Genomic DNA, 81191 nt, shown 5'->3' with positions numbered 1-81191 from the left:
TTCAGAGAAGAGGGTGATCTGTACAATCCTGCCGGGAACTTGTCTTTAGGGATTTTAGCCGCGTTGACTTGTGTAGAGAGTCTTGTTTTTGCTGCATAGTAGATCACACCTTCGTGGGTGGCCACGATGAAAAAGGTCTTACCCTGGTTTTGTGCAAAGAAGGCGTCGTTTGACAGGATTTTCAGGTTAAATGCCTGTGCATCGGTATTGTTGATCTGTGTGACGATGCCCGAGGGTTTTGCCTTTGGAACATCGAAAGTTTTGGTGCTGCCATCTTTAAAGGTAACATTGACCTTATAACTCTTCGCAGGATCTGCCGTAAGGTAAAAGGAGCCCATGCCCAGGTGTGTAGAGTTGAAAGTAGTAAGGGCATTGCCTTCATTATCAGTCACGGTACCTTTGAGGTCTATTCCTAAGCCATTCGGGCTAAGTGATTTGAAACCAATGCGCATGGCCAGTCCGCTCACCAGCTCGCCACCTTCAGGAAACATCTGGAAGTCGTTAACGCTTGCTGTTGGTTTAATCTGGAACGAAGAGCTGACGGTGGTCAGTTCGCTCAGGACGATGTCCGTAATGAGCTCCCCGTTTTTGATTTCATTTTTCTTGGGATCGATCTTAATTCTGAGCATCCCATTCTGGTCGGTGGTACCTTTTCCTTTGGCTACGGTTTCATAATTAGAGACGACCTTCCAGTTTACGACTTTATTGGCCTGGACTACATTGTCTGCATTTTTATACTGTACGACCGCATCAATCAGCTGGCTTTTGTCGGTTTGTGTTGTCTTATAGCTAAAGTGGGTATTTATCTGTTTGTCGATGGCCTCTCCGACAGTGATGGTCTTATTGAAAAAATACTGATCACCGGAGTTCATCATCCATACGGTATACGCGCGGATGTAATAGTTGTCCTGTTTGTAGGTGCCTGGCGTCAGGGGAATATTTCCGGCAACGACACCATCCGCCAGGGGCAGCTTGATGGTTTGCACGAGGGAGTCGCGGCTGTTGACGACATCCAGGTAAACGATCTTGCTCAGCTGTGAGGGCAGGTTTTGCTCCATGGTCACATAAGCCTTAAACCAGATGGTATCGGCCACGCTGTAGTAGGGCTTGTCGAAGTGGACATAAACTTTTTCTACAGGGAATTGCTCGGCGATTTTTTTGGTCTTGGTCAGGATATTATCTAAGACTACGCTGTCCTGTTGCTGCGCCTGTGCGGAGAATTGCAGGGCGACAGAAAACAGAAGGAAGGTAATGATGAAGTTTAAAGATCTCATTAAAATAGTTGAATACGGTTAACATGGCTAATATATTCATTTATGGCCTGAGTAGCCTCATTATCCTTGATCTTTAACATTTTTTGACAATTGCAGGGAGGGTTGGAAACGCCTGAGGCAGGACTCCAGCCACAGAAAAAGGCCGGTCTTGTAAATGACCGGCCTTTTGAGCATGATGTATTATTTTCGTTATTTGAATTCGATCACAAAGTCGTTTAACGGTGTGCGTACTTTCTTCAGGTTCACCAGCCAGTCGCCGGCAGCATCCCTGTATCCCAGAGGTAACAAAGTAGTGCTGCGCAGTCCTAGGTCTTTAAGGCCCAGCAGTTCGTCAAGCGCAGCCGCCTGGAAACCTTCCATTGGCGTGGCGTCTACTTTCAGGAAAGCAGCTTCAGTAATGGCTACACCAAATCCAATGTAAGCTTGTTTTGCAGCATGTGTAAAGTTTTCTTCCTCACTCCTTGCTGTATAATTGGCTACGAGGTTATTGACATAATCAGAGTTGCTGTCTCCTGGAAGTCCGCGTTCCTGATGTGTGCGTGCAAAAACAGCCCTGATGTTTTCCTCGGTATAGTTTTCCCATGCAGCAAAGATGAGCAGGTGTGAGCAGTCGGTAATCTGCGACTGGCCATAGGCTACCGCTTTGATTTTTTCTTTCAGCTCAGGGTTGGTCACCACAATAATTTTGTAAGGCTGCAGGCCTGAAGAGGTTGGCGCCAGGTGTGCTGCCACAATGATCTGATCAACTTTGTCCTGTGAAACCGGTTCGCCGTTCATTTTTTTGGTGGCATAACGCCATTTTAATGCTTCAATTGCACTCATATCTCTTGTTTCTTGTTTTCTTTATGATGGCATTTGTTAACACCGTTAGCAAATGTAGTCACGTTATTGATGAAGGAAAAAAAAATCGGTGCTTATGACTTTTAGATGATATCGAAAAATTATGCGGGAATTATTTGGAAGGAGGACAATAATTTGTTAAACTCGTATAATGTTATGCGCGCATAGCTTCTGCTAGATTTACAAAACATAGGGTAATGAAATTTGTTATGTTTTCATTATCCCTGGTTCCTTCAGAAGACGCACATCATGAGCACTATTAAATCTAACCAAATATGAAAAAGATCCTACTCATTTTTTTACTGGGTTTGCCTGTTTTAGGTTTTTCCCAATCCTTCCAGGTGAACCTGCAGGGGCAGAAGCAGATCGGAATGGCGGGTGCCGGTACAGGGCTTGCCATGGACGAGGCTGCCATTTTCTTTAACCCCGGTGCCGTATCCTTTTTGAAGCAGAATGGTGTGCAGGCAGGGGTAAGTCCCCTCTACCTTAAAACGGCCTTCAGGCAGACGGGCTCGGCAATTACAGAATACAACAAGGATAAAATTGCCACTCCGGCGATGGCCTATGCGGTGTTTGGTTCCCCGGAAAACAAGTTGCGCTTCGGTATCGGCGCGTATACACCTTTTGGCGGAGCAATGCATTGGAAGGACGATTGGACCGGTAGGTATACCGTTACGTCCCTCGATCTGCAGGCCATTTACATACAACCTACAGTGAGCTTAAAGCTGGGTGATTATGTTGGTATTGGTGGCGGTCTGGTGTATGCATTAGGAAAAGTAGATCTTCAGCAAGCACTTCCGCTGACACGTGAAAACGGTGAAGCAGGAACGGCACAACTGAAAGGTCATTCTAAAGATTTTGGCTGGAATGCTGGTATTTATATCAACACCCAGGCAGGGATTACCATAGGAGTGACCCACCGCTCGCAGGTTACGGCCAATGTGGATGACGGCGATGCCATCTTTGTGGGCCCATCTTCGTTACAGCCTACTCTGCCAACAAAGTTTACTGCAGCGCTACCGCTGCCGGCGACAACCTCTATCGGTTTTGGGATCTATCCATCGGAAAAAGTAACGCTGGCCCTGGATGTCAACTGGGTGCACTGGCACAAATATAAAGAGCTGGCTTTCGACTATGATAACAATGCGACGATTCCTGATACGCGCTCTGCCCGTAATTACCATGATGCTGCAGCCTTTCGTCTCGGCTTCCAGCATCAGACAACGGCAAAACTGGCCCTTCGTGCGGGGGTAGGTTATGCGCTCACGCCCGTGGATGATGAACATGTTACTGCTGAAGTGCCCGATGCCGACCGACTGTTGCTCAGTGCCGGGATAGGCTATCAGGGGACTAAAGGGTTTGGCGTAGATCTTTCTTTCCTTTATGAAGACGTGATGTCGAGACAGCAGACCAACGGAGAGTCTGGCCTGAGTGGAGAATATAAAACAAGGGCTTACATCCCTGGGATTTCCTTCTCCTATAAATTCTAGTGACCGCATTGTAATCATCAAAATATAAATCAAATGAAACCAACATATATCATCAGAAGTGTACTGGCAGTCGCAGTTGTTGCAATGGCATCCTGCAAGCCGGAGTTTAAGGAGGTTACTCCTTCAAAAGGAACGGCAGACTTTAGCAGGTACATTGCTATAGGTAATTCCCTGACCTCAGGATATGCCGATCGCGGCCTATACCTGGAAGGACAGAAAAACTCGTATCCCGAATTGATTGCCCAGCAACTGAAAGCAGTAGGCGGGGGCAGCTTCAGCTCTCCCTTTTTTAATCAAGATCAGGCCAACGGATCGGGTTACATGATCCTGAAGGGCTTTAACCCTAATGGTACACCGATCATTGGCGCTGAAACCTCAGCACTGGCCGTACGGAACCAGGTGACACGTCCGCCTGTGGGTACGGTAACCCTATACACCAAATATACCGGAGAGCTGAACAACTATGGCGTGCCCGGAATCAAGCTGGACCAGGTAGATTTTGCACCACTCGGATATTTCAATGGCTTTTATGAACGCCTGCTGCCCGGCGATGTAGGGCCGGCAGGGACTACTTACATTGATTTCGTGATGCAGAAAGATTTTACCTTCTTCAGCATGTGGTTGGGTAACAACGATATCCTTGGTTATGCAAGTGGTGGTGGTGTGGGAGACGTACCAACCCCAAAGGCGACATTCAGCACTAAATACCAGGCAACCCTGAACAGGCTCACTTCAAAAGGTGCAAAAGGGGTGGTCGCTACCATTCCGGATGTGACGATTACACCTTACTTCAGGACGGTGACACTGGCGACCTTACTCGCCGCAGTTCGTGCCACACCTAATGGTGCAGGTGTGGAAAACCTATACATCAGTACAGCTACAGGTACCCGTATCGCAACAGCTGAGGATCTTTTTACACTTACACTAAGCTCTGATGGGGTGTTTGGTGTGCCAAACCAGGCAAACATCCCTTATGGTCTGCATCCGCTGAACCCTATAGAAAATAAATATGTATTGGATAAGGATGAGGTCGCGACTGTAATGGACTTCACAACGGCCTACAACAACACGATTAAGTCGGCAGCCAACGCTGCGGGACTTGCAGTGGTAGACGCAGGGGAACTGCTGAAGACTTATGGTGCGGGTGCCAAGGTAAGCGGTATTGCAGTGAGTTCTGCATACATCCGCGGGAACCTGTTTTCTCTTGATGGAATTCACCTTACACAATTGGGGTATGCCATCGTTGCAAATGAATTCATCAAGTCCATCAATGCCAAGTATGGTTCGTCTATTTCTACGGTTGATGCCGCTAAATACAGGGGCGTGAAATATCCATAGCTACCGGGAAAGGGTAAGTGGGCATAAAATTAAAAGAGCGGCTGATGTCATCAGCTGCTCTTTTAATTTTATGCCGATAGTCCCGAACTACTTATGTTTGAGCGTTGCCTTAAAAGAGCTTCTCCAGTTTTTCCCTTTTTGGAAGGATGACCATTTTGCAGTAAGGCTGGCTGCCGTTTTTGTTGAAGTAATCCTGATGATAATTCTCTGCTACATAAAAAGGGGCTGCTTTAGTGATGGCTGTAACGATGGGCTTTTGAAATACCTTACTCGCATTCAATTCTTTTTTGTACTGTTCGGCAATTTTCTTCTGTTCATCATTATGATAAAAGATAACTGACCTGTACTGCGTACCCACATCAGCACCCTGACGGTTGAGGGTGGTGGGATCATGACTTTTCCAGAATACCTCCAGTAACTCGTCATATTTAATTTTCTGAGGATCGTAGGTCACTTCGATCACCTCGGCATGTCCGGTTGTTCCGGTACATACGTCCTCGTAACTTGGATTGGCAACGTTGCCGCCTTCGTATCCCGACCTTACGGCAGTCACCCCATTGAGTTGCTGGAAGAGTGCTTCTGAACACCAGAAACATCCCATACCAAAGGTTGCTTTCTGCAATTTTGCAGACTGTGCCTTGCTGCTGAAAACAGAAAAGAATAAGAGGAGGATGATTGATAGCTGCTTCATAATTGTAATGATAAGATGAAAAAAACCTTTTTCAAAAGATATTACGTAGGGATGCTGCGGATAGTTTGCAGTGCAGCAGATGAAGGCCACTTAATTACAATCTGCTGATAAAAAAACGCTGCCGACTGCTTTTTTGTGGATAACTTAACTTTTTTATCAATAGCCGGTTATACGGCATAAAGCTTGTGGCAGAATGTTTATCAACAATTGTTTCTTAGCTTTAACCATCAATATTTATTAAAACCATCGATATGTCAACACCTTATATTCCAAGTTTAGATCTGGGCTCCTACATTAACGGAAATGATGCGCAGCGTAAAAAATTCTCTGACGAATTGGGCAGGGCATTCAATGATTCCGGTTTTGTGACCATCACCAACCATGGACTTAGTCAGGAGCTGATCGACAAGTTGTATCAAAACATCCAGGCAATGTTCAGTCTTTCTCCTGATCAGAAGAAAAAATATGAAAAGATAGCGCTTGCCGGGCAACGTGGTTATACCAGTCCGGGTAAGGAAACAGCGAAAGGTGCGAAAACTGCCGATTTAAAGGAGTTCTGGCAAATCGGGCAGGAGGTGCTGGATAACGATCCGATCAAGTTCGAATATCCGGCAAATGAATATCTGGAAGAGATTCCTGAGTTTAACGAAGTGACACGTGAGATTTACCAGCGTCTGGAAAGCAATGGAAAACATCTGTTGCGTGCGATCGCTACTTATCTGGAGCTCCCTGTAGACTATTTTGATCAGCATGTGCACAATGGAAATTCCATCCTGCGTGGCATACATTATTTTCCAATTGAAAATCCGGATGCTTTGCCTGATGATGCGGTCCGTGCCGGTGCACATGAAGACATCAACCTCATTACCCTATTAATTGGGGCAAGTGCGGATGGGCTGGAAGTGTTGACACGCAACGGTGAATGGTTGCCAATCAAAGCGGGGCATACGGATATTGTGGTGAATGTAGGAGATATGCTGCAACGACTGACGAACAACAAACTGCGGTCGACCACACACCGGGTGGTAAACCCGCCAAGGGAGCTGATGAAGACTTCCAGATTCTCCGTTCCTTTCTTTCTGCATCCACGTGCCAATATGGACCTGGCCAGCCTGCCTTCTACGATTGATGCCGAACATCCCAAGGTTTATTCGGATATGACGGCAGGGGAATACCTTGACGAACGTCTGAGAGAGATCGGCCTGAAGATGTAAATGAAATAAAATCTATGATAGAAAAAATCCCCCGGGTCATCTGTTGTGATCCGGGGGATTTTGCTTGTTAAGGCCCCTTTTATATATTAAAGATTTCCTTTTGCTATAGCGCGGTAGATGGCGTCCTGGATTCTTGGGCGGATGCGCATGTTGCCTAGCTTTTCGGTGACACTGGGGTTTACACGGTTGGAGAGGAATACATATACCAATCCTTTTGCCGGATCAACCCATACACAGGTTCCTGTGTAACCTGTATGTCCATATGTTTGTGGCGAGGCCAGTTCCGAAGGGTAACGTTTGCTGGAATCAGGATCCCACCTGTCGAAGCCCAGACCTCTTCTGCTGACCTCAGATTGTTTTTTGGTAAAGGTATCCACGGTCTCGGGCTGAAAGTATTGGGTGCCGCCATAACTGCCTCTGTTGAGGAGCATCTGGTAGAGAATGGCCACGTCGTTTGCACTGGCAAATAGTCCGGCATGCCCGGAAATCCCCCCAGCAAGGGCCGCACCCTGATCATGGACGTACCCTTCCAGTAAAGTTTTGCGGAAGTAATTGTCCTGTTCTGTAGGGACGATTTGTTCTTTGCTGAACCTGTTGCGGGGCAGGAACCCTGCGGTCTGCATTCCCAGGGGTTTGTAGAAATTCTCCCATACATAATCGTTCAGCGGTTCTCCGCTCAAACGTTCCACAATATCTTTCATCACATACATGCTGATGTCGCTGTAGACATATTTTCCGCGGGTCCTGATGGGCGCATTGAGCATCTTCGGCCACATGACCTCTTTAAAATAATCCTTTCTGACGTAATAGTTGTCGGCCACCTTTGTCGGGTAAGCAGCACTGGAATCCCGGCTGTAGTCGCCTGTTTTTACGGCATCATGAAAAGGGATGTAAGGGATAAAACCAGCCTGGTGGAGCATGGCTTCCCTGACCATGATCGGGTTCATGGGCGTCAGGCGTGCCTTAGGGATATACGCACCGATATTGGTATCGAGGTTAAGTTTATGCTGTTCCACAAGGCGCATTACCGACGGGGTGGTGGCTGTGGTTTTGGTAAGGGAGGCCAGGTCAAAAATATCGGTTACCCGTTCAGGAAGGCCTCCATAAGTATGGTTGCCATAGGCTTTGTTGAAGATGACCTTACCATCTTTGGCGACAAGCACGACCATGCCTGGAGCAGCCTTGGCATTGAGGGCCTCATTAACGATGTTGTCTATTTCCCGAAGGTTGTTGGAGTTGATGCCCGCATCTTCAGGAAGGGTATATTTGAGTCGGCTGACAGTGGTGCTGAAGCCCTTTCCGGAGGTGTACTTCATCGAGTAGTTATTACTAAGCCGGCCGCTGGCCGCTATACCGCCAAAAATGACTTGTGGCACAATGGTTGCCGCCTCATCTGTATTCTGCATAGACCAGATCAGGGGCGTTTTCAGTTCGTCAAAAGCAATAAGGCTGCCGGTTTCACCAAAAAGGGTGAGGATGACCTTTTTGCTTTTTGATACATTGCGGATGAAGTTCATGTTGCGCGGATCAGCGCTGGCCGCTACTGGAAGCGAAATGATGACCGTGTTGAAATACTTGAGGTCATCTTCGAGCGCGTCCAATGTAGGTGCACCTCTGTACTGATCCAGGGAAAAAGGGCTGACTTTGGTGTACTTGTTCAGTAGGCTGTCAAATGTCGTCTGAAAGCTGAACCCCAACGCCACAGAAGCAATATTCTGCTGTTCGAGCTTCTTAATGGGAATGAGCTGCTCCTCGTTATTGAGGAGTGTCGTGGTGTTGCTGACGGCATTAAGACTGCTGAGTTTTTGCTGGTTCTGCTGGTGGTCCTGTGCGCAGGCATTGAAGGTAAATAGCGCGATGACACTGGTGAAGACGATCCCTGCAAGGTTGTTTTTTATCATAGGTATTTTTTGTTGAACGATTCCCGCATTAAAGATAGAAAAAGGAATAACGAATCCCGGCGGGAAAGCGTATGGAATAAAATGAAAAGGCGGTAATCTATGATTCCTGACCATTAAAAAACAATTATATTCTATTGAAAAAAACGGGATGAGCCTTATTTTGCCTAAATTAGCAACCTTTACTATAAATCGATAAATGTCAGATATCATACAACTTTTACCGGATAGTGTTGCAAATCAGATTGCTGCGGGAGAGGTGGTACAACGCCCGGCATCAGCCGTGAAAGAGCTGCTGGAGAATGCCATTGATGCAGGGGCGACGAAGATACAGTTGATTTTGAAAGATGCCGGCAAGGCATTGATACAAGTGATCGACAACGGCTGCGGCATGAGCATCACAGACGCGCGCATGTGTTTTGAACGCCATGCCACCTCGAAGGTGCGTAAGGCGGAAGACCTTTTTGCGATACGTACCATGGGTTTCCGCGGTGAGGCGATGGCTTCCATTGCGGCGATTGCGCAGGTGGAGCTGAAAACACGGAGGCATGAAGATGAGCTGGGTACGCTGATTCATATTGAAGGATCGGAGGTCGTTAGCCAGGAGCCTGTAGCGGCATCTGAAGGAACGAGCATCTGCATCAAGAACTTATTTTTCAATACCCCGGCGAGGAGAAACTTTTTGAAAAGTAACCCTGCGGAGATGCGTCACGTAATTGACGAATTCCAGCGGGTGTCACTGGCTTATCCTGCCATTGCTTTCAGTCTGCACCATGATGGGGTGGAGATTTACCGGCTCCCTTCCTCCGTATTGAAACAACGTGTTGTCCATCTTTTTGGAAATAACTATAACCAGCGGTTGATCCCCGTAGAGGAGGAGACGAGCATCATCAACCTAAAGGGGTTTATTGGCAAGCCTGAGTTCGCCAAGAAAACCAGGGGTGAACAGTTCTTTTTCGTAAACAATCGCTTTATCAAAGATAATTATCTGAACCATGCGGTGAACAGGGCTTATGAAGACCTGCTTCCCGATGATCATTTTCCCTTATATGTGTTGTTCATAGACATCGATCCTGCAAAGATCGATGTGAATGTACATCCAACGAAAACAGAGATCAAATACCTGGATGAGAAGTCCATCTATGCGATTCTCCATTCGGCGGTGAAGCGTTCTTTGGGACGTTTTAACATCAGTCCGACGATTGACTTTGATCAGGAGACGGGTTTCAGCGGCATGATTACACCGAAGGCTCCTGAGGAGATTGTGCCACCGAGCATTTCTTTCAACCCGGATTTCAATCCTTTCAGTGAGGACAAACCTCAGAAGGAGACTCACTTTTCCAGAAACTACAGTGGTGGCATTTCTCCTAGCACCAAAAACTGGGGTTCCCTGTATGAGATCGCCAACCATGCACCAGAGGAACAGACCTCCATGGAGCTGCCGGGTCTGCCTGCCGATGATTCACTCGTACCCGTACAGAAGCAGCTGATGCAGCTCCACAACAAGTACATCATCTCTCAGATCAAGTCGGGACTGATGGTGATCGACCAGCAGGCCGCACATGAGCGCATCCTTTATGAGCGTTTTAGTCTTCACCTGGAAGACCGTAAGGGTGCTTCCCAGCAAAGTCTTTTCCCACAGACGGTCACTTTGAGTCATAACGACTATGAATTGGCTAAAAGTTTGCTGGATGACATAAAAAGTTTAGGCTTTGAAGTAAGAGAGTTTGGTAAAAATACGTTAGTTATAGAAGGGATCCCGGTAGACCTGGGAAGCAACAACATTAACGAAACACAGCTGTTTGAGCACCTGATTGAAGGATTTAAGAATTCTCAGCAGGAGCTGAAGCTGGACAAACGTGATGCACTTGCCCGGAGCATGGCGCGTAACAGCTCCATCAAAAGTGGTGCGGTGTTGGGCCAGCAGGAGATGAATACACTCATTGAAGAGCTTTTCGCCTGTAAAAGTCCTAACTTTAGCATTAGTGGTAAACCCGTGATTCAGACCATTGGGCTTACTGAACTGGATAAAAAATTTGATAAATAAACATAAATGAACAACATTAACCTGCCGCCGGTAGTAAAAAACCTGCTCATCATCAATGTGCTGTTTTTTGCGGCCAAATATGTGCTGAACAACATCGGACTGGCCAACCTTGATTATCTGTTGGGGGCCTTTTATATCGACTCCCCGTTTTTCAGGGTATGGCAACTGGTAACCTACATGTTCATGCATGGCGACATTGCACACATTTTCTTTAACATGTTCGCCCTTTTTATGTTCGGCGGTGTGATAGAGAGCCGCTGGGGGGCGAAACGGTTCCTTAATTTTTACCTGATTACAGGGCTGGGAGCAGTAGCGCTTCAGCTGGGGGTGCAGGCATATGAGGTTTACCACATTACCGGTTCGATATTCAACAGTGGCATTACGGATATGGAATTGGTGAACCAGGGCATCCAGGCGAACATTTCAATCCCAGGCCTGTCTGAGGAAGAGAAAAATACACTTTTGGGCATTTATGGTTTTCCTATGGTAGGGGCCTCTGGTGCGGTCTTCGGGCTGCTGGTTGCCTTCGGGATGTTGTATCCAAATACGGAGTTGTACATCATGCTGATCCCGATTCCGATCAAGGCGAAGTTTATCATTCCGATTTATATCCTCGCCGAGCTTTTCCTGGGCGTGGCCAGGATTCCAGGAGATTCAATCGCGCACTATGCACACCTTGGGGGTGCCCTGCTGGGCTTCATCCTCGTAAAATTGTGGAAGGACAAGGACAACAACAGATTTTATAAATATTATGAGTAATCTTTTTGAAGACCTGAAGTACAAAGTTTTTAAATCGGGCAATCCGGTGTTCTTTTACATTGGTATCAATGTGCTGATCTTCCTGGTGATTGCTTTGGCGGGAATACCCTTCTTCCTGTCGGGTAGTGGCGATGGCAACTTCAATATGCTGGTGCGGGAGTATGCTGGATTTCCGGCGACACTGTCCAAGCTGCCTTTCCGCTTTTACACTATCCTTACGTACCAGTTTGTACATGATGGTCTGATGCATGTCTTGTTTAATATGCTGTGGCTGTACTGGCTGGGGAACATCTTCCTGGACTTTCTGAAGCCTAGACAGTTTCACTTTGTTTACCTTTCAGGCGGTTTTGCGGGCGCCATTATATATGCACTGGCTTATAATGTGTTTCCGGTTTTTGCCGACAGCATTTCCTCAGCAACCATTGTGGGAGCGTCGGCTTCTGTAATGGCCATTATCGTAGCGACAGCGACCCTGCTGCCCGACTACAGCATGCGCCTGCTGTTGCTGGGCGATGTGAAGCTCAAGTACCTGGCTGCAGCCTACATTGCACTGGACCTGATTGGCATTGGCACGGTCGGTGCCGGAGGTAGCTTTTCGCATTTGGGGGGGGCAATTATGGGCTTTACCTACATCAAGATGTTACAGAATGGTAAGGACTGGAGTAACCTCTTCAAGCGGAAGCCAAAGCTAAGGGTGGTTCGTAATGACAACAAGAATACTGCGACTTCGAAAAATGCTACCGTTGGTGTGAACCAGGGGGAGATCGATGCAATCCTGGATAAGATCTCCAGGACGGGGTATGATAAACTGACCAAGGAAGAGAAAGAAACGTTATTTAAGGCAAGCAAACATTAATTAATGGATAGATCAAAACCTACATTTATAGATAAACTGGTTCGTACTGCTGCGCTCATCCTGGTACTGATGCTGATCATGGGCACTTTGGCGGGTAAAGTTGATCCCCGGGATTTTAAATATTTTCCTTTTTTCGGCCTTGCCTATCCTTACATCCTGATGTTGAACATCCTCATGATCGTCTGGTGGTGCATCCGCAAACGCTGGATCTTTGCAGGAGGTACGCTGGCGTTGATCCTTCTTGGTTGGCATGCGTTGACGGCAACCATCAGCCTGAGTGGTGAAAAAGGAGAAGGGTCTAAGGCCGATTCATCCGTCGTCCGGATGATGACCTATAATGTACATGGTTTTAAACCACACGAGGGGCAGGAGTTTGAGCGGGTAAAACACCAGATGCTCAAGCTCATTGAAGACCAAAACCCTGACATCATCGGTTTTCAGGAATACTATACCCGCAGAAGGGGTACTTTTGACATCACCGATAGCCTCAAGACCATTTTAAAAACACCGTATTATTATTTCGTCTCCTCCAGTGAGAACGATTATGAAGCATCTGGGCTGGCGATCTTTTCCAAATACCCGATTGTAAATAAGGGAGTTATTCCATTTGGTAATAACCACATCGGCAATGGCAGTATTTTTATTGATGTGGAAGTACACCAGAAGAAACTCAGGGTCTACAATGTGCATTTGCAGTCCATTTCTTTTGACAAACAGGATTATACCTATCTTGATAAGGTGAAGAAGAGTATGGATCCTGATCTGCAGCCCTCGAAGCGTATCGCTGGTATGCTGAAGAATGCTTTTATGAAACGCAGTATGCAGGTAGACCTGATGAAAGCGCACATGGGCAACTGTAGTATTCCCTATTTAATTGCGGGCGATTTCAACGATACACCTGCTTCTTACGCGGCTACGCAAATGACGAAATCGTTGAAGAGTACTTTTCGGGAAAAAGGGTCAGGATTTGGCCAAACGTATAACGGCAAGTTTCCTAACTTCCAGATTGACTATATTGCAGTGACGAAAGACATAGAGGTATTAAACCATCTGGTCATTCCGGCTAAATTGTCAGATCATTTTCCTGTTCGCAGTGATTTGAGATTAACGCGCTAAAATTTTTACCTTTGCAACATGAATACAGGCTTACAGCTCTACAATACCCTTACACGCAAAAAGGAAGTTTTTGAACCGCTAAATGCTCCCAATGTGGGGTTATATGTGTGCGGACCTACCGTTTACAGTGATGTCCATCTGGGGAATTGTCGTACTTTCATCTCTTTTGATTTAATATTCAGGTACTTGAAGTACAGTGGCTATAAAGTTCGCTATGTGCGCAACATTACAGATGCAGGGCACCTTGAGGGCGACCGTGATGAGGGGGATGATAAATTTGCTAAGAGAGCAAAGCTGGAGCAGCTGGAGCCAATGGAGATTGTACAGAAGTACACGCTGGGATTCCACGATGTACTGCGGATGTTCAATACCCTGCCGCCGAGCATTGAGCCTACTGCTACAGGTCACATCATTGAGCAGATTGAGATGATCAAAGAAATCATCAGCAATGGTTATGCCTATGAAGCAGATGGAACGGTTTATTTCGATGTAGAAAAATACAGCAAATCCTATAATTATACCATTCTTACCAACAGGAACCTGGAAGACATGCTGGCCAATACCAGAGAGCTTGGCGGACAGGACCAGAAACGCGGGCGACTGGACTTTGCCTTGTGGATTAAGGCAAAGCCGGAAACACTGATGCGCTGGGCCTCACCCTGGGGTGAAGGTTTTCCAGGCTGGCATATCGAATGTTCAGCCATGAGCGCCAAGTATCTTGGTGAAGAGTTTGACATCCACGGTGGAGGCATGGACCTTGCAGCGACACACCATACCAACGAAATCGCACAGTCGGAAGCCTGCAGCCACAAACAACCAGCTAAATATTGGATGCATACCAATATGCTGACTGTAAATGGTGCAAGGATGTCGAAATCAGCAGGTAACGGATTCCTTCCTGAACAGTTGTTCAAAGGGGACCACGTGCTGCTGGAAAAAGGCTTCAGCCCAATGACGGTAAAGTTTTTTATGTTACAGGCACATTACAGAAGCACACTTGACTTTTCTAATGAGGCACTGGATGCCTCGGAAAAGGGCTTCCGCCGCCTGATGAACGCGGTCAGCCTGCTCGACAAACTGGTGCCGTCCGAAGCGAGTGATTTTGACATCAGGCCAATTGCTGAAAATTGCGTGAAAGCCATGAATGATGACTTTAACAGTCCGGTGGTCATTGCAGAATTGTTTGAAGCGGTACGCATCATCAATACCGTATATGACGGCAAGGGCAGGATCTCTGCTGCGTCACTGGAGGAGTTGAAAAAGCTGATGAACGATTTTGTTTTTGAGATCTTCGGACTAAAAGATGAAGACAGCTCCAATGTGGAACTCAATTCTGTTCTGGATATGGTGATCGACCTTCGGAAAACTGCCAAGGAAAACAAAGACTACGCGACCTCCGACAAGATCCGCCTGGGCTTGCAAAGCATGGGCATACAGTTGAAGGACAGTAAAGAGGGGACCACCTGGAGCAAAGCTTAGTGCTGGACTTCTTATTTTAGACAAGAACATCTTAACCTATACGTTTATAACGACACAAATTATGATCAATAAAATCCTTTATATGACCCTGCTGGCCTCTGGTATCGCCTTTGGCGTACAGGCACAGAAATCTGACGGCAGTACCAGATCTCTTCTGAATGCAGAGAAAGAGTTCGCTGATGAAGTAACGAAAAAAGGCACCAAAGATGCCTATCTTGCTTTTTCAGCAAGTGACGCGCTCGTGTTCCGTCCTAATCCGGTAAATGCAAAAACTTTTTACCATGGGGCAGGTGATGACAGCAAAGGGCTGACCTGGGCACCTGCTTATGCCAGGGTATCCCGGAGCGGCGACTGGGGTTTTACTACCGGAGCCTTTACTGAAGGGGCAGATCAGCTGGCCTACGGACAATACCTGTCCATCTGGAAGGTGGTCAACGGTAAATGGGAGCTGGCACTGGATCTTGGCGTTACCCATAATAAACCGCTGAACAAAGTGGAAACAAAATTTGTAGAGCCTAAGGACTATTACAAACCGAAGTTCGCTACTGAAAAACAAATGGCTGCGGGTACAGACATCATCCTGACTACGGAGAAAACATTGAATACTACGTTGAAATCATATGGTGCTGTAGCTTTCGCAGGTTTTGTAAATCCTGATGTAAGGGTATTATTCCCGGGTTATGAGCCCATTATCGGTAAAGATAAAGCGGTAGCTTTCTTCAACGGAATGGTTAAAAACATGAACCTGAAAACGACAAAGGCGGTGAAAGCACTGGGCGGAGATCTTGCCTATACCTATGGGGTGGCAACGATCGATTATAAGGCCGAGTTGAGGGAGAGTTTCAACTACGTGTTCATCTATGAACGTCAGCCGGACCACAACTGGAACCTGATTGCCCAGGTATTTGCACCCGCAGAACGCTAGTCTGCAGCACACCAGGCATTCGTAAATGATTTATCAGGTTTCTTAAATGATCTTTAAGAAACCTTTTTTATTGTACTCATTCCTGAAAGGCATATCAAGATCCTGGTATCGGCGTTATTAAGGAATACAAACAAACCATTTGATGAAGAAAATAGTACTATTTATTGCGGTGTTTTCCTGTGCTTTTCAGGTGATGGCCCAGAAGTTCGATTTACAGGGAAATCGTGGTGCAAGGGGCATTATGCCTGAAAACACCGTTCCGTCCATGCTGAAGGCCCTGGACCTTGGTGTCAATACTTTACTGATGAATGTGGTTGTGTCTCAGGACAGGATGGTAGTGCTTTCCCAGGAGCCCTATTTTAATGCAGAGATTAGCTTAAAACCCAACGGCAAGGCGATCACGCTGGAAGAGCAAAAGAAGTTCAACATCTTCAAAATGAATTATGAAGATGTCCGGAAGTATGATGTGGGATCCAAGATCCACGGTCGCTTCCCCGGCCAGCAGAAATATAGGGCTTATAAACCTTTGCTGGAGGAAACCATTGATTCCGTAGAGGCTTATGTGAAGCAGAAGAGACTCCTTAAACCCAATTACAGCATCGAAACAAAGCTGATTCCTAAGGGCGATCTGGAATTTCAGCCAGAGCCTTCGGAATTTGTAGAGCTGGTGATGGCCATTGTGAAGAAGAAAAAACTGCAGAAGCGTGTCACCATACAATCATTTGACATCAGGACACTGCAGTATCTCCACGATAATTATCCGAAGATAAAAACGGCATTGATGATTGATGAGAAGGAAGATTTTGAAAACAACATTGAGGCATTGGGTTTTAAACCTACGGTGTACAGTCCCTATTCCGTATTGGTAGGAAAAGGTCTGGTCGACCGTTGTCATGCGGCCGGTGTGAAGATCATCCCATGGACGGTCAATTCTACAAAAGACATGAAGTACCTGATCAATCTGGGAGTAGACGGTCTGGTGACGGATTATCCGAACTTATACGACATGCTGAAGGCTGAATAAAATCCTTCTGCTTAGAATAGGTTTTTGATGAGTTGTTCGATGGAACGCCCTTCGGCTTCGGCACGATAGTTCCTCACGATCCGGTGTCTGAGGATGGCTTCGGCAACGGCCTGAACATCTTCAATATCAGGGGAATACTTGCCGGATATGGCAGCATGGCATTTGGCACCTACCACCAGGAATTGCGATGCCCGCGGGCCGGCGCCCCAGCTGAGGTATTTATTTACTTCTTCCGTTGCCAGGGGCGTATGCGGACGTGTTTTGCTGGCCAGTTTCACTGCATATTCCACTACATTGTCGGTAATGGGAATGTTTCTGACCAGTTTCTGGAAATATTGGATCTGTTCAGCATTGATCACCTTGGCGAGGGAAGTTCCCTGGTTGCTGGTGGTGTTTTTAACGATGGTCAGCTCCTCCTCAAAAGAAGGGTAGTCGAGGTGCACGTTGAACATAAACCTGTCCAGCTGTGCTTCAGGAAGCGGGTAGGTACCTTCCTGTTCTATTGGGTTCTGCGTGGCGAGTACAAAGAAAGGATTGGGCAGCGCGTGTCTCTGACCCGCTGCGGTGACTGCCTTTTCCTGCATGGCCTCCAGCAGTGCGGCCTGTGTTTTTGGTGGAGTCCTGTTGATCTCATCAGCAAGGATGATGTTGGAGAATACCGGCCCTTTAATGAATTTGAAGTTCCTGTCGTCACCGAGGATTTCGGCACCAATGATGTCGCTGGGCATCAGGTCCGGTGTGAACTGGATCCTGTTGAAGTTCAGGTCGAGCACATTGGCAACAGTTTGGACGAGCAGTGTTTTTGCCAGCCCCGGCACACCTACAAGCAGGCAATGTCCATTGCTGAAAATAGAAATCAAAACAGACTTAACGACCGCATCCTGTCCGATAACAACTTTACCAATTTCAGTCCTGATGTTATGATATGACTGGTGAAGGGCATCTACTGCTTTGATTTCATTTTCAAACTGCATATGTATTATTTGTTTTCTTCTACTTTAGTTCTCCAGATCTTTAACTCATCACATTGGTTGTAATCTTCGTCAATTCTGATGTAGGTGGTTTCTCTTCTCTTTTCAAACCATTCACTCAGCACGCGGTCAACTTTTGCTTCCTGGGCCTTTTCCTTGAATTTTGCATAATCCTGCTCCAGGTTCCCTTTGTGTGGTGGGATTTTTGATTTCAGGAAAAGGATTTTGTATCCCTCTTTACCATCATCTCCTGTGAAGGCCACTGGTTCAGAGATCGCACCCACTTTCATGGTGTCTACTACGGTAAATACTTTTGGATCCAGTTTATCCGCAGGGATAAAAGTCGTTCTGGCAGTCTGGTTATCCGCATAAAGGATCATACCACCGTTATATTGTGACTCTTTATTGTCCGAATACAGAGATGCTGCTGTAGAGAAAGGAACTTTCTTGCTGACAATGTTTTTATAGATGCTGTCGGCATGCAGCTTCAGGCGTTCCATGCTCTGTGGGGTATTCTGCGGACGGATAAGGATATGTCTGGCCTGTACCTGCTCACCACGACGTTCAATCACCTGAAGGATGTGGTATCCATGCTCGGTCTCAAACACAGGCGAGATTTCACCAGCTTTCAGTTTGAAGGCCCATGCCGTAAATTCTTTCACCATCTGCGCCCTGTCGAAGAAACCAAGGTCTCCACCATCAGGAGCGGATCCAGGATCTTCAGAATAGGACTTGGCCAGGAAGGCAAAATCCTCACCACTTTTTACCCTTAAGCGCAGGGCATCGATTTTATCGTAGAAACGTTGTTTCTCTGCCTTGGTCAGTGTGGGGTGGAGTACAATCTCTCCAACTTCAAACTCTGTAGGGATATCAGGCAGGCTGTCTTTTTTGTAAGAATCAAAGTATTTTTTTACTTCCAAAGGAGTAACACTCACATCCTGGGTGATGTTTCCTTTCATCTTTCTGGAGATCATCTGTTCTTTGATCTCCGGTCTGATTTCGTCCTTGTATTGCAGGATGGAGCGGTTCAGGAACTGTTCCAGTCTTTCCTCACCACCGGCACGCTGGATCTGGTAGCGCATACGCTGGTCTACCTCTTCATCTACCTGTGAGTCATCTACCATCACGGAGTCAATCTCCGCTTGTTGTTTCAGGAGTTTGGTGGTCAGCAGTTCCCGAAGGATCAGACACTTTACACTTTCATTTGAGGGGTTGCCGGAGTTGAGGTACTGTGCATATTGCTGGTTGATGTCTGATAGCAGGATGACATTGCTTCCCAATACGGCCACGACTTTATCCACACTTTGTCTTTGCGCTTGTGTATTCAAGAACAGGCAGATTAATCCGCCCGCAACCACTAAAAATTTCTTCATTTTATGTAAGTTCAATTGTATTCTTTTTTTGCAAATTTAGTATTATAATCTTTAGGCACCATCATTTATAATTTTGCCAGTTCTCTCAATCTTTCGGGATATACTTCTACCGTATATTTTGCCCTTAGTGATGCCACCCAGTTGTACTCCAGCTGCTGCTGATAATCGCCGATGACCTTCCCTCTGACTTCCTCAAAGGGAGCATCAGCATAGTCAGTCTTGTGCTGCTGATAAAAAGCGCGAAGCTGGGCCTCATCATTTTGAGCTTTATCCCATACCTTAATTTCTGAGATGTTGAACATCAGGACGGCATCCTTATATTCATCCATGATCATGGTGTAGGCTTCATTTTTTGCTGCTGTCCTTTTGCGTCCGCGCAGGGCCTTTTCGTAGTTGTTCACTTCGTTGATATAAGCGGTATCTTTGTCGAAGCCCATCTCCAGTGCATCGAGGACCTTCAGCTTAAAGTTGAGGTAAAGGTTCAGGTAATCTTCGAGCTGCCTGTAGGAGGCATTTCCGTTACCATTATGGTTTCGCTTATAAAACCAGATGAACGCTTTGCTGCTTACCGGCTTTCCGCTGATGCGTGCAACTTCCTGTGCAGAGGCACTTAAAAACAAAAAACTGAAGATGATGGCGCAGTAAGCTTTTCTCACAAAAGATGGATCCTGTATATTTTTAAGCTATAAAAGTAATAAATAAAGGTGCTATAATAAGATATTTAACTAATTTTAACAGAAAAAAGATTCCCCATAAAACGATTACGAATGGATAGTCCGCTAACAGCTAACGGTGAAGCGTTGCGTTTATTTTTTACAGACGATATTTATCTGATCCATGGAGAGGCTTCAGCCTCTGATATGGAGGAGGTTAACGTTGCCGGACCGGCCGCTGTTGCCCTGCATGCCGAAGGGCCAGCGCAGGCTCCGGTTTTGCCTGTTAAGGTTCCTGCACAGCAGTTGTCATTTGAGTATATGGGCAAGAACAGCCGGAATATCCTGCTGCTGGTCAATGATCCTGAGCATGCCGTAAGTGATGAAAACGGACGTGAGTTGTTGCGGAAGATCGTGAAGTCTGTTAATTTAACGGCCAATGACTTTGCACTGGTCAACTACGCCAAATGTGGTCCGGCAACATTCAGCCAGTTTCAGGAGTTCTTCTCCAGTGTCCTGATTTTTGCCTTTGGTGTAAGCCCATCCCAACTGGGGCTTGGCGTACATCCGGCACATACCATTGTGAAGGAAGGAGCGGTGAGCATCATCTTTTCCTCGGAGCTGAAGGCACTGGATGCGGATCCGGCAGGAAAGAAGCAGTTATGGGGAAGTTTAAAACAATTGGAATTATCATGAGGTCACTCGTCTTTGCAACAAATAATCAATATAAAACTGCGGAAGTAAACAAGCTGCTGGAAGGTAAATATGAAGTGCTGAACCTCTCTGACATTGGTTGCGAAACTGATATTCCGGAGACGGGGAGCAGTTTTGCTGAAAATGCCAACCTGAAGAGCCACTATGTCGCTGCGAATTATCAAATGGACTGTTTTGCAGACGACAGCGGGCTGGAGGTGGAAGCACTGAACAATGAACCAGGTATCTTTTCCGCCCGCTATTCTGGGGTAAGGGACGACCGTACGAACCTCTTGTTTTTACTCGATCGCCTTAAAGGGCAGGTCAACAGGGCAGCCCGGTTTAAAACTGTGATCTCCCTTGTTCAGGGAGGCAATACTTTTCTTTTTGAAGGGGTAATTGAAGGGACGATCAGGGAAGTTCCTGTCGGCGATCAGGGTTTTGGTTATGATCCGATTTTCGAGCCACAGGGATATGAGCAGACCTTTGCAGAGATGAGCATGGCACAGAAAAATGAGATCAGTCACCGGGCCATTGCCATGCGTAAACTTATTGCTTTTTTGAAGGAGCAGGTGTAATTTCTTTTTTCACACTGTCGCTGGCCATCGTTTTCAGCTTCAGCTGTTGCTTTGCGGCACTGTCTGTCATTTTTTGTGGTGGCGTTTCCTGTAGCTTTTCTTTTATGGGAGTGCCCTCGGTGCTGCTTTCTGTTGAACTGTCCGGCGCAGGTTTTTTGTCTTTTTCCGGCACTTTTGGTTTCGATTCCCCTTTTTTATCGGCTGCTGTTTTCGCCGCAGGTTTTGCCGCTGCTTTCTTCGCTGGGGAAGTAGTTTTAGGTTTTATCTTGCCGCTGATGACTTCTTTCTTGGAAAGGGGGCGTAATTCCGGCTTCCAGGTGAAGCCGGTAAGGAAGACATCTTCCTTCAATTCAGGTATCGGCGTACGTTTACCTTCAGGATCTTTAATGGTGATGATCTGATCAATCTCTTTTTCTTTGAAGAGGATCTTAATCCTGCTGCTCACCGTCTGGTTCATCTCAGTATAGATGTTCTTATCCTCATCTTTGTTGAAATAAATGCTTTCCGCATTGCCATCTACAAACATGCGGTTGAGCTTGCCATTCTCAAAAAAACCGGTGATGAGTTTTCCTTTGATTTGATTATACCTGAGTGAGTCCGCATTGACGTTTACAAGGAAGCCCTTTTCGATGACCTGTGAGGAGCGGATGGTTTTATCTTTTAGTCGCAGGTAAATGGTGTCTCCCGTTTGCTGTGAACCTTCGGCCCACAAGATCGGGCTGCCATACCAGCGTAAGGTGGAGTCGGCACTGGTATAAAACAGGGAATCGGCGCGGGCCTGCATATTGCTTTTGAAGACCCTGACATGGTGGTAGGCTTTGATCACGCGGGTTTTGATGGTGTCTGCAGGGCTGAGCGGTAACGAGTCCTGTATAGCTGTTTTTGCCGCATCTTTTAATCCCGGAACCGCCGCGGTCACCTTTCCTGCTGCTTTTTTTGTCTGCTCTTTGACGTTTCCGGCTTTTTTCTGTGATGCTGCAGCTTGTTTTGCAGTAGCGCTGATCTTTGCAGCGGCCTTCTGCAGGGTAGTGTCAGACTTCAGTTTTTTCGTTACACTATCAAGCAGGGAGCTGTCTACACCTTTCGCCAGCAAGCTATCCGGATTGATTCCCGATTTTTTAAGGCTGTCGGTCGCCGTCTTTACCACGCTAAGCAAGCTGCTGTCTGGCGGGAGCTCTCCTTTTTTTATTTTTTTCTCCAGCGCCTTGCGCTCTTTTTTGCTGAGTTTTTTAGGGGGCTGCCTTTTGGTCGTATCGTTCGTCGTGAGATTGAGCTGCTGATCGGTACCTGTGGCGGGGGTCGGTGTAACCGCGGCCTGATTTTTATTTGCGGGAGCTGCACCTGGCTTCTGCTTTCCCGGGCCGGTCTTTGGCGCTCCTTTTTGTGCGCCTATTTTCTCTTCCTGTGGCCCCTCTTCTTCGCCAAGCTCGTTGTCTTTCTTCAGCACGGGGGCAGTAAGGAGCTTTAATGATTTCTGCAGGACCATTTGTGTCTCCAGCGTGTCGGCACCCATCCAGAGGCTGTCTGGTTGTAGCTTGTTGTTGACGGTAACCGAATCTGAAGTGCCAAGGCCGATGTATGGATTCTTCGTCACAATGGTACGCTGGTCTATTTTATAGTAAAAGCCCAGCTGTCCGTACATCACGGTTTTATCCGTAGTGTCCCTGAACACGATATTTTTTACCGCCTTTCCATATCCAGCAACACCGTCGTAGTAAAGGCTATCCCCTTTCAGCGACTTTGATCCCTGGGTATACAGGTTTTTCTTTCCGAAATAGGCGTACTGGGTTTTGGTGTTGTAGGCACCATTCTCCGTATAAAGGTTGTCGTCTTTGCCTTTGATATTTGTGGGGCCGTAAAAATAAGTCCAGTTGGTCAAAGTATTGTATCGGAGGGTATCCGACTTGATCACCGTTTGCGGGGTAACCACCACCACATTGTACCTAAAGTAGGCATCCCGGCTGTTGGAGAAGTAATACCCGTTTTTGCTGGTTAGCGTAACATCCTTATTGACAATCTTACCACCTTCTACATATGTTCCAATCTTGGTACCCAGGTTGTAATCAAGGACTTCTGTAGTGAGTATGGATTCCTTATCGATCATCTTAACATTCTGGGTCAGGTGGGCATTTTTGGTGTTGCCATCATAGGTCAGCCGTTTGGAGTAAATGTTGATGGTGTCGGCCTGGTTGATATGGACGTTGTCGAATGCATCAAATACGTTCCTCGATTCATAGAACACGGCACTATCACAGGCCAACGTGGCATTGTCCTGCCTGAATACCGGATTTCTGAGGTAAGAAATGTTTGCCTTTGCATCTATGGTTGCGCGTTGGGAGCTTTGTAGAATGATTTTCGTCTTCTTCTGCGCGAGCAGCAAGAAGGGGAGAAGGCATAAGGATAGGAAAAGTCGTATTTTCAGCACTTTACAAAGTTAGTTTTTTGGTAACTATTTTTATCAAATTAGTTTTTATTGCAGTTCGTGCTGACCTTGAATCTTTGGGATTGAGCGCAGGCATGGAAACATCTTTAAAACGATAAGGTGAAGTCATTATTATACCTGATGATTTGTAAAGCCGAATTAAATAAATGACTATTTTTGAAGCATGTTACCTCTTCAGCAGTTTAAAACATTCATTACCGAAAACCATCTTTTTGAGACTGGCGACAAGATTTTGCTCGCGGTTAGCGGGGGTAAGGATTCCGTGCTGATGGCACATCTGTTTAAAGCAAGCGGACATCCGTTTGGGATTGCACATTGCAATTTTAACCTCCGCGGTGAGGAGTCTGTACGTGATGAGCATTTTGTGAAGATGTTGGGCCTGATGCTGGATGTTCCGGTGTACGTTACTCATTTTGATACGAAAGCCTATGCAAAGCAGCATGGGGTGTCTACACAGATGGCGGCAAGGACCTTGCGTTATGAGTGGTTTGAGCAGCTGCGGATCGAGCGGGGGTATCAGGTGATTGCACTGGCGCAACACCAGGACGATGCGATGGAGACGGTGTTGCTCAATCTGACCAGAGGAACTGGTATTTCCGGTTTGCACGGCATCTTTCCCAGGAGAGGAAACCTGATCCGGCCACTGATGTTTCTGTCGAGACAGGAAATTGATGACCTTGTGGTAGCACATCACCTTGATTTTGTCGAGGACAGTTCCAATTTAAGCTCAAATTATATCAGGAACAAGATCCGCCTGAAAGTGATCCCGCTGCTCAGGGAGATCAATCCCGGCCTTGCGTTGACTTTCAGTGAGAATATCCGGCGTTTTTCGGATACTGAACAGGTGCTGCGACAAGTCGTCCAGGAACATCATGAACGCTTGTTCGTACAAAGGAACAATGCCTTTTATTTGCCGATAGTGGCGTTAAAAAAGCTGGATCCGGCGCGACTGCTTCTTTTTGAGCTCTTGCAGCCCTATGGCTTTGTGGAAACGGTGGTTGCCGACCTGCTGCGTGTCATCATGGACGAACATCCACGTGTGGGTGCTGTTTTTTATAGCCGGAAGTACCAACTGGCGGTCGATCGTGAACACCTGATCATGACGGTAAAGGAGGATGCGACTGAAAATAAACACATGCTGATTCATCTACAGGATAAAATGGTAGCGTTTAGGGGTAATGAACTGTATTTTTCACATCATGAGCGCTCAGAATTTAAAGATGGTATCCCATTTGATAAAGGCCATGGGAAGATTTTTGTAGCTACCGATAAGCTGATTTTTCCGCTGGTGATCAGGAGCTGGCAGAAGGGTGACAGGTTCAGGCCTTTAGGCATGAAGGGGTTTAAGAAACTCAGTGATCTTTTTGTTGATGAGAAAGTCCCGCTGTTACAAAAGCAGGACATTCCGGTGTTGGTGAATGGAAACGGCGAGTTGATTTGGGTAGCGGGGTATCGGCAGGATGACCGCTACAGGGTGTCTGATGCAACGCTGAGGCTGAGTATATTTCAATGCAGGAGCTTACAAATTACATATACTCAACAATCTTAGCGCAGATAGAGGCCTTGAAACCAATAAAAACAAGTAACTTTATTTAAAATTACATCAATGGGAAACCGCTACGCTTATCTGGAAAAACAATATATCGGACGTGATTACATCAGAATCTGCATCCGGCTGGTGATGGCGGCATTTTGTTTTGCTGCTTATGTGTATGAACGTGACCGCGACAGGACTCAGGATCTGTTCCTGATTGTCGGCTTCGGTATTATCGGCGTTTCCATCATCCTGCTCTTTATGATCCAGTATAAGACGGTAATTGATCAGAAACGCATTATCATCGACGGGTTGTGGTCGGCCAGAAAAGTGGTGATTGATCTGAACACGATTGTGGCTGTACGTAAAGATGTATATAGCAACTATCTGTTTAATAATCCGGTATATAATTTGCACAGGAAGGGTAGCGTAAGGTTTTACTCTTCAGGCAAGGATGCTGTGGTGCTGACAGACAGGGACGGTTTTCATTACTATATTGGTACGCAAAGGCCTAATGAAATGTACCTGGTGATCCGTGAACAAATGAAATCTTAAATAATTGCATTTGTTTAACACAAAGCTCATTTTTAGTGATGTACTTTGCGCGATAAAACAAAAACAAATTCGCTAGAATGAAAATAGGTATTGTTTGTTACCCGACCTTTGGAGGTAGTGGCGTTGTGGCTACCGAATTAGGGAAAGCACTCGCCGATGAGGGCCATCAGGTCCACTTTATAACTTACAGTCAGCCGGCCCGTCTCGACTTCTTCTCTGAAAATCTTTTCTATCACGAGGTATCGGTCAGGGATTATCCCCTGTTTGACTACGCGCCTTATGAGTCTGCATTGGCCAGCAAGCTGGTAGATGTGGTCCGTTTTGAAGGTCTTGATATTTTACATGTCCATTATGCCATCCCTCATGCATCCGCAGCCTTTATGGCCAAGCAGATCCTCGAAACCTTTGGCATCTACATACCGTTTGTTACTACCCTGCACGGGACAGACATCACCCTGGTTGGTAAAGATCCGACCTATAAGCCGGTGGTGACCTTTTCCATTAATAAGTCTGACGGTGTGACCACAGTTTCCCAAAGTCTGAAAGAAGATACGGAGAATCATTTTGAGATTACAAATGAAATTAAGGTAATCCCCAACTTCATCGACTTCACGCGCTTTAGCCTGAAGCCTAAAGACCATTTCAAGAAAGCGATTGCACCAAATAATGAACGCATCCTGATCCATACTTCCAACTTCAGGAAGGTTAAAAATACATCGGACGTCATCCGTACTTTTGAGAAAATCCAGAGGGTAATCCCTTCCAAACTGCTGATGGTAGGTGATGGTCCGGAACGTGCCTATGACGAGCAGCTGTGCCGCTCGCTGGACATCTGCGACCATGTGCGTTTCCTTGGTAAACAGGATGCGATTGAAGAGATCTTATCGGTGTCAGATTTATTCCTGATGCCTTCTCAATCGGAAAGCTTCGGCCTCGCAGCATTGGAAGCAATGGCTTGCAAAGTGCCGATCATTACCACCAATGCGGGAGGTTTGCCGGAATTGAATGTCGACGGTTTCTGCGGTTATATGAGTAATGTAGGGGATGTGGATGATATGGCGGCGAAAGGGATCAAGATCCTGGAAAGCGACGAGGTGCTGAACCAGTTTAAAGAAAATGCTTTTCTGCGCGCACAGGAGTTTGACCTGAAGAAAATTCTCCCTGATTATGTTGCTTATTATACGAAAGTGATTGAGGAGCAGCATAAAGCAGTATAATTTTTCCGTTCGATAGTTCTTGTATTGAAAAAAATATAAACTCCTTTTCATCCTCAAATGTTTGCTGAAGGGCAAACATTTGCATGTCTTCAAAGGAGTTTATATTTTTTTCTGCGCATTAACCATCTCTCTCCAGCCGGGAGGGAGGATAAGTTCAGGGGATGTATACTACGCACAGGCTTTTCTTTTCTGTGTGTTATGCGCTGAATGTTTAATGTTTTGCTTTTGAGGGGGTAGTTTCGTTGCTTGTGTTTTTCTTATTGTAATCCTTATGCTGAACGATGAGCTCATTTTTCTGATCATCGGAATACGTAGATTGTCGCATAGATGGCCATTTGAAGAAATTTGGGTTGAAAGGACCTGGGTTGACAAGGTACTGTTCGTACTTTAAGATACTTTCTGAAGGCTTTTTATAGGTATTCCTATATCCCTATACCTTACACGGGATATGACAATACCTTGTGAATACCTTGTCAACCCCTTGTGAGTAGCGAACAAAACCCGAACAAGTAGCGATTAGAATACGAAAATGATTTGTTTTATGCCTTGTGACTATTTATACCGGGTAATATCGCTCATTGCATCTTCTTTGTTCATTGATCCATGATGGAATGCTTTGTGCGGAATTATAAGTCATAAACAAGGTGATATCCCGGTTTAACACAGAGATGAATGTTGCTGAATCCTGGATGTTAAAGTCGGAGGTTGTTTAAAGAGAAAGTGGATTGGTTCCGCTCACAGGATCAAACCATTTTTACAGAAGGTGATTGTTGTTATTTTATGGGAGCAAATACCAGGCATACCGGTGCGCCGACCTCAATTCTTTTTCCGGTGTCTTTTAGGGTGCCAGTCTCGATGTTACGTTCAAAGATGACGATGTCATTGGTATACTGATGGCCAACCAATAGGTATTTTCCTGTAGGATCAATGACAAAGTTTCTCGGGCCTTTACCTAAAGTGCTTTGATATCCTTTTACGGTTAATTTGCCGTCGGTGCCGATGGCGAAGATGGTAATTTTGTTTTCAGAACCTCTGTTGCTGGCGTAAAGGAATTTTCCGTCCGGAGAGATGTGAATATCAGCGCCGCCGTTTTCACCATTAAATCCTTCTTCCGTCATTTTAGCTTTCTGGATCTCCTGCAGTTTATTGCTTTCATAGCTGAAAACCGTAATACCACCGTCCATTTCATGTACCAGGTAAGCGTGTTTGCTGTCATTGCTGAAAACAATATGTCTTGGTCCTGCACCAGGGGTGATGTTGACACTGTCGGATGCAGTAAGCGTTTGGCTGCCGCCAGTACTGTTGTATTGGTAGAGGTAAACTTTATCAGTACCAAGATCATCTACTACCACGTGCTGATGATCCGGAGTGAATTGTACCATGTGAACGTGAGGCCCTTTTTGGCGGGCAGTATCTATGCTTTTTCCGCTGTGTTTGATCAGTTGCTTCAGGCTGGATAAACTTCCGTTTTTTTCGATGCCGAATACGGAGATGCTTCCACCGGAGTAGTTGGCCGTCAATACATTGTCTTTGTCGGCGATGATGTAACATGGATCGGCTCCATCTGTAGGCTGTTTATTCAGGAAGGCCAGTTTGCCTGTAGATGCATCGAAGCTGAAAGCGCTGGCAGAACTGTTTTCTGCGGCTTCATTTACGGCGTAGATGGTTTTATCTTCTGCACCCAGTGCGAGGTAACTAGGGTTAAGCACGTTTTTCTCTACGTGCTTAACCTTAAAGTCTGCTGTTGCAGTATTAAAATCGTAAACATAAATCCCCTCACTTTTCCCCGTATTGGTATACGTTCCAACTATTAAATTATAATCTTTTTTTTGTGTGCAGCTTTGCATAGACAAAAGGATAATGGAAAAAATGAGGAGTCTGCTCATATAACAATTTATTTGATGAGGTGTTTGATCTGAATTAATTCGTGCTCTTCCAGGAATCTCCATCTTCCACGGGGAAGGTCTTTTTTGGTGAGGTTACCGTATACTACACGGTCTAGTTTTACCACGTCATAGCCAAGGTGTTCAAAGATCCTTCTTACGATCCTGTTTTTACCGCTGTGGATCTGGATGCCGACCTCACGTTTGCTGCCTCCGGCAACGTAAGAAACGCTGTCCGGCTTGATGATGCCATCCTCAAGCTCCAGACCGAACTGGATCTTGTTCAGGTCACCCTGGCTAAGGCTTCTGCTCAACTCTACATGGTAGATTTTGGTGATGCCATTTTTAGGATGTGAAAGTTTATCTGCAAGTTCGCCGTCGTTGGTCATGAGCAGGAGACCAGTCGTATTGCGATCCAGGCGTCCTACAGGATAGATACGTTCCCTGCTTGCTTTTTCAACGAGTTGCATCACCGTGCGGCGCTCCTGAGGATCGTCGGTGGTGGTGATGTAGTCTTTTGGTTTATTTAACAATACGTATACTTTCTTTTCGCGTTTCAGGAGTTCCCCATTATAACGTACCTGGTCTTTTGCAGGGTCGATTTTGTGGCCCAGCTCTGAAACCACCTCTCCATTTACGGAAACTACGCCGGCAGCAATCAGTTCATCCGCTTTACGGCGGGAACAGATGCCGGAGTTGGCAATATACCGGTTTAAGCGAATGAGCCCGTCATCTTTGACCGCCACATTTTTTCTGGAACGCATAACGGTATTGCTTTCGTCACGTGGCGTACGGTTCGCACGTTGTTCACTGCGATAGTCGCGCTCTCCACCTCGTTCTCCACGCTCTCCAGCACGTTCGCCACGAGGTTTGAAGTCGGTTTTTGGCTTACCGTCATCTTCTCTTTTTCTGAAAGGCCTGTTGTCTGTTGTTCTGGAAGTATTTCCTTTTTTATCGTCGAATTTCCTGAAAGGTTGATCGCCTTTGCTGAAATGATCTTTTTTGATGTAGCTGCGTGTTTTTTCGCCCTGAGGAGTTTCTCTTGTTCCCTCGTCCCTGAAGGACCTGGATTTAAAGTCTCTGTTTTCTCCTTCTTTTCTTGCTCCCGGTTTGAAGTCTTTAGCACCAGCGCTGCGTGGAGCGTAACCCTTTGAATCGCCATCTCTGCTAGTGCGTGGTCTAAAATCGCTTCCTGCAGCTCTTGGCCCTTTGCTTTTAAAATCTTTTCTATCTTCTCGCGGTTTGTAATCTCCGCTGGATTTACTGTCTTTCCCCTCTTTATCCTCAAACCTGCTTTTGCCTTTGTAAGCACTATCTGCTCCACTGCGGCTCTTACCAGCTGTGCTTCGGTTTCCCGGTTTGGACTTGTCATCCCGACTGTTCCTGTTGTTGTTTTTAATCATGATACGCTATATAACCGCATAATTTATGCGGTTGCAAATTTAATAAAAATCGGGGAATCTGCAGCTGATAATTTGGGCTTAAGTGCCAAATAAAAAAACGCTGTTTATTCATGTTTAAACGTTGATTTTCAGTGTGTTTTTTGTAAAAGCTTGATAGTTAGCATAATATACCGTATGTTTGCAGGCGTTTTAAAATTGTTAACCAAAAAAAGGAGGAAAATGATAAAGAAACACATAATAACATGTACGGTAATTTTAGCATTACTGGTTATGGCAAAAGTGTTTGCTTACAACATGCCCCAAGCAGCAAAAAGTCTTTTAAAAGAAGAAAAGAATACCACAACAACAGATACAGTAACACAAAAAATCGAAGAGCCGGTATCTCTGATGGCTCAGTTAAATTTCGCAGAAGAAAGCCTCCCGCAGGGCGACGCCAAGGTGGAGCGCAAAATGAAGAAGATTCTTGCTGCATTCAATTACAGTCACCTTCAAACCAATCGTTTGCATCGAAAAGCAGCAGAATGGTTCCCAGTGATCGAACCGATCCTCGCCGCCTACGGCATTCCCGAGGATTTCAAATATGTACCTTTAGTAGAATCAGGCCTGAGGGAGGGTGTATCTCCAAAAGGAGCGACCGGTTTCTGGCAGTTTATGCCTGGAACAGCACGTAGTTTCGGACTGAAGGTAAATAGCAAGGTAGATGAGCGTAAAAACCTGCGTAAGTCGACCGTTGCTGCGGCCAAATACATCAAGGCACTTTATTGTGTTTTCGACAACTGGACGCTCGTAGCTGCGGCCTACAATGTTGGCGACAACCACATGCAGAAGCAGATTGACCGGCAAAATCAGGACAATTATTTCAAGATGAAGCTGAACCGCGAAACAGCGGGTTATGTTTATAAGCTGATCTCCATGAAAGCGATCCTGGAACATCCTGCAAAGTATGGCTATAAAGCTCCGAAGGAGCTGTTGGCTTATAATGCAGAGAAAGCTGCCAGCGCCGCTGAATAATATTGATAAAAGACACGCAAATTGGGGAGAGCCGGAATTTATTCCGGCTTTTTTGTTTGCAGGGAAAAATGATTATTTTGAGCAAAATGAAATTGTTTGAGTTACGTATTGCGGGGATGACCTTCTGTCCCGGAGAAAACCTGCTGATTACTTTTGAGCCTCTTGACGGCGCGCGGCCATCCTACAAAGCAGGCCAATTTCTTACACTGGTATTTCGGGTCAATGGAAAAGAGCTGCGTCGTTCCTATTCGCTTTACAGTTCTCCGGATGCTGAGGAGCCGATGTCCATAGGCATCAAGCGGGTAGAGAATGGTGCCATTTCCAGATTGCTGCATCACAAGACTGCCATTGGAGAAATACTGACTGCAGTAGAACCTAATGGATTGTTTAATTATGTTCCGGAGTATTCATTGAAACGCACTGTTTTTCTTTTTGGTGCGGGGATAGGTATCACGCCGCTTTTTTCGATCCTGAAAACAGCGTTGATCCGAGAACGGGATTCCAGGGTTGTGCTTGTCTACAGCAGCCGTTCTGTGGAGGAAACCTTGTTTTATGAGGAGCTCAGACTGCTGCAGGTAGAACATCCCGACCGGTTGAAAGTAATTAATGTCATCAGTCAATCACAAAATCTGCTGATGGCGCGGTTGAATGGTCCGCTGATCGAACGTATTGTAAAGACTGAGCTCATGTACGATAAGGAGGAGGCTTTGTTGTATACCTGCGGGCCGGTGGATTATATGGATGTATGCCGCATTACCTTACTTAACCTGGGTTTTGATAAAAGTCAGATCCGGCGGGAGACTTTTGTGTTGCCTGAGGATGAGGCGGATGAAGACGATACCAGCAATAAAAAGCCGAGAGATACCAATACTTATGGTGTAAATCTTCAATATCAGGGCGCCAGCTACCACCTGCAGGTTCCTTACCATCAGAGCATCCTGGATGCTGCGCTGGAGAATCAGATCGACCTGCCATATAGCTGTCATGCTGGCATCTGCAGCTCCTGTACTGCCAGCTGCACCAGCGGCGCTGTAGTGATGGACTACAATGAGGTGCTGACGGACGAGGAAGTTGCTGCAGGGCGGGTTCTGGTCTGTACAGGGCATCCTACTGCAGAAGGGACAACTATTGTCTGGTAAGTATCTTTTGCATCCGGTAACAGGGCATTAGCTTTTCATTTGATAAAATTTTTAGCATTTTTGTGGCTGAGAATTTGCTGTCTCAATCACATTAGCTATCAGCAATATTTTTTTAATAAATATATGAGTAAAAATACCGTTGACCTGGGTGAGCAGAAAGATGTTGAAGTATATGGCGCCAGGGTACATAACCTTAAAAATATAGATGTTTCTTTTCCAAGGAACAAGCTGGTCGTTATTACCGGTCTCAGTGGCAGCGGCAAGTCGTCACTTGCTTTCGATACCATCTATGCAGAAGGACAGCGCCGTTATATGGAGACTTTCAGTGCTTACTCCCGTCAGTTTATGGGGGGAATGGAACGCCCGGATGTAGACAAGGTTTCCGGCTTAAGTCCCGTGATTGCCATTGAACAGAAGACAACCAGCAAGAACCCGCGTTCCACCGTGGGTACCATCACGGAGATATACGATTTTATGCGCTTGCTTTATGCACGTGCTGCAGATGCATTTTCCTACAATACGGGGGAGAAGATGGAGCGCATGAGTGAGGACCAGATCCTGAGCAACATCTACAATAAATTTGAAGATCTGCCGGTAAACATTCTTGCTCCGGTGGTAAAGGGCCGTAAAGGACATTACCGGGAGCTGTTTGAGCAGATCCGCAAGCAGGGCTTTGTGAAGGTCCGTATTGATGGGGAAATCCAGGACCTTACTGCCAAGATGCAGGTTGATCGTTACAAAATTCATGACATCGAGATTGTCGTCGACCGCCTGATTATCGACCGTAAAGATCAGAAGCGTCTTCAGGATTCTCTGCAGACGGCAATGCGTCTGGGAAAAGGGATCATAAAGATCAGTGATAAAGAAAACAATGTATCTCATTTCAGCAGGTTCCTGATGTGCCCTACTACCGGGATTTCCTATGACGAGCCACAACCCAATAGTTTCTCCTTTAATTCTCCTTATGGTGCCTGTGAAAATTGTGACGGGCTGGGCTACATTTTTGTAATCGACAAGGATTCCGTGATGCCTAACCCTAAATTGAGCATCATTAACGGTGGGCTTGCACCATTGGGTGAATACCGGGACATCTGGATGTTCCAGGTATTAAAGGCGCTGGCGAAGAAATACAATTTCTCTTTATCGACACCACTGGAGAAGCTGAGTGAAGAGCACATCGGCATCATTCTGAATGGTACCCCTGACCTGTTGTCGGTAGCGGTGGAGTACAACAAATGGAACGTACAAAATTATCAGATTACATTTGATGGCATCATTAAACTGCTGGAAGAGCAGCAGGAGAAAAAAGGGGAGGGTGCCGTTGATGATATGGAGTCCTTCCGTAAGCTGAAGACCTGTCCTGTTTGTAATGGTGCAAGACTGAAAAAAGAGAGTCTTCATTTTAAGATTGATGGGAAGAACATCTTTGAGCTGGCCGAGATGGACATCAGCAGCCTTAAAAGCTGGTATGTTGATATAGAAGACCGCCTGAGCGAAAGGCAGAATACCATAGCAAAGGAAATTTTTAAAGAGATCCGTGCCCGTCTGGGCTTTTTGAGTGATGTAGGGTTGAACTACCTGTCGCTGGATCGCACAGCACGCACATTGTCGGGAGGTGAAGCCCAGCGGATCCGGCTGGCAACGCAGATTGGCTCGCAGCTGATGAATGTCATGTACATTCTTGATGAACCCAGCATTGGCCTGCATCAGCGTGACAATGAGCGTTTGATCGGTGCGCTGAAAAATCTGCGTGACCTGGGCAATACGGTCTTGGTGGTGGAACACGATAAAGACATGATCCTCGAGGCAGACCATGTGATCGACGTAGGTCCTGCTGCTGGTGTGCATGGTGGTCAGGTAGTGGCCGAGGGGACACCCGATCAGATACTGAAATCAGGTACACTTACTGCGGCTTATCTGAACGGGAATAAATCAATTGCCATTCCTAAAAAAAGGAGAAAGGGTACGGGGAGCAAGCTGTCTATCCTGAAGGCAAGCGGACATAACCTGAAAGATGTGTCTGTTGACTTTCCTCTGGGTAAGTTTATTGCAGTAACTGGTGTATCGGGTAGCGGAAAGTCCAGCCTGATTACGGAGACACTGTACCCGATTTTAAACCATCATTTTTTCAGGGCCAAGAAACATCCGCTGCCTTACGAAAAGATCAACGGGCTGAAGGAAATTGATAAGGTAATTGAAATTGACCAGGCACCCATCGGGCGGACACCAAGGTCCAACCCATCAACCTATACAGGGGTCTTTTCGGATATCCGCAATTTATTTGTGCAACTGCCGGAGGCGAAGATCCGTGGATATAAACCAGGTCGTTTTTCATTTAATGTGAAGGGTGGCAGGTGTGAAACATGTCAGGGCGGAGGAATGAAGGTCATAGAGATGAATTTCCTTCCGGATGTGCAGGTACCGTGTGAAGAGTGCGGTGGCCGGCGTTACAACCGGGAAACGCTGGAAGTCCGGTATAAGAGCAAATCGATCAGTGATGTCCTGGATATGAGCATCGAGGATGCCTGCGATTTCTTTGAGAACATGCCAGTAATTTACCGTAAGATAAAAACCCTTAAAGATGTGGGGTTGGGATACATTACGCTTGGTCAGTCGTCCACTACTTTATCCGGAGGTGAGGCCCAGCGTGTAAAACTTGCAACGGAACTTTCCAAGAAAGATACAGGACGAACATTTTACATTCTTGACGAGCCCACCACGGGACTTCATTTTGAAGACATCAATGTACTGCTGGGGGTATTGAATGAGTTGGTGGAGAAAGGAAATACAGTGCTGGTGATTGAGCACAACCTGGATGTCGTTAAGGTGGCCGACTGGGTAATTGATCTCGGTGAGGAAGGTGGTGCCGGCGGAGGACGGATTCTTTTTGAAGGTACTCCGGAGGGCTTGATCCAGCATCCGAATAGCCTGACCGGGAAGTTTTTGAAGAAAGAAATGGGACTTTAAAACGATGAATCATGGCAATTTACCTGAATACCTTTTTGCCGGATGGTAATGCCGCTGAACCTTCCGAATTAGTATCAGAGGGACTCACTAAGTCTGAGGGAGCACATTTTTCTCCCTATCAGCTGGTGACTGCCGCAGCCATCAGGTCGGCGTTCCGGCTCAGGGTTCCTTTTACCCACAAGGGGACATATGGACATGCGCTGATTGTTGCCGGGGCAATAAATACCATGGGCGCTGCAATCCTCAGCAACGCTGCCTGCATGTACGGAGGAGTTGGACTTAGTACAGCCTGTATCCCGGATACAGGACTCGCGGCATTGAACACAGCCTTTCCGGAGGTGATGTTCCTCAGCAGGGCAGATTTTCATGTACAGCAGGAATTTGATCAGTATAAAGCCATTGCAGTTGGACCCGGACTGGGCAAGTCGGATGATGCGCTGGGTATTGTGAAGCAGTTGCTTGATTTGAAGCGTTCCCTGGTGATTGATGCTGACGGCCTTCAGTTGCTCGCAGGCTCGGAAGAATTGATGCAACTGGTTCCAGAGGGAAGCATCCTGACTCCACATGTAAAGGAATTTGACCGGTTATTCGGCGAACATTCCAGCTGGAAAGCACGTCTCGATACCGGCCTGAAAGAGGCTAAACGGTTTAAAATTATCATTGTGCTGAAGAATGAGTTTACGTTCATCATCGACCCGCAAGGGCAGGTGCTCATTAATCCTACAGGAAACCCGGCGATGGCGCAGGGTGGGATGGGTGATGTGCTTACAGGGCTGATCACCGCTTATGTAGCTCAGGGTTATGACGCCCGTGATGCCGCAATGCTGGCTTGTTATTTCCATGGCCTGGCCGGAGATGAACTGGCAGAAAGCATGTTCAACGTAAATGCACTGCAGTTAGCCGCGCAGGTACCCAAATCCATTAAAAAGATGATCTCTGTTAAATCGTAACCGCACCCATGGCAATCATTTGCTCCATGGTGGGGTTAATCGCACCTCCACGTTTTTCAAGCGTGACCGCAAAGGCCTGAGCACCGGCAATCTCCTTCATTTTCACAAGAATGTGCGCACTGTCTGCTTTCGCATCAAATACGCCAAGGTCTACAGGTTTTCCATTTACCAATGCCCATAGCTGATATTGGTGCAGTTCATCATTGGCAGGAAGGCCCATTTTCTTGGTGTCTACCATTACATGTTGTCCTGAGGTGTGCCAGTAAACAACCATTTTAGCCTTAGGGTCCATTTTAGTACCCGCCAGTTTTATGGTTTTCCAATCTGGATCAGAAGGCATGTCAGCCATCGTCTGAAGCTCTTCATTTTGTTGGGTCATGTAGCTGGCATTCTGCGCATATTTTTCTTTGTCCTGGCTGAGCGCAAAGATCTGCTCTTTTGCATTGCCAAGATCATTATGTGCTGAATAAAGTGCCGCGGTGCTAATGATCAGCAGTGCCACACAGGCGGCCAGTGCGAAGTATAGTTTTTTGATTTTTGCAGACTGATCCGGTATGCCGGTTACCATATGGTTTGCTGCAATTGTATTCATTGTCGGGTTAACCGCTATTGTTGGGTCGATAACGGTAGATTTTTCATCCTCAGGGAGTATGGTATCCATAATTTTCAGCTGAAGCTCATCGGCACGATGAACAGCATTCAATGATGCATACTTCTCCATCGCGTATTCAATGGCTGAGATTTCAGCCTTCACTGCCGGATTTTTAACTGCCCTCTCCTCCACGAGTTTTTTCTCATCAGGGGTTACATCTCCGATAACATAGAGTTCTAGTATGCCTGACTGAATAAATTCTTGTTCCTCTTCCACTTAGTTAAAATGCTTTCTTAATTCCAAAATAGCCATTCTGATACGCGTCTTAACGGTACCCAATGGTAAGTTTAATTCCTCTGCCGCCTCTGCATGAGTATATCCTCTGAAGTAAACCATATTTAATACATCATTGTATTCCGGCTTAAGGGCAACTACCATTTCCTTTAAGCCCAATGTATCCGCATTAAAAGTTACTTCCCTCTGTGCGTCAATGAAATCTACGTTATTTTCAATATCTTGGTTTTTGTTAGAATTTTTAAAATCTTTTGAGCGGAGTTTGTCGATAGACAGGTTTCTGGCAATGTTCATCATCCAGGTAAACAGGCGGCCTTTACTGCTGTCGTAATAGGCGCCGGAATTCCATATTTTAATGAAAGTTTCCTGCAGCAGGTCTTCTGCCACTTCAGTGTTCGGGATGATTCTTGAAATTACGCCAAATAACGCGGCAGAGTACATGTCGTACAAAGCCTTTATAGCGATGGTATCCTGCCTTTTAAGTGCATGGACCAGCTCTTCTTCGGAGAGTGATATTTTCTTAGTTCTTGCCAATGTTCGCCTAATATACAGAAACTATAACAACATCAGCAACAAACAATTTGTTTTTTATTGCGATGCGTTTACAGGTCAAAAAGATGTTTTTCAGCATGATACGATGATCTGACAAGCGGTCCGCTTTCTACATACTTAAAGCCCTTTTCCATTCCTACCTCTTTGTATTTGGCGAACTGGTCCGGGTGGATCCAGTCCAGAACAGGGTGGTGGTTACGTGTTGGCTGCAGGTATTGTCCCAGGGTAAGGATATGAACACCATTGGCTACAAGATCGTCCATCGCTTCGAAGACATCATCTTCAGTTTCACCCAGGCCCAGCATGATCCCTGTTTTTGTGCGCAGACCAAAATCAGAAATCCTTTTCAGGCATTCCAGGCTACGGTCGTATTTTGCCTGTATGCGCACCTGTTTGGTAAGTCTTCTTACGGTTTCTACGTTGTGGGACATGACCTCCGGACGTTCTTCCAGTACGCGGTACAGGTTATCCCAGATTCCACGAAAGTCAGGGATCAAAGTTTCCAGTGTCGTTTCAGGGCTTTCTCTTCTGATGGCTTGTAACGTTTCTGCCCAGATGATGGATCCACCATCTTTAAGGTCATCCCTGTCTACAGAAGTGATGACACAGTGTTTCACCTGCATGAGTTTCACTGAATTGGCAACCCTGTTGGGTTCATCTGTATCTACGGCCAGCGGGCGGCCCGTGGCTACAGCACAGAACGAACAGGAGCGTGTGCAGATGTTACCAAGGATCATGAATGTTGCTGTTCCTGCACCCCAGCACTCGCCCATATTCGGACAATTGCCGCTTTCGCAAATGGTGTGTAGTTTATGAGTATCGACAAGACTGCGTACTTGTGCATATTCTTTACCAACAGGAAGCTTTACTCTAAGCCAATCTGGTTTACGTTGTACTGGGTTTTCTGAAACAACCGGAAGTGCGATCATGGTACAAAGTTAAGCAATAGGTTTGAATAGTTATAAAGATGAAATGTTTGAATGATGTAATGTTGTAAGAACGGAAATGCTGTAATGTTGTAAGAATCGAAAATTATATGAATCTTGTGTCATCAAAAGAATTGTTATGGCAACATCAAAAATAACTTATAATGGTGGTTTGAGGACCACCGCTGTGCATGAGCGTTCAGGTATGGAGATCATTACGGACGCTCCTGTTGACAATAAAGGAAAAGGCGCTGCTTTTTCACCAACGGATTTACTGGCCACCTCTCTGGGGAACTGTATGCTGACCATTGTGGGGATCGCCGCCAATGAACACGGCTTCAATATTGATGGAACGAGCTGTGAGATTACAAAGGTCATGGCAGAAAACCCAAGAAGGGTTACGGAGATCGTTCTTGAGTTCCAGCTTCCCTCAAATGATTACTCAGATAAGGTGAAGCAGATTATTGAGCGGTCTGCGCGGACTTGTCCCGTAGCCTACAGCATCCACCCGGATATTAAACAAACGATTTCTTTTAATTACTAATGACTTCAGCGACTTCCTCCGCAGAGATGTCGCTGTGGGAGGCATCAAGAATGCAATCGCCATCCTTAATGAGGAGGATTTGAGGCGATTCATGATGCACCTGGAATGTTTCGGCTATTTGTGCGGATATCGCACGATAGCTGATCAGGTCCAGAAAATAGAGTGAGGTGTCTTCAGGGATGGCTTCCCAATCCATTTCAAACCTTCTTTTAGCCATCATGCTGACGGAGCAGCGTGTACTGTGTTTGAAGATAAGGCTATAACCCGGTTTGTTTTTTATTTCGCTGATCTGCGAAGGATCATTAATCATTTTCCACTGCATCTGTATTCTCCTTTAATGTGACTTTGGGCCTATCTTCTTCTTCTGCCTTCAGGATAAGAACTGTACGCAGGGCAGATGCGGTTAGAACAGGCTTCCAACAACGCTATTGCAAAGAACACGCCAAGTAATAAGATCGCTACTTTTTTCATTTAAATAGATTTATCCGTACTAAATTACATCTTTTAACAAAATAATGCAAACATTGTTAGGTAGTTGCAGTAAGTTCCGCCATTTTCAAAGCGGTAATTGCGGCTTCATCCCCTTTATTCCCATGTTTACCACCTGCACGGTCGATGGCTTGCTGAAGGTCGTTCGTGGTCAGTACCCCAAAAATAACGGGTTTACTGTGTTTCACGCTTACCTGTGTGATGCCGTTCGCTACGGCGTCGCAGATGAAGTCAAAATGTTTGGTGTCTCCCTGAATGACGCATCCGAGGCATATGACGGCATCAAGCTCCTGATGTTTCTGCAAAAGGATGTCGGCGGCGGAGGTCAGCTCAAAACTTCCTGGAACCGCAATGGAGAGAATATTTTCGGCAGCAACGCCATGTTTTAGTAAGGTTTCCAATGCGCCGTTATATAGTGCTCCTGTGATTTCTGCATTCCACTCGGCTACGGCGATAGCGATTTTATAACCAGCGCCATTAGGAACAGTGGTATGAGAAAAGTCGGAAAGGTTTTTTAATTGTGTTGCCATGCTGCAAATATAGGTAAAGGGTATAAAAAAAGGCTAGCAGTGATGCTAACCTTTGTCATAATATTTTTTTGGTACTTATTTTACCTGTGCATTTGCACGGGCAATATATTCGTCAATCATTGTGCCTTCCTGGCTTTCAGGATATTGCGTTTTGATCTTTGTATAAGCTTCTTCTGCAGACTTGTAGTCTTTAAGATTTTCATAAACCAGTCCCAGTTTCTTCAGGAACAGTGGAGAAGTGAATTTATTGCTGGACTTATCAGCTGCTTTTTTGTAATAGGTAGCAGCCTGTTTGAAATCTTTCAATTCGCTGTAGGCATCACCAAGAAGACCAAGCGCCAGGGGATCTGCAACAGGGCTTCCTGTTTCAGAATACTTACCCAATGCATCAACAGCTTTTCTGTAATCACCTTTGCGCAGGTAGATGCCACCAAGATAAAGGTTGGCAAGGTTCGCTGATTTGGTGTTGTCATACTCTTCGGCAATTTTCTCTAAACCGGGGTATCCACCATCGCCATTGATGGCTTTATTGGCCAGAGAATCAGCGGTCAGAAATTGTTCTGCTCTGTACATTTTCGCTGAAGCTTCTAATGCTCTGTTCTTTAAATATACATTTTGGTACCAGAAGTAAATTCCAATTAAGGCAACGATTGCAACTCCAATGAATAAAAGGCTTTTTGAATTTTCTTCCAAAAAGGAACCCTTTCTTACCGGGTGGATGATTTCTTCTTTTTCTGTTGTCGACATTTTATTTAAAAAAATTAAGGATTGCAAAAATACATTTTTACATCAAAGTATCAACCTTTTTTAGGATTTTAAAGTAAAAATCTATGGTGATAGCCGAATCAGAACTGCCTGATGATGAATATTCTAGTGTTGAAGGGTGTTACTCCCGAAAACAACAGTCTTTTCAGAATGAAATAAATCGGGCAGCGCCCCACCCAATTCACAATGCGAAACGGTAACTTTGTGGGATAATAGTTATGTGGCTAAAAAACATTACACTACTCAATTTTAAAAATTATTCAGATGCAAACATCAGTTTCTCAAAAACGGTGAATGCCTTTGTAGGGAACAATGGTGCCGGCAAAACGAATTTGCTGGACGCCATACATTACCTGTGTTTGTGTAAGGGCTATTTTAACCCTATTGACAGTCAGCAGATCAAAACTGCGGAGGACCTATTCCTGATCCAGGGTGATTTTGACCGGAAGGAAAAGAATGAGAAAATTACCTGTGGCGTAAAACGGAACCAGAAAAAACAGTTCAAAAGAAATAAAAAAGAATATGATAAGCTGGCCAGTCATATTGGTCTTTTTCCATTGGTCATGATTTCTCCTTATGATACCAACCTGATCATGGAGGGGAGTGAGGAACGCCGTAAGTTTATGGATAATGTCATCTCCCAGACCGACGGAAGTTACCTGGATGAACTGATCTTCTATAACCGCCACCTGCAGAACAGAAATGCATTGCTGAAACAGATGTCGATCACCAGAAGTTATGACCCTTCATTGCTGGAGATCTACAACGACCAGCTGGTGGCTTCGGGCAATAAGATCTATGCCAAACGCCAGCAGTTTATGACGGAGTTTATCCCACTTTTTGACCAGTACTATCGCTTTCTCACAGAAGATAAAGAGGAGGTGAACCTTCAGTACCAGTCGCAGTTGGCAGACGTTTCATTTGAACAGCTGTTATTGCAGAGCATAGAAAAAGATAAGGTGTTGGAGCGTACGACCACAGGGATACATAAGGATGAGCTGGTTTTCACCATCAGGACTACACCATTGAAAAAGTTCGGCTCGCAGGGGCAGCAGAAATCTTTTCTTATTGCGTTAAAGCTTGCCCAATATGCTTACCTTCAGCGGTACAAAGGGTTCAAGCCTTTACTGCTGCTGGACGATATTTTCGATAAACTGGATGAGTTCAGGATGCAGAAGCTGATGGAGATGGTGTCTCATGACGACTTCGGGCAGATTTTTATTACAGACACTGGCCGAGAGCGGGTGATGGCGGTATTTCAGAAAATTCAGGTGCCCATCACGTTGTTTGAGGTAGTTAACGGATCAATACAACATGCGTAAACCAAACGACATCACATTAAAAGAAGGTATCGGTAAATTACTGAATACCTATAAGCTGAAGGGGAAGTTTGACGAAACTTCCATCATTTTGCTGTGGCCGGAACTAATGGGGAAAGCAATAGCCAACAGGACCACACAGATTTACATTTCCCAGGGAAAGCTCTTTGTGAGGCTGGAGTCGGCGGTGATCAAAAACGAGTTGTTAATGGTCAGAACCGGCATCATCCAGAAATTGAATGAACGTGCCGGCTCTGAAGTTGTCAAAGAGATTGTCTTTCTTTAATTCCTGTATCATCTGGCTTAGCTTCTGCCACCGAAAATTTTGCTGATCAACCATATGATCAATGCAAGTACCAGTACAACAATGATGATACCGGTCCACACACCAGCTTTGAAAATGCCCTCTATGAGGTCGCAGCTGGCGAGGGTAGTGGTTAGCAGTGCTATTAGTGCGAGCGGAAGATGTCTTTTTATCATGATCTGTATGTTTAGGTTAAGTAACAAACATTGATCATAATAGTTTTGCAGCCCTATTTTCCATTTACTTTCAGCAGCTCTACTTCAAATATCAGAGTGCTGTACGGTGGGATGTCTGCGCCGGCACCACGTTCACCGTAGGCAAGTTGGTAGGGAATGAAGAACCTGTATTTTGAACCTGCATTCATCAGCTGCATACCTTCAGTCCAGCCGGAAATTACCCTGTTCAAAGGAAGGGACAGCGGTTCATTTCGATCGTACGAGCTATCGAACTGTTTGCCATTCAGTAAGGTACCTTTATAGTGTGCCAGAACGGTATCTGTAGCTTTCGGTTTAATACCATTTCCTGGAGTGAGCACCAGATATTGCAGGCCGCTGGCCGTCACTTGTACCCCTGGTTGTTTTTTGTTGTTCTCCAGAAAAGTTTTTCCCTCGTTGATGGTGGCTGAATATTTCAGCTTGCTTTGTTCACGAAAGATGTTTCCTATCGCCGCCTGTGCCGCATCCTCTTTGATCAATGCCGGTTTTCCAGCGAAGGCATCCTTGATCCCCTTAATTAAAAGATCGTAGTTCAAGGTGGTCAGTCCGCTGTTTTTAAGGCTTCCTGCCATGCTGTTTCCAAATGCGTAACTGGCGGAGTCCATGGTGTTTTTAAACGCAGCCGGGCTGACAGCTGGTTTTACTGTTGTAACTGGTTTTTTTGTGGTGGTTGTTTTTTTTACTGTTGTGGTTTTCTTTGCTGTAGATTGCGCGAGTGCAGCAAAAGTGCAGCAAGGCAATAACAGGGTAATGAGTATTCGTTTCATGGTGTTCATTTTGGTGGAAAGGTACAAAGTATCTTTAAAAAAAATAAGCACCTCTGTTTGGGGTGCTTATTTTATATATTTTTAAGTCGGGACTGATTAGAAACGTTCAGCAGCAGTAAAGAAGAAATCTCCTTCAATTTGTGCGTTCTCGTCAGAGTCAGAACCGTGAACCGCATTTGCATCAATAGATTTTGCGTATTTGTTACGGATGGTACCTTCAGCAGCTTCCGCAGGGTTAGTTGCACCGATCAGTTTTCTGAAATCTTCAATAGCATTGTCTTTTTCAAGAATCGCAGCGACGATAGGTCCTGAAGACATGAAGCTGACAAGGTCGGCGTAGAAAGGACGTTCTTTGTGTACTGCATAGAACTGGCCAGCAGTCTCGTCAGTTAGTTTAGTATATTTTAATGCAATGATTTTGAAACCAGCAGCAGTGATGTCGTTGATGATAGCGCCGATGTGTCCGTTTGCTACGGCATCTGGCTTGATCATTGTAAATGTTCTGTTTGTACTCATCGTAATTCAATTTTTTTTGCAAAATTACGTTTTATACTCCTAATATTAAAGCTCGAAATATAATAGGCTTCAATTAATTTAATCATTAGCTTTGCACCGAAAATTATGCTATCTGTTTCAGAAATAAAATCATTGCTGGCTACGCCACAGAAAATTGTCATTACAACGCATCATAAGCCAGACGGCGATGCAATGGGTTCTTCTTTGGGGCTATATGCTTACCTGATCCAGAAGGGACATCACGTGAAAGTGATCACGCCTACCGACTATCCTTACTTTTTGCATTGGATGCCCAACAATTCTGATGTCATCATTTTTACAGAGGCACAGGAAGAGGCGGCAAAACTGGTCGCAGAGGCTTCGATGATCTTTTGTCTTGACTTCAATACCCTTAGCCGCATCAATGAACTGGGCGAGCTGGTGAGGGCTTCAGCCGCCTACAAGCTGATGATTGACCACCACCTGGAACCCGAAGATTTTGATGATTACAGACATTGGAGCATCAATGCCTGTGCTGCTGCGCAGCTGGTGTACGATTTTATTGTCAACGTACTGAAAGATGGCAGCTTCATGAACAAGGACATTGCCACCTGTTTATATACCGGTATCATGACCGATTCAGGTTCGTTCCGGTTTCCTTCTGCTGATGCCACCGTGTATAGAATTGCGGCCGACCTGATTGATTTCGGTGCTGAACACTGGAGAATTCACCAGCTGGTATACGATAATGCCACAGAAAACCGTTTGCGTTTTCTGGGACATTGTTTAAGCGATAAACTGGAAATCTTGAGAGAGTCGAGAACGGCGATTATTACCGTTACTCAGGACGAATTAAGGCGTTTTAATATACAGACAGGTGATACCGAGGGAATTGTGAATTATGCGCTGTCTGTTAACGGGATAAAATTGGCTGCATTTATTATTGAGAGAACTGATAAAGTTAAATTATCTTTGCGCTCCACCGGCGACTTTCCCGCAAATGAAATTTGCAAAAAGTATTTTAACGGTGGCGGACATAGAAATGCGGCCGGTGGATACTCCGAACAGAACCTGGAGGATACGGTAGCCACATTTAAACAACTATTGACTGAATATAAAACCCAGCTGTTGCAATAAGGGATTTCCCGGTGACAGATAAAGATTAAAAATAAATATAAAACGATAAAAAATTAACAAACCACATGAAGAAAGGTATAGTAATTCTTTTCGCAGCTACACTTGGATTGGCTGCTTGTAACAACTACAAAAAAGGTCCGGGTGGCCTGTCTTACATCATTCACAAAGATGGTGGAAAAGAAAAAATTAAAGAAGGAGACATCATTAAACTGAACTTTATACAGAAAAGTGATAAAGATTCGGTGATGTTCAATACCTGGGATATGGAAGCACCACAAGTGTTTCCTGTCGCTAAAAAAGTATATGCAGGTGATATGAATGATGTATTGACTTTGTTCGGAGAAGGTGACAGTGCAACTTTCAAACTAGATCTGGACACTGTTGCAAAATATTCAGGTCAGCCTAAACCAGCAGGTTCTAAAGATAAATTCCTTGTTTTCACCATTAAAGTGGAGAAAGTACTTGCCAAGGAAAAAGGTGAGGCGGATTCTACCTTCCAGAAAAAAGCAAGAGACTTTTTTGAAAAAGATTACAAAGCAAATGTGGAGCGTCTGAAAGGTGCAGAAGCAGGAAAAATCAGCAAATACATTGCTGATAATAACCTGAAAACTACCACTACAGCTTCTGGCCTGCAGTACATCATCAGCAAACCAGGTGATGCTCAGAAACCAGTATTGGGTGATACCATGATGGTGAATTATACTGGTAAACTGACTACTAAAAAATCTGACGGTAAAGAAAATGTCTTTGATACCAGCGATGAGAAAGTAGCTAAAGAATCAGGTAAACACAACCCTATGGCAACTTATGGTCCTCGTCCAATTACTTTAGGCAGAGCAATCCCAGGATTTGACGAGGGTTTGAAACTGATTGGTAAAGGCGGAAAAATTACCCTGATCATCCCTTCTGTGCTTGCTTATGGCGAAGGCGGTATGCCTCAGGGTGGTATCAGTCCATTCTCACCGTTGGTGTTTGAAGTGGAATTGAACGACATCAAAAAACCAACAGCAGCACCAGCGGCTTCTGCAGCACCAGTTGCACCGGCTCCGGTAACAAAAAAATAAACAGGCATCCGGTTTCGGAGAACTGAAATGATAAGGCCCCCGACTGCATTCTCTGCTGGTCGGGGGCTTTTTATTTGTCATTGTCCTTACAATGGTTTTGTTAACTTTGCTCATGCTTTTGACAGACACCCACACCCACTTATATTACGAAACAGATGCCGATCAGCTGGATGCAAAGATGCAGCGCTGTTTTGATCAGCAGATTACACGTCTGTTTCTTCCGAATGTAGACCTGTCCTCTATTCCCATGATAGATGCCCTGGTGAACAAATACCCCGAAAATTGTTTTGCCATGGCTGGTTTGCATCCTTGCGATGTAAAGGAAGGATTTGAATTGGTCCTGGACGAAATCTGTGAGAGTATTGTCGACCGGAACATTTATGCAATTGGTGAAATTGGTATTGACCTGCACTGGGACAAAACCACACTGGACATTCAGAAAATAGCATTTGCCGAGCAGATTAAATGGGCGAAGGACCTCGGTCTTCCGATCGTGATCCACTGCAGGGAGGCTTTCGATGAGGTCTTCGAAGTATTGGAAAAAGAGAAAGATGATCAGCTCAGGGGGATTCTTCATTGTTTTACGGGGAATGCTGAGCAGGCACAACAGGCGATAGACCTGGGCTTTTACCTTGGCATCGGAGGGGTAGTGACGTATAAAAAAGCAGGCCTGGATGAAGTACTGCTATCGGTTCCCTTGAATAAGCTGGTTCTGGAAACCGATTCCCCTTATCTGGCACCGGTCCCTTTTCGCGGGAAGCCCAATGAAAGCAGCTACCTGATCCATGTTGCAGAGCGGGTTGCGGAGATCTATGGAACGAGTGTCGAAGAGGTTGCCGCAGTAACTACAGCAAATTCTATCCAAATATTTAACATTTAGTCAATGACCAAAATACTGATCATCTATACCGGTGGTACCATAGGCATGGTAAACGATCCCAAAACAGGTGTTTTAATTCCTTTTGATTTTAAGCAGATACAGCAAAATGTGCCGGAGCTGGCACGTCTGAACTACGATCTGGATGTTTATTCTTTTGACCCTATCCTTGATTCTTCCAATATGGATCCACTGATTTGGGCAGATCTGGCGAAACTCATCCAGGAGAAATATGAAGAGTTTGACGGCTTTGTGATCCTTCATGGTTCGGATACCATGTCGTTTACCGCTTCGGCCTTGAGTTTTATGCTGGAGAACCTTTCCAAGCCCATCGTGCTGACAGGATCCCAGCTGCCTATCGGAGAAATCCGCACGGATGCAAAGGAGAACCTGATTACAGCGCTGGAGATTGCTGCCACAAAAAAGCAAGGTAAGGCGATGGTGCCTGAGGTATGCATCTACTTTGATTATCAATTGTTTCGGGGAAACCGATCCATTAAATACAACTCGGAAAAGTTTGAAGCATTCCGTTCTCCCAACTATCCTATCCTTGCGGAGGCGGGTGTGAACCTTTCTTTTTATAAAAACTACATCTCACGTCAGCCGGTAGAACCACTTAAGGTACACACCAACTTTAATGCAAATATTGGGGTGTTAAAGCTTTACCCGGGGATTTCTGCACAGGCCGTATATGCCATCACCAAATCAGGTGTGGACGCCATTGTGCTGGAGACCTTCGGTTCGGGAAACACAACCACGGCAGCCTGGTTTATCGAAAGTCTCAGGGAGGCCATTGCCAGCAATAAGCTGATCATCGACATCACACAATGCCAGCGGGGATCGGTAGCCCTTGGTAAATATGAGACCAGTAAGCAGCTGCAGCAGATGGGCATCATCAGCGGTTATGACATGACCTTTGAGGCTACGGTGACGAAGCTCATGTACCTGATGGGCCAGGGTTACTCAAATGCGGAAATTGCCAGGTTTATGGAGCAGTCTATCCGCGGAGAGTTAACAGCTTAAGGTCAAAGTTCTGCAATACACCCGATAAGTTTTTTCTGCCTAGATTATAATCTTAAATTTGTGTATTCATAATAGAGAAGATGAACATAGAGCAAATATATACCGGTTGTCTTGCTGAAGCAGCCTATTACATAGAAAGCAACGGAGAGGCCGCCATCATTGACCCCCTGCGTGAAGTTGGGCCGTATTTAAAGCGTGCGGCGAAGGACAATGCAAAGATCAAGTATATTTTTGAGACCCATTTCCATGCCGATTTTGTATCCGGTCATATCGACCTTGCGGAGAAATCCGGCGCCGCGATTGTGTATGGACCTACAGCGCAGACCTCCTTTGCTGCACACATTGCGAAAGATGCTGAAGTGTTCCATGTAGGTGCACTGACGATCACGGCAATCCACACACCAGGGCATACACCTGAATCTACCACTTATCTCCTGAAGGACGAGCATGGGAAAGACTATTGTATTTTTTCCGGGGATACGCTTTTTATCGGCGATGTGGGCCGGCCTGATCTGGCTCAGAAAGGTAGTCTGACGATGGAAGATATGGCCGGAACCTTATATGAATCCCTGCAACATAAGATCCTGCCGCTGGCGGATGACGTACTGGTTTATCCTGCACATGGTGCAGGTTCTGCCTGTGGCAAGAACATGAGTAAGGAAACTTTTGATACGCTCGGGCATCAGAGGGAAGTGAACTACGCATTAAAAGCAAAAGATAAAGCGCAGTTTGTCAAAGAAGTTACGGATGGCATTTTGCCACCTCCGGCGTACTTTGCACAAAATGCAGCGATGAACAAAAATGGTTATGAAAGTTTTGATGAGGTGTACGAAAAAGGATCAAAACCTTTGTCGCCGGCCGACTTCGAAGCTGTTGCCAACCTTAGCGGTGCCCTGATCCTGGACACCCGTGATCCCCAGGTTTTCGCAAAGGGATTTATTCCCTCATCCGTCAATATTGGCCTTAATGGTCAGTTTGCACCATGGGTGGGCGCCCTTGTTGCCGATCTGAAGCAGCCTCTGCTGCTGGTATGCGAGGCAGACAAAGAAGAAGAAGCCATCACGAGGCTTGCCCGTGTGGGGTATGACAATACCATCGGTTACCTGTCGGGAGGAATTGCTGCCTGGGCTGAGGACGGCAGGGACCTGGATACCATCAGGTCGATTTCTGCTCAGGAATTTGAGGAGATACTGAACTCAAATAAAGATGTAAATGCACTCGATGTGAGAAAACCGGGTGAATACGAAGCAGAGCACCTGGAGGAGACCTTGACCCGGCCTTTGGATTATATCAATGAATGGACGAATGAAATAGACCATCATGGAACATACTACATCCACTGTGCGGGAGGTTACCGTTCTATGATTGCGGCTTCAATCCTCAAAGCCCGCGGTGTGGAAAACGTGGTGGACATCGCGGGTGGATATGGCGCCATCAAGGCAACAGGTTTAAAACGCACCGATTTCGCTTGTCCGTCTAAAGCCATGAGCAAGTAGTGATGATGGAAGAATACGATGTGCTGATCATTGGGGCTGGGCCTATAGGGATGGCCTGCGCGATTGAAGCCAGGCGTGCCGGATTGAGTTACATTATTGTGGAGAAGGGTGCACTGGTGAATAGCCTGTATAACTATCCCGTATTCATGACTTTCTTTTCTACATCCCAGCGACTGGAGATTGGCGGTGTCCCTTTTGTCAGCATCAATCCGAAGCCAAACAGAAATGAAGCTGTAGAATACTACCGTAGAGTAGCTGAAAAATTTTCACTCAACCTGCACCTGTTTGAACGTGTCGACCAGGTGGAAAAAAATGCAGATGGGAATTTTGAAGTTCAGACCTCCAAGACCAGATACCGTTCCAGGTATGTGATCATCTCTACTGGGTTTTACGATATTCCTGTGATGATGAACATCCCGGGGGAGTCCTTGCCGAAGGTTACCCATTATTATAAAGACCCACACCTGTACGCCTTTCAGAATGTCGTCGTCGTGGGGGCGAACAACTCAGCGATAGATGCTGCGCTGGAAACTTATCGCAAGGGCGCAAATGTAACCCTAGTGATACGTGGTGGAGAGATTGGCAGTTACGTGAAATATTGGGTGAGACCCGATATCGAAAACAGGATTGCTGCGGGAGAGATCAAGGTTTATTTTCAGTCTGAGCTGACTTCTATAGAAGAAACTGCTGTACACCTCAAGACGCCGGATGGTGACCTCAGCATTCCAAATGATTTTGTGATTGCGATGACGGGCTACCAGCCTGACTTTGAGATGCTGAACAGGCTTGGTGTGAGGCGGACAGACGACCAGCGACCGGCATACAATCCTGAAACCATGGAAACCAATATGGAAGGACTCTACCTCGCTGGGGTTGTCTGCGGTGGAATGGACACTCATAAGTGGTATATCGAGAACAGCAGGGTACATGCAGAGCAGATCTTTGCAGACATCAATAACAAGAAAACTTATCAATAACTTGTGCATTCATAGATATTTAATTTATGTTTGCACACATATTTTTTCACCTGAATGCCGGGAATAAATCAAATAAAAGAACCCATAGCTGCTGATATCTCTTCATTTGAAGAGAAGTTTAAGTCGTCGATGCACAGTGATGCCCCATTGCTGGACCGCATCACCCATTATATTGTAAAAAGAAAGGGTAAGCAGATCCGGCCAATGTTTGTTTTTTTTGCGGCAAAACTTTGCGGAGGTATTCTGGAGTCTACACACAGGGGCGCGGCACTGGTAGAGCTTTTACATACGGCTACACTTGTTCACGACGATGTGGTGGACAATGCTTATGAGCGTCGTGGATTCTTTTCGATCAATGCCTTATGGAAAAATAAAATTGCGGTACTGGTAGGTGATTATCTATTGGCAAAGGGTTTGTTGCTTTCTGTTAACAATGGCGAATTTCGTTTGCTGCAGATTGTCTCCGAAGCAGTCAAGCAGATGAGCGAGGGAGAGTTGCTGCAGATCGAAAAGGTGAGGAGGATGGACATCAGTGAGGATTTATACTTTGATGTCATCCGCCAGAAGACGGCCTCCCTGATTGCATCCTGCTGTGCCTGCGGAGCGGCTTCGGCTGGTGCTGACGATGAAACCATCGAAAAGATGCGCCTCTTTGGAGAAAAGGTGGGCATTGCTTTCCAGATTAAGGACGATACATTTGACTTTGGTACCGACGATGTAGGAAAACCTTTAGGTATTGACATCAAGGAAAAGAAAGTCACACTTCCATTGATTTATGCATTGAACAGTTCTGATAAGGTGGAGAAAAAACGGATCATCAACCTGGTAAAAAACCACAATGATGAGCCGGCAAAGATTCAGCAGATCATCGACTTTGTAAATGCAAAGGAAGGTGTACGTTATGCAAATGAAAGAATGGTGCAGTATCAGCAGGAAGCATTTGACATTCTCTATTCTTTTGAGCCGGGTCCGGCAAGAACAGGGCTGGAACAGCTTGTAAGATATACTACAGAGCGCAAAAAATAACATCACATCCTTATTGTTGCAAAAATTCGGGTGTCAGAAATTAGGAGTGGCATTCAAAAAGTGTTATTTTTCACAAAAATACCACTATGAAGGCCTTGTTTTTTCTGTTATGCACAACATTTAGTTCGGTTTTAAATGCACAAGATCATTTTTCGACCCCATTTCAGCAGATCAACAATGAGGTACAGTCACATTCTGAAGCTTATGGGAATTTAAAAACTGCGACTGAAACTATCGGTCATCGTTTGACTGGCTCCGAGCATGGGGCAAAAGCCGAGGCTTACGCTTTTAACCTCCTGAAATCATATGGTTATGATGTCCGTTATCAGCCCTTCGAAGTGGAAAGCTGGAGCAGGCTGAGCAATGAAACAAAGGTTGGCGACAGTCCTGGTTCGCTAAAGAAGATTACTTCAGTTACGCTTGCGCATTCGCCTGTAAAGGTGCAGGTGACAGCGGAGCTTATTGATCTCGGAAACGGGTTGGAGTCGGACTACCAGCAAGATGGCGGTAAAGTGAAAGGCAAGATTGCATTGGTTTACCTGGGGATACTTCCAAGCTCTCCGGAGCATACTCCTCAGTTGCACCGCTCGGAAAAGGCCGCTATTGCAACGAAATATGGTGCGGCAGGCATCATCATCATCAATGGCGTCAAAGGAGGTGTGCTGCTCACCGGCACTGCATCTGTAACTGGTAAACTGATTCCTATACCTGCCGTTTGTATTGGATTGGAAAATGGCATGCGGCTGAAGGCTGCGTTGAGGAATAAGGCACAGTTTGCCAGTTTGAACATGACGAACTTTTCGGGAATGATCAAGGCGAGGAACGTGATTGCCACGATCAGAGGGAATACCCTTCCTGAGGAAAAGATGGTTCTGGGCGCGCATCTGGATAGCTGGGACCTGGCCACGGGGGCGATCGACAATGGCATCGGGGCCTTTGCTATTATAGATATGGCGCGGACATTTAAAAAACTTAACTTAAGTACTTCCAGGACGCTGGAGTTTGTGTTGTTTATGGGCGAGGAGCAAGGGCTGCTGGGATCAAAGGCCTACCTCGCGGAGGCCCGCAACAACCAGACATTGGACCAGCTCAGGTTTATGTTGAATTATGACATGACCAATAATCCTAAGGGCTTCAGCAGCAGCAGAAAGGAAATGGAAGCGCTGTTTACCGAATGGGGTGCGCAAATTACCTCGCTGGACACAGGCTTTAAAAATATATTCTATGCAGGCGCCGGACTGCATAGTGACCACCAACCATTTTTATTAGAAGGGATTCCTACAGGTGGAGGGGCTGCTGCCGAATTGCCCAATCAGGCAGGTTTATATTATCACTCCAATGGTGATACCTTCCGGCTGGTGGATGAACAGGGCTTGAAAAACACCGTGAGGTTTAGCGCAATGTTGGCCTATGCGCTGGCCAACACACCGGAAATTCCCGTTAGGAGGCAGTCGGAAGAGGCCTTAAAGATTTTTCTGCAGGAGAACGATCTGGAAACACCACTAAGGATTGCCGGCGAGTGGCGCTGGTAATCTCTAGTGGTGTGGATTTCTCAGGTAGTTTTTTCTTTTAGGGCATTGATTCTGACAGAGAAATACATCAGGCTGGCAACAATGATGAACAGGCCGATGCTGCCAAAGAGGAGTGACATGTCCTGCAATTGGATGATCACATAAATGAAACCATAAAAGATGCTCAGAATGCCGGCAAACACAATTGCTGCCTTTTTATTGGAAAGGGTTCCTGCAATGAACATGCTGATGAGCAGGATGGTTGCCGCCGAGGCGATGAGGTAGGCGATATTAAAGCCCAGCTGTTCTGTAAAGGAAAGGAGCAGGCAGTAGTAGATCGTCATGGCTGCGCCAATCAATGCATATTGCAGGAGGCCCACTGCTGTTTTCCTGAAGGTCTCCATAAAGAAAAGCGCAATAAAGCTCAGCAGTATGACAAGTATTGCATACTTGGCGGAGCGCATGGTTTTCTGATATTGGTCTACTGGTAGCAGAAACTTTACACCAAAGGCAGCCTTATCTTTATTGTCTTTCAGGTTCGCCTGATCACCAATCCATTGTTGGGGCAGGGGGCGGTTAAAGTTTGACATTTTCCATGATCCTGAGAAATCGTTAGGGCTGATGTTGCGTTGCTCAGGAAGGTAGTTGCCGGTAAAGCTGGGGTTGTTCCAGTCGCCTTTCATCGTCACATTTGTATTCTTGCCCAGATGGAGGAAGTTGAGCTCCCCACTGCCGCTGAGGGCGAGCTCGTAGCTGAAGCTAAGCTTTGTATGCTGCGTTGCTGCACGGTTTAGTTGGGTAGCCAGCGACTGAGCAAATAAATTTTCTTCTGCAAAATCCGGTTCTGCAGCACAACTGGAATCACCCAGTTTTATAGAAGGGCTATTCTTCAGTCCTTTAAAATCTGTCAGCCCTGAGATTACCTTGACCTTATCCCATAAGACCATAGAAGGTGCAATACCGGATTTTTTTAGTTCAACGTCTGGGAAATTGCCATTGATGTGAATTTTAGTACTGTACACAACAATGTCAAAGATGCCTCTTTTCAGTATTTGGGGAACAACTTCGGCCGTCATGTTCAATTGTTCGGGAAGCAGGTATATGGTAGACAGTACTTCCTTAAAACTGGTTTTTCCCGTAGCGTCGGTGATCTTAGTGGTCATCTTATAAGGCAGCTGCATTACGGGGCCTTCGATCAGCTGCGGGCCTGACCATTTTTCGGCAACTTCAGCAGCGGCTTCTTTCTGTCGTTGGTCCCGCTCGGAAATCAGCGACTGGATCCAGGTGGATGGGATCAGCAGTATTAGGGTCAGGAAGCTAATCATCAGGAGCTTTACTCCTGTGGATTCCTGTAATTGCGCAAAAATTGATTTTTGCGGTGTGGTTTGATGATCATGTGTTTCCATTATTTTGTTTTTAAGGTATATTTCTGTGCAGGGTTTATTTTCTGACTGATAAAAGAGGAGGCCAGCAGCTTTGCAGTCATTGCGTGCAGGTCTGATGCTCTCGCTGTATTCACATTTACCAGGTAAAAGGAGCTGTTAGAGAGGCCACTGTGCCATCTCCAGCTGAGCTGATTGATGGTCTTTAGAGATCCGTTATCGAACCACCAGGAGGAGTAAATCTTTTCTTTTCCTTTTTGCAGCGTTCCCGTATAGACGGTAATGCCATTTATATTTTGCTTCCTGATGAAGCTGAACTCGTAACCACTTCCCTTCCAGCAGATCATGGGATTATGTTCGGGCGCGTAGAAGGGGGTAGGCTTCAGGTAGATGAGGGCTTCATCGCTTTGCAGCTTGATCACATCGCCAACTTTGCTTTTCCTGAACCCGGATAGTGTGAGCTGCTGACCGTCAGTAGTATGGTTGTTGTTTTTTGGTTGGAAGGCAAGGTATGACATGCTGATCAGGAAACCGATGTGCAGAAAAACCACGCTCGGGGAAATCTTCGGTTTGGTTTGAAGCGTCAATGGTCTGCTCTGAAGGCGAGTTGTAATAGGCTTTGTGAGCAAGATCAAAGGCAGTATCACGTAAATACAAAGACAAAGTAAACCCGCGGCATCATGAAGCACTTGCCCCGGCATAATCTTGAAAAGCACGATGAGCACGATTCTAAAATAGTTAGAGATCACATTCAATAGGATAGTAATACTGATCATGGTGATCAGCTGAATCATAGATAGTGTTCTGCCTGCCTTTTTCTGGTAATGCGCTGCGATGAAAATACTAATTAGCAATGAAAGGTGTAACATATTCAGTCCTGCGCAGGCCTGGTCAATATAAAATTGATATCCTTTTAAAATGATGATGTTACCGGAAGCTACTGCGGGCATTCCCGCAAAGGTCATGGTTTCGGCAACGACGTTGCTTAACCATAACCTGAGTGGAAAGCTGAGCGTGTCACTAAAGAACTTAAAGATGGGGGAGATGATGACCATTGTAAGGAGCACAGCCAGGCTGAGCTTACCTACTAAGTTTTCGAATAGCAACAATGTCGTAAGGAGCAGCATAAAAAACAGGGTAGATCTTACCGGTACCGCTATGGCCAGCACACTGAAAAGTAATGCTGGTAGCAGGAACCGGTTCGACAATGTTCCCTTTTCTATCTGGAGCATAAAAGGAAGCATCATCATGCCGATGAGAAAAGGAGTATCCCATATCAGATATCCGGGAAGCAATACAATGCAGATGACCATGTAGCCGCTGCAGATCATTGCCGTCAGGTATTTGATGTCAGGAATGCGAAGGCTTAGTGTTTCCATAGTGTTTTGAGCTGATTGCGGTAGTCTGAACGGTATAAAAAGTGGCCCATTATGGCAGCTACCAGAATGATGAGTATCCACTCCTGCGGCTCAGGTGCAGCACCTGAAGACTGGATCGACGCATTTTTCAGGCTATCCTTGCTTTCATCGATACCAAAACGATCATAATCGTCCTTTTTTTCAAGCACAACAAGACTGGAGACCGGAGAAACGATGAAGGCTTGGTCGGCTGTTTTTAGTAGATCATCCTGAACATAATTCCGCTCAAAATAAGTTTTACCTACTTTTTTAAGGATGTCATTGTAAGCAAAAAGCCGGAGCAGGTGGTCAGGTGCGGTGCCTTTTTGCTCAGCAGTCAGCTGTTCAATGGACATTCCCGATCCCTGGATATCCAGAACGGTGGGTTGGGCTGTGGTTTCCAGCCATTGCTGTTTTTGTAGCTGCTGAACTAATGTGTTGCAGCTGCCTTGCATATACCGGAAGCTGTTAAATTCCTTTAGTGTTTTCAAGTAAGGGCTCAATGATTCGCCAATGTTATAGAGATGAACGCGCTCAGCATTGATGAGGTAGGCCGAGCTACGCTTTTGAAAGGAGCTGCCCTCAAGGTCACCAAGATTGGGCGAACGTTCATTACTTTTGCTAATCAATAGTGATGTTCCCGGTGATGATATTTTATAAAGCGGGAACAGGCTGAAGTTCCTGTCGTGGAGCATTTCGTATTGCTGATCCAGGTTCTGTTCAGTTAAACGGATCAGTTGCTCATTATATGCATAAACTTTCATCTTTTTGATCTCCGGCCAGAGCGCATCCAGATCTTCGCGCGACCAGCTGCCATTGATGTCCAGGTAAACAGATTCGGGTTTGAACCCAACTTTAGCATTCGTGCTTTTCCTTAGCCTGTAGGATGAACCCGCAAACGAAAAAGGTTGTGTGGAGATCGCTTCTTCGGCGAAGCTGATGTTCCATCGGTCCAGATAGCTTCTCTCCCGCTTGTAGCTGCCATTTTCCTGTATTTTCAAATCCGTATCTATGGCTTCTGGCGGATTAGAGAAGCTGAGCTGAACTACTTCGGATGCTTTTTCCGCTGACGGTCCTTCAAACCAGGAATTTTCAAGTGTTAACCTACCGTTTTCAGCTTTCAGCGGACTGGTGATGCCAATCCTGAACTTACGTTTTTCTTTTTTATTACATGGAAATACCCTTACAGTGATGGCATTGCCTTCCTGCCAATGGAGCACAGATGGGTCTCTCACTTCGACACCAACTATGGTTTTGTAGGCGCTGTCAGCTTTTCCTTTTGTTGTCAGCCTGGATTTTTCTTCCAGTCCATTGATCCATAAGGATAGTGATGAAGCCACAGAGCCCTCTGGGAGATGGAAGGTATAGATGGCCTCTTCGTCCCGGGTCCATCTGGAGGTACTTAAGTTTTCAATGCTGATGGTTTTTTCAGTGTAAGCCAACCGGTATTCCGGGTAGACTTTGATGTTGGTGACCACATTGGAGGTTGCCAGATGGTCACCCGACCATAGCCGCTCCTGTGCGAGATGACGGGAGTTGTAAATGGATTTCAGGATCTTAATTCTGTCATCATCGCCAATACTAGCTGTGCCGCAGAATAGGCTGGCAATGACCACCAGTGGATCATGTTTTCTGGCTTCCTCAAATCCTGATCCTCCGAAGTTTCCCCAAAACCAGTTGCCATCGCTTGCCGGAATGCTGTAAACAAGACCTGCTTTTAGAAATTTCTCTGTAATTGGGGTAGATGGCAGTTCCTGTGCAATGACGACCCATTCGGGCAATTTATTCTCCTTGAGTGTATCGTTGTTCTGGATACTTTTTACTTTCCGATGGAGCTGATTCCATTGAAAAATGAATGCAATAAGCAGGATTACAGGCAAACCAGCGCCTAGTGCTGCCATATAACCCAGGCCTGAGGTGCTGCGTGTCATTCTCAGAATAAACTTAATGCTGACAATGACCAGGAACAGTGGAATGAACACATGCAGAGATACTCCGATAAGTATGGCTGCCAATCCGCCGATGAGGTAAAAGGGGATGAGATAGATTGCGTAGTAACTGAACAGCAGCGTCGCAGCACCAAGCATAAATGCCAGAACGCCTTTGATAAATCTGGGCAGACGCTCGTGGAAAGTCGCGGCGATAAGGGCTAATGAGGCAAGAAATACAGTGACTGAAAGCCATGGACCGGAGTTTTCAAAGATATTCATTTCTTTGTTCAGTGAGAAAGCGCTGATAAACCAGAGTACCAGCATCAATGCGGTATGATGCAGTGGTCCTTTAGAAAGCCACCATCTGTACCTGGTTAGGGTTCTCGCCAGTACGGCAAGACTATATATTGCTGTAATCCCATAACAGATGATGAAGGAGTTGAATTCTGGATTTTTTATCGCTAACAGGTCATCGACAAGAAGAAAGGATGCTGAAACGATGATCGACATGATGCCTGTCCAGTGTAAGGTGTCTGTTCTAAAAGGATCGTTTTTTTTGATTAAAGTGTTCATTTTATTTGAATTAGGAGGTTAACTATTTATTTCGAAAGTACTTTGTATTTCAAAGTATAGCGGTAAAAAAAATTACTGTTTCTGTTGTCTGATTAAATTTTCCAGGGCTTCCAGGTGTTTCATGAAGGCCATTCTCCCCTTATCAGAGGCCGCATAGCTTGTATTGGGCTTTCGGCCTAGAAAAGACTTGTAGACGTTGATGTATTCTTCTTTTTCAAGCGCTTTCAGGTGAGAGGCGAGATTGCCATCCGTCACTTCCAGCAGTTCCTTCAGCGAATTGAAGTCATAGTTTTCATTGGCCACAAGAATGCTCATGACCTGTAGACGTATACGGTTCTCAAAAGCTTTGTCAAAATGTTCTAATGCTGATTTCACCTGTCGTATTTAAAGTGCATGATGGAACCGTAAATGATGTGTAGTAAGCCGAAGCCTATGGCCCAGAAGACAATGCCGTAACCCGGAAAGAGTGCTGCTACCAATCCGAGGATGATTTCCATAATGCCCAGCCATTTGACATCTTCAAATGTATAATTGCTGGCTGCTACCAGTGCCAGACCATAAAAGATCAGGCTTGCCGGAGCAATGATGCCATAGTAACCGCGAAACATCAGTATAAGCAGGAGACAACCTCCGGTTAATAAGGGGACGGACATACTGAACAATAACTTTTTGCTGCTGGGATTCCATACATTTTGTTTTTTGCGTGCCGCCTTGCGTAGTGTAAGCAATATTCCAGATCCCAAGGAAAGTACCAGTACAGCCAGGGCAATAATGAATAACCTGACAATGATCTCCTCTTCGGAAATGTAGTTGTCTCTGTAACTCAGGGTCAGGCGATTGCCGTACACCTGAATGTAGCCCAGCCATGCGCCAATGAGGGCATATATTCCTGCGAGTATCCCGGACAGGCCACTCAGCGATATGAATTTTGCTGAACGCTCCATCAGGTTCCTGATTGAGCTAAGTTCGGTATAGAGATCTTTGTCTTCCATAAAAGTACTTTGTAATTCAAAGTAAGGTATTAATAATTGAATTTGCAAGCAGAGATGCATTGAAAATGGAAAAAATGTGTTTTAACCGTTTTTGATGAGGATGCTTTCCAGTACGTTTGCGACGTCATCACATTTATCAGTGGCCAGTTCGAGTGTCTGCAGGATTTCTTTTTGTTTGATGAGCTCGATGGTGTCCATTTGTGATTCAAATAGATCAGCAAGGGTGTGGTGACAAATCTGATCGGCTTGGCTTTCACCTTTGTAGATTCTCAGGCACACTTCAGAGATCAGGCGTGCATTTCTGAAGTTCCGGAGTTCCGCTAAGGCAAGGTTGAGGTCTTTGCACATCTCTTTGAGTAGTTGCGCCATTCGGATCATGGGCTTGTTAAGTTCCAGGATATGATAGAGATCAATATTGATGGCCACATTATAGATATGATCGGCAATGGCGTATAATGAACTGATCAGTGAATGGATGTCTTCTCTGCTGAATGGAGTGATCATACTGGTGCTGAGGCCGAGGAATACTTTTGTGCGAATTAGTGCTCCTGTATGTTCCATTCGTTCGATGTCTTTAATATAATTCTTTCGCACTTCTTCATCAGTAGTGGTCAGCGCAAGTAAGAGGGTCTCAGAAATGGCGACCAGATTTCCGCCGCACTGTTCAAATAAAGGCTGGAACTTTTTATCCTTCGGAATGAAAATTTTGAAAAGATTGTTCATGGCTGATTCGATATACACTCAAAAATATCAATCATAATATTAAGGGATGATGAAATTTCTGATAACAGATTTTCAGCTAATGATAAATGCAGATAAAAGTGACAAGCGGTTAAAGTAAGGTTAACGAGGTGTTAACGGTTTCTTAATGAGCTCGCGTTGATCTTTGCAGCAAATTATCAAAGAGTTAAAAAAGCGTATGAATAAAATTTCTACTTATCATCTGCGAATGTCAAAGAGATCCATTGGTGTAATTTTGGCACTCGGATCGGTGTGTGTGCAGGTTCCGCAAATATTAGTAGCCGCGACGAAAACGTCATTTGAGCAACAATCAGTTCAGGTCAACATCAACATCAGGGGAGTGGTGCGGGACCATGCCGACGGCAACCCACTGCCGGGTGTGACCATTTCCGACCAGAGCCGTAAAGTGCTGGGGGTTACCAATAACGATGGTGTCTTTAACATCTGGGTGCCCAAAGGAGCCGAGCTTTCGTTTAATATGCTGGGATATGCCCTTCAAAAGAGAACCTATCAGGCAGATCAGAAGGAGGTCATCATCCAGCTGAGCAGCAACGCCAGTGACCTTGAAGAGGTGGTCGTCACTGCACTCGGCATCAAGAGAGACGAAAAATCACTGGGATATTCTACTACTACAGTCAAAGGTGAAGACCTGACGAAAGCGCTGTCCAACAACTGGACAGATGCCTTATCTGGAAAGGTGGCGGGTTTAAACCTGGTGAGGTCAAATGGTGGTCCTGCGGGCTCCAATAAAATTATCCTGCGTGGAGAGAACAACCTTACCGGTGCGAATGACGCGCTTGTGGTGATTGACGGAGTGATCATTAATCAGGGAAGTGGTCGTGCCACAGGCTATGGAGGTTCCGGATACCTCAGTGATAATGATTCGCCAGTGGATTATGGTAGCGGACTGGGAGATATCAATCCAGAAGACATTGAAAATGTAACCGTCTTAAAAGGCCCTGGTGCAGCTGCATTATATGGGCAGCGTGGTGCAAATGGTGCCATCATCATCACTACTAAATCCGGACGCAAGCAAAAAGGAGTCGGTGTGACGCTGACCTCGAATACCGCTATTGAAAGCATCAACCGCTGGCCGGACCTGCAATATGAATACGGACAGGGCGTTGATGGTGACAATTATTATTCTTATAACGCCTCTGCGGACGGTCCGAGCACACGGAGTACCAGTTCTGCGTGGGGGCCCAAGTTTAACGGGCAGGAATATTTTCAGTACGATCCCATTACCCATACACAGTCGACCGTGCGGACACCATGGGTACCTTATGTAAATGATTCCAGGAAGTTTTTTGATACCGGCCGTACGTTTACCAATAGCGTCACGTTGGATGGAGGGAATGAAAATACTTCAGCGAGGTTTTCTGCTACAAATGTAAACAACAAATGGATACTGCCGAATACGGGATATGACCGTACTTCTGTTGCATTATCCATCAATCAGAAAGTAAATGATAAACTGCAGATTGCGGCAAAGGTAAACTACAACAACAAGTCGAGCGACAACCTGCCTTCGACGGGATATAATAACCAGTCGATCATGTACTGGTACTTGTTCTGGCAACCAAGTGCATCTATCGATTGGTTAAAAGATTACTGGCTGCCAGGTCAGGAAAACATTAAACAAAGTTTTCCTTTCAGCAGTTACCCGGATAATCCATATCTGATCTCCAATGAGATGCTGAACACCTCCAACAGAGATGGGATCACCGGAAATATCCAGGCGACTTATCATTTCACGAAAGACCTGAGCCTGATGGTAAGAACAGCCCTGGATCAGTCGCAGGACAAACGCACCCAGCAGAAACCTTACGATACTGAACGCTTCAGAAAGGGGATGTTCCGTACGCAGAACATTTTTTCGAAGGAGATGAACAGCGACTGGCTCTTACGTTACTCAAAAAAAATAGGGAAGGATTTTGATGTATCCGCATCAGTTGGGGGAAGTACATTAAAGAATACCTATACAAAAGACGAACTGCGTGCCGATTCAATGGCTTATGCAGGAGTTTATTCGCTGGCGAATGCTGCGGGGGTGACTGTTCCCTTTCCTTACAGGAGTAAATATGTGATCAATAGTTTATATGGTTTATTTACGGCCAGCTATAAAGACTACCTCTTCCTGGATGTAACGGGCAGAAATGACTGGAGCAGTATCCTGGCCAGTCCGATGAGCACTTCCAATGTGTCCTTTTTCTATCCTTCAGCAAATGCCAGCTTCCTGCTGTCGGAGGTGCTGGAGATGCCAAAGGCCGTTTCTTTTGCCAAGATCAGGGCTTCGGTAGCGGGAGTAGGTAGTGGGGAAAATGAGGCCTATCGTACATCTGTTTTCTACAACTCCATACCTAATTTTCCGGGGGGCCTGGCCAACCCATCTCAGCGTGCAAACCCAAATCTGAAATCTCTCCTTACCGTTAGTTATGAGGTTGGTGCAGATGTACGTTTCTTTGACAGCAGGATCGGTATTGACATTGCGCTTTATAAAGGAAACACGAATAATCAGATTCTTTCCTCAGTAGTAGACGCGTCCTCTGGATACAGAACGGTTGTGGTAAATGCCGGTCTTGTGCGCAACCAGGGAATTGAGATCGCAGCGAATGGTACACCTCTGAAAAGTAAAACTGGCCTGAACTGGAACATCTTTACCACTTTTGCCGCAAACAGCAACAGGATCGTGGAGCTGACCTCTGATCTTGGGGAGATGATCCTGCAGAATGGTCCTGGTAGCCGCGGTGCCATTATTGCACGCCCGGGGGGCAGCATGGGTGATCTTTATGGAAGGGGTTATGAACGTGCACCTGACGGGCAGATCATTTATGATCAAAACGGATCTCCGATCATCAGCACTGAAATGAAATATATCGGAAATACCAACCCGGCATGGAAAGCCAGTATAGGCAACAACTTTAAATACAAAGACTTCTCCTTCAGCTTCCTGTTCGATTCCCAGTATGGAGCTGAAGCCTACTCTCTTTCTGCTGCGGTACTTGCAGAACAGGGAAAGACTACCAATACCCTACCTGGACGTTACAACGGCATTATTGGTAAAGGAGTACAAAGAAATACAGACGGCTCCTTCAGGCCAAATGACGTCATTTCCAGGGATGCATGGACTTATTATACTGCGCATTACGGAAGGGACAATGTGGAGGGAACCACCTATTCCACCGACTACATCAAATTGAGAGAGGCGCGTTTTGACTACACCCTTCCTGCAAAATATGCCGGCCATCTGGGGCTGCAGCGAGTGACGGTTGGGGTATTCGGTAGGGATCTGCTCACCATCACCAAATGGCCAATATTTGATCCTGAGTTTGGTACCCTGGATGGCGCCAACATCAATAGGGGATTTGAATATGGACAGTTTCCTTCAACCAGGTCATTCGGGTTAAACATCACCGTAGGTTTATAGTTAGGAATTGAAATTATACTCAAGATGAAAAAGAACTTTAATCAAAATATAAAAATAGCTATCCTTTTAAGTATGGCCATTACCATGGGGTCGTGTAAAAAGGATTTCAAGGAACTTAATACAAATCCCAATGCAATTGCCTATGCCACTCCACAATCATTGCTGGCCCCGGCACTGACCGAGATGGTGTCTGCAAATATGAACCGCAGTCAGCGTGTTAACAATGAGCTGATGCAGGTTACTGTAAATATGGGAGATACAGAAGGTAAGATTTTCCGGTATGAAATACGTACCTCAGAGGCCGATTACTTGTGGAATTCATGGTATATCCAACTCAGTAACTTCAAGGACATCTACACGGGCGGTGAAGCCAACCTGAATTCTTCTTATAAGGCAGTTTCATTGATTTGTCAGGCATGGACCTATTCCCTTTTGACAGACACTTATGGTGATGTACCATTCTCGCAGTCCAACCAGGGCAAGGATGGAGAACTTACACCAAAATTCGATCAGCAGAAAGACATCTACGACGGCATTTTCCAGATGCTGGAAAATGCCAATGGATTATTGAAGGAGTCTAACAACGCTGGCAATGCCATTGCCGCTAACAGCGATCCTGTTTTTGCCGGTTCCCGTGATAAATGGAGAAAGTTTGGGAATTCGTTATTTTTAAGGTTGCTCCTAAGGGCCTCAGGAAAGAGCGATCTGCCGGTAACACAAAAGATCAAAGAAATGGTGGAAACCAAACCTGCCGAGTATCCGATAATGACCAGCAACGATGATTCTGCCATTTTAAGGTGGACGGGTGTTGCTCCCTATGTTTCTCCGTTTTCGACCTGGCGTGAAGCAGATTGGTATGGCCCTAAGCTTGCCAGCTTCTTTGTCGATAACCTGAATGAATGGAGCGACCCGCGGATCCAGAAATGGGGCTCATTATATCAGGGAGAATATGAAGGTATTCCGAGCGGTTATGCGCCAGGGCAGGCGCCGGAGGGGAAATCATCTCTGATCACTACACTCAGAAGCAACCCCTTACTGGGCAACATCATGAATTATGGGGAGCTGCAGTTGATTCTTGCAGAAGCAGCACTTAATGGCTGGATTAGCAGTGCCGCTGCAAAGAACTATTACGAAACTGGTGCAACCAGTGGCATTACGCTATGGGGTGGCGCTGTACCTGCCAACTACCTTACTTTTGAAAAGGTAAAATGGGACGATACCTACACTACAGATCAGAAAATGGAGCTGATTCATCTGCAGAAATACTATGCGATGTTCTTTACAGACCTTCAGCAGTGGTTTGAATACCGCCGCTCCAGTCATCCTAACCTGCCTAAAGGCGCCGGATTGGGCAACAATAGGGTCATGCCCGCAAGGTTAACCTACCCGGTATATGTCCAGTCTGCAAACGGTGAAAATTACAGAGCAGCCGTAGCTACGCAAGGAGCAGATTTAATCAGCACAGAGATGTGGTGGCAAAAACCATAATTCATTCATTAGATAAATTCATATCCATGAAAACAAGATTTATATATATCATCATGCTTATTGCTTCCTTCGTATGGTCGTCCTGCGAGAAGCACAATTATGCGGAGGGCACGCAGAGTCCGGTTACCTCCGTTGCGGACTTGAGGGCATTGCACAAAGGTACTGATGTTACCGTTAACTCCGACGACCTCAACGAAGCACATCAGATTACTGGTGTGGTCATTTCTGACGCCGAAGGAGGAAATATCCCTTCCGGGATCATCATCCTACAGAACACCTGGAGAAACAAAACGAGAGGTATTGTTATCGCTTCCAGCACTGCGGGAAGTTATAAGAGTGGCGATTCGCTCCTGGTCTCCATTGACGGGGGGGTCCTCAAAAGAATCAATGGCTCACTACAGTTAACCGGGCTTGCTGATGCTGCCATTAAAAAGATTTCCTCTGGTAATCCAACGAATATACAAGCGGCGTCTAGTTATAGCATTAACCTTAAACCTGGCGACTATGAAAGTACGCTGGTACAGGTGAAGTCGGCAATCGTCAACCCAATGCCCCTTCCAGGAGGCACTTTAGCGGGAGATAAAAACATCATCAACGGTGCGGACAGCATTGTCCTGCACACCGAAGCGACGGCAACTTTTGCCGATACTGAGCTTCCTGCAAGTGCCTCATTTGCAGGGGTACTCTTTCTGACACAGTCTGCATCGGGAACGGTAGTGCCCCAGGTATGGCCCCGCAGTGCTGCCGATATTACCGATCAGGTGGCACCAGTGGATCCAAATGGGCCTGGACTTGGAAAGTTCCCGGTACTGATTACAGGATTTGTAAATGACGCCAAGGGTGGTGATGGGAACTACGAATACTTCCAGTTCCTGGCCACAAAAGATATAGACTTTGAAAAAACACCGATGGCAGTGGTGACCTGTACCAATGCTGGTGGAGCAGCACCTTATGCTGGAACAGCACCCGGAGGAGGCTGGGCGACAGGTGGGGGAAGGACCTACAAGTTCAACCTGACCACAGGAAAGGTTTCTAAGGGAGATTTCTTCTATGTAGGCGGAAAAAATAAAAAAATCAATGGACCAAACTCTACCGATATCAGCGCATCTATGTGGATCTCTGCGCTCGACTACGTCAATAATGATGGTGATGGTTTTGGTACCAAAAGCGGAGGACTCTTGCCGAACAGTGGTAATGCAGGTGGTATCGCGATTTTTGAGGGTATTAATGTAACAGAAACATCGGTGCCTGTTGATGCTGTCTTCTTCGGAGGTACAGGGAAAACAACCATCTTCAATGAAGCCAGTAATACTGGTTATCGTGTGCCAGATAATGATCATTACAGTGCAGTAGATGCAGGAACATCTGCCAGTCAGCCTTTCTTCTACCAGGGCGGTAACCTGTACGTGATTCCACATCAGAGCCCGGCAGATCTTGGTATGTTCGTGAAGCTTGGTGGGGTATTTAATACAACTACAGAATCCTGGACCACAAAAAGGGCACACGTATTTTATCTGATGACCATGACCTCGGCAGTGTCGGAAATAGAAACCGGGGATGTTACCCAAATAAGCAACTGAAAAGGATATCATGATGAATAGAAGATCATTTATACAAGGCATGGGCTTCCTTACTGGAAGTGCTTTCATCAGCCTCCAGTCGGATGCCTTTGTCAACCTGAAACGCAGTAAAACGATTACCGGCAAGGTCATGTCTGGTAAGAAGGGAATCTCCAATGTGGTCATCTCCGATGGGTTCTCTGTTGTACTGACCGACAAAAGAGGGAATTACAGCATCACCCCTCATGAGCTTGCCGGCAGTATTTTTATGAGTACGCCATCAGGCTATGAATTTAAGACAGATTATCACATCGCGCGACAGTATGAAACACTGGGCAGCAGAAATCAATATGACTTTCAGCTGGAGCCCTTAAAACGGAACGATTCCGATCATACCTTCCTGATCTGGGCTGATCCGCAGGTGAAAACAAAAAAGGATGTGAAACAGATGATGGAAACTGCAGTTCCTGATGTACAGCAGCTGCTGGCTTCCTTTCCAAAGGGTACTTTAGTCCATGGCATTGGGGTAGGGGATCTGGTATGGGACAACCATGCTCTGTTCGCAGATTATAACGCTGCCGTAGCACAGATGAAGATCCCTTTTTTCCAGGCGCTTGGTAATCATGACATGGACTATCGCATGGGTGGCGACGAGACATCGGACAAGACCTTTAAGGAAACATACGGGCCTACTTATTATTCGTTTAACCGTGGCCGTGCACATTATGTGGTCCTGGATAATGTACGTTACCTGGGGACAGAGCGGGAATACGACGGTTACATTACTGAAACCCAGCTGGAATGGCTGAAAAAAGACCTTCAACATGTAGAGAAAGATGTCTTGCTGATCATTAACCTTCACATTCCGGTATACAATCAGGTGAAAAATAAAGCTGATTTTTACGCGCTGCTAACTGGATACACCAATGTACATGTCATGTCGGGGCATACACATATTAATGCCAACAACATTACTGATGGCATCTTTGAGCACAACCATGGAGCAGTATGTGGCGCATGGTGGACCGGCCCGATCTGTGGTGATGGAACTCCTCGCGGATATGCCGTATACGAGGTGAAAGGTACAGAGTTAAGCTGGTATTATAAGGCTACCGGGATGGACAAAAAAGAACAAATGACACTCTATCCGGAACAATTAACGGACCAGGTACGGCTGATTGCCAATGTATGGAATTGGGATCCGGAATGGAAAGTAACTTACTATCTTGATAGCCAATATATAGGGCCGATGGAACAGCAGCAGGGGCTTGATCCGATGGCATTGAAATTATATAAAGGTCCGGAATTGCCAAACCCGAGGATGTTCGTCGAGCCTAATGAAACAGACCACTTATTTATTGCACATTTTAAACCTTCCGTAAAGACGGTGAAAGTAGTTGCTACCGATCGTTTCGGAAATGAATTTATAAAAGAGGTGACGATATAATTATTGCTAATTTGTATTGAAACCAGGCCGCGCTGTTACTGCCTTTACAGTGCGGCACTTTTATTTACTGACCAATTATGATGATTTTCTTTGTGATCACCGGCAGTTTTTCTTTATCCCTAAGCACTATTTTCTTCTGATATGCGTATTTCCCGAGCTTTTTTAACATCTGGTAATGTGATTTTAATGCTGTTAAAAATGTTGGATATTCATTGTATGGAAGATTAAAATCAGTGGCCGTCTGTTTCACAATTTTTCCAATCGCCGGGTAATGGATGTGGCAGATCTTCGGAAAAAGGTGATGCTCGATCTGCCGGTTTAGTCCTCCGCATAAAAAGGCGAGGGTTTTGCTGTCTCCGGCGAAGTTTGCCGTAGTCAATAACTGGTGAACAGCCCATTCTTCGATGATATTTCCTTGCTTGTCAGGATGCGGAAAGCTGGTAGACTCCACGACATGTGCCAGTTGAAATACCAATCCGAGCACCAGCCCCTGACTAAACTGCATGATGAGAAAGCCAGCGATGAACTCGTACCATCTGATGTCCATCACCATTAATGGAAGCGCAATAAACAGAAGGTAATAGATGGCTTTATAAAAAAAGAGCTTAAAATATTCTATCCTGGGATGGATCATGACATGTTCCCCGACTTTTTTCTGAAAAAATTTCTTGTAGTCTTTTCTAAATACCCAGGATAACATGGCAAAGCTATATAGCATAAATGCATAATAATGTTGGTACTGCTGCAGCCTGTTCACTGGTTCGTCATCTGAAAAGCGGATCAGCCCAGGAGCAACATCGATGTCTTCATCGTGGCCGGCGATGTTGGTATAAGTATGGTGTACAATGTTATGGCAGATATTCCATACATAAGGACTGGCACCAATCAGGTTAAAAATAAAAGCAAAACGTTTATTGACCGCCTTATTTGCTGAAAGTGAATTATGGATGGCGTCATGACAGATGTTAAAGCCAACGAAGGCAGAAAACATGCCCAGTAACACGCACAAGGGAATCATCACTACCAACGGGAAATTCCCCAGTAGCAGGGACAGGTAGAGGGCTGTAAGTCCGGAAAGGAAAAATACCACCTTTATCCACATGGCCTTATTCGCATGTGTATCCATGTTTTCTTCCCTGAAGTAGGTATCAATGCGCTTTCGTAATGTGCTGTAAAAGGTAGATTTGCTGGTATTCGTGAACTTGATTTTCCTGGTCATAAATTATTTCCCCCAAGAATCTCAGTTTTCCCCGGTATGATTTGTGTAAGATACAGTAATCGATTACAAAAGAATGAGTAATCTATGTTATATTTAGTTACGAAATTATGTGCCGTTTCGATTTTCCATCTATATTTACATCATTAATGATTTTCTAAGGATCGTTAGGGAAATAGATGCAGAACTTCAATATCAAGGAATTAGCTAAAGCACTGGGGCTTTCCACGTCCACAGTGTCAAGAGCTTTTAGGGATAACAGCGATATCAGTAAGGAGACCAAAGAACGTATTCTGGCGAAAGCCAGAGAATTCAATTATCAGCCGAATCACTACGCGAGTAACCTTAGGGAACAGCGCAGTAAAACGATTGCGGTAATTGTCCCGGAACTGGCAAATAACTTTTTCTCCCAGGCGATTCATGGTATTGAACGTGTGGCCCGCGACAAGGGGTATCACATCCTCATCTATGCGACCGAAGATGATTATGAAAAGGAAGTTTCTTTTATCAGGCATTTACACAACGGCAGGGCAGATGGGATCATCATGTCTGTATCAGGCGAAGCCAACGACCATACCTATCTCAATGAACTGAGTCAGAAGCGACTTCCGCTTGTGTTTTTCGACAGGGTGTATGAAGACATCATCACCCCAAGGGTCATCACTAATGATTACGACAGTAGCTTTTCGGCCACTGAACACCTGATCAAGCAAGGCTGCAAAAAGATTGCTTATCTGGTGATCAATAAAAACCTGTCTATAGGTAAGTTCAGGATGCAGGGATATATCGATGCTTTGGCTAAATATGAGATCCCTTTTGATGACCGCCTTGTGGTAGACTGTACCAACAGTTACGCTAAAAATAACCTCATTCTCAAACGACTGCTGGTAGATGTTGGTCCGGATGGAGTGTTTACCTCTGTAGAGCGCCTGGCTTTTGCTACTTATTATGCCTGTTACGACCTGAACATTCAGATCCCCCAGCAGCTGCGTGTGATCGGTTTCTCCAGCCTGGAAATTGCACCTCTGCTGAACCCTTCGCTCACCACGGTAACCCAACCCGCAACAAAGATTGGTATTGAAGCAGCAAATCTCCTGTTCAAGATGCTGGAGGCGCCGGAAACCGTCGATCCTAATGAAGAGATTGTGTTGAATTCCAAGCTCATTAAGAGACGGTCGACAGAAAAATAGACGCCTGCCACCCCTTATTGATACCCTGTTCCTCTTTTCCCAGGAAATGTAGCTCAATTTTTAGAACTGAAGCCGTCCTTATCAATTCGATGCTGATTTATTTTTCCCACCTGAAGAGTTCATGTTCCCGATGCGAATTATTGATCTTCAACGTCCGGATTTCTGTCTGGAATCCGCTGTTTTTCCAAGCCTGAATTCCCGGTTTTTTCTGTTCTTAATCTGCTGTTTTTCCAAGCCGAAATTTCCTGTTTTTTCAAGCCGGAATCAGCTGCCTCTTTAAACTTAAAATCACTGAGTTTTTTGTAAAAAAAAAGGTCCCAACTACCGTTTTACGCCGCGTTTTCAGGAGTCTTTCAAAAATGTTACAAATCGCTGACAAATAGCGCCGGGAACGTTCCCGGTATCGTTCCCGGTAAATGGAATAAAAACAGTAATGTGTAATAAATACACTATTGGTCAATATGCTTTTTTTTAAAATGTTGATGTACAGGTATTAAAGCGTGTTTTATTGACTTTTAAGGTCTAATAGTTGGAAAATTATCTCTCTTTTTTGTGTCAATATGACGTATAAAATATGGCTTCTGAAAAAATAAGGGTATAAAATTTTGATTTATCCAGACCTCCTGTACATTTACTCAGAACGTTATTACATAAAAGATTAACCAAATATTTACACCCTAAAAACGAGTTAAAAATATGAAAGTATTTTACCTTCTGAAGCCTTGTTTGCTACTGTTGATTTTGCTCACAGCCATTACAGTTCAGGCTCAAACCAGCTCCATAGCCGGAACAGTCCTGGACGAAACCGGGCAACCGCTTCCCGGAGCTTCTGTACAAATCAAAAGCGTAAATAAAAGTACATTTACCGATGCCGTGGGTAAGTTCCGTATTACAGGAATGACGAATGGCCCGGTGATCATCACCGTTAGCTATATTGGCTATCAGACCTTAGAGCAACCGGCTACAATCTCTGGAAATACGGTGATCAGCATCTCTGTAAAACCCGATGCGCAGAACCTCAATGAGATTGTCGTCATTGGTTATGGTGCAGTACAGAAGAAAGACCTTACCGGTTCCATCACTACTGTCGGATCCAAGGACTTTCAAAAAGGTTCGATTACCACCCCTGAGCAATTGATCCAAGGTAAAGTAGCCGGTGTGAACATTACCTCCAACAGTGGGCAGCCAGGTGGCGGAAGTGTGATCAGAATCCGGGGCGGGGCATCACTGAATGCCAGCAACGATCCACTGATCGTGATCGATGGTGTTCCTTTCAGTGGCAATACCATCGGCAATGCCCCAAGTCCGCTGGCACTCGTGAATCCCGATGATATCGAAACGATGACTGTGCTGAAGGATGCCAACGCAACGGCCATTTATGGCTCAAGGGCCTCCAATGGTGTCATTCTCATTACGACAAAAAAAGGGAAAAGCGGTGCGCCGGTCATTAATTTTAGTTCCAACAATTCTTATGAAACGGTAGCCAGGAAAGTAAATGTGCTTTCTGCCGGTCAGATCCGTGATTATGTGAATCAGAATGGCAACAGAAGTTATGATGATGATCCAGCACATACCTACATTTCCTTATTGGGTGGTGCAAATACAGACTGGCAGAATGAAATTTACAGGAATACCTTTTCTACAGACAACAACCTGAGCATTTCCGGAGATTTTAAAGGTGTTCCTTACCGGATCTCTGGAGGTTATCTCGACAAACAAGGTCTGCTCATTACCGATGGCTTTAACCGTGCCACAGGTGGCATCAGTTTGTCGCCAAAACTTTTCAATGATCACCTTAAAATCGACCTGAACCTTAAAGGATCACTTACGGAAGCTCATTTTGCAAATGGCGGTTCCATCGGTGCAGCCATACAATTCGATCCTACTCAATCGGTAAATGCCAGCAATCAGTTTGGTAACTACTTCGAATGGATACAGGGAGCGGTTCCAAACCCCAATGCACCGAGAAATCCTGTCGCACTTATCCGTTTGCAGGATAACAACGGAAATACTGAACGTAGCTTTGGTAACCTTAAAATGGACTATTCTTTTCACTTCCTTCCAGAGCTGCATGCCAACCTGAATCTGGGGTATGATGTTTCCAAAGGATATGGCATGATTCGCGTTCCCGAATATGCCGCGCAAAGTGCCAGCACTCAGGGATCCATCAGCAGATCCCTCGGCACACAGAACAATAAAGTTTCCGAATTTTACCTGAACTATGTGAAAGATGTTAAAGGCATCAAAAGTAAGTTCGACGTCACTACCGGTTATGGTTATTATGACAACTCTTCGACCACGTTCAACATTCCTACTTTCAGAGGAAATGGTGTAGACCTCATCACCACACCTGTATTTCCTTTTGGTCTGGAGCGTGAAAAATTGCTTTCCTACTACGGACGTTTCATCTATACGCTTGCAGATAACTATATCCTTTCCGCAACCATGCGTGCAGATGCGTCCTCCCGCTTTTCTGAAGATAACCGCTGGGGATATTTTCCTTCCATTGGCTTCACCTGGAGGGCAATTGGAGAAAGCTTCCTTCGGGACAGCAAAGTGGTGTCAGACCTGAAAATCAGACTGAGCTACGGTGAAACCGGTAATAAAGACGGCATCGGCAACTACAACTATCTTTCTAAATATTATGCCAACAGCAACCAGGGACAGTACCAGATTGGCAATACTTTCTACAACTATTACACCCCTGCAGCGTACGACCCTGACCTGAAATGGGAGACCACCACGACCTATAATGCTGGTCTAGATTACGGTTTCTTCAACGGACGTATCTATGGTAGCGTGGATGCCTATTACAAAAAAACAAAAGACCTGTTGTCGACTGTGGATATCCCTTCAGGAACCAATTTCAACAACCGGTTGCTGACCAATGTGGGTAACATGGAAGTGAAAGGTCTGGAAGCCAGCATCAACTTCTCCGCCATCAGAACAGAAAATGTAAATTGGGACTTTGGTTTCAACATGGCTTACAACAACCGCGAAGTGACCAACCTGTCACTGAACCCTGACCCCAACTTCATCATCGATGCAGGAGGGATTACAGGCGGTACTGGTATCAACATTAAATACAACGCGATCAACCACGTTCCCGGATCGTTTTATGTTTACAAACAGGTATACAATGAAAATGGAATGCCGCTGGAAGGCGTTTACGAAGATCTTGACGGAAATGGCATCATCAATACCGGCGACCAGTATTTCTACAAAGCCCCGGATCCTAAGTTCACTTTCGGCTTCAACACATCCTTCAATGTTAAAAAATGGACCATCAGCACGGTGCTAAGGGCAAACCTGGGCAATTACGTTTATGATAATGTTTCCTCCAACTTTGGTGTGCGCAGCAATATCCTCAGCCCAAGTGGAATCATCAACAATGCAAATTCGGACATCTACAATACCAATTTCACCAATAACCAATATCTGAGCGACTACTATATCAAAAACGCATCATTCCTGAAAATGGACAATGCAGGAATCGCCTATAACGCTGGTCAATTGTTCAAAGACAGGGCTACCACGCTGCGGATCTCAGCCAACGTACAGAACGTTTTTGTGATCAGTAAATACAAAGGACTGGATCCGGAACTACCAACAGGAATTGATTTCAACCTGTACCCTAGACCGAGAACCTACACCCTGGGACTGAATGTTGGTTTTTAATTATAAAAGGAGAAAATGATGAAAAGTATATATAAAATATTGGGCCTGACAGCAATCTTATGGCTATCTGTCTCTTCATGTAAAAAAGATGCACTCAACCTCAGACCGACGAACGATCAGGTTGCAGACAATGTATACAGCACGCCTGCAGGTTACAAGCAGGGATTGGTTAAACTTTATGCCAGTTATGCACTCACCCATTCCAGTGGCGCTTCTGCAGAGAGCGATATTGGTGGATTAAATCCAGGATTTACCGACTTCCTGAGGTTGTTCTGGATGAGCCAGGAACTGACTACCGACGAAGCGGTTTGCGCATGGAATGACACCGGTATCCCTGAGCTGAATCAGATGACATGGGCTGCGGATAACATCTTTATCCGTGGGCTCTATTCCAGGGCCATCTATCAGATTACAGTTTGTAACGAGTTCCTTCGCGAGAGCACTCCTGAAAAACTATCTTCCAGGGGAATTACCGGAAACGACGCAACAGACATTCAGCGTTACAGGGCCGAAGCCCGGTTTTTAAGGGCCTTTCAGTACTGGATCTTGCTGGATGGTTATGGCAACCCTCCTTTTGTAACCGAGAACGAAACTATCGGAAAAGTACCCCCACAACGCATTACACGTTCGGCACTGTTCAATTATGTGGAATCGGAGTTGAAAGCGATCGAAGGAGATCTTGCTGATGCCAGAACAAATGAATATGGACGTGCAGATAAAGGTGCCGACTGGGCCTTATTAGCAAGGTTGTACCTGAACGCTGCGGTATACACAGGAACACCAAAATATACGGAGGCCATTACCTACTCCAGTAAGGTCATCAATGGAGGTTATTCCTTGTCGCCGACTTACAAAAACCTGTTCTTAACAGATAACAATGTCACCAGTAAAAATGAACTGATCCTCACCATCAATTACGATGGTTTACATACACAGAATGATGGTGGTACCACCTATCTGATCAATGCGGCCATTAATGGAGACATGAACCCAACTGCTTTCGGAGTGCCTACAGGTGGCTGGGGAGGTAACAGAAGCCTGATGAACCTGCCGATGCTGTTTGGTGATTACAGCGGCAATACCGATAAAAGAGCCATGTTCTTCGGTACTAAACTGGCTACCGATGAGCTCAATGTATTCACGGATGGGCTACGGATCACGAAATTCAGAAACGTAAGTTCTGCGGGAATTCCGGCACCTTCTATTGAGGGTAAGTTCAGCTCTCTGGATTTTCCACTCTTCCGCCTTGGCGAACAATACCTGATTTATGGTGAGGCCGTTGCCCGTGGTGGTGCCGGTGGTACAGAGGCGCAGGCCATCTCTTATGTCAACAACCTTCGCCGCCGCGCTTATGGCAATGCTTCAGGAAATGTGAGCAATGTCAATGTAGACTTTTACCTTGACGAACGTGGACGCGAGTTGTACTGGGAGGGTTTCCGCCGCTCCGATCTCGTGCGCTATGGAAAGTACACCAGTGCCAGTTACCTGTGGCCCTTCAAAGGAGGTGTAAAGGCCGGTAGAGGGGTAGACAATACCCGGAACCTGTTTCCTATTCCTGCGGCAGACCTCATTGCCAATGGAAACCTGATCCAAAACGATGGTTATTAACCTTTAGCAAATTCTGATATGAAATCATTCATCATAAAATCTGTTTCCCTGGGTATGGTCGTTGCCAGCCTTTGGTCCTGTAAAAAGGATGAAACAAGAACTGTTTCTACGGTTGCTCCGGCAGGAACATTGACAACATCAACTACAAATGTCAGCCTGGTGCAGGCAAATGCTGCGGCAACAGCCTTCACGCTCAGCTTTCCTGCGGCATCGGTCACAGGATATGCCATTCCTGTAACCAGCACCATACAGCTCGACCTGAAAGGCCGCAATTTCTCCGCACCTACGGAGGTGGTACTGGCGGGCACTAGTTATGCCCCTAAAGTGAGCGACTTTAATGCGATGTTGCTTGCCCTGGGCGCCAAAATAGGGACCCCCGCAGAAATCGAAGTCCGCCTGGAATCCAAGCCCTCCGAAAATGCCATTACCTATTCCAATGTCATCACGCTGAATGCAACGGCTTACTCTGCTGCCTCATGGGTATATGCTCCCGGAGCATATCAGGGCTGGGCACCGGAAACAGCCGATAGCCTTGTGTCTCCAAACAGCGACGGCATTTATGCCGGTGTGTTAGTGATCACTCCAGGCAACTTTGAATTTAAGATCACCCCTGTCAAGTCATGGACACTGTCTTATGGTGATGCAGGACAGGGGATGATCAGCAGCAGTGCATCTGCAAACCTGAATGCGCTGACCGCTGGCCTTCACCTGGTAACGGTAGATATGGCCGCGAAAACCTTTAAAATTGAAGATGTCAAACAATGGTCCATCATCGGCAGTGCCACACCGAGAGGCTGGGATTTCGATACGGACATGAAGTTCATTAACGATGGCAAGGGTACATGGAAAGTGACTGCCGATCTCGTTGCGGGTGCAATGAAGTTCAGACAGGCCCACGATTGGGGTACCAACTATGGCGGTAGCGGTGGCAATGCAGAGCTTGGCGGTGGTGATATCCAGGTGACAGCCGCAGGGAATTACACCATCACCCTTGACATCCCCAACCTGAAATACACACTTGTTAAAAACTAATTTTCAATCATGAGGCCATCCTGAGCATTCAGGCACCTGGATGGCCTCATTTCCTAGCTCATTATCAGATGTTCAAACGATCCGCTTCATTCCTGATCTTTATTGTCGCAATCCCTGCCATTATCTATGCCCAATCGCCCGTAGTGCTGCCGGTTGGCAATGTGACCAACACCACGATTGAAAAGCAGAAGGTTTCCCTGACCACAACAAATGCTAAGGCGGAAATTACGGTCTACAGTGCCAATATGATCAGGGTAAGGGTAGATAAACATCAGCTCCGGCCCGATTTCTCCTATGCTGTTATTGCCAGGCCGCTGACAACAAAATCCGATATCAGTGAAACTGCAGATGTCATCAGCATTACTACCGACTCCCTGAGGGCTGTTATCACCAAAAAACCTTTTGCAGTAACCTTTTACACACTGAATGGCCAGGTCATCAGTCAGGATGAGAAAGGACTCCAGGCCAGCTGGGTAGCTGAGGAGGTGACCGCCTATAAACATTTACAGGATGGGGAGCGCTTTGTCGGCCTCGGCGAAAAAACCGGCAACCTTGACCGTCGCGGCAGTGGTTACACCAACTGGAATACCGACGCCTTCGGTTATGCAGTAAATCAGGATCCGATCTACTCCATCATACCTTTTTACATCGGGATTCACCATGGACTGAACTATGGCATTTTCCTCGACAATACTTATCAGAGCGACTTCAACTTCGGTGCAAGCAACGACCGTTTTTCGTCTTTTGCTGCGCAAGGGGGAGAACTCAATTATTATTTCATTTATCACAAAAAGCTGGCAGACATCATCGCTTCCTATACCGCCTTAACGGGAAGGATGAAGATGCCGCCGCTATGGAGCCTTGGCTACCAGCAAAACCGCTATAGCTACTATCCCGAAACAGAAGTCATGCGCATTGCCCAGACCTTAAGAGAGAAGAAGATTCCCGCAGATGGCATCACGCTCGATATCCATTACATGGATAAATACAAGCTTTTTACCTGGGATAAAGAACGTTTTCCTGATCCTTCAGCCATGAACAGCAAATTGGAAAAGATGGGCTTCAAGACTACCGTTATCGTGGATCCCGGTATTAAAGTGGAGAAAGGTTATGAAGCTTACGAAAGCGGATTGAAAAACGACATCTTCGTGAAGTATACTGATAGTACCAACTACACCGGACAGGTTTGGCCGGGATGGTGTCATTTTCCCGATTTCACCAGTCCGAAAGGTCGTGCCTGGTGGAAAGACCAGGTGAGATACTTTGCCAATACCGGAGTTTCCGGCATCTGGAATGACATGAACGAGATTGCTACCTGGGGGCAGAAGATGCCCTCGAACATACTTTTTGACTATGATGGTGCCGGCGCCACAAACAAACAGGCACACAATGTATACGCCCTGCAGATGGCGCGTTCCAGCTACGAAGGGGCCGTTGAAGCTACACAACAGCGTCCATTCATTCTGACACGTGCGGGTTATGCGGGCCTCCAGCGCTATACTGCCATCTGGACGGGCGACAACAGGTCGGAGGATGACCACATGATTGCAGGTGTCCGTTTGCTCAACAGCCTTGGTATGAGTGGCGTGCCTTTCACGGGCATGGATATCGGCGGGTTCACCGGCAACCCCTCTATTGCACTGTATGCACGATGGATCCAGATTGGAGCCTTCAATCCTTATTTTAGAAACCATACTGCTGTAAATACAAAATCTTCAGAGCCCTGGACCTATGGAGAAGAGGTGCTGGAGATTTCCAGAAATTACATCAACCTTCGCTACCAGTTGCTCCCTTATCTCTACAGCCACTTCTACCAGGCCTCACAAACAGGCATGCCAGTGATGCGTTCCATGGCCATAGACTACACCTTTGACCCTCAGGTTTACGATATACAGTTTCAGAACCAGTTTTTCTTTGGCAATGCCTTTATGGTGGCGCCATTTGAAAGCAAAGAACAGTTTGGAAAGGTCTATTTTCCGAAAGGTTTATGGTACGACTTCTATAACGATCAGCAGCAGCAGGGATTACAGGAAAAAATTATCCAGCTGAGCATGCAGCGCCTGCCGGTATTTGTAAAAGAAAGCAGCATCATCCCGATGCAGTCGCTCATCCAGTCGACTGCAGAACTGCCAACAGATACCCTGAGCATTCACCTTTATAAAGGGACCGTCACCAATAACCTCCTTTATTATGAAGATGACGGCAAAAGTTATGACTACGAAAAGGGCATCCGCTATGAGCGTCTCATCAGTTATGATCCCATAAAAAGAAGTATCATTTTCTCTTCGGTAAATGGTACATTTAAATCAAAATTCAATCATTGGAAACTGGTCTTCCATGGCTTCAGTGCGCAGGATAAAATAAAGGGTACATCGGCGGTCAATGCTGAGAAAATGGCCTTTCTGACGCCTGTTTCCAAGTTTGATCCGCAGGGAAATGCCAATGCACCGGAAACCATCAACATCAGTACAATGGTCATCGGCAACAGTAACAACAAATTTTCCATTACTTACTAATCCATTGATATCATGAAGCGACTATTTCTGTTATATACTCTCCTCCTTGCCAGCATCACCTTTGCACAAGCGCAACAACTGGAACGCATTGAGCCGATGTTCTGGTGGACAGGCATGCACAATCCGAAATTACAGCTGCTCGTGCATGGTAAAGGAATTGGCAGTATGAAGGCTCAGCTCAGCTATGCGGGCGTAACCCTGGCAAAGGTACATCAGGTGGAAAACCCAAACTACCTCTTCCTTGATCTCGAGATTGCTGCCGATGCAAAAGCCGGGAAATTTCCAATTGTCTTTACCGGCGGCAAAAGGAAACTGCAGTATGTATATGAACTGAAAACCAGGGACCAGTCGCCGGACAGGATCCAGGGGGTAAGCAGCAAGGACCTGATCTATCTCCTGATGCCCGATCGTTTTGCGAATGGCGATCCAAAAAATGATGTCGTAAAAGGCATGGAAGAAACAGCCCTCAACAGGGACTCTATGTACTACAGGCATGGCGGAGACATTCAGGGTGTGATCAATAAGATGGATTACCTCAAAAACCTTGGCGTTACCGCCATCTGGATGACACCAGAAATTGAAAACAATATGAAACAGGCTTCCTATCATGGATATGCCGCAACTGACCATTATAAGATCGACCCACGTTATGGCACGCAGGCACTTTACAAATCTTATGTAACGCAGGCCCATGCAAAGGGATTGAAGGTCATCAAAGATATTGTGCACAACCACATGGGCAGTAACCATTGGTTTTTCAATGACATGCCGATGAAAGACTGGGTAAATCAATGGCCGGCCTACACGCAGACCAGCTACAGAGATGAGCCTGTGATGGATCCTCATGCTGCGGAATCCGACAAAAAGAAAATGCTTGATGGCTGGTTTGTGCCTACTATGCCCGACTTTAACCAGAGGAATCCTTTTGTTCAGAATTACATCACTCAAAACCACATCTGGTGGATTGAGTATGCAGGGATCGATGGTTTACGTCTGGATACCTATCCTTATAACGATCCGGAATATATGCGCGACTGGGCGATAAAAGTGAAAGCAGAATTTCCTACATTATCTATTTTTGGTGAAACGCTGGTCAATAGCGTGGCTGCACAGGCATACTTTACTGGCGGCAATACCATCAGAAAGGGCTTTGATACCGAACTTCCAGGCATCACCGATGCGGTTATCAAAAATGCGGTCTATGAAGCCCTCAATGGCAAAATTGGATGGACAGACGGCATCTTCAGGTTATACACCACCTTGTCGCAGGATTTCCTCTATCAGGATGCCTCCAAAAATGTAATCTTTCTTGATAACCACGACATGAGCAGGTTTTACTCTGTCGTCAATGAAGACCTGGACAAGTTCAAATCGGGGATATCTATCCTGCTTACGCTGCGGGGAATTCCGCAGCTCTATTACGGCACGGAAATCCTGATGAAGAATTTCTCCAACCCAGATGGTCTGGTACGTTCCGACTTTCCCGGTGGATGGAAAGGAGATGCTACAGATAAATTTAAGGCCAACGGCCGCACGGCACCTGAAAATGAAGCATGGGACCTCATCCATACCCTTGCGAACTACAGAAAAAACAGCCCCGCCCTGCAAACCGGAAAGATGATGCAGTATGCACCTGAGAACGGGGTATTTACCTATTTTAGATATATGCCTGATGGCAAACGGACGGTCATGGTGATCGTGAATGCCGAGGATCAGCTTAAAAACTTAGATATAAATAGATTTGCAGAACGCATGACTGGCATTACTTCTGCATGGAATATTGTGACAAA

General features: G+C 45.8%; 65 protein-coding genes and 1 pseudogene. 40 read left to right on the top strand and 26 right to left on the bottom strand.

All coding sequences use genetic code 11. The features are described 5' to 3' along the window. Positions 1–1274: pseudogene (locus tag PBAL39_RS22155) on the bottom strand (carboxypeptidase regulatory-like domain-containing protein); the annotation flags it as partial. 189 nt (positions 1275–1463) lie between these two features. Then, the gene (locus PBAL39_RS22150) at positions 1464–2096 is read right to left on the bottom strand and encodes an NAD(P)H-dependent oxidoreductase (RefSeq protein ID WP_008245855.1); all 633 of its coding nucleotides are present in this window, start codon (positions 2094–2096) and stop codon (positions 1464–1466) included. A gap of 293 nt (positions 2097–2389) precedes the next feature. Here PBAL39_RS22150 and PBAL39_RS22145 point away from each other — a divergent pair, with 293 nt between their 5' ends. Beyond that, positions 2390–3604 carry an OmpP1/FadL family transporter gene (locus PBAL39_RS22145; protein ID WP_008245854.1) on the top strand — a complete coding sequence of 405 codons (1215 nt, stop codon included), beginning with the start codon at positions 2390–2392 and terminating at the stop codon, positions 3602–3604. 33 nt (positions 3605–3637) lie between these two features. After that, entirely contained in the window at positions 3638–4942 is a 1305-nt protein-coding gene (locus tag PBAL39_RS22140) for an SGNH/GDSL hydrolase family protein (protein WP_008245853.1), read from the top strand. A 109-nt stretch (positions 4943–5051) separates the two neighbouring features. Here the strand turns inward: PBAL39_RS22140 and msrA are convergent, their stop codons facing one another. Then, on the bottom strand, positions 5052–5633 hold the full coding sequence (gene msrA / locus PBAL39_RS22135; protein ID WP_157274170.1) for a peptide-methionine (S)-S-oxide reductase MsrA: 582 nt from the start codon (positions 5631–5633) through the stop codon (positions 5052–5054). Positions 5634–5884: 251 nt separating this feature from the next. Between msrA and PBAL39_RS22130 the strand changes: the two genes are divergently transcribed. Continuing rightward, entirely contained in the window at positions 5885–6847 is a 963-nt protein-coding gene (locus PBAL39_RS22130; protein WP_008245850.1) for an isopenicillin N synthase family oxygenase, read from the top strand. 86 nt (positions 6848–6933) lie between these two features. On the opposite strand, the gene PBAL39_RS22125 is transcribed toward PBAL39_RS22130, so the two are convergent. Next, entirely contained in the window at positions 6934–8748 is a 1815-nt protein-coding gene (locus PBAL39_RS22125) for a serine hydrolase (RefSeq protein ID WP_008245849.1), read from the bottom strand. Between the two features lie 196 nt (positions 8749–8944). On the opposite strand from PBAL39_RS22125, the gene mutL reads away from it, so the two are divergent. The 7 genes from mutL to PBAL39_RS22090 all read left to right on the top strand — a co-directional run bounded on the left by mutL (position 8945) and on the right by PBAL39_RS22090 (position 16951). After that, positions 8945–10792, top strand: coding sequence for a DNA mismatch repair endonuclease MutL (gene mutL, locus PBAL39_RS22120; protein WP_008245848.1), 1848 nt, complete (start codon positions 8945–8947; stop codon positions 10790–10792). A gap of 6 nt (positions 10793–10798) precedes the next feature. Then, on the top strand, positions 10799–11551 hold the full coding sequence (locus PBAL39_RS22115; RefSeq protein ID WP_008245847.1) for a rhomboid family intramembrane serine protease: 753 nt from the start codon (positions 10799–10801) through the stop codon (positions 11549–11551). Further along, on the top strand, positions 11544–12407 hold the full coding sequence (locus PBAL39_RS22110; RefSeq protein ID WP_008245846.1) for a rhomboid family intramembrane serine protease: 864 nt from the start codon (positions 11544–11546) through the stop codon (positions 12405–12407). The genes PBAL39_RS22115 and PBAL39_RS22110 overlap by 8 nt, the downstream gene beginning before the upstream one ends. Before the next feature lie 3 nt (positions 12408–12410). Next, entirely contained in the window at positions 12411–13523 is a 1113-nt protein-coding gene (locus PBAL39_RS22105) for an endonuclease/exonuclease/phosphatase family protein (protein WP_008245838.1), read from the top strand. Between the two features lie 18 nt (positions 13524–13541). Beyond that, positions 13542–15002 (top strand): cysteine--tRNA ligase, encoded by a 1461-nt coding sequence (cysS, locus tag PBAL39_RS22100; RefSeq protein WP_008245837.1) that lies wholly within the window; start codon positions 13542–13544, stop codon positions 15000–15002. 61 nt (positions 15003–15063) lie between these two features. Next, positions 15064–15927 carry a DUF4440 domain-containing protein gene (locus PBAL39_RS22095; protein ID WP_008245836.1) on the top strand — a complete coding sequence of 288 codons (864 nt, stop codon included), beginning with the start codon at positions 15064–15066 and terminating at the stop codon, positions 15925–15927. 142 nt (positions 15928–16069) lie between these two features. Then, positions 16070–16951 carry a glycerophosphodiester phosphodiesterase family protein gene (locus tag PBAL39_RS22090; protein ID WP_008245835.1) on the top strand — a complete coding sequence of 294 codons (882 nt, stop codon included), beginning with the start codon at positions 16070–16072 and terminating at the stop codon, positions 16949–16951. Between the two features lie 11 nt (positions 16952–16962). Here the strand turns inward: PBAL39_RS22090 and PBAL39_RS22085 are convergent, their stop codons facing one another. From PBAL39_RS22085 to PBAL39_RS22075, 3 genes are all read right to left on the bottom strand, one after another. After that, the gene (locus tag PBAL39_RS22085; protein ID WP_008245834.1) at positions 16963–17925 is read right to left on the bottom strand and encodes a MoxR family ATPase; all 963 of its coding nucleotides are present in this window, start codon (positions 17923–17925) and stop codon (positions 16963–16965) included. A gap of 5 nt (positions 17926–17930) precedes the next feature. Then, a complete protein-coding gene (locus PBAL39_RS22080) occupies positions 17931–19295 on the bottom strand; it encodes a peptidylprolyl isomerase (RefSeq protein ID WP_008245832.1) in 1365 nt (454 codons plus the stop codon). A 65-nt stretch (positions 19296–19360) separates the two neighbouring features. Then, positions 19361–19951 carry a hypothetical protein gene (locus PBAL39_RS22075; RefSeq protein WP_008245830.1) on the bottom strand — a complete coding sequence of 197 codons (591 nt, stop codon included), beginning with the start codon at positions 19949–19951 and terminating at the stop codon, positions 19361–19363. Positions 19952–20062: 111 nt separating this feature from the next. Between PBAL39_RS22075 and PBAL39_RS22070 the strand changes: the two genes are divergently transcribed. Both PBAL39_RS22070 and rdgB read left to right on the top strand, forming a co-directional pair. Beyond that, positions 20063–20644, top strand: coding sequence for a hypothetical protein (locus tag PBAL39_RS22070; protein WP_008245828.1), 582 nt, complete (start codon positions 20063–20065; stop codon positions 20642–20644). Continuing rightward, positions 20641–21219, top strand: coding sequence for an RdgB/HAM1 family non-canonical purine NTP pyrophosphatase (gene rdgB / locus PBAL39_RS22065; protein ID WP_008245826.1), 579 nt, complete (start codon positions 20641–20643; stop codon positions 21217–21219). Before PBAL39_RS22070 ends, rdgB begins: the two co-directional genes overlap by 4 nt. Here rdgB and PBAL39_RS22060 read toward each other — a convergent pair. Then, positions 21191–23644 (bottom strand): OstA-like protein, encoded by a 2454-nt coding sequence (locus PBAL39_RS22060; protein WP_157274169.1) that lies wholly within the window; start codon positions 23642–23644, stop codon positions 21191–21193. The genes rdgB and PBAL39_RS22060 overlap by 29 nt on opposite strands. A gap of 181 nt (positions 23645–23825) precedes the next feature. Here PBAL39_RS22060 and tilS point away from each other — a divergent pair, with 181 nt between their 5' ends. The 3 genes from tilS to bshA all read left to right on the top strand — a co-directional run bounded on the left by tilS (position 23826) and on the right by bshA (position 26968). Beyond that, positions 23826–25211, top strand: a complete 1386-nt coding sequence (gene tilS / locus PBAL39_RS22055) for a tRNA lysidine(34) synthetase TilS (protein ID WP_008245823.1) — start codon at positions 23826–23828, stop codon at positions 25209–25211. Positions 25212–25268: 57 nt separating this feature from the next. Next, positions 25269–25751: a hypothetical protein gene (locus tag PBAL39_RS22050; RefSeq protein ID WP_008245821.1), complete on the top strand. Its 483-nt coding sequence runs from the start codon at positions 25269–25271 to the stop codon at positions 25749–25751. Positions 25752–25828: 77 nt separating this feature from the next. Beyond that, complete coding sequence (gene bshA, locus PBAL39_RS22045; RefSeq protein WP_008245820.1) at positions 25829–26968, top strand: N-acetyl-alpha-D-glucosaminyl L-malate synthase BshA; 1140 nt, start codon at positions 25829–25831, stop codon at positions 26966–26968. 773 nt (positions 26969–27741) lie between these two features. On the opposite strand, the gene PBAL39_RS22040 is transcribed toward bshA, so the two are convergent. Continuing rightward, positions 27742–28854 carry a lactonase family protein gene (locus PBAL39_RS22040; protein ID WP_008245816.1) on the bottom strand — a complete coding sequence of 371 codons (1113 nt, stop codon included), beginning with the start codon at positions 28852–28854 and terminating at the stop codon, positions 27742–27744. 8 nt (positions 28855–28862) lie between these two features. Next, on the bottom strand, positions 28863–30254 hold the full coding sequence (locus PBAL39_RS22035) for a pseudouridine synthase (protein WP_008245814.1): 1392 nt from the start codon (positions 30252–30254) through the stop codon (positions 28863–28865). Between the two features lie 270 nt (positions 30255–30524). On the opposite strand from PBAL39_RS22035, the gene PBAL39_RS22030 reads away from it, so the two are divergent. The 4 genes from PBAL39_RS22030 (at position 30525) to PBAL39_RS22015 (ending at position 36321) form a co-directional block, all read left to right on the top strand. Further along, positions 30525–31265, top strand: a complete 741-nt coding sequence (locus PBAL39_RS22030; RefSeq protein WP_232282998.1) for a lytic transglycosylase domain-containing protein — start codon at positions 30525–30527, stop codon at positions 31263–31265. Between the two features lie 68 nt (positions 31266–31333). After that, positions 31334–32404 (top strand): 2Fe-2S iron-sulfur cluster-binding protein, encoded by a 1071-nt coding sequence (locus PBAL39_RS22025; RefSeq protein WP_008245810.1) that lies wholly within the window; start codon positions 31334–31336, stop codon positions 32402–32404. 123 nt (positions 32405–32527) lie between these two features. Beyond that, the gene (gene uvrA / locus PBAL39_RS22020) at positions 32528–35371 is read left to right on the top strand and encodes an excinuclease ABC subunit UvrA (RefSeq protein WP_008245808.1); all 2844 of its coding nucleotides are present in this window, start codon (positions 32528–32530) and stop codon (positions 35369–35371) included. A gap of 11 nt (positions 35372–35382) precedes the next feature. After that, positions 35383–36321 (top strand): NAD(P)H-hydrate dehydratase, encoded by a 939-nt coding sequence (locus tag PBAL39_RS22015; RefSeq protein ID WP_008245807.1) that lies wholly within the window; start codon positions 35383–35385, stop codon positions 36319–36321. Here the strand turns inward: PBAL39_RS22015 and PBAL39_RS22010 are convergent. From PBAL39_RS22010 to lipA, 3 genes are all read right to left on the bottom strand, one after another. After that, positions 36311–37189 carry an anti-sigma factor domain-containing protein gene (locus PBAL39_RS22010; RefSeq protein WP_008245804.1) on the bottom strand — a complete coding sequence of 293 codons (879 nt, stop codon included), beginning with the start codon at positions 37187–37189 and terminating at the stop codon, positions 36311–36313. The two genes, PBAL39_RS22015 and PBAL39_RS22010, sit on opposite strands and share 11 nt — an antisense overlap. Continuing rightward, positions 37190–37741, bottom strand: coding sequence for an RNA polymerase sigma factor (locus tag PBAL39_RS22005; protein WP_008245802.1), 552 nt, complete (start codon positions 37739–37741; stop codon positions 37190–37192). A gap of 68 nt (positions 37742–37809) precedes the next feature. Further along, entirely contained in the window at positions 37810–38688 is an 879-nt protein-coding gene (lipA, locus tag PBAL39_RS22000; RefSeq protein ID WP_039867434.1) for a lipoyl synthase, read from the bottom strand. 136 nt (positions 38689–38824) lie between these two features. Here lipA and PBAL39_RS21995 point away from each other — a divergent pair, with 136 nt between their 5' ends. Continuing rightward, complete coding sequence (locus PBAL39_RS21995) at positions 38825–39229, top strand: OsmC family protein (protein ID WP_008245797.1); 405 nt, start codon at positions 38825–38827, stop codon at positions 39227–39229. On the opposite strand, the gene ytxJ is transcribed toward PBAL39_RS21995, so the two are convergent. The 3 genes from ytxJ to PBAL39_RS21980 all read right to left on the bottom strand — a co-directional run bounded on the left by ytxJ (position 39219) and on the right by PBAL39_RS21980 (position 40995). Then, entirely contained in the window at positions 39219–39551 is a 333-nt protein-coding gene (gene ytxJ, locus PBAL39_RS21990; protein ID WP_008245795.1) for a bacillithiol system redox-active protein YtxJ, read from the bottom strand. The genes PBAL39_RS21995 and ytxJ overlap by 11 nt on opposite strands. A gap of 205 nt (positions 39552–39756) precedes the next feature. Continuing rightward, positions 39757–40248, bottom strand: coding sequence for a 6,7-dimethyl-8-ribityllumazine synthase (ribH, locus tag PBAL39_RS21985; protein WP_008245793.1), 492 nt, complete (start codon positions 40246–40248; stop codon positions 39757–39759). 75 nt (positions 40249–40323) lie between these two features. Then, positions 40324–40995: a tetratricopeptide repeat protein gene (locus PBAL39_RS21980; protein ID WP_008245790.1), complete on the bottom strand. Its 672-nt coding sequence runs from the start codon at positions 40993–40995 to the stop codon at positions 40324–40326. 236 nt (positions 40996–41231) lie between these two features. On the opposite strand from PBAL39_RS21980, the gene PBAL39_RS21975 reads away from it, so the two are divergent. Beyond that, a complete protein-coding gene (locus PBAL39_RS21975) occupies positions 41232–42335 on the top strand; it encodes a DNA replication/repair protein RecF (RefSeq protein ID WP_008245788.1) in 1104 nt (367 codons plus the stop codon). Beyond that, the gene (locus PBAL39_RS21970) at positions 42328–42618 is read left to right on the top strand and encodes a DUF721 domain-containing protein (protein ID WP_008245787.1); all 291 of its coding nucleotides are present in this window, start codon (positions 42328–42330) and stop codon (positions 42616–42618) included. The genes PBAL39_RS21975 and PBAL39_RS21970 overlap by 8 nt, the downstream gene beginning before the upstream one ends. Positions 42619–42635: 17 nt before the next feature. Here PBAL39_RS21970 and PBAL39_RS25645 read toward each other — a convergent pair whose 3' ends face one another. From PBAL39_RS25645 to PBAL39_RS21955, 3 genes are all read right to left on the bottom strand, one after another. Next, positions 42636–42812, bottom strand: a complete 177-nt coding sequence (locus PBAL39_RS25645) for a hypothetical protein (protein ID WP_008245785.1) — start codon at positions 42810–42812, stop codon at positions 42636–42638. Positions 42813–42865: 53 nt separating this feature from the next. Continuing rightward, a complete protein-coding gene (locus tag PBAL39_RS21965; protein ID WP_083801805.1) occupies positions 42866–43618 on the bottom strand; it encodes an FKBP-type peptidyl-prolyl cis-trans isomerase in 753 nt (250 codons plus the stop codon). Between the two features lie 96 nt (positions 43619–43714). Beyond that, positions 43715–44134 carry a nucleoside-diphosphate kinase gene (locus PBAL39_RS21955; protein WP_008245778.1) on the bottom strand — a complete coding sequence of 140 codons (420 nt, stop codon included), beginning with the start codon at positions 44132–44134 and terminating at the stop codon, positions 43715–43717. 105 nt (positions 44135–44239) lie between these two features. Here PBAL39_RS21955 and PBAL39_RS21950 point away from each other — a divergent pair, with 105 nt between their 5' ends. From PBAL39_RS21950 to PBAL39_RS21915, 8 genes are all read left to right on the top strand, one after another. Further along, positions 44240–45250 carry a bifunctional oligoribonuclease/PAP phosphatase NrnA gene (locus PBAL39_RS21950; RefSeq protein ID WP_008245777.1) on the top strand — a complete coding sequence of 337 codons (1011 nt, stop codon included), beginning with the start codon at positions 44240–44242 and terminating at the stop codon, positions 45248–45250. A gap of 65 nt (positions 45251–45315) precedes the next feature. Continuing rightward, complete coding sequence (locus PBAL39_RS21945; protein ID WP_008245775.1) at positions 45316–46314, top strand: FKBP-type peptidyl-prolyl cis-trans isomerase; 999 nt, start codon at positions 45316–45318, stop codon at positions 46312–46314. Positions 46315–46426: 112 nt separating this feature from the next. Further along, positions 46427–47194 carry a TatD family hydrolase gene (locus PBAL39_RS21940; RefSeq protein WP_008245773.1) on the top strand — a complete coding sequence of 256 codons (768 nt, stop codon included), beginning with the start codon at positions 46427–46429 and terminating at the stop codon, positions 47192–47194. A gap of 3 nt (positions 47195–47197) precedes the next feature. Beyond that, positions 47198–48214: an asparaginase gene (locus PBAL39_RS21935; RefSeq protein WP_008245770.1), complete on the top strand. Its 1017-nt coding sequence runs from the start codon at positions 47198–47200 to the stop codon at positions 48212–48214. 80 nt (positions 48215–48294) lie between these two features. Then, the gene (locus tag PBAL39_RS21930; RefSeq protein WP_008245768.1) at positions 48295–49710 is read left to right on the top strand and encodes a rhodanese-like domain-containing protein; all 1416 of its coding nucleotides are present in this window, start codon (positions 48295–48297) and stop codon (positions 49708–49710) included. A 2-nt stretch (positions 49711–49712) separates the two neighbouring features. Then, positions 49713–50687, top strand: coding sequence for a YpdA family putative bacillithiol disulfide reductase (locus tag PBAL39_RS21925; RefSeq protein WP_008245765.1), 975 nt, complete (start codon positions 49713–49715; stop codon positions 50685–50687). A gap of 54 nt (positions 50688–50741) precedes the next feature. Then, positions 50742–51713 carry a polyprenyl synthetase family protein gene (locus PBAL39_RS21920; RefSeq protein ID WP_008245763.1) on the top strand — a complete coding sequence of 324 codons (972 nt, stop codon included), beginning with the start codon at positions 50742–50744 and terminating at the stop codon, positions 51711–51713. Between the two features lie 86 nt (positions 51714–51799). Continuing rightward, positions 51800–53245 carry a M28 family peptidase gene (locus PBAL39_RS21915; protein WP_008245761.1) on the top strand — a complete coding sequence of 482 codons (1446 nt, stop codon included), beginning with the start codon at positions 51800–51802 and terminating at the stop codon, positions 53243–53245. A 20-nt stretch (positions 53246–53265) separates the two neighbouring features. Here the strand turns inward: PBAL39_RS21915 and creD are convergent, their stop codons facing one another. The 6 genes from creD to PBAL39_RS21885 all read right to left on the bottom strand — a co-directional run bounded on the left by creD (position 53266) and on the right by PBAL39_RS21885 (position 60222). Next, positions 53266–54630 (bottom strand): cell envelope integrity protein CreD, encoded by a 1365-nt coding sequence (creD, locus tag PBAL39_RS21910; protein ID WP_008245759.1) that lies wholly within the window; start codon positions 54628–54630, stop codon positions 53266–53268. Next, on the bottom strand, positions 54630–55985 hold the full coding sequence (xrtN, locus tag PBAL39_RS21905) for an exosortase N (RefSeq protein ID WP_008245756.1): 1356 nt from the start codon (positions 55983–55985) through the stop codon (positions 54630–54632). Before xrtN ends, creD begins: the two co-directional genes overlap by 1 nt. Then, entirely contained in the window at positions 55973–58507 is a 2535-nt protein-coding gene (locus tag PBAL39_RS21900; protein ID WP_008245754.1) for an XrtN system VIT domain-containing protein, read from the bottom strand. The genes xrtN and PBAL39_RS21900 overlap by 13 nt, the downstream gene beginning before the upstream one ends. A gap of 72 nt (positions 58508–58579) precedes the next feature. Next, complete coding sequence (locus PBAL39_RS21895; RefSeq protein ID WP_008245746.1) at positions 58580–58882, bottom strand: transcriptional regulator; 303 nt, start codon at positions 58880–58882, stop codon at positions 58580–58582. Beyond that, positions 58879–59499 (bottom strand): hypothetical protein, encoded by a 621-nt coding sequence (locus tag PBAL39_RS21890; RefSeq protein ID WP_008245744.1) that lies wholly within the window; start codon positions 59497–59499, stop codon positions 58879–58881. Before PBAL39_RS21890 ends, PBAL39_RS21895 begins: the two co-directional genes overlap by 4 nt. Before the next feature lie 81 nt (positions 59500–59580). Beyond that, complete coding sequence (locus PBAL39_RS21885) at positions 59581–60222, bottom strand: DUF47 domain-containing protein (protein ID WP_008245742.1); 642 nt, start codon at positions 60220–60222, stop codon at positions 59581–59583. A gap of 226 nt (positions 60223–60448) precedes the next feature. Here PBAL39_RS21885 and PBAL39_RS21880 point away from each other — a divergent pair, with 226 nt between their 5' ends. The 4 genes from PBAL39_RS21880 to PBAL39_RS21865 are packed head-to-tail and all read left to right on the top strand — an operon-like array spanning position 60449 to position 68161. After that, the gene (locus PBAL39_RS21880) at positions 60449–63667 is read left to right on the top strand and encodes a SusC/RagA family TonB-linked outer membrane protein (RefSeq protein WP_008245741.1); all 3219 of its coding nucleotides are present in this window, start codon (positions 60449–60451) and stop codon (positions 63665–63667) included. Positions 63668–63691: 24 nt separating this feature from the next. Next, a complete protein-coding gene (locus tag PBAL39_RS21875; RefSeq protein WP_039867430.1) occupies positions 63692–65155 on the top strand; it encodes a SusD/RagB family nutrient-binding outer membrane lipoprotein in 1464 nt (487 codons plus the stop codon). A 26-nt stretch (positions 65156–65181) separates the two neighbouring features. After that, positions 65182–66735, top strand: coding sequence for a DUF5689 domain-containing protein (locus PBAL39_RS21870; protein ID WP_008245739.1), 1554 nt, complete (start codon positions 65182–65184; stop codon positions 66733–66735). A 10-nt stretch (positions 66736–66745) separates the two neighbouring features. Continuing rightward, positions 66746–68161, top strand: a complete 1416-nt coding sequence (locus PBAL39_RS21865) for a calcineurin-like phosphoesterase family protein (protein ID WP_232282997.1) — start codon at positions 66746–66748, stop codon at positions 68159–68161. Between the two features lie 64 nt (positions 68162–68225). Here PBAL39_RS21865 and PBAL39_RS21860 read toward each other — a convergent pair whose 3' ends face one another. Continuing rightward, positions 68226–69380, bottom strand: coding sequence for an acyl-CoA desaturase (locus PBAL39_RS21860; protein ID WP_008245737.1), 1155 nt, complete (start codon positions 69378–69380; stop codon positions 68226–68228). A gap of 176 nt (positions 69381–69556) precedes the next feature. Here PBAL39_RS21860 and PBAL39_RS21855 point away from each other — a divergent pair, with 176 nt between their 5' ends. The 6 genes from PBAL39_RS21855 to PBAL39_RS21830 all read left to right on the top strand — a co-directional run. Then, on the top strand, positions 69557–70567 hold the full coding sequence (locus tag PBAL39_RS21855; RefSeq protein ID WP_008245736.1) for a LacI family DNA-binding transcriptional regulator: 1011 nt from the start codon (positions 69557–69559) through the stop codon (positions 70565–70567). A 696-nt stretch (positions 70568–71263) separates the two neighbouring features. Continuing rightward, a complete protein-coding gene (locus PBAL39_RS21850; RefSeq protein ID WP_008245734.1) occupies positions 71264–74245 on the top strand; it encodes a SusC/RagA family TonB-linked outer membrane protein in 2982 nt (993 codons plus the stop codon). Between the two features lie 15 nt (positions 74246–74260). Beyond that, the gene (locus PBAL39_RS21845) at positions 74261–75853 is read left to right on the top strand and encodes a RagB/SusD family nutrient uptake outer membrane protein (protein WP_008245733.1); all 1593 of its coding nucleotides are present in this window, start codon (positions 74261–74263) and stop codon (positions 75851–75853) included. Between the two features lie 18 nt (positions 75854–75871). Further along, the gene (locus tag PBAL39_RS21840; RefSeq protein WP_008245732.1) at positions 75872–76885 is read left to right on the top strand and encodes a SusE domain-containing protein; all 1014 of its coding nucleotides are present in this window, start codon (positions 75872–75874) and stop codon (positions 76883–76885) included. 68 nt (positions 76886–76953) lie between these two features. Then, entirely contained in the window at positions 76954–79401 is a 2448-nt protein-coding gene (locus PBAL39_RS21835; protein WP_008245731.1) for a glycoside hydrolase family 31 protein, read from the top strand. A 12-nt stretch (positions 79402–79413) separates the two neighbouring features. Then, positions 79414–81191, top strand: a 1778-nt coding sequence (locus tag PBAL39_RS21830) for a glycoside hydrolase family 13 protein (protein WP_008245730.1), incomplete at its 3' end; no start/stop codon positions are given.

Source organism: Pedobacter sp. BAL39, assembly GCF_000170795.1.
Taxonomy (GTDB): domain Bacteria; phylum Bacteroidota; class Bacteroidia; order Sphingobacteriales; family Sphingobacteriaceae; genus Pedobacter.
Note: the sequence above shows the minus strand (reverse complement) of the source record. Positions and strands in the feature narration are given on the sequence as shown.

Excerpts from the sequence above, each read along its gene's own strand:
- PBAL39_RS21855 (WP_008245736.1), top strand. The coding sequence starts at position 69,557 with ATGCAGAACTTCAATATCAAGGAATTAGCTAAAGCACTGGGGCTTTCC.
- PBAL39_RS21970 (WP_008245787.1), top strand. The coding sequence starts at position 42,328 with ATGCGTAAACCAAACGACATCACATTAAAAGAAGGTATCGGTAAATTA.
- creD (WP_008245759.1), bottom strand. The coding sequence starts at position 54,630 with ATGGAAACACATGATCATCAAACCACACCGCAAAAATCAATTTTTGCG.
- PBAL39_RS22145 (WP_008245854.1), top strand. The coding sequence starts at position 2,390 with ATGAAAAAGATCCTACTCATTTTTTTACTGGGTTTGCCTGTTTTAGGT.
- PBAL39_RS21835 (WP_008245731.1), top strand. The coding sequence starts at position 76,954 with ATGTTCAAACGATCCGCTTCATTCCTGATCTTTATTGTCGCAATCCCT.
- PBAL39_RS22030 (WP_232282998.1), top strand. The coding sequence starts at position 30,525 with ATGGCAAAAGTGTTTGCTTACAACATGCCCCAAGCAGCAAAAAGTCTT.
- PBAL39_RS21880 (WP_008245741.1), top strand. The coding sequence starts at position 60,449 with ATGTCAAAGAGATCCATTGGTGTAATTTTGGCACTCGGATCGGTGTGT.
- PBAL39_RS22150 (WP_008245855.1), bottom strand. The coding sequence starts at position 2,096 with ATGAGTGCAATTGAAGCATTAAAATGGCGTTATGCCACCAAAAAAATG.
- PBAL39_RS21850 (WP_008245734.1), top strand. The coding sequence starts at position 71,264 with ATGAAAGTATTTTACCTTCTGAAGCCTTGTTTGCTACTGTTGATTTTG.
- PBAL39_RS21930 (WP_008245768.1), top strand. The coding sequence starts at position 48,295 with ATGAACATAGAGCAAATATATACCGGTTGTCTTGCTGAAGCAGCCTAT.
- PBAL39_RS22050 (WP_008245821.1), top strand. The coding sequence starts at position 25,269 with ATGGGAAACCGCTACGCTTATCTGGAAAAACAATATATCGGACGTGAT.
- PBAL39_RS21925 (WP_008245765.1), top strand. The coding sequence starts at position 49,713 with ATGATGGAAGAATACGATGTGCTGATCATTGGGGCTGGGCCTATAGGG.
- lipA (WP_039867434.1), bottom strand. The coding sequence starts at position 38,688 with ATGATCGCACTTCCGGTTGTTTCAGAAAACCCAGTACAACGTAAACCA.
- bshA (WP_008245820.1), top strand. The coding sequence starts at position 25,829 with ATGAAAATAGGTATTGTTTGTTACCCGACCTTTGGAGGTAGTGGCGTT.
- PBAL39_RS22130 (WP_008245850.1), top strand. The coding sequence starts at position 5,885 with ATGTCAACACCTTATATTCCAAGTTTAGATCTGGGCTCCTACATTAAC.
- PBAL39_RS21885 (WP_008245742.1), bottom strand. The coding sequence starts at position 60,222 with ATGAACAATCTTTTCAAAATTTTCATTCCGAAGGATAAAAAGTTCCAG.
- PBAL39_RS22095 (WP_008245836.1), top strand. The coding sequence starts at position 15,064 with ATGATCAATAAAATCCTTTATATGACCCTGCTGGCCTCTGGTATCGCC.
- PBAL39_RS22140 (WP_008245853.1), top strand. The coding sequence starts at position 3,638 with ATGAAACCAACATATATCATCAGAAGTGTACTGGCAGTCGCAGTTGTT.
- PBAL39_RS21955 (WP_008245778.1), bottom strand. The coding sequence starts at position 44,134 with ATGAGTACAAACAGAACATTTACAATGATCAAGCCAGATGCCGTAGCA.
- ytxJ (WP_008245795.1), bottom strand. The coding sequence starts at position 39,551 with ATGCAGTGGAAAATGATTAATGATCCTTCGCAGATCAGCGAAATAAAA.
- cysS (WP_008245837.1), top strand. The coding sequence starts at position 13,542 with ATGAATACAGGCTTACAGCTCTACAATACCCTTACACGCAAAAAGGAA.
- PBAL39_RS21865 (WP_232282997.1), top strand. The coding sequence starts at position 66,746 with ATGATGAATAGAAGATCATTTATACAAGGCATGGGCTTCCTTACTGGA.
- PBAL39_RS21935 (WP_008245770.1), top strand. The coding sequence starts at position 47,198 with ATGACCAAAATACTGATCATCTATACCGGTGGTACCATAGGCATGGTA.
- PBAL39_RS21915 (WP_008245761.1), top strand. The coding sequence starts at position 51,800 with ATGAAGGCCTTGTTTTTTCTGTTATGCACAACATTTAGTTCGGTTTTA.
- PBAL39_RS22110 (WP_008245846.1), top strand. The coding sequence starts at position 11,544 with ATGAGTAATCTTTTTGAAGACCTGAAGTACAAAGTTTTTAAATCGGGC.
- PBAL39_RS21860 (WP_008245737.1), bottom strand. The coding sequence starts at position 69,380 with ATGACCAGGAAAATCAAGTTCACGAATACCAGCAAATCTACCTTTTAC.
- uvrA (WP_008245808.1), top strand. The coding sequence starts at position 32,528 with ATGAGTAAAAATACCGTTGACCTGGGTGAGCAGAAAGATGTTGAAGTA.
- PBAL39_RS21900 (WP_008245754.1), bottom strand. The coding sequence starts at position 58,507 with ATGAACACTTTAATCAAAAAAAACGATCCTTTTAGAACAGACACCTTA.
- PBAL39_RS25645 (WP_008245785.1), bottom strand. The coding sequence starts at position 42,812 with ATGATAAAAAGACATCTTCCGCTCGCACTAATAGCACTGCTAACCACT.
- PBAL39_RS22070 (WP_008245828.1), top strand. The coding sequence starts at position 20,063 with ATGGATAGTCCGCTAACAGCTAACGGTGAAGCGTTGCGTTTATTTTTT.
- PBAL39_RS22090 (WP_008245835.1), top strand. The coding sequence starts at position 16,070 with ATGAAGAAAATAGTACTATTTATTGCGGTGTTTTCCTGTGCTTTTCAG.
- ribH (WP_008245793.1), bottom strand. The coding sequence starts at position 40,248 with ATGGCAACACAATTAAAAAACCTTTCCGACTTTTCTCATACCACTGTT.
- PBAL39_RS22025 (WP_008245810.1), top strand. The coding sequence starts at position 31,334 with ATGATTATTTTGAGCAAAATGAAATTGTTTGAGTTACGTATTGCGGGG.
- PBAL39_RS21975 (WP_008245788.1), top strand. The coding sequence starts at position 41,232 with ATGTGGCTAAAAAACATTACACTACTCAATTTTAAAAATTATTCAGAT.
- PBAL39_RS22125 (WP_008245849.1), bottom strand. The coding sequence starts at position 8,748 with ATGATAAAAAACAACCTTGCAGGGATCGTCTTCACCAGTGTCATCGCG.
- xrtN (WP_008245756.1), bottom strand. The coding sequence starts at position 55,985 with ATGGAAACACTAAGCCTTCGCATTCCTGACATCAAATACCTGACGGCA.
- PBAL39_RS21950 (WP_008245777.1), top strand. The coding sequence starts at position 44,240 with ATGCTATCTGTTTCAGAAATAAAATCATTGCTGGCTACGCCACAGAAA.
- PBAL39_RS21875 (WP_039867430.1), top strand. The coding sequence starts at position 63,692 with ATGAAAAAGAACTTTAATCAAAATATAAAAATAGCTATCCTTTTAAGT.
- PBAL39_RS21920 (WP_008245763.1), top strand. The coding sequence starts at position 50,742 with ATGCCGGGAATAAATCAAATAAAAGAACCCATAGCTGCTGATATCTCT.
- PBAL39_RS21845 (WP_008245733.1), top strand. The coding sequence starts at position 74,261 with ATGATGAAAAGTATATATAAAATATTGGGCCTGACAGCAATCTTATGG.
- rdgB (WP_008245826.1), top strand. The coding sequence starts at position 20,641 with ATGAGGTCACTCGTCTTTGCAACAAATAATCAATATAAAACTGCGGAA.
- PBAL39_RS21945 (WP_008245775.1), top strand. The coding sequence starts at position 45,316 with ATGAAGAAAGGTATAGTAATTCTTTTCGCAGCTACACTTGGATTGGCT.
- PBAL39_RS22015 (WP_008245807.1), top strand. The coding sequence starts at position 35,383 with ATGGCAATTTACCTGAATACCTTTTTGCCGGATGGTAATGCCGCTGAA.
- PBAL39_RS22035 (WP_008245814.1), bottom strand. The coding sequence starts at position 30,254 with ATGATTAAAAACAACAACAGGAACAGTCGGGATGACAAGTCCAAACCG.
- PBAL39_RS22105 (WP_008245838.1), top strand. The coding sequence starts at position 12,411 with ATGGATAGATCAAAACCTACATTTATAGATAAACTGGTTCGTACTGCT.
- PBAL39_RS22040 (WP_008245816.1), bottom strand. The coding sequence starts at position 28,854 with ATGAGCAGACTCCTCATTTTTTCCATTATCCTTTTGTCTATGCAAAGC.
- PBAL39_RS22115 (WP_008245847.1), top strand. The coding sequence starts at position 10,799 with ATGAACAACATTAACCTGCCGCCGGTAGTAAAAAACCTGCTCATCATC.
- PBAL39_RS21995 (WP_008245797.1), top strand. The coding sequence starts at position 38,825 with ATGGCAACATCAAAAATAACTTATAATGGTGGTTTGAGGACCACCGCT.
- PBAL39_RS21965 (WP_083801805.1), bottom strand. The coding sequence starts at position 43,618 with ATGAAACGAATACTCATTACCCTGTTATTGCCTTGCTGCACTTTTGCT.
- PBAL39_RS21980 (WP_008245790.1), bottom strand. The coding sequence starts at position 40,995 with ATGTCGACAACAGAAAAAGAAGAAATCATCCACCCGGTAAGAAAGGGT.
- PBAL39_RS21890 (WP_008245744.1), bottom strand. The coding sequence starts at position 59,499 with ATGGAAGACAAAGATCTCTATACCGAACTTAGCTCAATCAGGAACCTG.
- PBAL39_RS21840 (WP_008245732.1), top strand. The coding sequence starts at position 75,872 with ATGAAATCATTCATCATAAAATCTGTTTCCCTGGGTATGGTCGTTGCC.
- PBAL39_RS21940 (WP_008245773.1), top strand. The coding sequence starts at position 46,427 with ATGCTTTTGACAGACACCCACACCCACTTATATTACGAAACAGATGCC.
- msrA (WP_157274170.1), bottom strand. The coding sequence starts at position 5,633 with ATGAAGCAGCTATCAATCATCCTCCTCTTATTCTTTTCTGTTTTCAGC.
- mutL (WP_008245848.1), top strand. The coding sequence starts at position 8,945 with ATGTCAGATATCATACAACTTTTACCGGATAGTGTTGCAAATCAGATT.
- PBAL39_RS22085 (WP_008245834.1), bottom strand. The coding sequence starts at position 17,925 with ATGCAGTTTGAAAATGAAATCAAAGCAGTAGATGCCCTTCACCAGTCA.
- tilS (WP_008245823.1), top strand. The coding sequence starts at position 23,826 with ATGTTACCTCTTCAGCAGTTTAAAACATTCATTACCGAAAACCATCTT.
- PBAL39_RS22080 (WP_008245832.1), bottom strand. The coding sequence starts at position 19,295 with ATGAAGAAATTTTTAGTGGTTGCGGGCGGATTAATCTGCCTGTTCTTG.
- PBAL39_RS21870 (WP_008245739.1), top strand. The coding sequence starts at position 65,182 with ATGAAAACAAGATTTATATATATCATCATGCTTATTGCTTCCTTCGTA.